We start from the raw sequence: 115,343 nt of genomic DNA, 5'->3' as shown, positions 1-115,343 counted from the left end.
AAAGCTGCTGTCGACACTGGCAGCGCCTGGCGACGTCTTTCTCCCATTGCCATTTTATATTTTACTGCTTCAAACGTAAAAAAACTCGTTAGTTTTGGTATCTACGCCGTACCTGCTGTAGCAGTAAGTATTAACGCCATTAACCTCCAAAGTAAGCCTTATGTATGGTCAGCAATCATTGCCGCAGCCCTTTTAGTGGCAATGAGTGGGGCAATAAGCTACTTCTTCTACCAATTTAGGGTACGCAGCGGCCACGTAGAGATACGCCTGGGTGTGCTCAATCGTCGTTACATAAACTTACCATTCTGGCGGATTCAGAACGTAAAAATAAATACGCCTTTTTATTACCGGCTGACACAGTTCGTTGTGGTGGTGTTAGACACTGCAGGGTCGGCGCAGGAAGAAGCAGAAATTGTGGCAGTGAGCGGCAAATATGCCAATAAGCTGCGTCAGCAAATCCTGGCTGAACGTCATCAATATGTCGAACAGCAAGCAGACAATACCGATGAAAAAATACCATCACCATCGGCCAAGACCGACTCTGATACAGATGAAGAAATTCTAAATCAGCGTTCCCTCTATGATTTGTTTATCCACGGCATTACCAATAATCGTGTGTGGATACTCCTTGGGGCAGCGGCACCGTTTTACGATAATCTGTATAGACAAGGCTTTAGCTGGCTGGAAAGCAATGGCTTAAGCTTACAACAGCTTCTTGGCGAACAGAATGCGGCTTGGTGGCAGCTCGGAATTTACAGTCTTACCATTTTGCTGATAGTCATGGGACTGCTGGCACTGATTTCCGTGGGCGGCTCTGTACTAACATTTTATGGATATACTTTAAGTCGGCAAGGTGACAGATACGTAAGACGCAGCGGTTTGTTGAACAAGCAGGAAGTCAGCATGCGGCGCTCTCGCGTGCAGGTTATTGCGGTAAAGCAGGATTGGTTGGATAAAGTGCTGGGGCGCGCCAATTTGTTTTTTGAACAAAACAAAGCCAGCCAACAACCGGAGCAAGACTTATCCGCCGCCAATACCCTTTTAGTCCCTTCCGTCACTCCTGCGGAAGCAGAAAAACTCAGCCAAGGGCTGATGCCCGATATCACAATGGGTTCGGCAAAGTACCGAGCCATCAGCAAACGCTTTTTATGGCATCACTGGTTTATAAGATTACTTCCCGCCTATGTGTTACTGATGATAGTGACATTGATGGATAGTCTCTGGCAGGTAGCGGTGATTGGGACTGTTGGTGCTATGCTACTTGGCACCATTATCGGACTGCGCTGGTGGCGATGGGGGGTGGCATGGGATGGGGAGTATATCTACGTGAGAAGCGGGATTATCGGTATTGATTATCAATGTTTCCAACCGTTTAAAGTTCAACAGGCAGCGATAAAGCAAAGTGTGCTGATGAAAAGGCGTAAAGTGGCAACCGTACAGTTTGTAATGGCAAGCGGCAGTATTACCGTTCCCTATATGGACGAGGAGGAAGCGTTAGCGCTCATTAATTCTTCACTGTATGCAGTGGAAAAAAGCCGGCGTTCCTGGATGTAGCGCTGACGCTGAATTTCCCTACAGGGTTAATTTAATGGCTAACATAAATACCATATCGTTATAAAGCGTTACTGGGGATCCGCACCCAACCTTCCATCAGCACTCGCGCGCTCCGGCTCATTACCGCTTTTCTCACCACCCAGTGACCATTGATTTTCTGCGCCTGAGCGCCTACTCGTAGCGTACCGGAAGGATGTCCAAAGGTAACGGAGTCTCTGTTTGCTCCTCCTGCTGCCAAATTCACCAGCGTTCCAGGAATTGCCGCGGCAGTGCCAATTGCCACGGCGGCGGTGCCCATCATGGCATGGTGGAGTTTTCCCATGGAAACTGCGCGCACCAGTAAATCTATCTCACTTTTCTCAATATGTTTCCCGCTGGATGCAGTGTAAGCAGAAGAAGGCGCTACCATTGCAATTTTCGGAGTATGTTGGCGGCTTGCCGCTTCACCAATATTGCTGATCAACCCCATTTTTACCGCTCCGTAGGCGCGAATGGCTTCAAAACGCGCTAACGCATTAGCATTATTATTAATGTCATCCTGTAGTTCAGCTCCCGTATAGCCAAGGGCATCGGCCTTGATAAAGATTGTCGGAATACCGGCGTTTATCATGGTTGCTTGAAGGGGGCCAATGCCGGGGACTTCCAGTTCATCAATAAGATTGCCAGTGGGAAAAATTGCGCCTTCACCCTCGGCAGGATCGGTAAATTCAATTTGTATTTCCGCTGCGGGAAAGGTCACGCCATCGAGTTCAAAATCACCGGTCTCCTGAACCTCACCGTTCGTGATGGGAACATGGACCGCAATCGCTTTTTGGATATTTGATTGCCAAATTCGTACAACCGCAACGCCGTTTTGTGGAACTCGGGCAGTGTCAATAAGGCCATTGCTGATGGCAAAGGCACCTACTGCAGCAGTTAAGTTTCCACAGTTTCCGCTCCAGTCAATGAAGGGTTTATCAATGGCTACCTGGCCGAACAAATAGTCCACATCGTAGCCTTCCCGTTCACTTCTCGAAAGGATCACCACTTTGCTGGTACTGGAGGTGGCGCCGCCCATTCCGTCGGTATGTTTTTGATAGGGATCAGGACTGCCGATAACTCGAAGTAATAGAGCATCGCGCGCATCACCGGGCCGTTGGGCGGCTTCAGGTAAATCCGATAACGAGAAAAATACACCTTTGCTGGTGCCGCCCCGCATATAGGTTGCGGGAATTTTTATCTGTGGACGATGAGCCATAAGCAATGCGTTCCTTTTTTTTCGACGGTCAGTGACAGATGCCATGCGACTGCCAGGTCTTTATTCTGTAATCTCTTCGGCTTGCAGGAAATCCTGCGCGAAGCGTTGCAACACGCCGCCAGCTTCATAAATTGCGACTTCTTCGCCGGTATCTAGGCGGCACTTTACGGGCACTTGCGAGGTATCGCCACTTCGTCGATGAATGATCAACGTGAGTACTGCGCCTGGAGAAGGTTGACCGGTGACATCAAAGGTTTCAGAACCATCCAGCTCCAACGTGTTACGGGTGGTGCCAGGCTCAAACTCTAGCGGCAACACACCCATGCCGATGAGATTGGTGCGATGTATACGCTCGAATCCTTCAGCAACAATGACTTCCACACCCGCAAGACGTACGCCCTTGGCCGCCCAGTCGCGCGACGAGCCCTGTCCATAATCTGCACCGGCCACAATTATTAATGATTGCTTGCGCTGCATATAATGCTCAATAGCTTCCCACATTCGAACCACCGTCCCTTCAGGTTCAATGCGCGCCAACGACCCTTGCACAACCTTGCCGTTCTCTTTCACCATTTCGTTGAAAACTTTCGGATTCGCCAGCGTGGCCCGTTGGGCGGTTAGATGATCACCGCGATGGGTCGCGTAGGAATTAAAATCCTCTTCCGGAACCCCCATTTTGGTCAGATATTCCCCCGCTGCACTATCTGCCATAATGGCGTTAGAAGGAGATAAATGATCAGTAGTAATGTTGTCGCCAAGAATTGCAAGGGGGCGCATACCGGTTAGCGTGGCGGGCGCAGCCAACGCGCCTTCCCAGTAGGGTGGGCGACGAATATAGGTACTGCTTTCACGCCAGTTGTATAACGGGTTCAGGCCTTTTCCATAGTCAACGGTTAAATCGAACATGGGTTCATAGACTTTTCGAAAATGTTCGGGTTTTACCGATTCCGCGACAATGGCATCTATTTCTTCGTCTGTCGGCCATAGATCTTTTAAAGTGACAGGGTTGCCTTGTTGATCCATTCCCAGCACATCTTTTTCGATATCAAAACGAATGGTGCCCGCAATAGCGTACGCCACCACCAATGCCGGTGAAGCTAAAAACGCTTGTTTAGCATACGGGTGAATTCGACCGTCGAAGTTGCGGTTTCCCGATAGCACTGCTGTAGCGTATAAATCCCGGTCGATAATTTCCTGTTGAATGACAGGATCCAGAGCCCCGCTCATGCCATTGCAGGTTGTGCAGGCGAAAGCCACCACACCGAAACCCAACGCTTCAAGCTCAGGCAGTAATTTGGCTTCTTCAAGATATAATTTCACAGCTTTGGAGCCGGGAGCCAGCGAGGTTTTCACCCACGGTTTGCGGGTAAGTCCTTTTGCATTAGCGTTTCGGGCAAGCAGGCCGGCAGCAATAACATTCCTGGGGTTACTGGTGTTAGTGCAACTGGTGATGGCAGCAATAATTACCGCGCCATCGGGCATTTTGCCATCTTCGTGTGTTGTGGCGCCAGTGATACCTCGGCTGCCAAGTTCAGACGTTGCCAGCCTGGCGTGAGGATTTGAAGGCCCGGCCATGTTGCGTGTGACACTGGATAAATCGAATTGGAGTACCCGCTCGTACTCGGCGGTAGCCAAATTGTCCGCCCACAGACCGGTATGTTTGGCGTAAGTTTCCACCAGCGCCACCTGTTTATCTTCACGGCCGGTGAGTTTTAAATAATCAATGGTTTGCTGGTCAATATAAAACATCGCCGCCGTAGCGCCATATTCAGGTGTCATATTGGAGATAGTAGCGCGATCCCCCAGGGTCAGGTGAGAAGCGCCTTCACCGTAAAATTCCAGATATGCCGACACTACCCGCTGTTTACGCAAAAATTCCGTAAGCGCCAGTACAATATCTGTTGCCGTAATATTAGGCTGAGGTTTGCCGAGAAGTTCAACGCCAACGATATCCGGTAGCCGAAGATACGAGGCACGTCCCAGCATCACGCTTTCAGCTTCCAGCCCACCCACACCTACAGCAATAACACCTAATGCATCAACGTGGGGCGTATGACTATCGGTACCCACCAGCGTATCGGGAAACGCAACACCGTCCCGGGAATGAATAACCGGCGACATACGCTCAAGGTTTATCTGATGCATAATGCCGTTCCCCGGCCCAATGACATCCACGTTTTTAAACGCCGTTTTGGTCCAGTTGATAAAATGAAAGCGGTCGTCGTTGCGGCGATCTTCAATAGCGCGATTTTTCTCAAACGCATCTTTTTCAAAACCTGCATGTTCAACGGCCAACGAATGATCCACAATCAACTGTGTGGGAACCACCGGGTTTACCTTGGAAGGATCGCCGCCTTTCTCAGCAATAGCATCACGCAGACCGGCTAAATCTACAAATGCAGTTTGACCAAGAATGTCGTGGCACACCACGCGTGAAGGATACCAGGGAAAATCCAGATCGCGTTTTCGATAAATAATTTGTTTAAGAGATGCTGTTAATGCAGCGGGGTCGCATTTTCTTACCAGATTCTCAGCCAGCACCCGCGAAGTATAGGGCAATTTGTCGTAGGCATCGGGCTCAATAGCATCGATCGCTTCCCGGGTATCGTAAAAATCGATTCGGGCGCCGGGCAGTGGTTTTCTGTAATCAGTGTTCATGTGTTCCTCCGTTCGCGAAAGCGGGTTCAGCCGGACAATTTTCAGCCCGGCCATTGCGCGTTAGCTTCGCTCGCTGATTGGTGTCACTGCGCGGGGTTGTTCGCCCACATATTCCGCAGAGGGGCGAATAATTCGGTTATCAGCCCGCTGCTCCATGACATGGGCCGCCCAGCCGGTTAGGCGAGACATTACAAAGATAGGCGTAAATAATTTGGTCGGAATTCCCATAAAGTTATAGGCAGAGGCATGAAAGAAATCGGCATTACAGAAGAGTTTTTTCTCGCGCCACATTACTTCTTCGCAACGTTCTGATACCGCGTAAAGCACCGTATCACCTACATCTTCTGATAACTTTTTCGACCAATGCTTGATAATAGCGTTACGAGGGTCAGACTCGGAATAAATAGCGTGTCCAAAACCCATGATCTTATCTTTACGTGCCAGCTTCGCCATCATTTCCTGTTCGGCTTGCTCTGCAGAGGTAAAATCTTCAATCATGTCCATTGCTGCTTCATTCGCACCACCGTGAAGCGGGCCTCGTAGTGAACCTATCGCGCCGGTTATACAGGAATGCATGTCAGATAACGTTGAAGCACAAACCCGGGCCGTGAAGGTAGAGGCGTTAAATTCGTGTTCGGCGTACAAAATAAGTGAAACGTGCATGACCTTTTCGTGAAGTTCGCGAGGTTTCTCGCCGTGTAGCAGATGCAAAAAGTGTGAGCCGATAGAATCATCATCGGTATCCACGTTAATGCGTTCGCCGTTGTGGCTAAAACGATACCAGTAGCAAATAATGCTGGGAAAACACGCTAACATACGATCGGCTGTCTCTTCCTGTTCATCAAAGCTGTTTTCAGTTTCCAGGTTGCCCAGCATTGAGCAGCCAGTGCGTAACACGTCCATGGGATGTGCCTGTTTAGGAATGCGTTCGAGTACGTCTTTTAGCGCCTGAGGCAACCCCCGTAAGCTGCGCAGTTTGTTCTTATAGGTGCTAAGCTCTTGTTGATTCGGCAGCTTTCCTTTCAAAATAAGGTGAGCTACTTCTTCAAACTCACAGTTTTCTGCTAAATCCTTAATATCATAGCCACGATAGGTCAGGCCGGAGCCCGATACACCGACAGTAGAAAGGGCGGTTTTTCCTGCCACCTGGCCGCGTAATCCGGCACCACCAAGTTGTTTCGCCATTTATTCGTCTCCTGATATTTTTTATTTGTAGCCTGTACAGTAGGGTACAGCGGGTATTGTTGTGCTGCGGGTCGCGCAACGTTGTCGTTAAGCTATCGTTTTTTGCTTTGGGCGAACAACTCGTCCAGTTTCTGTTCGTAGTCGTGATAGCCGAGATAATCGTACAGCTCCATGCGGGTTTGCATCGAATCAACAACTGCTTTCTGATCGCCGTTTTGCAAAATAGACTGGTATACCCGTTCTGCTGCTTTATTCATCGCTCTAAACGCACTTAGCGGGTAAAGCACCATGGCCGCGCCCCATTCCCCCAAATCTTTTGCATTCCATAGCTCGGTTTTACCGAATTCGGTGATATTCGCCAGAATGGGTACGTTAAGAGCCTCAGAGAAAGCGCGGTAGTGTGCTTCGGTCTGAATAGCTTCAGCAAAAATACCGTCTGCACCTGCGGCCACATAAGCCTGCGCACGTTCAATGGCTGCATCCAGCCCTTCTTGCGCAAAGGCATCAGTGCGGGCCATGATAAAAAAATCGGGGTCGATGCGCGCATCTATTGCTGCCTTAATGCGATCCACCATTTCTTCAGTGGGAACAATTTCCTTATTCGGCCGGTGCCCGCACCGTTTTTGCGCTACCTGATCTTCCAGATGTACCGCGGCGGCGCCGGACTTTTCCATTTCTTTAATCGTTTTTGCAATGTTAAACGCACCGCCCCAGCCGGTATCTATGTCTACCAGCAGGGGTAGATCGCAGGCTGCAGTGATCCGCTGCACATCGGCAATGACGTCATTTAAAGATGTAATACCCAGATCCGGCAGCCCGTAGGACGCATTTGCCACACCACCACCAGAGAGATATATCGCTTTATGGCCAATCTGCTTTGCCATCATCGCTGAATAAGCGTTGATAGTGCCTACAATTTGTAACGGTGAATTGTCAGCAAGCGCCTGACGAAATTTGTTACCTGCGCTTTTCATCAATTGAATCTCCAAAATCTGGGTAGGTTACGATAATTTTTGCTGGATATTATTTTTCGAATACAAAATGTGGCGTCGCATAAGCATTTCGGCCAGCTCACCATCGCGATTAGCAATGGCCTGAACAATATTTTTATGCTCGTCAAACGCAGTAGTGACGCGCGGACCCGCCATACCAAGCTGAACCCGGTACATGCGGATAAGGTGATAAAGGCCGTCAAACAATACAGCGATCAACTGGCTGTTTTTACTTCCTAAAATAATGCGGTAGTGGAAGTCTACGTCGCCGGCTTCCTGATAATAGGATTCGCCGGTTTTTACCTCATCAAAATGCACAGCTAGTAAATTCTGCAGGTCAGCTATTTCTTTATCAGTCATATTTTTTGCCGCCAACCTTGCGGCCATACCTTCAAGAGACTCCCGAACCTGATACAACTCCACTAAGCCTTCAGGTGTCAGAGAAACTACCCGCGCTCCGACGTTCGCGCGCCGCTCTACAATATGGCACGCCATCAAACGGCTTATCGCTTCGCGAATGACAGCTCGACTTACAGCATACTTTGTCGACAATTCGGTTTCACTTAACTTGGTTCCAGCAGGAATGAAGCCTTCTACGATGTCGTTGCGAAGCTTGAAAAAAGTTTTATCAGCGCTGGTTACCGCATTTTCAACTATGACACCCATTTTTCCTGCTTCACTAATATTTGAATTGTCGACAATATAGGGTAGGTGGAGGGGTTCGTCAAATGGAATTGGCTGAATTGTCGACAAAAGCAGGTTGATGTTCATCAGAAGCAACAGGTTTATGGAAAGGCGGATAATAAAAAACGCCCTTGCGGACGTTTTTAGACTGATAAACTACTTTAAATGTGTTTCCCGTTGACTTTGATGATGTAATTGGCATCGAGCGAGTAGGAAGTAAAGAAATCGTCATCCAGCGAGGCAGAAACTTTCACCCGATCTCCTTTAGCGAGCTTTAAATAACCTTCATCGTCGACTGGGCTATCTCTCATATCGTCCACATTGACGGTGACCGAAGTATCCCCAACTGAAATCTGTACAGCTTCGTCGCTCACCGCAGACACGTTTCCAATTAATAACATACTGTCCAGGCTTGAGGGAATAAACGCTGTGGTTGCATAAACGTCTCGTGAAGAACTATCGGCAGAATCGGAGATAAAGGTAGTGCGAAGACTGTCTATATAAACACTAGATGCTTGAAGGGTGGAATTAGAAAACAGACTGCCGTCGATTTTTCCGGACACCGTGACTGTATCGCCATCCAATGCTTTAAAAGCCTGAGCGTCAAAATCGGTATCGGCAATTTCTACTATAATATTACCTTCACCATAATCCAGAGTGAAAAACTGAGAATCGACTTCTCTTACTTCACCACTTACAGTTACCCAAGTAGAAGAGTCGAGAGATGCAGTATGATCTGAACCCTTGGCAATAACAGGATTGGCTGAGACAAGTGCAACCGATGAAGCTAGTGCCAGTAACGTTTTCTTATGAAACATAATAAACTCCTTAAAATGTTTACCACAATCGTACTGTCTGATTGCTTGTGTTTTACTCACTACGTTAACGTTAATGCAATCCCAGTGCCGTGGAGGTAAATCAAGGAGTTACAATGATTTAGCGGCAATTGCAGATGTTGAAACCGGTAAAGTTTGCGTAATTTGTATGCCTTACACAGGAACTACATGTCTGTGGCGTTGGCGCGGCGGCGCTTTTTCAATACGGTTTCGCCTGCATCTGCCGGTAAAGAGACACTGTCAATTATCGAGAGCAGAGCAATAAATGCCATAACCCACATAGTTACCTGAAATTCCGCAACGGACGGATTGGCTGTATTGCCATTCAATAACCAGGTGCCGAACGCTAATGCTAACGCGCCGACAGTAATTCCGAGTCCTCGGGTCATTTGCATTACCACGGCACCAAAAGTATTTGCATCTCGCATCTGTGCTTGCGGAATATCGGCAAAGCTAATGGTGTTGAGTACGGTTAGGTGCATAGATCTATTCATACCACTGATAAATAGAATTGTTGCAAGCGCCCAGGCTGGCGTCGTTGTAGAACAAAGGGCAAGGGCGGCAAAGCCTGCAGCAATGAGCGCGCCGTTTACAATAAGAATATGTTTAAAGCCAAACTGATTCATTAGCCAGGTAGTTGCAGGTTTCACAATTAAATTACCGCCGAACAACCATAGCAATAACGTACCTGCTTCAACTGCCGAATATCCTAATCCAAGCTGTAACATTAATGGGATTAGAAAGGGCGCACTGGAAAGTGCCACTCTTATCACTGAGCCGCCAAATATGGTGAAACGGAATGTCCGTATTTTAAGTGCGTTTAGTGAAAATAAAGGGTTTTCAGCAGTTTGAATGTGGCGGACGGTAATAATCAAAAAGAGTAGTCCCAACAGCGTAAAGACGATTGGCAAAGTGAGATTTTCTGGTCGACTGGAAAATATTTCAAGCCCGGTCATAAATAGGCCGAAGCCAAAGCCACTCAGCAAAAAGCCTTTGATATCGAATTTTTGTGGCTCACCTTTTTCACTGGTGAGTAATAGACGGGTGAATACGAGAGCAATAAGCCCCAGCGGGACATTGATTAGGAAAATCCACGGCCAACTCCAGTTTTCTGCAATCCAACCACCAAGGACCGGACCAATTAAAGGCGCGCCCAATGCGGGCCAGGTTAAAATGGCCATGGCTTTTACCAGCTTGTCTTTCGGCAGGTGGCGAATTACCACTAGCCGGCCTACTGGTACCATCATTGCCCCACCTATTCCCTGCAGCACCCGGGCAGCGGTGAACTGTGGGAGGCTAGTGCTAGAAGCGCAAAGTATGGAAGAGAGAATAAAGATAATTATCGCAAGACTGAAGATTCTACGTGCACCGTATCGGTCCGCAGCCCATCCACTAATTGGTATAAAGAGGGTTACGGCAACCAGATAAGCTGATACTCCAACCGACAAATGCGCCGCCGCCACATTAAAATCTTTTGCAATGGCAGGCAGGGCAGTGGTGATAATTGTGGCGTCGAGGATCTCCATAAACAGAGTGGCAGCCACAAGCAATGCGGTAGCGGTTTTATGATCGATGAGTCGCATTCAGTTTCGCTATTCTTCGCGTTTGAAAAGGTTAAAGGATTGGCTTTCCAGAAGTTGGCTTTAATTCTGACTTTGCGCCTCATGTAATACCAGCACGCAGCGATAATTGATCACTGCGCGAATGATTAGTTGCTCTAATACTAATCACACTTTGATGTTTGAACAGCTAAGAGAAGAGACTTCATCTAACCAAGGGCACTGGTGAAGGAGTGCCTAGAGATGCAATCTAATGTAACGCATGATAGATGGATTCCTCTTTCTCCCTTCGGAGGCGGCTTTTAAAAGTGGGAAGATTTCCGCGCTGAGTGAGCGCACATTAATGCGGATTAGTATCATACAGACTAACAATAGGTAAGAACCTTGAACGAAGACAACGTTTCCGCCTTTCCAGTGACGCCCCGTAAGACTTAATTTTCAACAACCATTGTGAAAGGGATAGGTATTCGAAAAATCTATCACTTAACAAAAAGCCATCTTCGTGGGCGGTTAAGGTAGAGAGAGAACGTGAACGCTTTTAAAAGAGTGAAGACTTCTTCGCTGAACTGCTGGAGCATGGATGCTCCAGCAGAGCCATCAGGGGTGAATTTACGGCGTTTCGAATGAGGAATTCGCTATTTCTCCCTCCAGATTGTTGGTGTTCAGGGTACTAAAAAGAGCAAGCTTACTGCTTCTCTAGCACCTGCAGTGCGAATTTTTGAATTTACATAATCTCAAACGCACGAACCACACGAGCAACGCCATCAACATTACGTGCGATATTTACCGCGTAAGTGGCTTCCTGATTATTCATTCGGCCCATTAAGAACACTTCAGCATTTTGCACTACTACGCGAACCTGAAGCGCCGGTACACGTTCATCGGCAACTAACCTGGCACGAACTTTTGACGCTAACCAGATATCATGGGCCTGAGTAGCGGCAGAAATGGGTTGAGCAATACGAACCTGATTATGAATTTTATGTACATATTCTACTTTTTTAGCCCCAGCCACGGCTTCATCAACCAGCATCTGACTGAGGGCTTGCCCGGTAATTAAAGCAACACCATTGTAGATATCTATTTGCAGATTTGTATCTTCTTTAAGCGGTTTGCTTTTTGACCACTGATATGCAACTTGACCTTCTGCTGTCTGATCATCTAGCTGGGTACCTACAGTCCGACGATCATTCGCTACCTTTGCGGCCATTGCGCCGGCAGCGCCGACTGCTACCACCGCACATCCTTGTAAACCGCTTAGCGCCAACATAATTCCTAACACTGGCACAAAGATCCGGCTTTTTCTCATATTAAATTTCGTCCCCGTGATCTGCTGGAAACAAACTATCATCAATACATTCACACAAGTTGTGGATCACCACCAGATGAACTTCCTGAATACGCGCCGTTCGATTAGAAGGTACGCGGATTTCCACATCATGCTCACTTAAAAAACCTGCCATTTCACCGCCGTCTTTGCCGGTTAATGCTACGATAGTCATATCCCGGGATAGCGCGGCTTCCATTGCAGCAATCACATTGCGAGAATTACCACTGGTGGAAATAGCCAATAGAATATCTCCTGACTGCCCAAGTGCACGAACCTGTTTAGCAAAAACTTCATCGTAGCTGTAGTCATTAGCGATGGATGTCAATGTGGATGTATCCGTGCTCAACGCAATTGCGGGCAGGCTCGGACGATCACGCTCGTAACGATTCAACATTTCCGAAGAAAAATGCTGAGCATCGCCAGCTGAGCCGCCATTGCCGCAACTAAGGATTTTATTTCCTCTAATCAGGGCTTCCACCATCATGTTAGCCGCTTTTTCTATAGTTTCTGGCAGCACTTCAGACGCAGCAATTTTAGTCTGAATACTCTCGGTAAAATTCGCTTTAATTTTTTCAATCATAAATTGTTCTTTAATTTACCTGTTCAGCGAACTCAATAGATATTTTTGAGCCACTGCAGTTGATGACCATCTAATGCTACCACATCAATCCTTAATGGTGTGTGCGTAGGATTCAGACCTTTATGTAACAGAAACTGTTCAAAGGCTTTTACCATTTTTTTCATCTTTGACGGCGTAACAAATTCTGCGGCGTAGCCATGATGATGAGAATGGCGGTATTTTACTTCCACGCACACCCAGGTGTCACCATCCCTCATGACAATATCGATTTCCCCCACACGGGTGTGGTAATTCTGACACACCAGCTTTAGCCCTTGTTGCTGCAAATGCTCAACGGCTTTCTTTTCTGCTTGTTGTCCGGAAATTTGAGTCTGCATTTACCCAATTACTCTGCCAGCGGTTTTATCTTTTCGTTATCAATTACCGCCTGGGGTAAAAGCCGGATGATTTCCCGACTTTTATTCATTGAAAGCTCACCCGTAAGCCCCGCTACAGTAACTTGAGGAAGTAATGCCAGATTCGGTAGATAAGGTAATAAATTGTAAGCATCAACACCAAACGCAAAGAACCGTGAAGTTTGGGTGCTTCGCTGAGGCCAAAGCTCTGCTGTCTGCTGAGAGAGTGACTGCCACTGATGCTCTGGCAGCATCCAGGGCATGTCTATAAAGCGAACATTTTGTAGGTCTCGCCACTGGTTCTTACCACTATCATATTCCATGGAGCGGGATGTGGCGTAAACAGGCACCGTTTTGCCATTAAACGGGCTCAAACTGGCTTCGATCATTGGATTAAGCAATTCGGTTTGTTCCGGAGAGGCAAACACTACGATAGCATCCACGTCACGTCGGTTGCGCGGCACATTGTAAAGCTCTTCATTTACCATATATTCAATCTGATTGATTCTGGACTTGCTCTGTGCCACATCGAGTGCTTCTGTAATTCCCTCTCTAAGCGAACTGCTATCAGTGAAAGTTACTGTGGTTAAATTCACGTGTTTACGCTTTACATCATTCTTGTTCAATTGCTGCCACCGCAATTCAAACGCTTCGTGCATACGCTGATTGATAGTATTTTTTGCAGAAATTAGAATCGGGGCGCGATACCCGTGATGAAAAATATGATCAGCAAGCTGATAAGCTTCATCTTCCGGTGCCAAGGCGAAATAGGCCGTTCTTGGTACATCAAATCCTTCTTGCGTCCCTTCCTGCTGCAATTCATCAAGGCGATTGAGTGCCAGCATGTTTATATTCACTGGGCGAACAGAATTTATTGCGTCGACGTTTTCTTTTAACAGTGGCCCGATTACCCATCGGCTGTCACCGATGGAGGCGACGAGTTCTTCTGCGTTTTTATTCACCGTATCTACAAATTTCAGAGTAGGCTGACGTTCCGGCCGATTTTGCTGCTCCAGTGTCTGATAATAAGCCGCCAGTATGCCTTCTTTTACCGCCAGACCGGTACTTTCCAAGCGCCCGCTAAGAGGGAGTAATACCACTATCTGGTCGATAGAAGGTGGGTTAAGCGACACAGCCTGATCCAGTTCCTGCGGCCAGTATTCCACTATCGGGGAACCGCGAAAGACCTGCTTAAACTGATTCAAAGCTTGTTGTAGCTGACGAGGCTGTAAGCCGCTTTCCTGAATTAACTGGCGCAAGGCGAGAAAAGGTTCTAACGCGGGAAACTGCGACTCCGCGGAGGGAAACGCTTCCCGTGATGCCATATTTACCCACTGCCAGGTTCTGGCAACGCTTTCCTCAGTTGGCGCGACCGATTGCACATAAGCGTTTGCCGCACCGAGCCAGTCCTGCTGACGCTGATATAGTTCCGTTTGAACAGCAAGCTGCTGGGCTTTCACCTCGTCGTCTGCGGCCAGCGGAGATACCAGAGCAAGAAGCTCTTCGCTGTCAGCATCTGGAGATTGAAGGTAGCTTTTAGCTATCAGCATATTGGCTCGCAACCGCAAAGGGGTTGAGAGCGGCCCGCTTTCTATTGAAACTAAAATTTGCTGGGCTTGCGCTAGCTTACCTTCCTGGAGATAAGAGGTAGCCGCATCCATTAAAAGCTGATTACGCTTGTCACCGTTGTGGTCTTGTTGCCAAGCTTCTTGTGCCTGGCTGATAAGCGATTCTGGTGTTTCTGTAATCACTTTCGGCTGGTTTGGCAGGTTAGGCTGTGAGACTATCGGGCGAGAAGACTGTGGTGCGCGACTGCTACTACAGGCAAACAGCGAGAGCATTAGAGCAATAACCATAAATTGTGCTAAGAAACGAGAAAATCTAACCAGTCGCACCGAGTATTCCTTCATCATGAGTTCGTTGTCAGTTTATCTTAACCTACGGGAAAATCTATGGCTGGGGCGATAAACTGTGCTTAGGGCGTGATACACTAGTGCTATAAATCGAGGAAAAACCAGCCATTATGATAGACACTGCAACGCTTTACATTGTTCCGACACCTATTGGCAATTTAGAAGATATCACCGCCAGAGCAATTAGAACTTTAGAATCGGTAGACTGGATTGCGGCAGAAGACACTCGCCATAGCCATAAGCTGCTTCAGCACTTAGGGATAAAAACCCGCACTTTATCTTTGCATGAACATAATGAAGACAAACGTACAGCAATGTTGTGTCACCGCCTGAAAAGTGGAGAGTCGGTTGCGCTAGTGAGTGATGCGGGAACGCCGCTTATCAGCGATCCGGGCTTTATATTAGTAAGAAAATGTCGTGAAGAAGGCATTCCGGTGGTAGCACTGCCGGGTCCTTGTGCAGCCATTACCGCGTTAAGTGGCGCAGGGCTGCCCACCGACCGTTTTATTTTTGAAGGCTTTTTACCTGCGAAAGCGCAAGCCAGAATGAATCTGCTGGAAAGTTTACAGGACCGTACCTGTACCAGCGTGTTTTATGAGGCGCCCCGGCGCATTCTGGATACGGTCAAAGATTTGCAAGAAGTGCTGGGCAATGACAGGCCCATCGTTATGGCGAAAGAACTGAGTAAAACGTTTGAAAAGTATATTAGCGGCTCACCAGCGGAGGTGATTGCCTGGCTGACGGCGGAGCCTGCGCATCAGAAAGGTGAATTTGTGCTTATGGTAGCCGGTGCGCCAGCCCAGTTAAACAGTACTCCTCCGGAAGCAATGGCACTTTTAAAAAGCCTGATGGAGCTGTTGCCGCTAAAAAAGGCAGCGGCGGTGGTGGCTGAACATTACAACTTAAAAAAGAACGCGCTATATCAGGCGGGGCTCGAGCTCTCTTCTGCCGGCAGTAATAGTTAACCCCAACTCGAGATAAGCCAATATTAGCGTAAGAATAATCGAAATCTATATAAGGTGTTGATTAAAAAGGATTTTTAAAGTCTATGCGACACTTCTTATCCCGAGTTGGGGTTAGTTAAGCAATCAGACTTGAATCAATGTCCAGCTTCTTAAGTGACACATAGCGGATTTTTTTCAAATTGAACATCGCAAAGTAATGCCTTCCAGCTTGTTCAGAATTAGCAGCCCTGGAAATGGTAAAGCAATAATTCTGGGGCACAATTAAACAAAAGCGCCCGACCTTTCGTAGTGACATCAATCACTCAATGTTGCGAGGAACTATGGTAGAACGAACGCTTAAGCTGGAAATTAATGATGGCACCTGGATGGTCAATATTACCACTGATTCCAATGATGACGGCAAATACGAACTACTTCATCCAGCCAAAGAAGCGGTGGTGAATATCAGTGATGAACACATGCAAGGATTCGACTACAGTATTGCTGCACATGAGGGTACGCCCTACAAGCTATTACTAGATGATATTGTGTTGGCAGAAGGCGCGGTTAATGGAGGTGGGGTAGCCAGAGGCAGTGGTGTAGTGTAAACATCAGAGATTTATGTTTATCATTTACAGTTAATCACATAAAAAATGTAAAATAAAAAAGCGCCCTAAGGCGCTTTTTTACGACAACCGCCCTTTAAAATCGGCGTAGTTAAATTGTCTTATCAGCTCAAAATCCCCGTTTTGCCGCAGGATCCCAATACCTGGATGCTCAACACCGTTAAAAAAGGTGGTTTTGACCATAGTGTAGTGCATCATGTCTTCAAACTGCAGGCGATCACCAATAGCTAACGGCGTGTCGAACGAATAAGTGTCAATGACATCACCAGCCAGACAGGAATTCCCACCGAGCTTGATATTGTAAGCTTTTTCACCCGGCATGCCCGCACCGCGAATAGCGGGACGATAAGGCATCTCCAGCACATCTGGCATATGCGCCGTTGCGGAAACATCTAAAATTGCAATTTTTCCGTCGTTTTCAACAATATCGACAACTTCAGCTATTAAAGGACCCGTCTGCCACGCCACTGCCGATCCCGGTTCCAGAATTATCTCAAGATGCGGATAGCGCTGTTTAAAGTTTTTCAGTGTAGCAATGAGATGATCAACATCATAACCGACGCGAGTCATCAAATGGCCGCCTCCAAGATTCAGCCACTTTAGCTCGCTAAGCCATGGGCCAAATCGCTCTACGATGGCATCAAGAGTGCGCTCAGTGGCAAAAGAATCACATTCACACAAATTGTGGCAATGGAAACCTTCGATACCTGCAAGATCAACGTCTTTGAGTTCAGAGGCGCGAACACCCAACCGCGAACCTGGCGCTGCCGGATCGTACAGCGGTGTATCTGCTTCCTGATGTTCCGGATTGATCCTGAGCCCCAAAGATACTCCGGGCAAATCACTACGATAGCGTTGCCACTGACTTAGGCTATTAAAAGACAAGTGATTAACCAGCGTTTTAAGCTCGTTTATATCCGAGGGTTTGTATGCTGGCGCATAAGCGTGAACTTCTCTACCCATTTCACTGGCCAGCTTGGCTTCCCAAACAGAACTTGCCGTTGCACCCTGCAAGTACTGTTTAACGATGTTAAACGTTGACCACATGGAAAAACCTTTCAGCGCCAGAATAATACGCACGCCAGATTCATCCTGCACACGCTTCATCAACGTTAGGTTACGTATCAGTTTTTCTTCTTCCAGCACATAACAGGGCGAGGGAATGTCTTTGTGTAACGTCAAATCGGTCAACCCAATCTCTCCGTTATTGCTTAAAAGGCGATGCGTCGCACTCAATTACATGCCAAGGCAGGCCGTGCTTGTTCAGCATATCCATAAATGGATCTGGATCAAACTGTTCCATGTTGAATACGCCAGGCTCTTTCCAAGTGCCATTCAACATTAGCGCTGCCCCAATCATTGCTGGCACGCCAGTAGTATAAGAAACAGCCTGAGCGCCGACTTCTTCATAACACTTGGCGTGGTCACAATTGTTGTAAATGAAGATAGTCTTTTCTTTACCGTCTTTGACGCCAGTAATGTAGGTGCCGATGCACGTCATGCCTGTATAACCTTCCGCCAAAGAGCCTGGATTAGGTAATACGGCTTTTAAGAATTCCAGAGGTACAATTTTCTGCCCTTGAAATTCAACAGGTTCGATACTTGTCATACCGATACCTTCAAGCACGCGCAGGTGATTCAGATATGCATCGCCGAAGGTCATCCAAAAGCGCGCTCGTTTCAAGGTAGGGAAGTGCTTAACCAGCGATTCCAGTTCTTCATGGAACATCAGATACGAAGCGCGAACACCAATATTTTGATAATCCAGATCTTCTCGCACGCTTAAAGGATCGGTTTCTTTCCACTCGCCATTTTCCCAAAACCGGCCTCGCTGAGTAATCTCGCGAATATTGATTTCCGGGTTGAAGTTAGTAGCAAAAGCCTGACCGTGGTCTCCGCCGTTACAATCGACGATATCCAGATAATGAATTTCGTCAAAATAATGCTTAGCAGCGTAAGCGGTGTAAACGTTAGTGACGCCGGGATCAAAGCCACTACCCAGCAACGCCATTAACCCTTGCTTTTGAAATTTATCTTGATAGGCCCACTGCCAGGAATATTCAAACTTAGCAACGTCTTTGGGCTCGTAATTGGCAGTATCAAGATAATCAACGTTGGCCGCCAAGCAGGCGTCCATAATGGGTAAATCCTGATAAGGTAACGCAAGGTTTATCACCAGGTCTGGCTTTACCTTATTTATAAGTGCTTCTACTTCACTGGCATTATCAGCATCGACTGCAAAAACTGCTTTAACGCGATCAGCACCAACTTCTTTTTGTAATGCTTCACATTTAGAAACGGTACGGCTGGCCAGATATATTTCGTCAAAATGTTCTGGTAGGCGGGCACATTTTTTAACGGTTACAGCGGCAACGCCGCCAGCACCAATAATTAAAACTCGAGACATAATCGAATTTCCAAAGAGTGAGTAAATTTTCGCTGAATGCTAGCAGACATCAGTTTTTTGGCAAGCAAAGTCGTGATGTCGCCGTGAAAAATTAACCGTGAATTGGCGGTGATACCACGATTTTACGCCCTACACGAAAGTAGGGGTATAGCAGCATTGTTTCTTCGCCATTTGGGCGGGTAGCATTAATGGCAATGGCGTCTAGTTGTTTGTGACGATCAGTTTTCACCGTGGCGGCGTAAACTAATACGCTGTAGCTATCAGTATCAGTAGTGGTGTCGATAATTCGCCACTGTAGCTGTTCTATTAAATAGCTTTCGTTTTCACCATGGGCGCGGTCGTCGGCAAATAAGCAGCCAACGCGTCCATCTTCATAGATAGCGGCGAAAGGGTAGAGCGCTTTACAATGCGGAAGCATAAGCTCGCACAGGGAAATTGCCCGGGAGACCAAAATTTGTAATGGCTTTGGTAATTCCAATGGACCGTTAATCACGTAATTTCTCCCCTAATAAAGTAAGGATGGACGTGGTGTTTAGCGGCATAGAAAGTAAAATGAAAACACATCTCACCACTGCCCCCAACTTCATTTTGCAGTGTTCGCCCGACCCACCCTTTAAAACGCGCAAGGGGACTTGATGGATCACTTCGTGCGCGCGCCTTGTAAGCCCCCAGTATGCAGCAACATTATGCGTGTACCCGGCGCAAAATATCCACTGCTAATCAGCTGCTGAGCAGCAAAAAATAGTTTTCCTGAGTACACCGGCTCAAGCGGAATTTTATAGGTGGACGTGGTGTCGGCACAAAACCGACGCAATTCGGCAGATGATTTTGCATAACCGCCGTGGTGGTAGTTGTGAAGGATCTTCCAATCCGCATGCGTGGAATCGGGCAACAGCCGTTCTACCAGCGATTCCAAATAATTTTCTCCTTTTAACGTAGCCACGCCTATAACCTGTTGAGAGGAACTGGCACTGTTGATTAAGCCAGCCAGTGTGGCTCCACTGCCTACCGGTGCCATAATGATATCGGATTGATGTTGCTGTTCCTCTACTATTTCACTTACACCTTGAATAGCTGCGAGCTGACTACCGCCTTCCGGAATGATTACAGCATCGGAAAATTCTTTTAAAAGCGCAGCAAGATAGGTGTTATCTTCCTTTTTCTGGTACTCAATTCGAGTAACAAAACGAAGCCTGGCCCCCCACTTTTTTATATCTTCGAGGGTTTGGGTGAGCTTTTTGGAATAATCCCCTCGAACTATTGCAGTGAAGGCAATATCAAGTTTAAAGCAAGCATAGGCGAGAGCATGTAAGTGGTTGGAGAAGCCGCCGCCAAAGCTGATAATCTGCCTGGTGCCCGGTGGCAGGCTCAACAGCGCGTACTTAAGTTTGCGCCATTTGTTGCCTGAGATAATAGGATGAAGTAAATCATCACGTTTAATGCATATTTCTACTTTTTCCGCGCCCGCCCAGAAAGGCTGAAACCGTTCCACGGGGGAGGGGGCTTCAATTTTTAAGCGAGCTTGTAGCACGGCTGGCGAAAGATTAGGAACGCTCATTGATGAACAACTTCTACACTGATAATAGGCAAATATTAACAGTTGTTAATGTCTGAGCATAACCGCGATGTGACAGCATCAGGCATTTCGAATAATTGTACCGGCGACTTAAGGCAGCGTGACAAGGATGATATTCATGGTTGAAAGGAACAGCATCTCATTTACCTGATAAGGGCCTGCGAGAATAATGCGCCGACTGTGAAACTGGAGCTTCTGGTAAAAGCGCCAATGGCAATTACGAAAAGCTATCCGCTATCCTGTAACCCGCACCGCGAACGGTTTCTATAAGAGGAATATTAAAGGTTTTATCTACTTTCTGTCTCAACCGACTGATATGGACATCAATAAGATTTGTCTGCGGATCGAAATGATAATTCCACACATTTTCCAGCAACATACTTCGGGTTACCACCTCGCCTCGATGACGTAAAAGATATTCCAGTAACTGAAACTCTTTCGCCTGTAAACCAATTTCGGTTTCACCCCGCATCACACGCCGATTCAGCAAATCCAGGGTTAAGTCGCCGACTGACAGGCTGGTGGACCGGGGACTAGTGGCACGTCCTGCCAGCCCTTCGACACGGGCAACTAACTCTTCGATAGCAAAGGGCTTGGTAAGGTAATCGTTTGCTCCAGAACGCAGTCCATTGACTTTATCTTCCACCTGAGCCTTTGCACTTAATAGTAATACCGGCGTAAGTATATTTTTCTGCCGGAGAACATTCAGCACGCTAATGCCATCAAGCTGAGGTAGCATAATGTCCAGCACAATAACGTCAAAGCGCTCATTTGTAGCCTTATCGAGACCCTCCTTACCATTTGCAATCACTTCGCAATAATGATCCGCAGCGCGCAGACCTTGTGCGACATGCGCTGCGACTACCGAATCATCTTCTATTATTAGTACTTTCATAGCGGGGGACGTACGATTCAACCTGATGCCCATTCAACAAAATGGAGTTACCTGTATGCTTCTTTACGCTTTTCAGCGTTCTTCCCGATCACTTTTCTACGTCAAAAAATTGCCTAATAATTACTAACATAGCGACTATTCTGTCCGTTAATATGACAAAAAAGATTTTTACGTAAAATATGAATTAACGTAAGTCTCAGCGCTTTGCATCGCCAAACACAAAATGCTATCAATGGAGTATATTTTCCTGCCGATAACCTTTTATGTCATATCTGTTTACGATCACCTTACTGTTTTTAATTTCATTCCAAGCCACTGCACAAGAATGGAAACCCTTATTTGATGCGAACATGTCGCAGTGGGAAAGCTATTTAAGCTATCGCCACGATGCCGCCTACGATGGCACCGCGCCGAAGGATAGTGCCGGGAACGTAATTCCGCCGATAGGCGTGGGTAACGGTATCGACGACTTTGGGGTGTTTACGATAGCAATGCAGGATAATCAGCCCGTACTGCGGGTAAGCGGGGAGATTTATGGTGCAGTGACTACGTTGGCTTCATTTCGAAACTACCGCTTTAAAGTGCAGTTTCGTTGGGGCGATAAAAAATGGCCGCCGCGCGAAGCACTGCTAAAAGACAGCGGGATCCTTTACCATGCCCAAGGCGCACACGGTCAGGAATACTACCGTTCGTGGATGTTGTCGCAGGAGTTTCAGATTATGCAGGGCCACATTGGCGATTACTGGAGTCAAGCGACCTCAGCCATTGATATTCGCGCCTACTTACCGGAATACGTAATGAATCCTGTGGCTGATGAGAGCCAGCCATTTATTAGCGTAGGGGAAAATCAACCGTATAAAGGCTTTGTGCTGCGTAAAGAAAACGCTGAGAAACCACAAGGTGAATGGAACACGCTGGAGCTAATCACCTATGAAGGAAAAAGCTTACATATAGTGAATGGAAAAGTAGTCATGGTGCTGAAAAATTCCCGCTACGTGGAAGATGGCAAGGCTGTGCCTTTGGATGAAGGCAAGATACAGCTGCAAAGTGAGGCCGCAGAGATATACTATCGCGCCGCCGCTATTCAACAGCTTGACACTATGCCAGAGCAGTATCAGCGTTACTTTCAATAGTTTCGCCGCTAAATTTAATAAAAGTGCTTAGGGCCGCGGAAACGCATGGCGGAATTATAAGGGGTGAAGCTTTGTTTTTTCCCTCTGGCTGTAATGGCTTGCACTTCCCGCCAGTATTCCGCCGTCATTAAATCCGGATGCAGGGCTTTTAGCATTTCCTTCCAACTCTTTTTCCCGACAATGAAGTGTTTAACCTGTTCGGGGAAAACATCGTCGGAGCGACCGATAGCCAATCCAGCGCGTAAGGGTCGTTAGATTTTGGCTGATAACATCAATTGTGGAGAACAAACATAGTCGCATCATTGGTTTAACGTGGTTTGATCAGTCAATGGCATTGCCCCAAGGCAGTGTAATTTTCAGACTAGCACAAAATTAAAGTAGACAAAGTAGATAGAACTGCGGATGAAAAAGGTTTTCAATTTAAAGACCGTAAGGTAACTTATTGACCATAAAAAGAACTAACGAGTTTCTGCCAGCAGATGCGAGGCACGGGTTTACAAACGTTTAAGGAAAGGAAGCGAAGTGAGCTTTAACGTATTGATTTGTGATGACTCGTCATTGGCCAGAAAAATGGCCCGGCGGAGCTTACCCCGGGGCTTAGCCAAGGAAGTATTCCAGGCATCTAACGGGCAGGAGGCACTAGCAGTTATTTCGCAGCACCCGGTCGAGTTACTCATACTGGATTTAACCATGCCGATTCTGGATGGGGTAGGCGTGCTTGAAGAAATTCGTGCTCAAATGCTGGAGGTATTTGTGGTTGTGGTTTCCGGTGATATTCAACCTCAAATGCGAGAAAAAGTGCTTAAGCTAGGAGCTCTGGACTTCATTCCCAAACCCGTAGATACCCGCCAGCTTTCTGATACCTTACATCGATTTGGACTTTACTAAAGGCTCTAACTTAGCGCGCAGTAGGAAACGACACTACAGGTTCACCGCCCACGGGTTGTTTTTAAGCCGAGGATTAACACATTTTAGGGAGCACGTTTGTGCAACTGAGTCGCCGTTCGAAATAATACCTCTACAACGGCATCATTAATCGTGAAAATTGCTGTAGGCAGTTTGGCTGACTCAGCATACGGGGGCAGGCTCTTCCTCCCCCTTCAGCTAACACTTTATTAAAGCCTTCGTACCGGCAAACGCTAGCAGCATGCTCAACCCAAAGGGCGCTGACTATGCTGCACTTAAAACATCAATGGAAAAGATATCACCCATGAGGAGCGCCTAAAAATTAACAGCTAACAAATTGTAACAGCATTAAGGAATCATGAACTTAAGTTGAACTAACTCAACGGGAAGTGCTCTGATTTATATGACATGTTTGTTTTTTGTTAATGGCGGTATGTGAGCCTTATTTGGTATAACTCGAAAAACAGCAAATTTTGATGTTGAGGTAAGCAAGATGGATATATCCAGAAGACGCGTAATGAACGGCGTAGTTGTCACCGCTTCTGTGCTAGCTCTGCCGGTATGTTGGCAGCCGTTGTCTGCCGACGAGTTTTTGTCGCGGGTAGAAAGTAATTCGAATACGGAATTGCTGAGCGAGCAGAATATCAATACCCAATGCTTGGCAGTGCCTTCCTTTAGCTGGCAAATTCCAGGCTATCCGCCTCGCTCTCAAGGCGCTTATCGATTGGTAGTGGCCAATAGTGAAAGCGCACTGCTGACGCGCCAGGGACTAACCTGGGATTCAGGAAAAGTGGAAAACCCGCAAGTGCATAATATTCGCTATTTAGGAGATTCTCTCGCGGTAGCATCGCAGTATTTCTGGCAAGTCGAAGTCTGGGCGCACAGCAGCAAGTTTCTTGGTGTAAGCAACGTTGGCCAATGGGGCAGCGATTCACCGCCCGCGCAACTTCTTACCAGCAACATTCAGATGAATATACACAACACCAAACCCGCTTAACAACGCTTTCTCCAGTGATGATGCTTAAATTACCGCTCTCGTCGCCCGATCATTAACAAACAATTAACGCATGCAGCTTTTCGCTGTATGCTATTTGTTGTTTATAAAAATCATCAAGGATACTTATTATGGTACGTTTTTTCAAGGCAATGCTGAAGCCTCTGGGCTTCCTGCTTATTACCAGCCTTGGTTTTTCTGCATTGGCAGCTGAAACAAAAACCGATAAACCACGAAATGTTATTTTTGTTTTGATGGACGACTTGAGATATGACGGCATGGGGTTTCTGCAGGAAGAGCTGGAAACACCCAACATTGATCAACTGGCACAAACCGGCGTTTATTTTCCTAACGCGGTAGTGACGTCTTCACTCTGTTCTCCTAGTCGGGCCACCATTCTTACTGGTATGACGGCCCGTAATCATCACATTGTCGATAACAACAATTCCAGTGAAGAAGGACTGATATTTTTTCCTAAATATATGCAGGACGTCGGGTACAAAACCGGCTTTTTTGGAAAATGGCACATGGGTGAAGATTCAGATGGGCCACGGGAAGGTTTTGATAAATGGGTGAGCTTCGCGGGGCAGGGCAGTTATTTTCCAAAAGACGGGATTCCACCGCATTTACTGGAACAGGGAATGGTCAATCAACTTAATGTTGATGGCAAGCACGTAGACCAGCAGGGTTATATTACTGACGAACTGACCGACTACGCAATGAACTGGCTTAAAAATGATGTGAAGAAGGACCAACCTTTCTTTCTTTATTTAAGTCATAAGGCTGTCCATTCCGATGCGAAACCCGCCAAACGACATCAGGGTCAGTACGCAGATACTGAATTTAAATTGCCTGACTCTGCTGTGGTGACCGAAGAGGATGCTAAGAATAAACCGATGTGGGTCCACAACCAGCGCAACAGTTGGCATGGCACGGACTTTTTCTATGCCAGTGACCGGACAATGGAAGAATATCTTAAGGACTATTACGCCACACTGTCTGCGGTAGATGAAAGTCTCGGTAAGTTAGTTCAGTACCTGAAAGACGAAGGCTTGTATGAAAATACAATGGTGGTTTTTTATAGTGATAACGGGTTTTTAATAGGCGATCACGGTTTAATAGATAAGCGCAATGCTTATGAAGGTTCCGTGCGCGTACCGCTGGTTATTAGTGCACCGGGTTTGCTTCCCCAAGGGCAAACCAACGAAGCGCTGGTTCGAAACCTGGATATGGCGCCGACTTTTCTGGAACTGGCTGGCGCGAAAAAACCCGCGCAGTTTGAAGGTAAGAGTTTTCTACCCGTAGCATCAGGCAAGGTTAAGCAAGCGAACTGGGATGAGCCGGATTTTGTCTACGAATATTATTGGGAATGGTCTTTCCCAATGACGCCTACCACTTTTGCTATTCGTCGCGATAACTTAAAATACATTCAATATCACGGCGTTTGGGACATTGAAGAGTTGTATGACTTGGAAAAGGATCCTGAAGAACGTCACAACCTTATCCGCGATCCTAAATATGCTGAGAAACTGCTGCCATTGCGCAAAGCTCTTTATGCGTCGCTTCGTCCAGCAGATGGAAGCAAGCCTGCGGTGCCTTTTAATGCCCGGTTAGCCGAAGGCATGAACCTGCGTAAGCGGGACGGTTTGAAAGCCGCGCCCTTCCCGGATTGGTGGTTAGTTGAACCCAACCGTAAAGACATATTCATGGGCTTGTTCCCAGACACGCCATTGAAAATCGAAAAACAGCGCAAAGGGGAGATGTATTTTCCATTTATGGAAAAGAGCAGCAAAGAAGAATCTACACGCTAACCCATTGTTCTGAAATAGGGGCTAAGGCGCTGCTACTGCTTTTACCGGTAGCTGCGCCTTTTCCTGCAATAGTTATTGCATCTCTAATAAGCGGGCATCAGGTAAACTTCTCTCACGCTATTGCGCGGGTTTGCGTTGATGGCATATAACACTGCTTCAGCGACATCGTCCGGTTGCAGCTTGTCTTCCTTATCTTCGTCAAAAAACGGCGTATTTACCATGCCAGGGCAAATAGTGGTGCACCGTCCTTTCCATTCTTTCATTTCCTCTGCTAAATTGCGGCCAAAACCATACGCAAACCATTTTGTGGCGCCATAGATTGAGCCTTTGATACTGGTTCTGCCTGCGGCTGAACTGGTTAACAGGAAGTGCCCTTGAGATTTTCGCAAGTGGGGAAGGGTAAGCTTGGCTGTCCACAGCAGCGCGTTAATATTGATATCGATCATCTGGGCCCACTCGTCGGGGTCACCCTCTTCCGTACCTGCCTTTGATACCCCCTTGCCGGCGTTGGCAAAGGCAGCATCGAGTTTGCCATAATGCTCAATGGTTTTATCCACCGCATTTTTTAATTCATCAAAATTGGTGGCATCGGCTGCCACAGCAAACGCATTCTCGTTTCCCAGCTCATTTACCAGGGCTTCAAGTTTATCTTTACTTCTGGCGGTTAACGCAACTTTATGCCCGCTTTTTACCAAAAGTCGAGCGGTCGCTTTACCTATTCCGCTAGAGGCACCGGTAATAAATACTGTTTTTTCTTGCATTGTCATTCCCTGGTCCTAATTCTAACTGGTTGAATAAATGAAGGGGTATGTATGCTTTCCTCACTTTGTGAAGAAAAGATCACTGGCGCTATTGCGTCGCCCATAATTGCTTTTGCATCACGCCGTCTAGCTTACCGACCAGTTCGATAGCATGTAGCCGCTGTTCGATGTCGTGGATCGGGAATGAAAGAATTAGCTCGTCAATTTCTGTGGCTTCAATAATTTTTCGCAATTTTTGTTCTGCCTCACCAGGATTGCCTACTACGGCATATCGTAAAGTGCTGTTAAGCGCATGTAATTCCATTTCCGATAGCACCGCGTGGATATCATCCACTGGCCTGGGAATAGGACGGTTGGCGCTGCGACGCAAGTTAGTAAATTGCTGCTGGACCGATGTAAACAAATGAGCAGCGGTTGCGGTATCGTCAGCCACCGATGCCATTACACCGGCTGAAACGTAAGGCTGGCGCAGTTGTGCAGAAGGCGTAAAGTTCATGCGATAAATTCGAATGGCGTCAAATAACATATCGGGTGCAAAGTGCGACGCAAACGAAAAGGGCAGTCCCATTTTACCGGCCAGCTGCGCTGAATAAAGGCTGGAACCCAGCAGCCACAACGGCACCTTCGAGCCTGCGCCTGGAATAGCAACAGGTTGCCTACTGCCGTCATCGTCTGAGAGATAATCCTGCAATAACGCCACATCAGAGGGATAATCATCTACATCGCCATGAAGATTGCGCCGAAGGGCCCGAGCGGTAGCCATATCTGTTCCGGGCGCGCGGCCTAGCCCTAAATCAACTCTGTCCGGGTACATTGCGGCCAATGTGCCAAACTGCTCTGCAATGACTAGCGGCGAGTGATTGGGCAGCATAATACCGCCAGCGCCAATTCTAATTTTATCGGTGACAGCACCGACACCTGCCAGCATCACCGACGTAGCGGCGCTTGCTACAGCTCGCATGCCATGATGTTCGGCCAACCAAACGCGATGGTAGCCGTTCTTTTCAGCGGTGATTGCCAGCGAATTAGTGTTTTGAATGGCATCTCTGACGGTTTGATTTTCGCCCAGCGGGGCAAGATCAAGAATCGAAAAAGGGATCGGGGAGGACATAACTGCTCCAGTTATTCGGATTGATAAATTAGTAATAGGGGCTTTTCGCTGAAGGGCAAGATATCAAAAGCTGGATCGATAAGTTATTGCGATGGCTGGCGATGTATTTACGTCAGGTTTTTTACAGTCTCTGCTTGCGTGAGAGGCTGCAATGGCAAAGATGCTGAACAGGAAAGGTCAACATGCCCCAATTAAAACCTCGTCTCTCTTCCTACTAAAATGCAGTTCGGCTTACAATTTTTACCGTCGATCATAATTAACCGGCTTTTCTGGATACTGATAAAATCCCTCACGCAGTAAGGTCTTAAAGCGTTCCATCTCGCCCTGCAATTTCAGTTGTTTCAGGCCCTTGTTGAATAGCTCCAGTATTAAGCGTTCATCAGCATTACCTTTGGGCACGAGTAAATGCGTCGTTACAGAGGATATGCGCGGTTCTATGGTCTGAATGCTGGCGCGATCAATCTCGTTGAAATCTTTCTGCAGGATGTACCAGCCCGTTAACTGATCAATCGGGAATAAATCGATATCGCCGTTAATTAACGCATCGAAGTTGGCGTTGTCGGTGGGGGCGGTAACGATTGTAGGCGCAGATTTAACATAAGCTTCTATTTCATCGGTATACAAATAATCTTTCGTGATCCCCATCTTATATTGCTTTAGATCGCTCAGCGCTTGCCAATTCTTCGGACCAGTTTTTTTATTGACGTAAAAAACAAGATTCTCTACCGATATCGGATCACTGTGCCAGAATTCACGCTCGCGGGAGCGGATGAAATTGCCGTAAGATACTGCGTCATATTCGCCCTTGCGCGTCGCTTCAAGCGCCTCTTCCCACGACATTGCGGTGAACTCGACGACCACCCCGGTTTCCAAGAATGCCTGCGTAATAATATGATTAATATAGCCGCTGTGTTCCATCGAAGTAGACGTATAAGGCGCGTATTCCGTGGTCGCTATCTTAAGTTTAAGCCAGGCGTGGGCAAAAGCCTGAGTGGGGATCAGGGTCAGCAAAATTAAAAAAGTTAGTAGTAATCGCATTGCATCGCTCTAAAAGTAAACGCCAACACTGATATTCAGCCGGTGCGTAGTTTCAGGAAAATCCTCAAAGTCCAATCCAATACCGGAACCGCCGGCAAACCACATGTTTTTTCCTTGGATACTGTCGACATAAACAAACAACTTGGACCAGCCAAAGCTGCAACCATTCACCCATTGCGTGCTTGATCGTCCTGCATCAATGTCTGGACTTATGCGGCTATATTCAGAATAGCATTTAATATCAGACACCGATTTGAACTTATATGGCAACGTGTAAACCAGATTGGAAAGATAAGTTTTACCCGCACTGGCTATCAGAAAAGGGGCTTCATAGGCAGACAGCGCCAGGCGATCAGCAGTTTGTCCTTCAGGTACGGCTAAATTATATTCATAATCAGTGTATTGTAGCTCTAATTTCACCGGGCCTTGTATGTGACGAACATGAACTGCGTACGCCGACATGTCGCCATCGTTTAGCGTGTCGAGATTAAGCACGTCGCCATGCTGATAAGAAGCGCCGACTTCTGTGAGGGATCGTGGAATAAACGTGCCCGTGTAATTCACGCGCACGTTATATTGACCGTCTTCCTGATTGCGAAATTCACCATCATCGGCAATATCAAACGAATAGCGACCAAACTTTCCCGCGTTGTTATATTCATCATTGAGAAAGTAGCCCGCCTGGAAAGACCATCCAGCGCGTTCATATTCAGCTACGAAGCCAGCGTCATAATCATCTTCAAAACCGATATAGTAGTTACCTGAGAACCAGAAGCTGTTAGAGGCGAAAGGTAACAAGCCAAAAGGCACTTTGGTTATTCCAGCTGTAACCTTGACATATTCATCATGGGTATAGGTAAGATCGGCGTAGCGAACGGTGTTAAAATCGGTATTTTCATACCATCGGTAATCTGCTTTATAACTAAATTTTTCGTACTCGCCAGATACCGTCAGACGCAACGACTCAAACTCCAAACCATCGCGTAAAGCGGGTTCCTGCCAGTCTCGGTAACTATAATTTAACCTGACATGTCCGCCGATTTCGAACGGCAATTCTTCTGCCATTGTTATGGGCGAAATTGTGGCAAACGCGCTAATTGCCAGGAACGTTTTGAATCGTGTTTTCATACCGCAATCCTTGCATATATCAGCGAATATATAAGATAAAAATGAATTTTTATCTGCCGTGTAAGTTAGTGTGCTTTTGTAGAAGGGTACTGTATCAGCGGAAGTTGGGATCACAGTGGCGCTACTACTTTACCTGAAAAGCTCTGCAACTGCGCCAAACATCCTTCGGGAAAGGCGGCGGTGAGTGCCTTTCGATCCAAGGTATATAGTGAGAGTGGATTTAGTGGAGAAGCCAATGATCAGGTTGGGGCGTGGCGCTAAAAAACAGCGGGAAAATTTGTGCAGTACAATTTATTTTCAGTTTCTCGGTTGACATATAGACGTCTATACGGCAAATTGACCTGCATGAAAACAATAATAATTAGCACCACCGGCATGATGATTATTACCACCTCTATGAGGGCGGTCGCTGGCTAGTGCGCAAATGCAACAGACACCGAAAGCCCGCCCTCCAAGAGAGCGGGTTTTTTTTTACCTGACAAGCTGTAACGATTGACGTAGCGAAAGAAACCGGAAGGAGCAACAAATGAAAGTGTTAAAGTTTGGTGGATCATCTTTGGCGGATGCACAGCGGTACCTGCGCGTGACCGAGATTAGTATGACCACCCACCAAACCGATGGCGCGGCTGTGGTTTTGTCTGCTCCAAAGGGAGTTACCAACGCGCTATCTTTACTGTGTGAACAAGCGGCGGCAAATGAAGACTACCTGCCGCTTTTTGCCAAACTTGATGAAACTGTCACCGGTATTGCACAAGAGCTAAAAGAAACGGTTGAGGATTTCGCTTATCAAGATGTTAACGATTTTATCCAGACACGGCTGCGCAAACTTAAGCAACAACTGGAAGGCATTAAATTACTTGGCTGCGCGCCGGATAACGTCATAGCAGGCATCCTGAGTCTGGGCGAGTACATCAGCGTAACCTTGTTTAGCGCCATTCTTTCGGCAAAAGGCGTAAACAACCTCATTATCGATCCCGCCACTTATATTCTTGCAGATGGAGATTATCTAGATAGCATCGCTGATGTCCCGCTTAGCAAAGCGCGGTTTTCTGATGTACAAACTGATGGCAGCGTGTTTTTAGTTATGCCGGGCTTTGTCGCCGCTAATGACGCGGGAGAGAAAGTGACGTTAGGGCGTAACGGCTCGGACTACTCAGCAGCCATTCTGGCCGCTTGTATAGAGGCTTCATGCTGTGAAATCTGGACCGACGTAGATGGCGTTTACAATGCTGATCCTAACCAGGTGGAAGGTGCAGTGTTACTGGATAAGCTCACCTATCAGGAAGCCATGGAGTTGTCTTACTTTGGGGCGAAAGTGCTCCACCCCAAAACCATTGGCCCAATTGCGCAACATCATATACCTTGTCTGATTCGCAACACGTTAAACCCTGCTGCGCCAGGGACTTTGATAAGCAACCAGGCCAGCGAACTCTGGACTTCGGTAAAAGGGATTTCGCAGCTTGATAATATCACTATGTTCAATGTGGCAGGCCCCGGATTAAAAGGCATGGTGGGAATGGCCAGCCGCGTGTTTGAAGTGATGTCAAATGCCCATATTTCAATCAGCTTGATTACCCAGTCCAGTTCCGAATACAGCATCAGTTTCTGCATTCAAAGCAAAGACGCCGCGCGAGCGTTAAATCTGCTGGAGGATGCCTTTGCACTTGAATTACAAAACCAGCTGCTAGATCCCATTGAAGTGCGACAGGATTTGGCAATTGTTACGCTGGTGGGTGACGGCATGCGTCATACTCAAGGTCTCGCGGCACGCTTTTTCAGTGCGCTGGGGCAGGCCAGGGTGAACAATGTCGCCATTGCGCAAGGCTCTTCCGAACGTTCTATTTCTACCGTTATTGAAGCCAGCGGCGCAAAAAAGGCCGTAAGAGTTATCCATCAGAACTTTTTCTCTAACCGTCATACTATCGATGTGTTTTTAGTTGGATGTGGCAACGTGGGCACCGAGCTACTGGCGCAAATCGCCAGACAACAACCTTCGCTGTTGAAACGCAATATCCAGCTTCGGGTTTACGGTATTGCCAATAGTCGTAAATTATTATTGGATGGGAATGGGATAGATGTTGCCAACGACTGGAAGGCATCGCTGGCGCAGGCCACAGAGAGCTTCTCCATCGACAGACTACGGAAATTTGTAAATGACAACAGCCTGGTAAACCCGGTCATTGTGGATTGCACCAGCCATGCGGGCATTGCATCGCAATATGTGGATATGATGGAAAATGGTTTCCATGTAGTGACGCCAAATAAAAAAGCCAACACCGACAGCCTGGCCTATTACCGTAAACTGCAAAAAACTGCCTTGCGGACCAATCGGCAGTACCTTTACGAAACTACCGTGGGTGCTGGTCTGCCAGTTATTGATAACCTGCAGAAGCTTTTCAGTGCAGGAGACGTGTTACATAGTTTCCAAGGCATCTTATCCGGAAGCTTATCCTACGTTTTCGGTAAGCTAGAAGAAGGAATGTCGTTGTCTGAGGCGACATTATCTGCAAAATCCAACGGTTACACAGAGCCAGATCCCCGTGATGATCTAAGCGGCATGGATGTAGCGCGTAAACTGCTAATTATGGCACGTGAAGCGGATTTAGAGCTTGAACTTACCGATATTGCCATTGAATCTGTGCTACCAGAAGGGTTTGCCGAAACCTGCAGCGTAGATGAGTTTATGACGCAACTGCCCAGGTTGGACGCGGATTTTGCCAAACGAGTGGAGCAGGCTCGAGCCGAAGATAAAGTATTACGGTACATCGGCAGCATTGAAGGCGACAAGTGCAAGGTTACGATCCAGGCAGTGCCGCTGACGCATCCTCTGGCGGCGGTAAAAGACGGCGAAAATGCGCTGGCCATCAGCAGTGACTATTACCAGCCAATCCCTTATGTCATTCGGGGTTATGGTGCCGGTGGTACAGTTACTGCTGCTGGTGTATTCGCGGATGTACTACGTACAATGCCGTGGAAGCAAATGGGCCACTAATTCAGGATGAGTGTTATGAAAAAAACCAGAGCTTATGCTCCAGCGTCGATCGGTAATGTGAGTCTTGGATTTGATGTTTTAGGTGCTGCGTTGCAACCGGCGGATGGAAGTTTGCTGGGCGATGAAGTAGTGGTAGAAGATGCCGCGCAGTTTCAGTTGGCTGTTGAAGGTGAGTTTTCTACAAAATTACCGCCAGACCCAGCTACCAACATTGTTACTCATTGTTATTATTATTTTGTTGAAGAATTGGCAAAGGCCGGGCATAAAACCCGTCCTGTAGCCATGACTTTGTACAAGAATTTGCCTATCGGCAGTGGGTTAGGATCCAGTGCAAGCTCTATTGTGGCAGCGTTCTACGGATTAAACGAACATTTTGACCGCCCCTTCGATGAGGACACGTTGTTATTGATGATGGGCGAATTGGAAGGACAAATCAGCGGCAGTATTCACTATGATAACGTTGCCCCTTGTTATCTGGGCGGCATGACTCTCATGACAGGACAGGATTCACCGGTCACCGTTTCATTACCACTGGTAGAGAACTGGTATTGGGTGGTATGTTACTCTGGTATCAGCGTATCCACATCGGCGGCAAGAAATATTTTACCTGCCTCAGTGGAAATGAAAACTGCCTTGACCTTTGGGCGTCAGTTGGGCGTGTTTGTTCATGCGCTGCATGCCGGAAACACTAAACTGGCTGCCACGGTAATGCAGGATGTGATAGCCGAACCCTATCGCAAATCATTGTTACCGCGATTTGATGACGCGCGAGATTTCAGTATGGCAAACGGTGCGCTGGCGTTTGGGATTTCCGGCTCAGGGCCAACGGTATTTGCCGTATGTGATGATCAAAGCCAGGCTCAGAATATCGCCGATTGGCTTAGCGAAAATTATATTCAAAATGAAGATGGCTTTAGCCACGTATGTCGCATCCCCACGCAGGGTGCCTGCCAACAGCAAGTAAATGATAAGGTATAAAAAGTGGAATTGGTAAATCTGAAAAACTCAGGCGACACCGCAAGCTTTGCAGAAGCGGTTAAAAGAGGGTTGGGGAAAAATCAGGGGCTTTATTTTCCTGCGACTATTCCAACATTGGGTGACGTAGATGAGCTGCTTGATAAACCTTTTGTTGAGCGCAGCATTGCTATTCTGAGATCCATTATCGGCGACGAACTGGGCGATGGGCTGTTAGAAGAGATTGTGCAACAAGCATTTACGTTTCCTGCGCCTGTAGAAACGGTTACCGACCGTATCTACACCCTCGAATTATTTCATGGACCAACCTTAGCATTCAAAGATTTCGGTGGCCGCTTTATGGCGCAGTGCTTATCGCGCATCAGCGCCGGTGAGCCTGTCACCATTTTAACCGCGACATCTGGCGACACTGGAGCTGCGGTAGCCCGCGCATTTCACGGTATAGAAAACATCAACGTAGTCATTTTGTTTCCCAAGGGCAAGATCAGCCCACTACAGGAAAAATTATTTAGTACATTGGGCGACAACGTTCATACCGTAGCCGTAGAGGGCGACTTTGATATCTGTCAGTCCTTAGTGAAAACGGCCTTCGATGATCCCGATGTGCGCGAAGGTCTGCATTTGAACTCTGCCAATTCTATTAATATCAGTCGGCTGTTGGCACAGGTATGTTATTACTTTGAAGCCGTTAGTCAGATTCCGGCAGAAAAACGGGAACAACTCGTGGTATCGGTGCCAAGCGGGAACTTTGGCAACCTGACGGCTGGCATGATAGCCAAAGCCATGGGTTTGCCTATTAAACGCTTTATCGCTGCCACCAATCTTAACGATACGGTTCCCCGTTATCTTAAAACCGGTGAGTGGGAGCCAAACGCTACAGTGGCAACAATGTCCAATGCCATGGATGTCAGTCAGCCAAACAACTGGCCTCGCATCGAAGCATTAATTGAGCAGGGCTATATTGATAAAAGCTGCCTGCGCGGTGAATCTGTCGATGAAGAATACACCCAGCTTGCCATGCGCCAGCTTGCACATCACGGCTATACCAGTGAACCCCATGCGGCTATTGCTTTTCGTGCAGTGAGTCACGACTTAAACGAAGGCGAATATGGCTTGTTTTTGGGGACAGCTCACCCGGCAAAATTCAGAGAAACAGTAGAGAATGTCCTCGGACAGCCACTGAGTCTTCCTAAACCGCTACAGGAAGTGGCCGGTAAGGAGAGTCTGGCTGTTACCTTACCAGCGGACTATCAGGCGCTAAAAGCGCACATGATGGAGTTATTAAAATAAATGCAGTGGCAAGACGTTCTTGGGCCAGAAAAGCAAAAACCTTATTTTGAAGCGCTAATGGCAAAAGTGTCTGCGGAAAGACATGCGGGCAAAGTAATTTATCCGCCAGCCAAAGACGTATTTAATGCTATTGCATTGACACCGGTTGAAGAGGTGAAGGTGGTCATTCTGGGGCAAGATCCTTATCACGGCCCCAATCAAGCTCACGGTCTATGTTTTTCTGTTCAAGATGGCATCGCTCCGCCACCTTCGCTAAAGAATATTTATAAAGAACTGGCCGCTGATATAGAGAGTTTTACGCCGCCCAACCACGGAAATTTAACGCCTTGGGCTGAACAGGGCGTATTACTGCTTAATACTGTCTTAACGGTAGAGCAGGGCAAAGCGCATAGCCATGCCAGATATGGGTGGGAGACCTTTACCGATAAAGTTATTGATGCGGTAGATAAGAACTGTGAGGGCGTTGTATTTCTGTTGTGGGGCAGCCATGCGCAAAAGAAAGGCCAGAACATCGATTCTCAACGTCATCATGTGTTAACGGCTCCGCATCCTTCCCCGCTTTCAGCCCACAGAGGTTTCTTCGGCTGCGGGCATTTCAGTAAGACAAATCAATTGCTAAACGAGCAGGGTAAGGCACCTATTATCTGGCAGGTTTAAAATAGGCAGGTGTGAAATTTCAGATTTGAAGATCGCTTTGTGCTTTCATCCGCGTGTTTCCAATTCGCTCAAAGCGAATGCTCCATCGGTTAACTTCTGCACTGTCGCTGTTTGCAAGAGAGCAACTACTACTACTTCTTACCGGCAGCTTTTTTGTTCATTGAGTGCTGAATAGTTCGAGTCAGTCATTAACTGCGCGTGATATGATTCTAATCCGCACTGAGTAAGCACCGATCAATGCGGATTAGATTAGCCATCTGTTGCGAACCCGGCGCGCTGATGGAACTCCGATTAAATCTTATCAGCTTAAGCACATATCAAGCAGCAGTGAACACCATAAGGTTTTCAAAGACCACAGAAACACTTCGATGCAAGTCCATAACAATGATTACGCACTCATTCCCGTTGGACGAATTAAAATCTCGCTGCGCGATCAATTAATATTAGTATCGCTTTTCAGGCTCAACTATATCCACAGCGCAGGTAAACGCTACAAAAACATCAAAGCCAAAAGCTTCTGCTAGCACAACAACGCTTCGGCTAACCAAATCGTCGTACTGCCTGAAGGGGTCGTCATAAACCTGCATTGCTCGTTGTAGCTCGTTGTCCGTTTAGCCAGTTATTTGCCGAGAAGAGGCTTCCTGGCTCGCGTCGCGTTCAAAACTGGTTTATTTAGAACAAATTTCAGCAGCAAGCATAAACCGGCCCGAAGAACCTGCTTTGGAAAGTAAAACGGCCGCCTGATTTCGCAGGCGGCCGTTTCTGTTATCTTTCCATTGATTCCAGTTCGTATTCGAAACCGTAATCAAGTTCGGCAAGTTCCTTTTCAAGTCTGAATCGATCCTGAAGGGCTTCTATTTCTCGCCACTTCCGTTTCTTGCTTTTTGTTCTAGCTGGAGTTGCTTCGATATCTAACATAGCAAATAGATCTGACTTATCCACAAGGATCTCCTTAAGGTTACCACTTACAACAGTGAGAGAACATACCGCTGATCTCTTTGTACGATTTTGTATCACAGTCATGACTAGATTAAAACAAGTATATTTACTTTTTATTAACAAGTCGTGACAACTTTATGACACAGGTGGTATTCGTCCAGTGTGGAACGGCCGCAAAGCACGTTGTCAGATGCACCAAAATGGCTTTACACCAATTACTGCTCCTTATTTTGGTGCATTGGCATGTCTGAAGCGAGCAATTAACTGTTGAGTAGAGGCATCAAATTGATCGCCATCAGCATCGCCGCTAATCCCTGCCAGAACCTGATTCCCAAGCGCTTTTCCTAGCTCCACACCCCATTGGTCAAAGGAATTAAGTTGCCAGATCACACCTTGAACAAATACCTTATGTTCATACATAGCAACCAGCGCGCCAAGAGTGTAGGGATCCAGTTTGTCAAATAACAAGGTATTGCTGGGCTTATTGCCGGGCATAGTTTTATGCTGTGCCTGCCGCTTTCTTTCGGCCTCGTCCAAGCCCTTATCTGCTAAGTCAGCGTAACATTCTTCAAACGTCTTTCCTTGCATCAACGCCTGGGTTTGCCCAAAACAGTTAGACGCCAACATTGCATGGTGAGTGTCGTCCTGATTCGGGACATTCAGCGGTAACAGAAAATCAGCAGGGATGACGTCGGTGCCCTGATGGATTAATTGATGAAAGCTGTGCTGGCCGTTGGTGCCTTCACTGCCCCAAATAATTGGCCCGGTTTCATAATCAACCACATCGCCACTCTGCGTAACACGTTTACCATTACTTTCCATATCAAGTTGCTGAACATAAGCGGGTAGACCGCGAAGATAATGATAGTACGGCAGTAATACATGGGACTGTGCATTGAAAAAATTGCGGTACCAGACACCTAACACTCCCAGAATTACCGGCAGGTTACGCTCAAACGGTGCTTCTTTAAAATGGTTATCCATGTGGTGAGCGCCTTCCAGCAACCCTTTGAAGTTCTCAAACCCCAGTGCCAGCGAAATAGGAAGGCCGATAGCTGACCATAATGAGTAGCGGCCACCCACCCAATCCCACATTGGAAAAATGTTTTCTTTCGCAATACCAAATTCCGTAGCCGCCTTCACGTTGGATGACACTGCAACGAAATGTTTGGCAATATCCTGTTGCGACCCGCCTTGCTTTAAAAACCACTCTTTGGTAGATAGCGTATTTTGCAGCGTTTCCTGGGTAGAAAACGACTTTGAAGACATCACCACCAGCGTTTCTTCGTGATCCACTTCAGTAAGTACATCATGAATATGACAGCCGTCCACGTTGGCAACAAAATGAACTTTAATACCGTCATATTTATAAGGCTTAAGCGCCTCTGTCATTATTTTAGGACCTAAGAACGACCCACCAATTCCGATAGCTACTACATGCTTTACAGGCTTTCCGGTGTAGCCCGTATGGGAGCCGGAATGAATTGCCTGAGTAAAATCACGTATTTTATCAAGAGTGGAAAGCACTTCCGGCATCACATCTTTCCCGTCAACCATAACCGGTTGACCAGAAAAATTACGCAATGCTGTATGCAACACCGCTCGTCCTTCTGTGCTGTTGATTTGTTCGCCGTTGAACATGGCGTCTCGCTGGCCTTCCACATTTTGTGCTTTGGCAAGATCAAACAGGGCTTGCATCACTTCTTTGGTTACGCGGTTTTTAGAGTAATCTAAAAATAACCCGCACGCCTCAACCTCCATACGGGGAGCACGTTGGGAATCTTCAGCAAACCAGTTGCGCATGTGAGCATCTTTAACAGACGCCGCAAGTGTAGTGAGACGTTGCCATTCTGGCTGGCTTGTCAGTGCAGTCATTCTTAAGTTCCTAGTGGTTTACAGTGAATTGGAAAATACTAATATTATATTATTATATGCCCAATTTTTCTCTCAACACAGTCTCAAGTTTTATTTGATCCGCAGCAAAGTTACGTACACCTTCAGCCAGCTTATGAGTAGCCATAGGATCTTCGTTCATTTCCCAGCGGAATGCGCTTTCTGTCAGCTTCTCTCCCGGTGTTTTGCTGGCACCGTTGTCTTTCAAAACTGCGGTAAGTTCAGATGGCTCATTTGCCAGTTGCTCCAGCAGATCCGGGCTAATGGTAAGTCTGTCGCAACCAGCAAGGGCTTTAATTTCACCGATGTTACGGAAGCTGGCACCCATTACTACTGTGCTGTAGCCGTAGTCTTTGTAATAGTTGTAAATTTCTGTGACGGACTGTACGCCTGGATCTTCCTCAGCCGTGTATTCTTTTTTGTCGGTATTTTGCTTATACCAGTCAAGAATACGACCCACAAACGGAGAGATAAGATAAACTCCAGCTTCTGCACATGCGCGAGCCTGCGCAAAGTTGAACAACAGTGTCAGGTTACAGTTGATACCCTGTTTTTCCAGCTCTTCTGCGGCCCGAATACCTTCCCAACTAGACGCCATTTTTATAAGAATGCGCGACTTATCAACGCCTACATCGTTATAAAGTTCTATCAATCGTTGCGCTTTTTTTATCGTGGCTTCGGTATCAAAAGACAAGCGTGCGTCTACTTCTGTTGATATACGGCCCGGTACCAGTGCAGAAATTTCTTTGCCAATGGAAACAGAAAGCTTGTCAGCGGCATCAGTGAGACGCTGCTTATCGTCCTGTGACTGCAACTTTGCCCAGGCAACGGCGTCATCAATTAATTCTGCATAATGAGGTAGACTGGCAGCTTTAAGCAGTAAAGACGGGTTGGTGGTGGCATCAACGGGTTGATATTTTTTAATAGCTTCAATGTCGCCAGTGTCAGCAACAACGGTGGTGATTTTTCGTAATGATTCTAACTGATTAGTCATATTACTCTCTGAATTAGTGACCTAATTAAAAGTAGCCCGCATAACGCTAAGTGCGAACCGACGGAAAAAGTAGCAATGCCGCGAGAGCGGTTGCCGTTTAACATGTAGGGTTTTTATGTCCGGAAGATGAAACCAGATCGTATTTTTAATGTTATATCAAACAAATCTTGGAATTTATACCACTCCATCAAGAGGGGTCTGCTTTATTACATGGGCACGATTGGGTTGAGTATCAAGCATAGTGTTTACCGATTAGGGTAATATAGTTTCTTGAATATGCTGTACATTCTTATTCGGGTACACTGGTAACTGATAAACAAGCAGTAAACAGGCCAAGCAGGAGCATAAATGTTAGTTGTTGTATCCCCCGCGAAAAACCTCAATTTTGAGTCACCGATCCCAATAACCCAGTACACTCAGCCCGAAATGCTGGAAGATACCAAACGTCTGGCAGCACGTTGTAAAGCGCTTTCTCCTGCCGAATTGTCGTCGTTAATGAGTATCAGCGATAATTTGGCGACACTCAACGCAAACCGTTTTGCAGAATTTCATACTCCCTTTACTAAAACCAATGCGCGCCAGGCTCTGTACGCATTTAACGGAGATGTCTATACGGGCTTAGACGCTTATACATTGACTGAACAAAACGTGCAGTATGCACAGTCTCACCTGCGTATTTTGTCTGGCCTGTATGGTGTGCTAAAACCCTTAGACCTTATTCAGGCTTATCGTCTGGAAATGGGAACAAAGCTTACAAATGAAGCGGGTAAAGACTTGTACAGCTTTTGGGGCAATCGTATTACCGACAACCTCAATAGTGCGCTGGCAGAGCAGGGCGATAAGGTGCTGGTAAATCTCGCTTCAACTGAATACTTTAAATCGGTAAATAAAAAGCTGCTGGACGGTATGATTATTACGCCAGTATTTAAAGACAAGAAAAATGGTCAATATAAAATTATCAGTTTTTATGCGAAGAAAGCGCGGGGACTGATGGCGCGGTTTATCATTGAAAACCAACTGACAGAGGTGGCGCAGCTGCAGGCGTTTAATACCAGTGGTTATTATTTCAGTGAAAAAGACAGTAGCGCAACAGAAATGGTGTTTTTACGGGAAGAACAAGCAAAATAGCAGCGTAATGTCTTGTGATGGTTGAACAGGAGTAATCTGAACTTGTGCCTTATCAGCTTTGCTGAACCAAGGCCAAACCCGCTTACTGAAAAAGGCAGAGCAGAACAAAGGACAGCCAAACGACTCGGGTTTTGAAAGAGCCAATTGTCTGGGCCACTTCAAAACCCGGTTTAGGCATCGAAAGATTAATCAGCGTATAATTGCTGTTGAAACTTTAACGTTCTGATTGTGTTGCCATCCTGGATGTCGATAGCGAAACGGTACGTTTCCCTGTCACTAAAATTCATAGCTGCCAAATAGTAAATGGCATCGCCTTCTTCCACTTTGCGAAATGCCAGCTCTTTGGTATTACCAAGTAAATTACGCGCGGTACCCGTCACCGCGACCGCCTGCGCGGCTTGGGTTTGGCTATCAAGTACCGAAATATTTATTAAGGCACTATATTTACTACGAGTAATGCCATAGGTTTTGGCAACTTCCGGGGCAAGAAAAGCCGTGTTGACTACAATATAGTGAACATCCCAGCTTCCCAGCGTCTGTTTTTGCTCGGCCTTGGCTGGCAGAGCAAAACCGAGGGTGATGCATAAAATAAACAACCAGCTTTTATTCATTTGCAGCGGCATCGCATCGCTTCTCCAACTTTTCACTGTTTAATAAAGCCCAAAGGTGTCTTGCAACAGCAACTGAATGAACTGCAACGCTATGATTGCCACCAGCACAGAAAGATCGAGACCGCCAAGAGGAGGAATAATTCTTCTAATAGGAGCAAGAAAGGGTTCAGTTAACTGGTGCAATACGTATTCGATGGGGCTTTGTCCTTGCGATACCCAACTTAAAATTGCCCGCAGGATCAGTACCCAAAAGACGAGTGACAAAAATTCTTTCACAACATCCGCCAGTGCTAGTATTACGATGGCTAGGGGATTAAAAGCGCCGCTGCCAAAAACCAGCGACAGCGTGATCAATTTAGCTGCAGCCACTAACAGCGCCAGCACAAAGGTGGCGGTGTCAAAACTTCCCATAGAAGGAATGATTCTGCGTAGCGGCGCTACGATAGGATGCGTCGCCTTAACCACAAATTGACTTAGCGGATTATAAAAGTCGGCACGGACCAACTGTAACCACAACCGCAAAAGCACCACCATAAGATAAAGGTTGAATAAGGTGCTGATAAGAAAAACTGATGCGCTCATCTGTTATTGTTCCTGAAATTAAGCTTAAAGCTGTTTAGCCATTTCTTCTGCGCGAGCTACGGCTGCGCGCATTGCTTTAGCGACAGTGTCTGATAAACCTTCGTCGATTAGTGTGTTACACGCTGCCGCCGTAGTGCCGCCTTTAGACGTAACTTGGGCGCGCAGCTCGCTTAATTCAAGATTTTGATTGTGACAAACCATTTCAGCTGCGCCTAACATGGCCTGCTGAACCATCTTTCTGGCGATGTCTTTTTCAAAACCCATATTCATCGCTTCTTCTTGCATGGCTTGCAAAAATAAAAAGAAGTAAGCGGGGCTGCTACCGGCGGCGGCAATAACACCATTAATACCCTCTTCCTGCTCCACCCAAACCGTTTCGCCCACGCTGCCCATAACATCATCCACATATTGCTTGTCTGCAGCGCTTACTTTGTCATCAGCATACATGCCTGACATTCCTTTACCTAACAAACTGGGCGTATTGGGCATAATTCTAACCACCGGATAATCGCCGCCTAACATCGCCTGCAACCGGGCAACGGGTAATCCTGCGGCAATAGATAAAAATAGCTTGTCGGAAAGATTGTTGTTCTGAAGCGCCTGACACATCTCTCCCATCATCTGCGGTTTAACTGCCAGCACAATAGCATCGGCAAACTGACAAGCTTCATCATTCGATTGCGAGGTATGAATGCCAAAATCTTTTTTCAATGCGTCAAGCTTGGGTGTAGACGGATTACTCGCGAGAATATTTTCCTGGCTATATCCCGATTGAATCAGGCCACTGATTATGCTGCGGCTCATGTTTCCAGCGCCAATGAAAGCAAGTTTCTTCTGTTGCATGTATACCCTTATTTTGTTCTGAAGTTAAATCGGGTTGAGCGCTCTACTTCTATTGTAAAGTCACGGGTTCTCAACTGGCGATGCTGGATTTACCGTGAACCGAAAATCGCACTGCCAATTCTTACCATTGTGGAACCGTGTTGTATTGCTTCTTCCATATCACCGCTCATTCCTACGGACAGGGTATCAAAATTGCTCAGCTTTGTACGGTATTGAGCAAACAATTTGGCCAGCTGAGCCAGAGTTTCAGCCTGTGCTGACGGCGCTGCATCAGCTTTAGGAATTGCCATCAAGCCCCGCAATTGCAGGCGCTCCATTGCGGTAATGGCATCAAGAAGCCCCGGTAATTCGACGGGCAAAATACCGGCTTTGCTGTCTTCTTCATCAATATTAAGTTGAATACACACTTGCAGCGGCGGTAATGACGAAGGCCGCTGATCGTTTAAGCGCCGCGCAATTTTCTCGCGGTCAACAGACTGAACCCAATGAAAATGTTCCGCTACCACCTTGGTTTTGTTGGATTGCAATGGCCCGATAAGATGCCATTCGATATCGCTGTACGCCTGAAGCTGCTGGATTTTATCTATGCCTTCCTGCACGTAGTTTTCGCCAAAAGAACGTTGTCCGGCTTCATACGCAAGCTTGATATCAGATACGGGTTTAGTCTTGCTCACCGCTAGTAATTGCACCGATTTTGGTGGACGATGGGCGCTGGCAGTAGCCTGATCTATACGCCCGTAGGCGGATATCAGTCGTTCTGCTATTGTTTGCATTATTCACCTGAATTATTGGAGAAGTTGCTGTGGATATTACCGAACTTTTAGCATTCAGTGTTAAAAATAACGCATCAGACCTGCACCTTTCGGCTGGTCTTCCCCCCATTATTCGGGTTGATGGCGAAATGCGTCGGCTAAATATTCCGGCACTTGATCACAAGCAGGTACATGCGCTGATTTACGAAATCATGAACGATATGCAGCGCAAAGAATATGAAGAAAATTTTGAGACCGATTTTTCTTTTGAAGTAAAAGATTTGTCTCGTTTTAGGGTTAACGCATTTATTCAAAACCGCGGTGCGGCGGCTGTACTTCGTACTATTCCCAGCAAAGTGCTGACGCTGGATGACTTGGGTGCGCCGCAGATTTTTAAGAGTATCATCAATCAGCCAACCGGTCTGGTGCTGGTAACAGGGGCGACTGGGTCGGGTAAAAGTACCACCTTAGCTGCCATGATTGATCATATTAACTCTACCAAACGTGAGCATATTCTTACCATTGAAGACCCCATAGAATTTGTGCATGACAACAAGCTGAGCCTACTGAATCAACGGGAAGTGCACCGAGATACAAAGAGCTTCTCCAATGCGCTACGTTCTGCACTGCGGGAAGATCCTGACGTCATTCTGGTGGGCGAGCTGCGGGATCTGGAAACCATCCGTTTAGCCATGTCGGCTGCAGAAACCGGTCATTTAGTTTTTGGCACGCTGCACACGAACTCTGCTCCTAAAACCATTGATCGTATTATTGATGTTTTTCCGGCAGAAGAAAAATCCATGGTGCGCTCTATGCTATCTGAATCGCTGCGCGCAGTTATTTCGCAGACACTGCTGAAAAAGATAGGTGGCGGACGGGTGGCGGCTCACGAAATTATGTTGGGTATTCCAGCCATTCGAAATCTGATCCGGGAAGATAAAGTGCCGCAGATGTATTCGGTTATTCAGACTGGTCAGGCTCACGGCATGCAGACGATGGATCAATGTTTACAGAAGCTGGTGGCAATGGGCGCCATTTCGCAGCAGGATGCGGCTGCGAAATCGATTGATAAACAAGCCACCAGTAAGTTTTAGGAGCTATCATGTTAGACGGGTTTCTTGAGAACATGGTGGCGCAGTCAGCCTCTGATTTATTTGTGACGGCAGGCTTTCCGGTCAGTGCAAAAATTAATGGTCAGCTTACGCCGCTAACTGCTCATGCGCTTTCTGAAGAAGATGCACTTGCCCTTGTTCATCAAGCCATGAATGAAAAGCAACAGCAAGAATTCCATCATACCAAAGAATGTAATTTTGCTATTGCTCGCGAAGGTGTAGGACGTTTTCGTTGCAGTGCTTTTTGGCAGCGGGATCAAGCCGGCATGGTTGTTCGTCGCATTGTTACTCAAATCCCCAAGGCCGATGAGCTGGGGCTGCCTGAGGTGCTGAAAAACGTAATTATGTCAAAACGCGGGCTGGTGCTTTTTGTGGGCGGAACCGGTACCGGAAAATCCACCTCGTTGGCCGCGCTTATTGGACATCGCAATGAACATTCCAAAGGCCATATTCTCACTATTGAAGACCCCATTGAATTTGTTCATGAACACCGAAACTGTGTAATAACACAGCGTGAAGTAGGTATTGATACGCAATCTTTTGATGATGCGTTGAAAAGCTCCTTGCGGCAGGCACCGGACGTTATTTTGATTGGTGAAATCCGTTCCATGGAAACCATGGAATACGCCATGTCATTTGCCGATACGGGCCACTTATGTGTGGCGACGCTGCACGCGAATAACGCTAACCAAGCCATCGAGCGGATTATGCATCTGGCGCCCAAAGATATGCACGATAAACTGCGCTTTGACCTCAGCCTGAACATTCGCGCAATAGTGGCACAGCAACTGGTTCCCACTGTCGACGGAAAGGGCAGGGTAGCTGCGATTGAAATTTTGTTGAACTCACCGTTGGTTGCAGACCTTATTCAACGTAATGAAATTGGTAGCCTGAAAGAAGCCATGAAAAAGGGGCGGGAAATGGGCATGCAGAGCTTTGATATGGCGCTTTATGATTTGTACAAAGCGGGCAGAATTGATCTCGATCAGGCGTTACATCACGCAGATTCGCCAAACGATTTACGCCTAATGATAAAACTGGATTCAGGAGACGGTTCTGGATTGGGATCGTTATCCAATGTATCGATTGATTTAGATTAAAGCTAACTCACGCGCTTTACCGTAGAAATATCATGCACAAGCTTTTTGGTCACGACGACCGTTTTCTGTTACAACGATTACGTAGCGAACTGGATGCGCTGGGGATACCGTATCTGGTAAAAAACGAATTTGCCGGTGGGGCGGTAGGTGAATTGCCTTGGCAGGATGTACAACAGGAAATATGGCTGCTTGATGAGGCGTGGTTTCATAAAGCCTCGCAAGTGGTGGTTGGACTTATTGATTGCCTGGCTGACCCACAAACCGGCGCCTGGGTATGTGAAAATTGCGGCGAAAATAACGACGGTGGATTCGATATTTGCTGGCACTGTCAGCATAGTCGTCCCACCTGAAGAAAGTCAGTATTGAAGGTCAGCCCAGCTGCTAAAAATCACACAGGCAGAAACACTGTCTATTTTCTCTTTTGTCAGTTTTTTATAGCCGCCAAGCTCAAATAACATTGCTTTTGCATCTGCGGTAGTCAAGCGTTCATCGCAAGTTTCCACTTTCACTTTAAAGCGGCCATGAAGACGATTAGCAAATTTCTTCACCCGTTGGGTAATATCCTGTTCCGTGCCATCCATATTCAGTGGCAACCCAACAACTACCACATCCGGTTGCCACTCTTCATATAGTTTTTCTATCAGTGACCAGTCTGGAATGCCATCACGGGCTTTCAGCGCAGCAAGAGGAAATGCCGTTCCGGTGACTTCTTGTCCAACTGCCACGCCAATGCTCTTTGTACCAAAATCAAACGCCAGCACAGTACGCTGGCCCTCGTCAGCCATCTTTGCGCTCAGGCATGACCAACCTGCGGGGCAAGTTGCCAAACGTCGATACCCAGTTTATTCACTGCCGCTTGCCAGCGCTGATGAATGGGAGTGTTAAAAAGAATCTGTTCGTCTGCTTCAATAATCAGCCACGCATTTTCCTGCATCTCCTGCTCTAACTGACCGGCAGACCATCCCGCGTAACCCAGCGCAATGAGCGAATTATCAGGTCCGGTTTTGCTGCCAATCGCGGTAATAATGTCTTTGGAAGTGGTAACAACGATATCCGGAGCCAGCTCAAGACTCGATCCCCACTCGCCCTGTTTATTATGCAGAACGAAACCGCGTTCCTGATTAACCGGGCCTCCCGCCAGAATAATCTGCTCGGCGCATTCTTCTGCCACAATGGCATCTTTGTCGGTTTGATCCAACAGTTGTCTTAGTGTCATAGTAGAGGGCTGATTCACCACTATACCCATGGCACCTTCCGCGTTGTGCTCACACACGTAAGTTAACGATCTTGAAAAATACGGATCGTCAAGCGAGGGCATGGCAATCAGAAAGTGGTTTTGCAGGCTTTTTAAATCAGTCATCAGTCACCTCTTTTTTGACTAACTTTCCTTCAATGGCGTCAAATAGCATTGCCATTATATTGATATCGTAATGCGCTTCTATTTCTCTTACGCATGTAGGGCTGGTAATGTTTATTTCGGTAATTTTATCGCCTATTACATCCAGGCCCACAAACAGCAAACCATGTTTTTTCAGTACCGGCGCAATAGCTTCTGCCAATGCCCGATCACTTTCGCTGATGGGTTGAGGCCGGCCCGTCCCTCCCACTGCAAGATTGCCACGGGTTTCACCTTTAGTCGGTAATCTGGCCAGACAATAGGGCACTACTTCACCGTCCACAATTAACACTCGTTTATCGCCATCTTTAATAGCAGGGAGATATTCCTGAACCATCATATATCTTCGGCCCAGTTGCGTTAGCGTTTCAATCACTACACCCAGATTGTTGCCATCGGGCTTTATGCGAAAAATTGAAGCACCGCCCATACCATCGAGAGGCTTACAAATAATATCCTGATGCTTTTCGTGAAACGCGCGGACTAACGCCGGCTTTTGCGTCACCATCGTAGCGGGAATGAGATCTTTAAACCATGAAGTGAAGAGCTTTTCGTTATAGTCCCTCAGCGCGTGAGGCCGGTTCACCACAAAAGCCCCTTCCTCTTCAGCCAACGAGAGCATTTGTGTGGCATACAAATATTCACTGTCGAAAGGGGGATCTTTACGCATCAATAGTACATCAATACTCGCTAAGGCAATTGTCTCTTCCATTGCCAGAGTGTAAAAATCGGTGGCTTGATCCGTTGCTGATACCTTCCTCGCAACACCCATTGGCTTACCGTTATCCAAATATAAATCGCCGGGTTCAAAATAGTAAACGGTAGCACCGCGACGTTGTGCTTCCAGAATCATGGCAAAGCTAGTGTCTTTGGAAGGTTTTATCTTAGCGATGGGATCCATCACTATGCCAACGGTATAGCTCATATTCAGAGTTCTCTTTATCGGGATTCGCAGTCCTAACTATGGCGGCATAGCAATTTATTTCAAGCGGCTTTAACCGGCAATTATCCTGAAATTATTTTAATAATCACCGTGTAGCGCTTGTAAGATACTTAATCCGGCAATTGCTGCTGTCTCTGTTCTTAATATTCGCGGTCCCATACTGGTAGCGGCATAGCCGCATTCCTGCGCCTGATGAATTTCTGTTTCGGAAAGACCGCCCTCCGGGCCAATCAGCAAGCGGTATCCGTGGGAGCTGTAGGGTGTGTTAGCTAAGGGATGTTCAGCATCAGGTGCCAACACTAAACGAGAAGCCTGCGTGGAGCTGGCGAGCCATTGACTTAATGACGTCACCGGATGCAGGGCGGGAATGGTATTGCGGCCACTTTGTTCACAGGCCCCCAAAATTATCTTCTGCCATTGATGGTGCTTTTTCTCCCAGCGTTTCTCATCCAGTTTGACAGCGCAGTGTTGCGTTAACAATGGCGTGATTTCAGTCACGCCCAGCTCAACGCTCTTTTGCAATACGGTGTCCATGCGGTCACCCTTTGAAATGCCTTGCCCCAAATGCAAAAAGAGAGGAGATTCTTTGGATAATGACAAACAAGCATCCGCTTCTACCGTAACCTGTCTGCGACTGACACTGATTATTTGTGCGCTGTACTCATTCCCGTCGCCGTTAAACAGTACCACTGGATGGTTTGCTTTCAATCGTAATACTGTTGCAACGTGATGTGCAGCGTCATCGGACAGATCAAATTCACTGTCTAAAACAATAGTAGCAGGATGAAAAAGGCGGGGGATTCGCATATTGCAGATACAACGATTTATGAATAGTGAACTAATGATACCGATAGAAGAACGACTGACGCAATGCTAAATAGCTTTTCTCAAGGAAAACCATTTTACTTCGACAGAGCGTCAGTGACCTTCGGGATCAGTGTAGATGGGCCGCGGCAGAGTTTGCCTTTTTCGTCATGTGAGACATCGGTTGACGTGAGGGCAATTGCGCAGTCTTTCTTGCATGAATGGTGTTTCTGCCTTTATCTGCTGACAGAGCATAGGCTAAAAGCAAAAGTACGATTAAAAAAAGTATAGTTAGAAATAACATTTTCTAGTCCTTTAAAAACATTTATAAACTAACGATCACAGTAGCTAAAAAACAAACCAGGACCGAGTTGTTGCCTTCTGTATAACAACGAGTTTTTGTCTAGCGGACTTCTGAACTTACGTCTACACCCTTACTACTGCTAGCTCTAACACTCTAGTAGAGAGTGACAAACTATAGTGGAAATTTTAGAATTTTCCAGCTTCCAAGGTCCTGCTGGAATGGTTTTTTTTAAGCGTTTTAAAATCAGCAGCTTGCAGATAAACGATTTTGTCTGCACGTACGTAAACGGGTATGATGACAACCGCAGGACCAGCACTGCGGATTAAAGCCGGTTTGCTTGCTATCTGATAAATGCGTTGCGCCTGTAGCTTAAAGGCTGGTATTTTTATTTTACTCTATCAACTGGAAAGGGCAGGTGAACTGCCAAGGGGCTTATGGAAAACTTTTCAATGTTTAATGCTGATGATCTAGAACGTTACATGCATGTATATGCGATTCCCTGGGCTATTAATATCGCCATGGCAATTGTTATTTACGTTGTGGGCCGATTAATTGTCGGGCTGCTTCTGTCGATCTTTAGACGTCTGATGGCACGGTCTAAATATGATGAAATGCTAATCAATTTCCTTGAGTCAATCATCAGCGCAATTTTGATGCTGTTTGTTATTGTTGCCTCATTAGACCAACTAGGCGTCGATACCACCTCATTAGTAGCGATAGTGGGTGCTGCCGGTTTGGCTATTGGCTTGTCGCTGCAAGATTCACTTAAGAATTTCGCCGCTGGCGTGATGTTACTGGTATTCAAGCCCTTTAAAGCAGGCAACTATGTGGACGTTGCGGGAACCAGTGGTATTGTGCAGAAAATTGGCATTTTCACTTCCACACTGACGTCGCTGGATAACAAAGAAATCATTATTCCCAATGGAAAAATCTATAACGACAATATTACCAATTATTCGGCGAAAGAGACGCGGCGCTGCGATATGATGTTTGGCATTGGTTATGACGATGATTTATTAAAAGCCAAGCGTGTGTTGCAGGAACTTGTCGACTCTGAAGAGCGTATTCTTAAAGAGCCAGCTTGTTTAATTGGGGTGGCAGAGTTGGGCGACAATTCGGTGAATTTTACCGTTCGTCCCTGGGTAAAAGCGGCGGATAACCTGGCTGTAAGATTGGCCTTTACTGAAGCCGTTAAACTGCGTTTTGATGAAGAAGGTATTTCTATCCCTTACCCACAAATGGATGTTCATTTCTTTAAAGAAGCGGATAACACCAAGCAAGAAGAAAACAAACAACTTGCAGGTTAATGGTTACTGCCAACGTTTGTTTCTGTAATGAAGTTGGCTTGTGTACAAAAAAACGCCACTGCTATTTCAGTGGCGTTTTTTTAATGGCTTATTGTATCAGGCTTTGCAGTTCGGGCGATTACTGGTTTTCTGGTAATCTACCAGCGCTGCGTCCATATTAGACTGCAGGTTTTCAATTCGTGACTGTGGAGCCGGGTGAGTAGAAAGAATTTCCATAGGTTGATCACCGCCGCTGGCGGCTTCCATGTTTTTCCATAATTCCACGGATTGACGAGGGTCAAAACCTGCCTGGGCCATCATCGCCAGGCCAATAAGATCGGCCTCGGATTCGTGAGTACGGCTAAAGGGAAGCTCAACTCCCACCTGTACTCCCATTCCTATTGCGGCCATAATCGGGTCAGATTGCGCTACCTCGTTTGCGGCTAAGACCTGACCTACCGCCTGCGTGCCCATATCAATTATGGTAGATTGTGACATCCGTTCATTACCGTGTTCGGCGATAACATGACCCACTTCATGCCCAATAACAGCGGCAAGCTGACTCTGGTTTTTCGCCACATTCAGTAAGCCGGTGTAAACACCAATCTTTCCGCCGGGTAACGCAAAAGCATTGACCTGCTCATCTTCAAAAACCACTACTTCCCACTGGCCGCTGAACACAGTTGCAGGAACCAAAGGAGTAATGGCTCTGGCAACGCATTGAACATAATCATTCTGCACGGCTTTGTTGGAAACTTTTAGCTCATCCTTCATGCTGGTAAAAGCCTGATCACCCATCTCAGCGAGTTGGTCATCGGAATAGAGTAATACCTGGTGCCTGCCAGTGGGCGATGTGGCACATGCACTAAGGAATATTGTCAGTGACATGACGATAGCGGTTTTTATTCTGACTAACATAGTGTTTCCTTCATAGTTTAATCCTCAGTATCTGTGATAAATGACAGATAACGTATTGAGTTTACTGTTATACCTATCCACTGGCTATACGTAAGGTTCAACTAAATAGCTTGCTGGACAATGAGCATTAGGGAAAGTTAGCCGCTACACATTGGGTATAGGCTTTCTGGTGCAGGTCGTATTGTTGATTGCACTGTTCACTTCATAAATATGTCACACTACCTCACTACATTGTTTTTTCTATCATTTTTGTAATTTCACATTTGCGGGGCTACTTGTGGGCAGTCACTAGTTAGTTGCAATGGACATAACATAATCTTCATAACAACGAAAAGAGAAAAACAATGACATATCACCATATCTTTAAAAAGAGCGTGCTCGCAGTAATGGTTTTGGCAACCCTGAGTGGTTGTAGCTTGAGTGGGGATGACGGCGAGCCTGGTCCTCAAGGCGAACAAGGCATACCAGGAGAAGACGGCCAGAGCGCGAGCAATGCTCTTTTATTTGATATAGTCGGCCGAGCCAAGATCGGTGGTGTAGGAGCAGCGGAAATCGTCCAATATCATTCTGCTACGCACACGGTTTATGCAACCAACAGTGCCGACGGAACGATTTCTGTCATTAGCCTGGCAGAACTGACAACAGAGGCACTGGAGTCTCCTACGTCGGATGCCAATCTTGCTGCTACAGCAATTACACTGCCTGAAGAGGTTGATGGCGTTGCTTTAGGGGGATTAACCAGTATTGCGGTGAAAGGCGACCTGATGGCTGTGGCAATTCCCGCAGCAGCCAAATCTGACGACGGGTTTGTGCTGTTTTATAACGGTTTGGACAGCGCTAGCCCGACGTTCTTGTCTTCCGTACAGGTGGGAAACCTACCTGATATGGTCACCTTCACACCGGATGGCAACAACGTTCTTAGCGCAAATGAAGGTGAGCCTTCCAGCGATTACACGCTAGACCCAGAGGGCTCAATTTCAGTAATTGCAATTGCTGAGGGTGTTCCTGCTGAGACAGCATCACAGGTGACGTTTACTGATTTTAATGACGCTAAAACTGAGCTGCTTGCACAGGGAATGCATTTTCCTAACCCCAGCGGACGCACGATAAAAGGCACGGCGATTGCCACTACGGTCGCACAAGATCTTGAACCGGAATATATCAGTGCCACCGATACTAAAGCGTATGTGACATTGCAGGAAAATAACGGCATTGCGGTGATTGATCTTGAAACTCTTTCCGTGTCAATCATGGGGCTGGGGGTAAAAGACTGGGGCGAATATTCAATAGACGCTCAGGAAGAAGGCAGCGTGAGCTTTGGGAAATACCCGGGCCTGTATGGCATCTATATGCCTGACACTATCGCTCACACGCAATGGAAAGGCGCGGCTTTTTTACTGACTGCCAACGAAGGTGACGCTAGAGAATATTGGTTTGAATCCGCAGATGAAGCTAGCTGTATTAGCGATGGAGGTTTAGAGTTCGATGATGGCGAATGTCTGGCATATATCGATGAAACGAAAGTTGAAGATTTAACTGCAGCGGCCAATTCACCGTTAAACGATCTTCAGGCCATTGGCGAAGCAGATGATCTACGCGTCTCCATAGCCATGGGTGATGAAAACAGCGATGGCGAATATGACGCAGCCTATTCCTATGGGGCGCGATCGTTTTCAGTGTGGGATCAGAATGGTCAGCTAATTTTCGATTCCGGCGACGATTTTGAACGAATCACGGCCTCCATACACGGCACCGCGTTCAATAATGGCGATGAAGAAAACGAAGGCGATTCTCGCTCTGAGAACAAAGGGCCGGAGCCCGAAGCGTTAACTGTGGGCACTTTTGGTGAAAATACCTACGCTTTTATTGGCACCGAGCGTATGGGCGGTATTTTTGTCTATGATGTAACTAATCCCTATTCGGTGTCCTTCGTTGATTATATTATCAACCGTGATCTGACCGAAGGGCTAAGTGAGGAAGGTGGCATCGGCGATCTTGCGCCAGAAAGCCTGCTTTTTGTGCCTGCAGAGGAAAGCCCTAACGGTAACGCACTGCTTGTTGTAGGAAACGAAATCAGTGGTTCTGTATCGGTATGGCAGGTTCAGCGCCAATAGCTGTTTCTGCTTAGATCGAGTAAATGCGATGGCGCCTAAAGGCGCTATTTTTGTTTCGATGACTTTTTCTTCACAAAACGCTAAGCTATGTCTTAACGGGTTCCTTTCGCTACTACGAACCATAGCTATGGGCACAGTAGGTGTGGAAAATCCCCCACAGAATATAACTACAAGAGAGATCGTCATGTCTCATCACATCGTGATTAGCGGGGTGGGTGTCTGGAACCCCGAGTATACAATTACCAATGAAGAACTGGTGGAAAGCTACAATGCTTATGCTGACGCTTTCAATGAAACCAATAAAGCAAAGATTGAAGCAGGAGAGCTTGCAGCGAAACCTCATTCCAGCGCTGAATTTATTGAAAAAGCCAGTGGTATTAAGCAGCGGTACATTTATCAGAAAGAAGGGGCATTGGACATAAACCGCATGCGGCCGCTTATCGCTGAGCGCGAAGAGGACGCATTATCCAATCAGGCTGAAATAGCAATTGCGGCAGCAAAAAAAGCCCTGAAAGCCGCAAACAAAACGGGCCAGGACATTGATGCCGTTATTGTTTCCTGCGCTTATACCCAGCGCTCATATCCTGCAATTGCCATTGAAGTGCAGCATGAATTAGGTATCACCGGTTTTGGCTTTGATATGTTAGTGGCATGTTCGGCGGCTACCTTCGGAATGCACCGGGCGTACGAGATGATTGCCGCCGGTAATGCTAAATGTGTACTGGTAATTAACCCGGAGCTCGTGTCGCCGCAAATCAATTACACAGACAGAGACAGCCACTTTATTTTTGGCGATGTGGCCACGGCGACGATTCTCGAGAACGCCAGTACCGCGAATGGGCCCCACATATTCAAGGTGCTGAGCACTAAAGCGCTAACGCAGTATTCCAACAATATCCGCTCGAATTTTGGCTATATCAGCCGGGCCAATGATGTCGACCCTTATGGTGCAGATAAGCTCTTCCACCAGGCTGGACGTAAGGTGTTTAAAGAAGTTTGCCCTATGGCGGCAGAACATATTGAACAGCACCTTGCTAAGCATCATCTCGCGCCGGGGGATGTGCGCCGCTGGTGGCTGCACCAGGCAAACATCAATATGAATCTACTGATTTGTAAGCGGCTGTTAGGTCGTGAAGCGACAGCAGACGAAGCACCAATTGTACTGGATGAATATGCCAATACGGCTTCGGCAGGATCGGTCATCGCGTTTGCCTTGCATCATAAAGATCTGCAATCCGGCGATTACGGCGTACTGTGTTCATTCGGCGCAGGCTATTCGATTGGCAGTTTGGTGTTGCAAAAACAATAATAAGCTGACGCACTAACCGCGGTTGTGTGATGTAATACTAATCCACATTGACTTGTGTGAGCACACATCAATGCGGATTAGTATAAAAGGAATAGTATGATTTCAGATATCGGCTACGGGCTAAATTCATTAGCCTATCTGATACTGGTGCTGCTGCTGTTTACCGTGCGTAAATCCGGCCTCGCCAAGTACCTGCTGTTATTGGCGACTATAGCCACAATGCTGTGGTCGCTGGGTTTTGTGACAATTCTGTTTGGGCCAATTAGTAAGCATTATCTGCTTACTGCCGATGCAGTGAAGCCACTGGTTTGGCTGCTGTTTATTGCCAGTTGCCTTCGCAACGATTTTGGTACGCTTTGGGAAGTGCTCCGGCGTCCCGCTACGTTGTTTATTTTACTTCCCCCCGTGGCTACGCTGCTGCTGCCTTATCTCATTGTAATGGAAGAATCCTGGCGCTTTCTTTTGCTCACCGTATTAGCGCTTGAAGTCCTTATTTTGCTGGAAGTGCTTTACCGCCAATCCGGAGATGATCAGTGGGCCTACAAACCTCTGGTACTCTACCTTGGCGCCACCCACCTGTTTGAATTTGTTATGTATGCCAATGCCACCATGGTTAATCAGGTAGAGCTGGCCTACATTGCCTCTCGTGGCTATATATATCTGCTATTAATGCCATTGTTAATCGTCGCCATTCGCCGCATCAAGCACTGGGGGGTAGATATCTTTATTTCCCGCGATGTGGTGCTGCACAGTTCTTTACTGATGGTAGCGGGGGTATATCTGTTCATTATGGCGCTGGTAGGATACGCCATTAATTATCTGGGCGGGAACTGGAGTACGCCGGTCCAAACCGTGCTAATTGTGCTGTCGCTCGCGCTGCTGGCCACGGTAATGTTATCCAACAGCGTTCGCACACGTATGAAGGTGTTTATTACCAAACACTTTTTCGCCAACCAGTTTGATTACCGGGTAGAGTGGGTAAAGCTCACTCAGGCGCTTTCTTCGCAAACAACGGCAATGCCGGAAGTGTATCAAAACGCATTACAAGGCACGCTTGGCGCAATTAATTACGAAATGGGGATGCTGGTAAAGGTGTCAGGAATGGATGTAGAAGTCTTGTCCAATAAAAACATGACGCTGCTTAACCCAAGTGAAGAAATAATCGTTAAGCAGCTGAAGACCTTTTGCCTGCGCACATCCTGGTTAATTGATATTCAGGAGTACAAGATAAAGCCGTTTAATTACGATGGACTGCAATTAGACAGGACGGCCCTGGCGCAGTGTGATTTTCAACTGGCTTTACCGTTTTTTAATCAGGACACTATCTGGGGTTTTGCTCTGCTTAAGCCCAAAGACAGCGAAATTATTGCACTTAACTGGGAAGTCAGAGATTATCTTACCGCCGTAACGGAACAGGTGGGAACCTATATTTTTCATCATGAAGCGGCGAAATCAGTGGCTGAAAACGCCCAATTTGCGGCCTTCAATCGTATGTCTGCCTTTGTACTGCATGACCTAAAAAATGTCATGGCTCAGATCGATCTAATTTTGTGCAATGCAGAACAGCACAAGCAAAATCCTGAGTTTATTGAAGATACCTTTGAAACATTGCATTATACCAAGGCGCGAATGGATAAAATGCTGCGCCAGCTTACAGAGAAAAAAGTCGATGAAGCAGGAATTTTCTCCGCTTACCGGCTTGCTCCGTTAATTGAAAGAGTGGTGGAAACGCGCTGCCAGTCACTTTTACCACGCCCTAGCCTGCGATGTGAAGAAGACGCAGACGTCGTGGTTGATCAGGAAAAGTTTGCCAATGTGATTTATCATCTTATCAGCAATGCCCAGCAAGCGACGCCGGATGATGGTAATGTTGACGTTACGTTGCAGCTGGATTTGGTGAATAATCGCCAACTCGTCGTTATTTCTGACACCGGTTGCGGCATGGATAAAACGTTCATCGAAGAACGCTTATTTAAGCCTTTTGATACCACTAAAGGCAATGCCGGGATGGGAATTGGCGCATACGATGCGAAGAATTATATGGAATCGATAGGTGGGAAGCTGGCTGTGGAAAGCGAAGTTGGCCAGGGCAGCACCTTTACCCTCGCTTTTCCGCTGGATTAAGCGACAATCTATCGATAGTAGTAATGAAAGACTTAAACGGGATCAAGCGGATGACGGACACCATTCTTGTTGTAGATGACGACTTAGGTATCCAGAAACAACTAAAATGGAGTTTTACAGATTATGACGTGGTGTTTGCTGATGATAGAACTTCAGCGATAGCGCAGTTGCGTCGCCATGAACCGAAAGTGGTAACGTTGGATTTGGGGTTACCTCCCGATCCCGCTAACGCCTCGGAAGGTCTGAAAACTCTGGAAGAAATTATCGCTCTGGCACCACGTACCAAAGTTATTGTGGTCACTGGAAATAACGATAAGGTCAATGCATTAAAGGCAATTGACTTAGGGGCATACGATTTTTATCAGAAACCCATTGATTCAGATACCATTAAGCTACTGGTTCATCGAGCGCTGAATCTGTTTAATTTGGAAAATGAAAACCGGATTCTGGCAAAAGCGCGCCCAAGCATGGGCCGTATTATCGGCAACAGCGAATCTATTCAAAAAGTGATGCGCAAAGCAGAAAAAATTGCCGGTACCGACATCAGCACGCTGTTGCAAGGAGAAAGTGGCACCGGGAAAGAGGTGTTTGCCAGAAGCATCCATGAACATAGCCCTCGCAAAGACAAGCCTTTTATTGCAATCAACTGTGCGTCAATTCCTGAAAACCTGCTGGAAAGCGAGTTGTTTGGTTATGAAAAAGGGGCATTTACCGGCGCAAATAAAACGACCTTAGGCAAAATTGAAACCGCCCAGGGCGGCACATTATTTCTTGATGAAATTGGCGATATGCCTATTGGTCTGCAGGCAAAGATGCTGCGCTTTTTGCAAGAGCGAGTAATAGAGCGGGTAGGCGGCAGAGCTGAGATTCCTGTAGATATACGCTTAGTATGCGCAACTCACAGAGATCTGCAAAATATGGTGGCAGAGGAAACATTTCGCGAAGATTTATATTATCGCATTGGTGAAATACCCATTTTCATTCCCCCGCTAAGAGAGCGGGAACAGGACATCATTCTGCTGGCAAGAACATTTTTAAATCAATATCGTGAAGAGTTTGGCGCAAAAGCAAAAAGTTTTTCTGAAGGGGCAATTCAAGCCATGCTGGCGCATAAGTGGCCGGGCAATATTCGCGAACTTCAGAATAAGCTCAAGTCAGCGGTAATTATGGCCGAAGGCACAGTGGTACAAGCCGAAGATTTAGGTTTAATGGCGCCGCGGGGCGAAAATGAACCTGAAACACTAAACCTTCGGGAGGTCAGGGAGCGGGCCGAAAGCCGAGCGATTCGCCGGGCTTATCAAGCGGCTGATAAAAATATGTCAAAAACTGCTGAGCTCTTGGGGGTAACGCGGCCCACGCTGTATTCGTTAATCGATAAGTATCATCTGGAAGATATTAAAACCGGGGTTTGACTGTAGTAGGAATCTTGAGGCGGTTGCAGCCCCTGGGTGTCGTTGGGTATTGACTTATACACGATCTGACAGTCTCTTGAGTACGTATAGCGGACATTTCGTATTCTTTCCCATGAAAACACAGTATATGGTTTTTCTGTGGAAACGAGTGTTACTATGAAGTCTCAGTAATAAGCTGTTATGTGCCAGCGCACTAATTAAGTAAAGGAGTACTTCATTGAAAATCTCTAAGCTAGATTTAATCAATTTCCGTGGTTATAGAAATGTAAGCGTTGAATTTGATGAAAACTTTAATGTCATCATTGGTAAGAATGATATTGGGAAGTCAACAATTCTTGAATCTTTAGAAATATTTTTCAACAACGAAACGGTAAAAATAGATATTGATGATTATAATGTTCATGCCGCCGATGAAAAACATATGGCTATTCAGGTTAGTTTTAGGCCTGAAGATAAAGAATATACAATTGATACTATCCCAACAGTCCTGAATAAAGAATATTTACTTGATTCTAATGGTCACCTGTCTATTAAAAAAGTCTGGGACTGCTCAAAAGATAAGCTTACAGCCGCATCTTTAAAAACCTACCTTGTGGCTAACTACCCAACAAAATTTGAAAGTCCTTTGATATCAATGAAGATTGCTGATCTTAAAAAGTTATTAGCGGATTATGCAGATAGACTTGATGTTGACGAAGTAAAGAAAAACAAAAGCTCATCTATAAGGCAAGCAATTTACGCTGTTGAGGATATAGATAATTTATATGAAATTGATCTACCAATTGACAAGGAAGACGGGAAAAAGATTTGGGAGTCTCTAAAACTGGACTTGCCTCTATTTTTTCTTTTTCAATCAGATAGAGCGAATAAGGATTCAGATAAAGAAGTGCAAGATCCTTTAAAGGCTATTACTAAAACCGCAATAAGCCAACTGCAAGCAGAACTTGACGACGTAAAAGAGCAAATAAGGACTAAAGCAGAGCTACTAGGGTTAAAAACTCTCGAAAAATTGAAAGAAATGAGTCCAGAAATTGCTGACGTCCTCTCTCCTGAAATGTCTCATAAGCCTTGGGAGTCTCTATTTTCATTTTCTTTTAATTGTGATGATGGCATTCCCATTAACAAAAGAGGGAGTGGAGTAAGAAGGCTGATATTGCTTAACTACTTCAGAGCAGAAGCAGAAAGAAAGAATTCTGACGACAGAAATGTAATTTACGCCATTGAAGAGCCTGAAACTTCGCAACATCCAACATGGCAAGTCGAATTGTTCAATGCATTAGTTGAGCTTTCTGAAAATGAGAGTACCCAAGTATTGATAACAACACATAGCCCGTCTCTCGCAGGATTAGTAAATACAGATAAAATTAGATTTATAAATAAAGTTGATGGTTTACCAGTAGTTCAAAAAGGAACTGAAGATAACTTAGCAACTATCGCGCAAACATTGGGTATGCTGCCAAACGTTGCACTTTCTATTGACAATTTGGGCGTTCAATCAATTTTATGTTTAGAAGGGCCTACAGACGTTGAGTTTTTCAATCATGTTGGCAAACTCTTTGGATTGGATTTGGAAAATGATGATCGAGTCCTAACAATATTTTTGGGTGGTGGTACGCTGATGCATTGGGTTAACAAAAACTATCTTGCGAAGTTAAATAAGCCTGAGATTCATATCTATGACAATGACGTTGCAAAATATCAACTTGCAGTTGATCAAGTTAATCAGAGAGAAGGGTCATGGGCGGCATTAACAAATATGCTAGAAGTTGAGAACTATATTCATCCAAGATTGATTAAGGAAGTTTACCCAATTGAAGAGGATTTTATGCACTCTAATGAGGGCTGGGTCGAAGAGTGGAAGATTAAAAACATACCTAAAGAACTATCAGCCTTCCTGAAAGGCCTTAAAGCAGCTGGAAATACAGAAATAGTTGGTGAAGGCGCTGGTACTATTAAAAGGATATTATCAGAGCAAGCTGCACCGCTATTGACGTTAGAGGATCTAATTGAATTAGAAGCACATGAAGAAGTTAGTGGTTGGTTTGAAAAAGTTAAGGAAAGTCTAGTATAACAGGCACATAACAAGTTGCTTAATCGGACGTAAACCAGTTGGTTTACGTTCGTTCCTCACTAATTTTAGCCAACAATTTTATGCCGCTTAGCAAAGCGTTAGGTTCTAGTGGCACCTCAAGCAATCAAGGAATTGAAAATGGGAAAAATAAAAAATCCAGCCACTATTTCGAGCGAATACGGTATTGATGTGGCTGTTCTGGATAAGCTTGGGGTTGTAAACGTACTGCTGAATACAGATACCTTGGTATTTATAGATCCACTGTTATTAGAAGACAGTGCTCACAAGGAGATTAGTGAAGGAGCCTATCAATCTTATCGAGAGCGGTTCGAAAAAATCATCAAGCTTTTGTCCGTATCTAAAGCGGTAGATGATGTTCCATGGCGTAATGCAAAAAGACTTTTTCGTTTCTCAGAAATTAGCTGGACTTGTTTGGGGTATGGCACAACCGTAAAGGGTTCAGGCTTTGGAAAGGATTTAATCTGTAGCACACTTGATACCGCTTCTCAGATTGTCGCACTTGGCGTGGATGATATAGACCTATTTATGGCTTTAGCTTTATTCGAGGAAGGTATCGGGCCTGATCGAATCAGCGATATGACAACCAACATTATTCTTTCTGACTTGATTTCATTCTCGAACAGAGTCAATGAAACACTAAAAATACCGACGAAACAATTCAAAGTCGGAACCAATAACTATAACTTGGTAGTCAATCCGTATTCAGATCAGCCTTTAATATTTGTGCCTAGTGATATAGTACGTGACTTGCCAATTGCTTCTGATTGGAGTGATATATCCAGAGTTGTCAGAGAAAATGATGAGCTTAGAGAGCGGGTCAATGAGCACGTTGGTGAAATCTGGGCAACAATGACCAAAAAGCAGAAGCAGAGACTCAAAAAAGCTGCTCTCAGAAATAAAGAAGCGTTCCAACAAGTAATGGACATGATTCGTGAAGTAGAGCCTAAGCCATATGACTTTAAAAATGATAGAAATGGTGAGTCATTTTGGACTGAATTACTAAATCAAATCCCTAGAGACTACCCTTACGACCTTTCTAACTATGCCGATAGAAAGCTGAGCGCTGATGAAGTTGTAGAAGTTGTTAATAAAATACTAAGCCAATTCCAAGATTTAATAGAGAACAAGGGGCTATGGAAAGAGCTTTGGGATGAGAATGGGAAGCCTAGAAAGGAGAAAGCATCTCAACGGCTTTTCTTTGCTGTTGCTTACAGCTATTGCAAGGCTAACAATATTGATTTAACTCCGGAAGCAGATTCAGGTAATGGGCCTGTAGACTTCAAGCTTTCTCAGGGGTTCGATTCGAAATTAGTGGTCGAAGTAAAATTATCCAACAACGGTAGTTTGGTTCATGGATATGAAAAACAATTAGAAATCTATAAAAAGGCTGACGACACTGATTTAGGTGTATTTCTAATTATCGATGTTGGTGGAATTGGTAAAAAATATGGTACGGTGCAGAAAATAAGAAATGAATTCATAAAAGAAAATGGTAAAGCATCCGACATATGGTATGTCGATGGAAATCAAAAAGCGTCTGCAAGCAAAAGAACCTAACAAATTGCTGTACACGAAAAATTTCTCGCTGCGCTCCTAATTTTCCGGTGAGCAGGGGTTGAACGTCCGCTCTTTGTCTCAAGGTGCCCCTGAAGCTGTGGGGCTGAAATGTACGCAGGCTGTGTGAAAACTATTGATCACCTTTGGGTCTAAGTGTGCGTTTTATATGATCAATCGGTCTTAGCTATTGATCCTCAATCTGAGTGTCAGTTGGTAAAATGAAACTATCAAAAAGCTGATAGGTTTCAGGTGCATGTCAAAATTTATCGAAGGCCAAAGCAGAACGCAAAGCACGATGTTTCCCGAAGTTCTGGATGACTATGTCCATGAAGATAATCCAATTCGTGCTATTGATATGTTCATCAATTCATTGGATTTATGTGAATTGGGTTTTACGCGGTATCAACCCGCTAAAACCGGCAGGCCAAGCTATTCGCCAGCAACTATGCTCAAAATTTACCTTTATGGTTATCTTAACCGCATTCAATCAAGTCGACGTTTAGAAAAAGAAACACAGAGGAATGTTGAGTTAATGTGGCTGGTTGAGCGCCTAACGCCAGATTTTAAAACGATTGCTGATTTTAGGCGTGACAACGGCAACGCTATACAGCAGGTCTGTAAGCACTTTGTGTTGATATGTCGTGAACTGAATATGTTCACGGATGCCATTGTGGCTATTGACGGCACTAAATTCAAAGCGGTTAACAATATCGCTAAAAACTACTCGCGCGGTTTAATCAAAACGTGTATCGAAACTACCGAAAAAGATATTGCCAATTATCTCATGGAACTCGACAGGGCAGACCGCCAGTCCCGAGCTGATGATGCAATAAAATTGAAAGGCAAACTCGCTAAACTGCAAGCGCGATTGAAAAGCGAAAAAGTAATCCAGCAAGAACTGGAATCCTTACCCGATAAACAAATATCCTATACCGACCCTGACAGCAGGCGAATGGCGCTCAAGCATAAAGGCGTGTTAGTTGGCTATAATGTTCAAGCGGCTGTCGACACCAAGCACCACCTGATACTTGCACATTATGTGACGAACAACCCCACTGACAGACATCAGCTTGTCCCCATGAGCCAACATGTGCAACGAGTATTAGGTAAACAAGACATTACCATTCTTGCAGACCGAGGTTATGACGACAGTACAAGTTTTAAGGCTGTTCATGAGTCAGGTGTTACAGCAATTGTTCCGAAAATTCGTACTTCGGGCAATCGAAGCAAGGGACTATTTACCAAAGAAGACTTTGTTTATAACAAAGAGAAAGATGTTTATGAATGCCCTGCTGGGAAAGACATCCCGTTTAGCTTTGTTTCGACTGATAAAGGTAAACCGCTACGCGCTTACATGTCGGTCATGACCTGCAAAGGTTGTGCTATTAAATCACGGTGCACAACATCACCAGCAGGGAGAAGGATCCGCAGGCTCGATGATGAGGAACATGTTGAGCGGGTTGCTCAAGCTTATAAAAACATGCCTAACGCAATGACATTAAGGCATCAGACTGTTGAGCATCCCTTCGGTACGATAAAGCAATGGGCAGGGGCTCACCAATTGCTTACGAAGACACTAAAACACGTTAAAACAGAGGTGAGTCTGCAAGTCTTGGCTTACAACTTCAAAAGAATGATGAATATCATGGGCGTTGATGGACTTATATCCGCATTGAAGACCTAAGAGTTGCGGCAACACTCATTCAAAATTTTTATAGACCCCAGATTTACGGTGTAGAGCTATCACAATGGCATCGGCAAAAAATAGGTTTTCACACAGCCTGTACGTAAAGCGGACATTGGAAGTTACTAATGCGCTTGTCCGTTGTAGACAAGGGGCGAACGTTCTACGCCCAAAGCAGCGACAGCGTTAGCTGTCCGACTGACTTTGTTTGTTAGCCTCGAATTGCTTCAATGCCTCCGCTGCAGGCCTGAAGTAGGCGTTTATATAAGATTGCAATTGGTAACCACTAATCTTCCCCTCAAATAACTGCCTTTTTTCTTTTAAACGGAGTCAAGCTTTCAGAGAGTTAATTGTTTTAATATTCTCACTTCGTTTCGATGTATAGGGTGGTATAGAGTATGTACCCACAACATGTGCTACTAAATCACTCACCCCCTCAGAGTACAGAGAGACCTCCCCAACCACGAGAGTACGGCCGACTTTTATCAGAGAACATTCCGCAATGATTCGCTCATTTGCCGATGGCTTACGTAAGAAGTTGATGTTAAGGCTAGTTGTTACTGCCAATGGCACGATGCCAATTTTACCAAGTATCGCCACATAAAGTGCCACATCAGCCACACTCATTAAAACAGGCCCCGAAACCGTTCCGCCAGGACGTAATTCATCCTGACCTACATGATGAGATACAGTCGCTCTACCGTTGCTCACTGCTTCCACAACGCATTTGCTTTGTGGAAACTCCGATTTCATGAAAGCGATAACTTCTTCTTTTGTAGCTGTCATCGAGACTCCTTAAATATTTATTCACGTTTATAGGCACCTGGTGAAGCGTTGCTCCAAGACTTCTATACCCCATTTTGAGTCTAGTTTCTCTTCCACCAATGCAAAGCCCTGGCTTTCGTAAAGATATCGAGCTGCATTAAGCCCTGAGAAAGTCCATAAGTTGATTTGGACGAAACCCTGAGCATCGGCAAAAGCTAATGCAGAATTCAGAAGCTGTTTACCTAGTCCGAAACCTCTCAAAGAGTCGTCCACAATGAACCATCATAAATGTGCTCGATTATGCCCAAGATCTTCACCATCAATGGCAACAGATGGATTTTATCGTCCCGTTTGATCGTCCAAATCTCATTGCTTGGGTTATCTAGCCTTCCAATAAATTCCGCCATGCTACTCGCCACTGAACATGCAAATTCCCGACCAAAATCAGCCACTGTCGTGTAATAATGGGCATGCATCTCCGTAACACGTGCAATCAACCGGCTTTGTTGCGGAATTCAACTTGAGAGCGAATACTAGCAAAATCGTTTGCATTTTAAACGATATACTGAGTTTCGGGCATACCTATCCCTGTTAGCTTGTTGAGTGCTTTGATCATGGCGTATGTCTCCCCAACTTGTGCATTGTAATTTCGAAGCGTGAGTGAAGCGCCTAGTAGTTGTTTTGCGCGATACTTAGCGGTCTCCGACAATGAACGCCTGTGGTAACCATATTTTCGTTTCCACTTTTTGTTCGAACCATAGAGCTTTTGGCAACCAACCGCCAGATTACGTGGATGACCTTTTTCCCAGAAGGCGGCTCCTTCACGTGGAGGGATTAGAGGTATCGCTTTCTTAACCCTAATCGCCCTGTGGCACTCCCTTGTATCGTATGCGCCATCTCTCGAAATTTCCTTGATGGATCGGCGTGTTTGTTTGAGTAAATTTGGGAGTACTTCCGCATCTGTCACGCCTGAAATATTGTACTTGCGCCAGTTAGTGGTTTTGTAGCGAGGCTTCGGCATGTAATCAAAGTCAGTGAATGAATGTCCCTGATCTGATCGTAAGATTCTGATTTAGTTCATTCGATTTCCGCAAAAAAGCCCACGCTAATTATTATCAGGCACTGACTGAGTTGAGAGACTAGCGGAAGCCACGAACTGTTAATCAAGTTCGACCACTATTTTACCAATCTGCTGATTTGACTCCAGATAGTGGTGCGCTGCCACTATCTCTTCAAATTTAAAGCTTCGATCAATGACAGGCTTGAGTGTTCCTTCGGATAAACCCGAGTGGATAAATTGCTTTGCTCTGCGAAAACGCTCGATGTCTTTTACAACTTCAGTAAACACATACCCCCTAACTGTCAGACTTTTACGAAGTGCTATTTTTAAGGGAAAAGGAGTTGTTTCGGGACTTAATGCTCCGTGTACTATTATTGTTCCTTCAGGGCTCATTGCTTCAGCAATTTCAGCTATCTGCGGCCCACCGACAGCATCAAATGCGATTTTTAAATTGTTTTCTCCCAAGATGCTTCTCAAGCTATCCAGCAGCGGCTCTTCTTGAGTTGCAATCACATGGGCCGCGCCTGCCATGAGCACAGCAGCCTTTTTAGCTCGTGTTTGAGTTGTAGCGATAGGGATACCCCCTAGAGAATTCACAATTTGAATCGCAGCCAATCCAACACTGCTCGAAGCGGCTGTTATCAGTACTGCATCGCCTTTTTGCACGTTAGCAATTTCGACCAAAGCGCCATAAGCTGTCAGGTACTGCATCCAAGCTGCTGCGCCTTCAGCAAAGGTTAGCCCTGCTGGTTTGAGTGCCACATATTCACTTGGTACGACAATCTCTTCTGCGTAGCAGCCATTCTGAGAAAGCCCCATCTGAGGGACAATACAAACCTCTTCTCCAAGGCGTAAATGATTTACCTCTTCCCCGACTTCAATGACTATCCCGGATGCTTCATAGCCGATTCGCGAAGGGAAGTCAGCCTTTTCTATATAGCGGCCTCGCCTAAACATGGCATCAGCACGATTGAGCCCAACAACTTTGACCGCAATACGTACATCAGTGGCCTGCAAACTTGGACTCGCCAGCGAGTCAATAGTTAATACCTCGGGGCCACCTAATTCATGGAAACGAACAGTTCGAATTAGTTTTCTTGGGCTCATATGCATCCTCAACAATGACTTTTTAAGCAATTACATCAATAACGACTTTACCCATGGACCCCAACTCTACGGCATTATGTGCATCCATTGCCGTGTCTAGGGAAAAGCGTAACGGATCGAGTAGTGGCTTAATTTGTCCAGCTTCAACAAGAGCCGTAATTTGCCGCAGAATGTCACCATGATGTTTGCGTCCCTCTCCGCTGAGCTGTGGGTGTAACACAAAAATCCCTGACAATGTTGCAGAACGTATTGACGACGGTGCGAGGTTATGTGAGCTGAATGCAGCACAGCTTAAAATATGGCCGTAATGTGCAATGATACCTAATGAGGCATCGAGTGCAGAGCCACCGACAGTGTCGTAAATGATATCGAATCCTTTGCCTTGGGTGTATGCGTCCATGTAGTCAGCAGGGCTTGCAGTGTGATAATCAATTGGCGTGGCACCAAGCGCCTTGAGCAGTTGTTGTTTTCCAGTCGATGCAGTGGCATAAACGTCGGCACCTAAAGCCTTAGCAATTTGCACGGCTAAATGCCCAACTCCGCCAGCTCCACCTTGGATAAGGATTTTCTGGCCCGCTTTAACATTCGCCTTGTCAACCAAACCTTCCCAAGCAGTAAGTGCAACCAGAGGTAAAGCCGCAGCTTCACGCATGGACAAATTTTTCGGTTTGGGAGCAAGTAACTCAGCATCTACGTTGGCATATTCAGCCAATGAGCCTTGCAATCCTCGCACTCCGCCAGTCAGACCATAAACGGCATCGCCTATTGCAAAGTCGGTGACGCCGTCGCCGACAGCAACAATTTCTCCAGCTAAATCGGTGCCAAGTACTGCGGGTAATTCCGGCATGGCGTAAGGAGCGATACCTTGGCGGATCTTGTAATCAATAGGATTGACTCCACTTGCAAATATTTTTACTTGCACCTGACCTGCTGATGGAGAAGGTAAGTTAATCAGGGCATCCCGGAATACTGTACCCTCTTCATAGCTATCTAATATCAAAGCACGCATTTGTCTGTTTAACGCAGTCATCAATAACCTCACAAAATGAATATTCAGCGGGTGGTTAAATCACCCGCTGGTTAATAGGTCTTTTATTAAACGAATTAAAATTCTTGAACAGTTGGGCGCAGAACAATCTCGTTGATATCCACATCCGCAGGCTGCTCAATTGCGTATGCGATAGCACGAGCAACAGAGTCAGATGGAATTTCATTTTGCTGATAAAAATCTTTTACAAAGGCTGCACCCTGAGTATCTGAACTTCCATGTTTTAAATCAGATTCGATTGCACCCGGTGAAATGATTGTTGAACGAATTTTACCCCCAACTTCATGGCGTAAGCCTTCGGCAATAGCGCGAACAGCGAATTTGGTTCCGCTATAAACCGTGCCGCCGGGACTGAATACTTTGATACCCGCTACGGAAGAAATATTGATAAAGTGGCCTGTTCCCTGAGCCTGAAAGATCGGAAGCGCTGCGGCTACTCCATACAGCAGACCTTTAACGTTGATGTCAATCATGCGATCCCATTCGTCAACTCGAGTCTCAGCTAACGGTGCAATCGCCATTAACCCTGCATTATTGATAACCACATCAACTTTACCGAAGCGCTCTTGTGCAAGATTTACAAGGGCCTTCACTTCGTCCGGGCTAGTCACATCTGTCGCTTGAACCGCAACTTCTCCGCCCGCTGCGCGTATGTCAGTAGCAATAGCTTCAAGCTTGTCGATGCGTCGGGCACCTAAAACAACAGATGCGCCAAGGCTGGCTAAATGTCTTGCCGTGGTCTCGCCTAAACCGCTGCTACCACCAGTGATAACAACGACCTTACCGCTGATGTTATTTGCTAAAACACTGCTCATAGTTAATATCCTCAAATAAGTTGAATGACGTTGTCTAAATAACAAGCAAAGTATCTCTTACCTTCAAAAACCAATAAATGGAAACGTTTTAATTTCACAATTCCATATTTTGGAATAATATTTATGTATTCATTTCAAACCTGAATGTGACTGTGATGCTTAACAGATTGGAAATGCTCCGGATATTTTGTACTGCTGCTGAGTCTCGCAGCTTTAAAGAAGCGGCTAACCGTCTGGGAATTTCTCCTCAGGCAGTGACGCGAGCAGTGAAGGAGTTAGAGCGATTGCAAGGGGAGCTTTTATTTCATCGAAATACTCGACACATACAAGTGACCCTAGTTGGAGAAAAATTTGCTTTGATAGCAAAAGAACGCCTGCGCGCTGTAGATGAATTGTTTCAAACAAGCGCCCCTAACTCGGGTAATGAATTACAAGGGCGGGTTCGTATCGCAGCGCCTGTTGGTTTTGGTCATAAGTGCTTAATGCCAGTATTACTGGAACTTTCAACAATACATCCTCAACTGGATATAGACCTGACACTCAGTGACGAGCGCGTGGATGTAGTTGACGAAAAAATAGATATTGGGATTCGTATCGGCTTCATGAGAGATAGTCGATTTATTGCCCGCCAGCTCACCAAAATTAATATGTATGTCGTGGCTTCGCCTGACTTAATAAATAGAGTGGGAAGGCCTGCGTCTATTGAAGAACTAAACCACTTGCCGGTTACAGGGTTAGTAGATCGCAATACGGGAAAGCTTTGGCCATGGGTTTTTTCCATGGACAGACAGTGGACGCCATCCATAACACGTTTTCGAAGTGCCGACACCGAAGCTGAATTAATGGCTATACAAAATGGACTAGGTTTTGCTCAAATTCCTGACTTTTTGGTCCAAGACTTATCACGCCAAGAGAAACTTGTGAGAGTGTTAGAAGAGGTCGAGCCGGTGCCTTGGGATTTATATATTTATCGCCCTCAACGTGGTCCAGTACCACAACGTATTCGATTGGTTTTTGATCACTTGGTGTCAAGATTGAGTGTCCGCTAATGGCACAATTCCGAAGTTTTTGCTCATTTTATTATTATGCTATTTAAACTGACTGCCATACTTTTGGTTCCTACTAAGCAGGAGACAACTTATGGCAATTCGAATTCATACACCTTGGAATAAAGATCGCATAATTGGGCAGAAGAAACCTCTTCAGATATCGCATATATGGGGCATCCGAATTCGATTAGAACTTGAAGGTCGGACGCGTGATCTTGCACTGTTCAATCTTGGTCTATATAGCAAGCTACGGGGTTGTGACCTCGTTAAACTAAAAGTTTCAGACGTCGTTTGCGGACGTTCTGCGCTGAGGCGTACAAATGTTGTTCAGCAAAAAACAGGTAGCCCTGTCCAATTTGAGATAACACCAAACACTGGCGAATCGATTTTGGCTTGGGTGAAGAAAGCAGAACTAAAAGCGTCCGACTACCTTTTTAAATCTCGTATACACGGTGCTGAGCACATATCAACTAGACAATATAATCGCATTTTCCACGGATGGATTGACAAACTTGGACTGGATACCTCGCTGTACAGTACCCATTCACTGCGCAGGACCAAACCCTATTTAATTTACAAGAAGACTAAAAACCTTCGAGTAGTTCAACTCTTGCTTGGACACAAGAAATTAGAGAGCACAGTTTGTTACTTAGGCATCGAAGTTGATGACGCTTTGGAAATATCGGAGTCTATTGAAATCTAGGCTGTACGGGGCTGCTTGTGCAGCCCCTGTGAGCGTGAAGCGGACATTTGATTTTCTGTCAGTTGAAAACACAGCATGTGGTTTTTTAATCGAAACGGGTGTTACTATGAATTATTCAGTAATAAGCTGTTAGCTACCTCGAAGGAAATTTTGCAATGGATACTGCATCGAATAAACATGGTATTGAAAGACGAAAAATAAAACCTAAAGATCAGGAGAAGTATCTCGAACGGAAATCCGCATTTAGGATCGACTTTAGGCAAAGATTTGATTTATTCGCTAAGACTGTATTGGTTACGACAGGTGGTGCGTTAACAATATCAATGACACTTTTTCTTAAGGACGATGCTCCCAAATTAATGCCGGAGCAATTGCTTCAATTGAAATGGATCTGGATCTTTCTACTCTATACCCTTTGCTCGTTTTCATTAGGGATGTTTCTCACAGTATTGCAAGGTGCGTATGTAAATTGGCGCTGGGAAAACAAGATTCCTCTTGGTGATGATCAAATCTCGGGCAATAAGAAAATGATAGCTTTCGGCATCATAATACTATTATTAGGCTCAACAGGATTCTTAGCGTTTTTAATGGGACTTTGTGCGCTTGGCCTAGTGGCAACAGATGTAATAGAGACGACGGTAGCTAACAAAACGCTATAGTCGCTCGCGGGCTCGCTGGGACACAAACAAAACGAAGGAGTGTGAGATGAAAATGAAATTATTGCCAATGTCAATGGCCGCAACATTACTAACAGCGCCAATGTCTTTCGCGGCATCAATAGAAAAGGCGGGGATGCTAAATCAACACGGTTTAACACAAGAAGCGAAGTCTGAACTGATTGATGTGGTTTTCAGCAAGTCAGTTGATTCTGACAAAGCGCAAGCTTACTATTTGCTGGGAAGCATTGCATTTGATGAAAATAATATATCAGTAGCGCTTGATTCCTGGCGCGATCTTGTCAAGAAGTATCCGAATTCTACTCAGGCAAAAACCGTAAAAGACAGGATTAGTGAACTCGCAGAAATTGTTGGTGAGTCAGCAAAGGAATCTGTAGAAAACGCTATTGCTTTATCATATCTTCGGCATGGGGACTTTTGGTCAAGAGGAAAAGATAGTAAGTTCACTATCGATTCTAGTTGGATTCCAAATGTTGAGACCGCATTAAAATGGTATGACAAAGTTATATCGGAGTTTCCAAAGACTACTGCGTCGCGTATAGCCTACCAAGATAAACTTCGAACTCTTTTAGGTTGGGAAGATCCAGGGAGATATGGTGGTAAGCATGGCGTTAAGTCTGCGTTCGGCACCTATATGCCCCAACTTCTAGAGACTTTTGCGTCTTTTGAAAATGACCACCCAACAGCATCGACTCTTCAGGCATTTAGATACCAAATAGCACAGGCATATTGGAGCAATAAAGATTGGGCGAAGACTCGCGAATGGTTGAACTTAATTATCAAAAAATCCGGTGAGGGCGATAGTTTTTACAAGGATCTAGCCGAGCGTCGCCTTCAGAAGGTTGAGTATTAAGGTCTCTAACAATGGGCTCCAAGGGATGTCTCAAAGCTGCGTTCTTTCCTCGCTCCGCTTTTTGCCGCCCCTGAGCCCAAGCGTTGACTGTCCACTTCTTGTCTATAGCAGTCTGTCAGGTTTGATCGAGCCAAGCCAATGTCAGGTGCCAGTTCGAATGTCGACTAATCCACGTTACGTATATCGCGCTTAACTTAACCTTGCTTTCTCTGCCCCAATTCTACTGACACGGTATCTTAAGCTTATTAATTGTTGACGGGCCATTCAATACTCGCCAGATTGTTTAGCGAGGTTTTCATTTCCGTTCTCGGCAGATTGAACTTCTGCTCCAACGGGTTTAGTTGGTGACCTTCGTCTACCGGCTCATCATAGGCTTCAACAGCGCCTATCCAGCAATTCTTTCCTGATAACTTCGCTGCGTATAAACAGTAATCCATTATCGCAAAGGTTTTCTGCCAATCCAGTCGATAGGGCGCATCTCTAAACAGGGGGAGCGCACAAAACCCGATACTGCAACTTGCCCTGATTATTTTGCCGTCCAGCAACTGGAAACGTTTTTCTGCCACAGCAACGCGAAATCTTTCGGCCAATAAAATAAGTTCGCTTCGGTTGGCGTGGCGACAAATCACCAGGAATTCTTCACCGCCCCACCGGATAAGCAAGTCCGTTTGACGAAAAACGTCATGAATAACTGCTGTAAACTGCACCAGAAAACGATCGCCAGCTAAATGACCATACTCATCATTAATATGTTTGAAGTCATCAATGTCCAGCAGAAAGCAGAGTAAATCGCCATTCTCCGTCGTCCGACGATCCGGGTTTTTAGAACAATTGTGCTGGCAACGCTGAATTTCGCCAGGCAGCTGTGCTTCAAGATAATGCCGGTTATACAGGCTGGTCAGAGGATCACGTAAACTAACTTGCTCTAACGCCCGATACGCCTCTTCCAATTCACGATTCTTTTGCTCCAGTTCCTGCGTTCGCTCTTTTACGTCTCGTTTGAGCGTGAGGTTGCGTTGACGCTGGTGGTAACGGCTCCATAGAAGAAAGAGAAACAGCAAGAATGCGACCAAACTGCCCATTACTATTATATTGCTTAAGTTTCTTTGTTCGGCTTGAGCAAGTTCTATGGCCTTGTTTTTACGTAGTAGCTCAATAGATTGTGCCTGGCGCTCAACTTCAATTTCCGTTTTAAGCTGCGCTAACGACATCGCCCTATTTTTATCAACCACTAGCGAGTCCAGGCGGTCCTTTTCTTTTAGCGTCAAAAAAGCGTTTTCAAAATCCTTTTGAGCCTGAAAAATTTTCGCTTGTACGACAAGAAAATCAATTTGTGTGCCCAGCTCATCCCTTGTACGGGCCTGGCTCAGCCCTTTTTCCGCATGAAAAGAGGCTGTGGTAAAGTCATTAATGCGGAGGTAGGCTTGTGCCATTGCAAGGTGAACATGAGTGATAAGACCTGTAAAATCATTTTCTATCGCGCGAAGCAGTGCATCGCCTAAATATTTTAGCCCGTCGTTGGTATTACCTTTTTCCAGCTCAACCTGGCCCAGCGTGGCTAACGCCCAATCGCTTTCAAGGGGAACATCAATGGTGGAAAATAAAGAGATGGCTTTATTGAGATGGCTTCTGGCTCGCTCGTACCTGCGCATCTTGAGGTATAGCTCGCCCAGATCACGGTGGCTTTTAGCAATATCAAATTTGAGATCCAGCTGTTCATTGATCGCCAATGCATCGTTCAGGTAGCTGGACGCTTCCTGATACTGTTGCATTGCCATATATACCCCACCAATGTGGGAGAGAGACTGACTGACGGCGGCAAGATCATTATTGCGTCGCATATAAACCAGCGCATGTTGGAGCGCCACCAGAGCGGGCTCATACTGCCCAAGGGCGCGAAGGACACTACCAATGTTAAGTTGCTGCTCTGCAATACCGCTTTTTATCTCCAGAGACTGGTATAAGGACAATGCGCGATAATAATAATCTAATGCCTGATTGTAGTTTGTTTGAATGCGTTGAGTGGTGCCTAAATCCGAGAGGATGACAGCAGTTTGAGGAAGTTTTTCTTCGGTTGTATAAATGTCCAACGCCCGTTTATATACCCGCTGTGCTAAATCATATTTTCCCTGCATGGTAGCAATATGACCGCGTTCGTGTTGCGCTGCGGCAATATCCAACGGCAGTTTCTGGGCGCGTGCCTGGTCCAGAAGAATTAATGTTTCTGATTCCGCCAAAGCAAGCAGACCGGCTTTATGATGTGCGGCAATTTCGGCTAGCTTACTTTGTGCGCTAGGCGAAGAAATTTCCCTTATCGCATCCGACCACGCAAAACTGCATGAACTAACTGCGTAAAGAAGACACCCGAGCAGGCGTGCTTTCATAAGTGTTCCAATAACCTTTATCGTGAGTCATGGGAAACAATAAGCGTTTCCCGCCTTTCGCGTTTTACGGATTCCATCCCAAGGTAATTATATTGTCTAATGTTTATACTTATAAAGAAATCAAAAGTTCTGTCAACCTTCTGTCCGCTAATTACATTAAAACTGCATAGTAAGATAGATTAAATTTTGCGCATATTTCGATGTCAGCAGCCTTTTCGTTGGCGCAACAGCGCCTGTCATGGAATTTTGCTGTTAATCAGGGAAGTGAAAGAACCTTCCTGCCGCTGTTGTTCCGCCCATATTCGAATTAAACGGGAACGGGAAATTCCGGTCAGCTCGGCGATTTCGCTCAACGCAAAAATGGTCGATTCGGTGAGAGTAAAAGTTGCACGCCGCTTGGGTTTATCTTCACTTTCATCGGGAAATGAGAAGGTATTTCTTGCCTGTATATCGTCCTGCCAAACCCCTTGCTGCAGAGCATGTTGCCCAGAAGCATACACAAGAGCATCATCAATGAACTCTTCTATTGAAACAGCTTTGGGATTAACTGACGGCGTGGATTTTTTGAGACTGCATAGCCCCATAAGATTCCCCTTTACCTCTGGCAAGCAGCTCATCAATAATACTGCGAATTTCAATGGCGGCTTTTCCTGTTGGCTCGCTTTCTATCACGGACATACCGGATTCTTCGGAGTCATCGTACATATTGCGGCTAAATGTCACCGAATTTAATACAGGTACTTCAAAAGAACGACACACCTCTTTTGCTTCAAGTATGCGGCTGGCTAAAGAAGGCAATGACGGGCATTGAGTGATCACAAAGGCAGCGTTCATGTTGGGGTTGACCATTTTACAAGTCGATAACACATCTTCCATATGGGGAACGGTTTTCAGATCCCGGCGTTTTGGGCGCAAAGGGATCAGAATATGATCAGCCACCGCCATAGAAGAGCGTAACGCAAGGTTATCCTGACCTCCGCAATCAATCACAACAAAATCGTAATGATCGCGTAAGCTCAACAACTCGTTACGGATCTTACCGTATAGCTGCACGCAGTTTATTGCCGGGAGCTCATGATTAGCCTTGCGCTCCTGAATCCAGTCAGATGTGGTGCGTTGGGGATCGCAATCAACCATCAGCACACTGGCTTTTTTTTCCGTTCGTAAATAAACCGCGATATTTTGCGCCAGACAGCTTTTGCCGCTGCCGCCTTTTTCACCACCAACTAAAATAATCATGGAACAGTCCTCAATCTATGGTTATACCAATCACTGTGGATGGTATTAAACGTAAAGAAAGCGGTGTCTTCCTTTACGCCATTACATGTTGTTGACTGAAAAAGTGAACCTCTTATTGTGTTTGCCAATTTGACAAACGTAAGTTCGGTAGCCCCGCTATCAAGACAGATACATCACCAGAGGATGCCATCGCTATCGTAGACCGGAGGCTTTGCGTCACGGGCTTTCGCGCCGCTTTGCCTTTTTCAACTTAGGGCCCGATAACGCCACGTTTATTAGCGGGTCACCAACGCCGGGCAGCTTATTAACAATCCTTTTAAATTAAGAAAACAAGCTTACATCCGAGAAAAAGCGTAACGACAAAATTCTCTGTGGTCGGCATATTTGCCGATATTTACGGATAAAAATTCATACCTACCTGTTGTTGGTTAAGAGTGATCAAAGAACGCTATCAGCCCGGCTGTGTAGCCATTTCTCTATTTACTACATTAGGTTTGATAAATGTAAGGGTACCACGGTAAAGGGTATAATTTTGTATCTCTAACAAGCTGGAAGATGTCTCGCTTTACCCCGTTTCCTTTGCTCGACGCCATGATAGTATAGGTCTCATTGTAGATGCGCCCGATAGATTTTATGACGGGCTTTGCCGCAAAAGGAGTGATACGTGCGGTTATATCCATTATTTTTGGCAATCTTGATGATTGTTTGTCAAGCGGCGCTTGCTCAACAGCCTATTCCTAAACTGCCAGTGCTAAAACCAGAAGCGCCGCAAAATATTGATAAGGCACTTGCTGAGTTCACTGCTTTATATGAACAGGAGCTAGGTAGTGTTGCGACTTGTCCGCAACCTAAACTGCATGAATTCCGCCTGTGTTCTGATAAGCTGCGAAACGCAGGTAATGCGCCATTTATTCTTCATCATGGTAAGCCTACTGACAATGTTGTGGTGTTACTTCACGGGTTGAGCGATTCTCCCTATTTTATGCAAGGCATCGCAAGAACCCTTTATGATAAGGGCTACAACGTAGTGGTGCCCCTGCTGGCAGGCAACGGATTGAAAGATGCAGATGCCGATATGGAGGACGATCAACTGGCAGAGCGGTGGCAGACGCAGGTTGATGACATTATGGCTTTAGCGCCGCAACTGGGAAGTACAATATTTATTGGCGGCTTCTCAACCGGCGGCGCACTAGCAGTTGAGCATTACCTGGATTCTCCGGATGGAATTGCCGGCATTCTTCTTTTTTCGGGAGCGCTGGCGTTGTCTGATAATGCCGAAAATATGGCAAAAATTTGGGGCGTAAAATGGGTTGCGAAACTGGTTGACGGAAGTTACGAAACTGACGGTCCTAACCCATTCAAGTACCCAAGCGTTGCAGGGTTTGCCGGTTTAGAACTGATGGACATCATTGACGAAATCAGAGCTGACTTTGAAGCCGGCAAGCGGATTTCAGTGCCGATATTTGCTGCGCATTCCCAGGCCGATGCAACCACACCCATTGAAGGTATACGGAATTTACTGGAACACGCTGACGGTGCAAATACTTTTTTTGTTATCGATGAGAGCTACCAATTGTGCCACGCAGACGTTCCTGTAAATACGAAAATGAAGGTGGACATGCATTTTGATACTTCGCAGGTTAACGAGTTTGAGCAATGCGCAGTACCAAAAGCAAACCCGTTGTATCGTCAGATGACGATGATGCTGCAAACGTTTATGGATATGCATGCTACACCGCCCACGAAGCAGGCGTTTAATTAAGAACAGTGGGATAATCTCGGATCATCGAACTTATCAAGCGGCAGGTTGGCTACCGCTTGATAGCCGCATTCGCCCTTAACTGTGTGATGCGGCGTAGTCTTCTACTTGCGCCCACACACGTAAGAAATTTCCACTTAGCACCTTTTCAATATCTGCACGAGAATAGCCGCGATCCAGTAATCCCTGTACTAAATTAGGATACTGAGATACGTCTTTTAGTCCAGTGGGTAATGAGTCGCCGACGCCGTCAAAGTCAGAGCCGATACCAACATGATCAATGCCGATTAGCTTGACTACATGATCGATATGGTCCAATACGTCGGCCAAAGTCGAATACGGGTAAGGATGCTCGGCGCGGTAGGTATCATCAAAGTTCTGTACTTTTTGACTGTTTTCGCCTTCAGCTTTGATGAGAGCATTGCGCGCTTTGGTGAGCCCGTCCCGCCATTGCAGTGCTTCTTTGGTCACAAACCCCGAGCCAAAGTTAATCATAATAACGCCGCCGTTCTTCCCAAGCGCTTTCACCATTTTGTCGTCCATATTGCGCTCAAAACCCGGCGTGAAAGAGCGTAAAGAGGAATGCGACGCAATAAGAGGCGTTTTAGAAAGCGCAATTGCCTGGTAAAACGCTTCGTCTGAGACATGAGAAACATCAATCAACATTCCGATATTATTCATAGCAGGAATCAAGGATTTCCCAAAATCGCTCAGCCCATGCCACTGACGGCGCAGATCGTAAGATGAGTCACTAATGTGATTGGACTGGGAATGCGCCAGCGTGATGTAACGGATCCCGCGGTCGTAAAATAATTCGAGATTGTCCAGACTTCCCTGTATTGGCGATCCATTCTCCATGCCCATAGGCAATGAAATTAGGCCTTTCTTAAATTGCTGTTTGACATCATCAACGCTTCTTGCCAATGCAAACTTGTCGGGATCGCGCTGTACCATCGCTTCTACCGAATCAATAAGAATATGAGCAAGTTGGGTAGACTGGGCGGAACTATCTAAACTGGCGGGCACATAAATAGACATGAAGGGCGCAGTAAGACCGCCTGCCTTTGCTCGTGGGTAATCAAACTGCCCATCTTCTGCAGATTTGGCGACATCTACCCATTTCTCGTGAACCCGGTAAGGAACGTCAATATGGCTGTCGATAATAATCGTTTGTTGAGCAATATCACTGGCCTGCTTTGACACACTCGCTGTTGCTGCAAATACATTTACTGAAGCGACACTCAGTGTTGCCATCAACAGAGTTAGAGGCTTCTTCTTTAGGGATGTTAGCATTGAGATTTCCTTTTTCGTTGTTATTAGCGTGCGAATAGTGTGCGAAGGTATTGGCTGCGTATTCAACAAATACAGTTCCAAACCAGGCCAACACGCCCTAGATTACGCAATAACGTGAAGAAGCTCAATCGGGTAAATAGATAGAAAAGTTACCCACGCCGCGCATCGGCGCTGGAGGAAGCTGATCGCCAACACCTTCTGTCTGAAGTGTTACGGAATTGTCATAAAAACTTAAATCTAGATAAGGATTTCGGGCGTGACTTACAGGTTTAAATACGGGATACTGCCTGTCACCCTGAATAAGGTCTTAACCTGTTACGGGGCGTTAATATAAATCTTCGTGGTAATCCTTTCCAAACGTATTTGGTGATGCATTCGTGAAGCGACATACACGATAAACGCGCTCCCGAAGACGGCGAAGAAGGGCAATTTTCCTTCGGGCGATATACCCAATAATTGATGATTACCACCAACAACTGTTATGAGAATGAATTATGGCGATTAACTACATACCGCTCGATAAAGAAAAACATAAAAATATGAAAGTAGCGGTGAACAACACGTTTGCCTTTGCGAAGAATACCCACCTTGCAGCAGCGTCTATTAAAGAGTTTGCACAACTGGCTTCTACTATGCCAATTGTTTTCATTCAGGATCCCAAGTCAGAGCGTCACCACGTTGTGGCAATGCTGGGAATGGAGCAAAACCAGAACCTGTTTTTAAATGGCGAACGCTGGAACGGTCCTCATGTTCCGATGAATATTCTTCGCTACCCGTTTGATGTGCGTCCTGATGGCGAAAAACTGGGCGTATATATCGACGAAAACAGCGACATGATTGCAGACGAAGGACAAACGCTTTTCACTAGCGAAGGAGAAGCGTCTGATTTTCTGAAGAATCGTCAACAGTTTTTAGCTGACCTGGCAAATAGTGAAATGATCACGCAGCGTTTTGTTAAGACCGTGATTGATCTTGATTTGCTGGAGCAAATTCAGATTCGTTTGACCTACAAAAATGGTCAGCAGCGCAACGTTACCGGTATGTTGAGCATTAACGAAAAGAAAATGCTGGAACTGCCTGATGAGAAAGTCCTTGAGCTGCATAAATCTGGTTTCCTTGGCGCCATGTACGCCGTTATGATGTCGCTGGGTCAGCTTAACCGTTTGGTTGAGTTGTCTAATAATACCGAGAATCCAATTTCCAATATGCAGCTAAGTGTAGTGAAAGCAGAAGCGCAAAACGACGCGGTTGCGACACCTGCACAATAAGACTTGCTGTTGAACAAACGGGCTTTTTAGCCCGTTTTTTTATTTCGTACTCCTTCAGGAGACGCTATGATTTCGCTGCAACACTGCCGCTTTATCCTCAATAAACACTACACCCTGCAAATTGATACGCTGAACATCAGCAAAGGCAGTCACACGGCTGTTGTTGGTGCCAATGGCAGTGGCAAATCTGCCTTGGCGGCTGTGCTCGCAGGTGAAGGTTACCTTGAAGAAGGGCAGTTTGAGGTTTCAGGAAACATCGGGTGGGTAAGCGTTGAACAACAAAAACGCCTAATTGAGCAGGAACGCCAAAAAGATGATGCGGATATTCTTGATGTCATACCCACTCCCACCTTAACTAAAGAAGTCATTCTGGCGGAAACGGATTTGTCTAAAGGCCAGTCACTTTTTGCACGCCTCTGCGACATTTTCAGATTGACACCATTGCTATCCCGACCATTTCTGGCGCTGTCCACCGGAGAAACCCGCAAGGTGCTAATTGCCAAAACCTTACTCGCCTTTCCTGACATAGTCGTCCTGGACGAGCCGTGGGACGGACTGGACACTGAGGCCACGCAAGGCCTGCAAACACTACTTGAACAGTACAGCCGCGACATTACTATTATTCTGGTACTTAATCGTTTGTCTGAGCTCCCTGCTTATGTTCAGAAAATCCTGTATCTGGAAAATGGTTCGATCAGCTGGCAGTCGTCTGGCAGCAACATTGGCGAAGGCGAAAAAGCACATCTTGATCAACTGCTGCGGATGTCACACGTTAACCTGTTTTTACCCGCCAAAGATGAAGACAAGCATTCGCCTGAGTTAAAAAGCCGTGATCTGCCCTTAGTCATTTTAAACGACGGTCAGGTGAAATATGGTGACAACGTAATTTTTCGTGGCCTTGACTGGCAGGTGAATCCGGGGCAGCACTGGCAGATTATAGGACCTAACGGGTCAGGAAAAACCTGCCTGCTCACCATGTTAACCGGCGACAACCCTCATTGCTATACTAACGATTTGCAGATATTCGGGTATCAGCGTGGTAGCGGTGAAAGCATCTGGGACATTAAACAACATATTGGTTATGTGTCTAATGCACTGCATATGCAGTACCGGGTGAATTGCTCACTACACCACGTAATTTTATCCGGCTTCTATGACAGTATCGGCCTTTATGAGCAACCAACGGCCAGACAAAAGCAGTTGGCCAGAGAATGGCTGACTTTAATAGCACTGGAGCGTTACCGGGATACCCCGTTTCAACAGTTATCGTTTGGCGATCAACGACTGGCGCTAATTGCCAGAGCAATGGTGAAACATCCAGCGTTGCTTATTTTGGATGAACCCTGTAACGGTTTGGACGAACTAAACCGGCTTAAAGTTCTGGCGTTAATAAGCTTACTCGCACGCGAAGGCAACACTACACTTCTCTATGTAAACCATCATCAGGAGGATGTCATTGAAGGGATAGAACAAGTGCTTGATATGCAGAAGTTTCATCTTTGAACTTTTTCTGTAAGCCAACCTTCTTTTTCGAACTTGAGTCTTAATTAGTTGTGTGAGTATAGTATCTTCTCATTAACAGGAATTGAGAACCTCATTTACAATCACAATTGCTTTATTCACTCACGCTCAAAATCGGCCCGATAGGAAAATGCAACATGGAAAAGAGGATGAAATGGCTTCTCGCGCTTTGCTTTGCCATCTTGATACAAAGTTGCGCTCAACGCGCTGAACACAATAGTGGCAGTCTTGAAGCTCGGCACGTGCCTGAACGGGCTGACGACTTTGCCGTTGAAAACGATAAAGTGGCATTCCGTTTTTACGGCCCGGCTTTGAAAGAATCTGCTGAAAATAACGGCGTCGACTGCTGGCTCAAACGGGTCGATTATCCTGTAATCAACAAATGGTATCGTGAAGAAGCGGAGGGTAAGTCCTATCATGTTGATCATGGTGAAGGCTACGATCCTTATCACGTAGGAAGTTCTCTTGGATGCGGAGGCGTGGCGCTTTGGCAACCAGAAGAACAGGACAAACTGCTGCAGCCGAATGTTTATAACAGCTTTACAGTCATCGAAAAAACGCAGCAACAGGTTGTTTTTGAGCTGGAATATTTATACGAGCAAAGAGGAATTCGTGAAGTTAAGCGGGTGACGCTGGAAAAAAGCAGTCAGCTTTATAAAGCCGAAAGCCGGTTCACCAAAGACGGGCAGCCAGTACAGTTGCAAGTGGCGGTGGGCGTTACCACTCATAATGGCAAGGCTCTTGCCGACGTCAATGATCAGCAAAATATTGTGTCGACCTGGGAACGAATTGACGGTAGCGGTGTAGGAACCGCTGTCGTATTACCTTCGCAATATAACGGGCAGTATTTCGATCAGCGCTCAGCTACTCCCGATAGATCTCATGCCTTGCTTGTTACTTCTACCGACAAACAAGGGCGGCTGATTTATTATTCAGGTTCTGCCTGGGAAAAAGCCGGAGACATCACTGCTTATTACCAGTGGAAGTCTTATTTGCAGCAATATCTCGGTGAAGAACAATCGCCGGTAACTGCACAGTCTGTAAAGGCATTAACCAAGAAGGTGGCTGACTGGCAAATCGCCCATCACGAGGAGCAAGGAAAATATCGCGCACTTCCCCGTAATCCTCCTGATTGGGCGAACCGCGACCGCTATCATGATTTGGAGTGGCATCAGGGCGCCTTATATACAGGAATGAACGAATGGCGAAAGATCGCCGATGACCCCAGCAGGTATACCCAATGGCTACGGGACATTGGCGAACGCAACAATTGGAAGCTGCACCAGCGTCCGTATCATGCAGACGACCACACAGTCGGTCAGTTTTATCTGGCGATGTATGAAGATTTTCAGCGCGAAGACATGCTAACGCCAGTGCGCGAGCAATTCGATTGGATCCTGCAAAATCCGCAGACCGGCACACTTGATTGGTTAGCTGAAGATACTGATGCTCACGACCGCTGGGGATGGTGTGATGCGCTCTTTATGGCGCCGCCGGTTTGGACGCGACTGGCAAAGTTTACAGGAGAAGATAAGTATCTGGAGTTCATGGATCAGGAATATCACGCCACTTATGACCTTTTATGGAGTGAACAAGAGCAGTTGTTCTGGCGCGATTCCAGTTACTTTTATCAACATGAGAACAACGGCGAAGATATTTTTTGGGCCCGCGGCAATGGTTGGGTATTTGGCGGTCTGGCACTCATGATCCCGGATCTTCCGCAAGACTGGGAAGGGCGGGGGTTTTACGTCGATTTATTTAAAAAAATGGCGCGCCGCTTAAAATCTATTCAGCGGGAAGATGGTACCTGGTCCATGGGTTTGCTTGGAGGAACGGAAGGCTACCCGGAGATAGAAACCAGCGGCACATCGTTTTTCACCTTCGGCCTTGCCTGGGGGATCAATCAGGGAATTCTGGATAGCAGTGAATATCGCCCGGTGATAATGAAAGCCTGGAACGCGTTAAAGCTGGCGGTAAATCATGAAGGGATGCTGGGGTATGTTCAGCCGGTCGGCGCTGCGCCGGGTGACTCATTTCCTGATTATACTGAAGTTTATGGCGTGGGCGCTTTCCTGGCGGCAGGCAGTGAACTTTATAAACTTTTACGTGATGAAGAACGCGCTAAGTTTGCAGAGGCTCAGGTGCAAACGTTTATGGAAAACAGCGGCTGGTGCTGGTTTCAGGATCCGCGTGCCGTTATCCAGAATAATAAACTGGTGATCGGTAGTGTTGAAGGGAATAGCGCCGGCAACGCGGTTGTTGGCGTTTACGATTTATCCCAGGATAAACTTATGGGCTAAGTTATTATGCATCCCAACTTTGATCGGGACGATCATAATTCTCCTGCTTTTTACGTTCGGGAAGACGGAAGTTTGCTCACCGTTTACGCCCGGCACAGCACCGAAAACAAACATTACTACCGCATCTCAAATACAGACAATTACCTGCAATGGGGTCCAGAACAAACCATAGAACATGATGATTCTGTCACTTATATGAATTTGGTTAGGGCGTGTTGACCTTTTCTGTTCATTTTTGCAGCGATTGCAGGTTCTTTATACAAGGCAGAGACTGTGAAATGTAGTGGGCCTACATGAACAGTTGATAACGCAGTAGAAAGTACCTGCAACCGCTGCCCGCAGGGTTCTTCATAAACCTGTCTTGTTCTTTGTTGCTCACTATTTACTTAGGTGGCTAAGCTTCATAGCTCGCGCCGCAATAAAAACAGGTTTAGTTTGAACAAAATTCGGACAGCAAAGATCAATACGCCCTAATATGGAGAAAGAAGGAAGGCTCTATAACCTGTATCGCGGTATTCAGTGGAATCCTTCATTTGTGACGTCTACTGACGGCGGAGAAACCTGGGGAAAAACCCAGCACCTGATTCAGGATGAGCTTAATGGTACCCAACGTCCTTACGCTCGCTACGTGGGCAATGGAACCGATACCATCGGTATTTCTTTTACTGATGCTCATCCCAGAGACTTCGGAAACAGCCTTTACTATGCAGAATTTCGAAATGGTAACTTCTATACCGCAAATGGCAGCTATATCAAAAATTTGAGTAAAGACGGGCCGCTTAAACCTTCTGAAGCAGAAAAGATATATACCGGCGGAGAAGGGGAATTCCGCGGCGTGGACTTAAGCGCTGAAAATAGTGCCTGGACCAGCTCTGTGGCTTTTGATGACAAAGGATACCCTCATATCGCTTATTCTTTGTATCTGAATAATCAGGACCAACGCTATCGCATTGCTTCTTGGAACGGAAAGCAATGGTACGACAGAGAAGTGGCTTATGCGGGTAGCCGTCTTTATGAACGAGAAGCAAGTTACACCCGTCTGATTACTCTTGAAGCAAGTAATCCTTCTCATGTTTTAATTTCATCAGATGTAAATCCATCTACTGGAAAAGCCCTTGAAGGCACGCATCAGGTTTTTCGCGCCCTGATTGGTGCCAACGATGATATTAACAGCATCCAATGGCAACGTCTGAGTAAAGATAACGCTCACCACAATATCCGTCCTATGGTTGTTAACGGCGAAGATAAGAACGCTATTTTGTGGTTAAACGGCGAATATAAGACCTACACAGATTACAACCTGGATGCAGTGGGAATAGTTTACTAAATTAACCGTAATATTTTTCGCCTGACTAATGATATGAGCCAGGCATTCAAGTTCCCCAAGACACTTCCTCGCCTCCGCCAGATTTTATTTTTTTCCGTTAGCTTTTTATTTATTGGCGGCTCTGCCTCTGTAGGCTTGTTTTTCCTACCGCGTATCAGCCACTTCCTCACCACACCTGTATAAATGAACAGCGATAAACCTAGCAACCACGCGGGCTCTGTGGCAGATTTTTGCTTGACAGTGGGAATGAATGGTCCCTAAACTGTCGTCTAGTGGGTAAAAGTGGCAAATTGTGGATCGTTTCAGAACGCTTTGCAGATCAATACTCAAAAAAACAAGAAAAATAGAGCAAAATAAAAAAGGCTAGGGGAATGTTCCGCGGCGCTAATGCAATCAATCTAGATACAAAAGGCAGACTGGCTATACCAACAAAATACCGCCAGTCGCTGCTGGATGATTGTAATGGACAGCTGGTCTGCACAGTCGATACACAGCAAAGTTGTTTGCTGCTTTACCCACTACCCGAATGGGAAGAGATAGAGCTGAAATTAAGTAAATTTTCCAGCACTATTCCTGCTGAACGCCGCATGCAGCGTTTGCTGCTCGGTTATGCCAACGAGGGTGAAATGGATAAAAGCGGCCGCTTTTTGCTTCCCTCTCCTTTACGTATTCATGCCAAGTTAGATAGAGAAGTCATGTTAGTTGGGCAGCTGAATAAGTTTGAGATATGGGATGCTGACATCTGGGCTGCACAAATTGAAGCTGACATGGAAACCGAGCGCGAAGGCAGCTTTGAATTAACCGAACGATTGCAGGAATTCTCGCTATGACTGTTGCTGCTTTCACCCACACTTCTGTACTTCTGCAAGAATGTATTGATGCGCTGGCTATTCAACCTGAAGGTATTTATGTCGATGCTACCTTTGGCCGTGGCGGGCATTCTGCTGCTATTTTGGCGCAGCTTGGTGAAAATGGCAGACTCATTGCGTTTGATCGAGACCCCCAGGCAATAGAAGCAGCAAAACGTTTTGCTGATGATCCCCGTTTTACCATCATTCACGAACCCTTCGGTGAAATGGCAAGGGTTCTCGCTGATATGCAATTGAGTGGAAACATTAACGGCGTGTTGATGGACTTAGGCGTTTCGTCACCACAACTCGATGATGCCGAACGGGGTTTTAGCTTTTTACGTGACGGCCCGTTGGACATGCGCATGGATACCACGCGCGGCATAAGTGCGGCACAGTGGCTCAACGAAGCAGACGAACAGGACATTACGCAGGTTATAAAAGAATTTGGCGAGGAGAAATTCGGCAAGCGTATTGCTCATGCCATTGTTAATCGTCGTCAGGAAAAGCCCCTTTCGCGCACTGCCGAACTCGCTGCATTAATTGATGAAGCCGTGCCTGTTAAAGACAAATACAAGCACCCTGCAACTCGCGCCTTTCAAGGTATCCGCATTTACATCAACGCCGAACTTGATCAACTGCGCGTGGGGTTAAAAGCCGCAGTAGAAGTATTAAAGCCTGAAGGGCGGCTGGCGGTCATTTCTTTTCATTCCCTTGAGGACAGGCTGGTTAAGCGATTTATTAAAGATCAAAGTCGGGGCAAAGTAGTGCCTCACGGATTACCCATCACCCAGGCTGAAATTGACGCCGATAAAGTATTGCGGTCTCTGAGCAAAGCCATCAAACCCAGCAAGGAGGAAATTACGCACAATGTGCGCTCCCGCAGTTCGGTCCTAAGAGTGGCGGAAAAACTGTGACGCCATCGAAGAACACGACGGCTTCGTCGACAAACTTCAACCTATTACTGATTCTGGTCTCAGATTTGACCCGCCACAAGTTGCGGGTTTTGTTGTATTTGATGGTAATTACCAGCGCCATGGGCGTTATTTTGAGTAGTCATTACAATCGCTTGCAAGTGATGAAGATAGAAACGTTGATGCAACAACGTGATGAACTGGATGTGGAATGGCGTAATCTGGTTTTGGAGCAACGTGCTTTAACCGAGCATAACCGCATTGAAGCTATGGTTGAGAAACAACTTAATATGCATCGGCCGCAGGCGGATAAAGAAGTTGTGGTAAGACTAAAATGAGCATCAGCACTTTGAAGACTCACAGTGCGCGCTCGGGCGCGAAAAAAAACGTCACTCCCGGCCTCGTGCAGTGGCGCTTTCTTGTTGTGTTGGCTGTAGTCATTCTGGTATTTGGCGTTCTTGTTGTCAGAGCTGCATATATTCAGGTTATTGAGCCGGACAACCTGATTGAGCAAGGCGACAGCCGTACGCTCAGAACCCGGAATATGCCAAGTTATCGCGGTATCATTGCCGATCGTAATGGGGTGGAACTGGCGATCAGCGTGCCCGTGCGTGCTATCTATGCTGATCCTAAGATTATTCATGAGCAAGGCGGACTGACTCAGATGCGTCGCTGGCGCGCGCTTGCTGATGTTTTAGGGCAGAATGTTGAAGATTTACGCAGCAAAGTCAGTAATCCGCAACGCCGGTTTGTGTACCTGCAACGCCAGGTTTCTCCCGCCATGGCCGATTATGTCGAGAAGCTGGACATTCCAGGAATCTATCTGCGAAAAGAAAGCCGCCGTTATTATCCCAATGGCGAAGTAACAGCACAACTTATTGGTATTACCGATGTTGATGACAGCGGTATTGAGGGCTTAGAGCGTCTTTATAATGACTGGTTGACCGGTACGCCGGGTTCACGGGTGATCCGCCGGGACGCCAAAGGCCGGCAGGTAGAAATTTTACAAACGAAAGACGGTGAAGCTGCAGGTAATCTGACGTTAACAATCGATCAGCGGGTGCAGGCTCTGGCTTATCGCGAAATTAAAGAAGCCATGTTGTACTATCAAGCCACTTCGGCATCAGCAATTGTTGTCGATGTTCATAGTGGCGATATCCTGGCGATGGTAAATGCGCCTTCTTTTAATCCTAATGATCGCGACGATATTTCTCCGCATCGCATGCGCAACCGTGTGATCACAGATGCCTTTGAGCCAGGTTCCTCAATGAAACCTTTGGCGGTACTTAGTGCGTTGGAATTTGGCAATGTAAAAGCCGACGATATTGTTGATACTTCCCCAGGCTGGATGCGATTGGGCGGAAGCCTGGTGAAAGATCATAGAAACCTGGGTAAGTTGTCGCTTGAAGAAATAATCCAGCACTCCAGTAACATGGGCACGTCCAAACTGGCGTTAGGCGTACCTAAGCAGTTTTTGCTGGATAACTATTACAATATGGGTTTAATGACTGACACAGGTACCAACATGCCCGGCGAAAGCAGCGGAATTTTCCATGAGCGCAGCCGCTGGTCGAAATTTGAAATTGCCACTCTTTCCTTTGGTTACGGTATCTCTATTACCACAGCTCAGTTGGCGCGCATGTATGCCACTATCGCGAACGGCGGTATAAAAAATCCACTCAATATTGTCAAATCTCCTGCCTCTAGCAGTTGGAAGCCAGCAGATGAAAGAGTGGTAAGCGAGAAAAATGCAAAAGCGGTAATGGACATGATGGAAAGCGTTACCCAGCGTGGCGGCACGGCATTAAAAGCGAGAGTTCCCGGGTATCGCGTAGGCGGAAAAACCGGCACCAGTCGTAAAGCGGTGGCCGGGGGTTATGGCGAAGAATATGTCAATATTTTTGCCGGTATAGCGCCGCTGTCAGATCCACAGATCGTGACTGTTGTGCTAATTAATGAACCGGGAGGAGACTTATATTATGCCGGCGACACGGCGGCACCGGTATTTTCCTCTATTATGGGAGGCGCGCTGCAACTATTGAATATTCCGCCCGATGACAAACAAGTCACTTCCACTCGTTGGATAAAAGGGGCTGCCAATGGTGGTTAGCGCGTTTGTTCAAAGTATCCGGGCGTTGCTGGCAAAATTCGGCGTGGAAGCGCCGGATATACGTGTTGCCGGTCTCACCCTGGATAGCCGCGCCGTATCCACGAAATTAGCCTTTGTGGCGGTGAAAGGTCATCAGGCTGATGGCCGTGATTTTATTCCCCAGGCCATAAGCTTAGGGTCACGCGTCATTTTGGCGCAAACAGAAGACAGTAATAGCCACGGCGCCATTCAGATGCGTGGCAACACCGTAATCATTTCATTGTTCGAACTGCCGCAAATGTTGTCTTCACTAGCGGCGGCGTTTTATGACTATCCAGCCAACAAAATGGCAACGGTGGCGGTGACCGGAACCAACGGAAAAACCTCTGTAGTTCAAATGGTTACTCAACTAAAAGATAAACTTGGAACCCGTAGCGCTTCTATTGGAACCTTAGGCAGCAGTGTCTACGAAGGTGAGCAAACACGGTGGTTACCTTCCAATGCGGGAAATACCACGCCTGATGCTATCACTATGCATTACCTGTTGGCAGAGTTTGTGCAACAGGAGGCGCGGCATGTGGCGTTTGAAGCGTCTTCCCACGCCATTGTTCAGGGAAGGCTTGCTCAGGTAACCACAGATATCGCGGTGTTTACGAATTTGTCCCGGGATCATCTGGATTATCACCAGAGTATGGAAAATTACGCCGCAGCCAAACGCCAGTTATTAAAGCAACCGGGATTACATACCGTGGTGCTTAACTGGGATGAAAAGGAAAGCCGTAATTGGATAAAGGAACTTCCTGCTGATATACGCGTTATCTGGACGTCAGCGGACGTAAACGCTGATTTTTCATCTCCAGATAGCCATTGTTTGGCCACAAATATTCACTATCATCCCAAAGGTTGTCAGTTCGAACTGGTCACAAGTTGGGGAGTTGCAGGCGTAAAGCTTCCGCTGTTGGGTAAGTTTAATGTCAGCAATACGTTAAGTGCAGTAGCAACATTATTGGCGCAAGGCGAACATTTCGAAGATGTTGTGCAGGTGCTGCCATCGCTTAAAGCTGTCCCCGGTCGCATGGAGATATTTACGTTTAAGAGCGCGGCAACAGTGGTGGTGGATTACGCCCACACGCCAGATGCACTTGAAAAAGCGTTGGCGAGCGCGCGGGTTCATACTGCGGGCCATGTGTGGTGTGTATTTGGGTGTGGCGGTGATCGCGATAAGGGCAAGCGGCCATTGATGGGCAAGGCGGCTGAGGCCGGTGCCGACCACATTGTGATCACTACTGATAATAGCCGTTCTGAACCCGCTCAAGCAATTGTGGATGACATATTAGCAGGCATTGCTTCTCCTTCTTGTGCCGTAAGCGAACCGGATCGGGAAAAGGCTATCCGTTACTGTTTAGACAACGCTCAGGCTGATGATTTAATTGTTGTCGCCGGAAAAGGGCACGAAGATTACCAAATCATCGGGAAGAAAAAATCAGATTATAACGAACGTGCTGTTATCGCACGTTTGCAAAGGGAGTACAGCAAATGATTAGCACTACGCTGTCTTGGATTGCCGCTCAGGTAGGGGGAAAGCTGACAGGCGACGATCTTACAGTCAATGGCATCAGCACAGACACCCGCTCCTTAAAAGCAGGGGATGTGTATCTGGCGCTCAGCGGTGATAATTTCAATGGTCATCAATTTGTGGCCGATGCGCATAAAGCTGGCGCTTGCGCTGTTATTGTCAGCGAGAAGGTGGATACCTCTCTCCCGGCTATATATGTCAAAGACACCAAGCTTGCATTAGGCGAGCTAGCTGGCGCAGTGAAAAGAGAAGTGGCCCCAAAAACTATCGCTATTACCGGTAGCAGTGGCAAAACCACAGTGAAAGAAATGACCGCTGCGATTTTATCTCGCCGTGGCTCTGTATTAGCAACAGCGGGCAATTTCAATAATGAAATTGGTGTGCCACTTACCTTGCTTCGCTTGGAAAATCACCACGATTTTGCGGTGCTGGAACTGGGCGCAAATCACTTAGGTGAAATTGCCTATACCACTGAACTGGTAAAACCCGATGTGGCAACCATCGTAAATGCTGCCGCTTCTCATCTTGAAGGCTTTGGCAGTTTACTTGGCGTGGCCAGAGCAAAAAGTGAAATTTTTAAAGGGCTGGGGAAAAACGGTGTGGCTGTTATTAATGCCGACAGCCAGTTTGGTGATTTTTGGAAGGGTAAACTGAAGCAAACCAAAATACTCACATTTTCGCCAAAGCAGGAACACCCGGCAGATTTTTACGCAGAAGAGGTTATTCTTGGGCTGGATGGCTGTGCCGATTTCCAGCTTCACTGCCCCCAAGGACAAATTGGTGTGCAGCTACGCGTGCCTGGCTTGCATAATGTTGGCAACGCTTTATTGGCGGCATCGCTGGCGCTACAGGTAGGCGCCACCTTGGAAGATGTACGTGACGGTTTGCTGGAAATGCAGCAGGTGCGTGGCCGGTTGAACATAAAGCAGTTGTCACCTCAGGTGCGCCTGCTAGATGACACGTATAATGCCAACGTGGCCTCAGTTAACGCTGCAATAGACACACTGGCAAGTTTTTCCGGCGTGCGTGTGCTGGTACTGGGGGACATGGCAGAGCTGGGGGAAAAAGCCCGCTACTACCACGAACAGGTGGGCAAGTACGCGCTTGAAAAGGGCATCGACCACTTATTTACGTTAGGCGTACTAAGCCAAAGTGCCAGCGCCATATATGGAAACACAGGCGAACATTTCAGCGATGTTGATAGTCTTGTGGCGGCGCTGGAACACCGCCTGCTCAATGAGCATCGTGATATTTCTATTCTGGTAAAAGGTTCTCGCAGTTCGCGTATGGAAAGAGTAGTAATTGCGGTTGAGGCATCCCCTGTGGGAAAGCTTGATCGTCGTCGGGAGCGCATTGCATGCTAATTTGGCTATTCGACTGGCTGACGCAGTTTGAGACAGGATTCAACGTATTTTCGTATCTTACGATGCGGGCGATATTAAGTACGTTAACAGCTTTGCTCATTGCCATTCTGATTGGTCCTAAAATGATCCGTAGTCTGCAGAAAATGCAGATCGGACAAACTGTTCGCGACGACGGTCCGCAAAGTCATCTTTCCAAAGCTGGCACGCCAACAATGGGTGGGCTGTTAATTCTAGCTGCTATTGTTACCAGCGTATTGCTATGGGCAGACTTAACCAATCATTACGTGCTGGTAACGTTATTTGTGGTCATTGGCTACGGCATCATTGGTTTTATTGATGACTACCGCAAAGTGATTCGAAAAGATTCAAAAGGCTTAATTGCCCGCTGGAAATACTTCTGGCAGTCGGTCATTGCTATTCTGGTGGCTTTCTATCTGTTTAATTCCGCTACGTTGGGAGCGGAAACATCGCTGCTGGTGCCCTTCTTTAAAGAGGTATTTCCGCAACTGGGCATCTTCTTTATGTTGGTGGTGTATTTTGCCATTGTCGGTACCAGTAATGCGGTGAATCTTACTGACGGACTGGACGGACTGGCGATTGTGCCCACTATTTTGGTGGCTGGAGCACTGGCAATTTTTGCTTATGTTACTGGCAATATTAATTTCGCTAATTATCTGAACATCCCACATATTCCTTTCACCAGCGAACTGGTAATTGTTTGCACGGCTATTGTAGGCGCTGGGCTCGGGTTTCTATGGTTTAACACGTATCCCGCGCAGGTATTTATGGGCGATGTAGGTTCTCTTGCACTTGGCGGCACACTGGGTGTGTTGGCGGTGCTGGTACGCCAGGAAATCGTGTTGATTATCATGGGTGGTGTGTTTGTTGCCGAGACTCTTTCTGTGATTTTGCAGGTAGGTTCTTACAAGCTGCGTGGTCAGCGCATTTTTCGTATGGCACCCATTCACCATCACTACGAACTGAAAGGTTGGCCTGAGCCGCGGGTTATTGTGCGCTTCTGGATTATTTCGTTGATTCTGGTGCTGGTTGGCTTGGCAACGTTAAAACTAAGGTAATGATGAAAAACAAATTTGCCACACAGAACATTGTTGTTGCTGGACTGGGAGTAACCGGTCAGGCCTGTGTGCGCTTTTTGCAAAATCAGGGCGCGAAGGTAACCGTATGGGATACGCGCGCTCAACTGGCAGTGCCTGAGTCGATTACAGTGCCAGTGGTGTTAGGTGAGCCTCCGGTAAACTTTTGGCAGCAGGTGAATTTGCTGATCCTGAGCCCGGGAATTTCTCCTGCAATTGAAGCTGTCAGCAATGCCCGGGCCGCGGGTGTTGAAGTAATAGGCGATATTGAATTTTTTGCCAGATTAACCAATATTCCTGCCTTTGGAATTACCGGCTCAAACGGTAAAACCACTGTCACCTTGTTACTTACTCATATTTTAAAAAATGCGGGTATGAAAGTTTGCGCCGCAGGTAATGTGGGAATGCCGGTGTTAGAAATACTGGCGATGAACCTTGATGCGGTGGTGCTGGAACTTTCCAGTTTTCAGCTTGAAAGCACATCTACTTTGCAACTGAAGGCGGCGACCATTTTAAATGTGTCAGACGATCATCTTGACCGCCACGGATCGCTGCAGTCGTACACTGAAACCAAACAGCGAATTTATGCTCATTGCGAGCATGCAGTAAGCTGGCGTGCCCAGCCTGAAACTGCGCCGGTGGCGACGATGGCTCATACTACTTTCGGACTTGATGAAAGCGATAGTAATTTCGGACTGCGCAACAACTGGATCACGTGGCAAGGCAAGCCCGTCGTCGATATGGCCAAAGCGCAGCTGGTGGGCCGACATAATGCACTGAATATTCAGGCAGCACTGGCATTAGCCATGCAAGCTGGCGTTCAACCCGACACTGCGGCGCCCGCTGTTTATAGCTTTGTATCTGCGCCACATCGCTGCGTGCAAATCGCTAGCCATCGCCGTATTCGCTGGATAGACGACTCCAAAGCGACCAACATTGGTGCCACTCTGGCTGCCATTGAAGGGTTGGGCGCAACGCGAACAGGAAAACTTATTCTTATTGCCGGCGGCGATGCAAAAGGCGCTGATCTTACGGCATTACAACCAGCCTTGAACCAGTATGTTGATTGGATTATTACGTTGGGCCGAGACGGCAAAAAAATTGCCGCGCTGACTGAACAATCAGAGTATGTTAACGACATGCGCGATGCAGTGACCAGCGCAAATCGGCGTGCTCAGGCCGGTGACATTGTGCTGCTATCACCCGCTTGCGCCAGCTTAGATATGTTCGATAATTATGCGCACCGGGCGAAGGTATTTGTCGATGCTGTAAACGAGGTGGCGGCGCAATGATTGCTGCAACTGCAAAACTCACCAGTTTATTTAATGCCCGCCACGGTGAAGCGCCATCTGCGGGGCCTTATGATGCAGGTTTGGTATTGGTTGCTCTGGCTCTGGCGTCCATTGGGCTGATTATAGTGACTTCTGCTTCTATGCCAATTGCAGAACGCTTATACGGCAACCCGTTTTATTTCTCCATTCGCCATGGCATCTATCTCGTCGCGTCATTAATTGCTGCCGCTGTCGTGCTCCAGATCCCCATGCAATTTTGGCGGGTCACCAATCCATACCTGTTGCTCATTGCTATTGCACTATTGCTGGCAGTATTGCTGGTGGGTAGAAACATCAATGGCAGTACACGGTGGATAGTTATTGGCCCGTTAACTTTACAGCCTGCGGAACCTGCAAAACTGTTTTTCTTCACCTATCTGGCAGGCTATCTGGTTCGGCGGTACGAGGAAGTTACTGAAAACCTCAAAGGGTTTATAAAACCGCTTTTGGTGTTTTTCTTACTGGCGACGATGCTGCTGATGCAGCCTGACTTTGGTACCGTGGTTGTCATGCTGACCACGACAATGGGGCTGCTGTTTTTAGCAGGCGCCCGCTTATGGCAGTTTTTTGCAATCGTCTTCGCGGGCCTTTCTGCGATTGTGGCGTTAATCGTATTTGAAGAATACCGCATGCGTCGGGTAACGTCTTTTCTTGATCCCTGGGCCGATCCTTTCGGTAGCGGGTACCAACTTACCCAGTCGCTGATGGCTTATGGTCGCGGTAGCTGGTTTGGGCAAGGCTTAGGAAACAGTCTGCAAAAGTTAGAGTTTCTGACGCAAGCACATTCCGATTTCATCATGGCAATTCTTGCCGAAGAACTGGGGCTGGCCGGCGTCGCCTGTACATTAGGGTTACTTTTGTACTTAGTGATAAAGGCGCTGCGGATTGGCAATAAGGCATTAGTTAAGCAGCGTCCATTTGAAGGTTATCTGGCTTACAGTATTGGCATTTGGCTTAGCTTTCAGACAGCAGTGAATATTGGTGCCAGTGCTGGCGTATTACCCACCAAAGGGCTCACTCTGCCGTTAGTCAGTTATGGTGGCACCAGTTTAATTATTGTAGCCGTAGCCATTGCATTGTTATTACGAATTGACTTTGAAATGCGCGTGGATGGTGTGCAGGCGCTTGAGCGCAAAGATAAACTTCGGTTAACGAAAAAAGAGGCACGAAGTGCAAAAGGTAAAGAAGCGGTAAATGCCATGTTGAGCGATGTCGCCAAGGAGGCCGCGCATGAATAAACGTTGTTTAATTATGGCAGGTGGGACTGGCGGGCACGTATTTCCAGGATTGGCTGTCGCTAAAGCGTTGGCAGCGCGCGGCTGGGATATTCAATGGCTAGGCACCGCACAACGGATGGAAGCCGAGGTAGTTCCTGCTAATGGTATTCCTATTCATTTTATTCCGGCAAAAGGTTTGCGTGGCAAAGGAACAGTTGCAAAATTGGTCGGGGTAATGGCTTTAGCGCAAGGCTTGTTCTGCGCGCGCGGCGTGATATCAAAGTTAAGACCTGATGTGGTAATAGGGTTTGGCGGCTATGCCAGCGGCCCCGGAGGGTTAGCGGCATGGACAAAAGGTATTCCGCTAATTATTCATGAGCAGAATGCCGCTGCGGGTATGACAAATCGGCTGCTTAGCCGTATCGCGAAGAAGGTACTGGTAGGGTTTGCTGATGCAAAGTCGCAGTTCAGTCATGCTCCGGAACGTTGCGTTGCAGTGGGCAACCCGGTGCGAAAAGACATTGTGAATGTGCCGGCAAAAGTAAAGACTCACCAGCCGCTGAGAATGCTTATTGTTGGAGGCAGCCTTGGTTCGCGCCCGCTTAACGAGATTGTCCCGGCGGCTTGTTATAACTTGAATGATTTGAGCGTCTGGCATCAAACCGGAAAAGGAAATCGACCCACGGTAAAAGAAGCGTGGCAAGGCAGTGCCTGTAACGTAAAAATTACTGAATTTATTGATGATATGGCAGAAGCCTATACCTGGGCAGACGTGGTGATCTGCCGGGCGGGCGCTTTAACGGTAGCAGAAGTTGCTGCAGCCGGTGTGGCAGCAATGTTCGTTCCTTTGCCCCACGCGGTTGATGATCATCAGACTAAAAACGCCATGTCGTTAGTCAAACAGGATGCCGCTGTGCTGGTTGAGCAATCTGAACTACCGGCGCGCCTGGAAAAAATTGTTGCAAGCTGGATAGCTCAACCTGAGGTATGTCTGGCAATGAGCCAACGTGCGAAAGCCTGTGCAGTAACAGATGCCACCCATAATGTAGTTAGCCAGTGCGAAGCGCTGGTGGGAGCTGTCGAATGATTCTTAAAACATCCTTTCAAAGCCCGCAGATGCGAAAGGTAAAGCGTATCTTCTTTATCGGCATCGGCGGTGCCGGAATGGGGGGAATAGCCGAAGTATTACTTAATGAAGGTTATGACATTGCCGGTTCAGATATTCAACCTAACGCAATGACTCGCCGTTTAGAAGAATTTGGCGCTTGTATCACCGTGGGTCATGCCGCTACGAACGTGCAAGGTGCCGATGTGGTGGTGGTGTCCAGTGCTATCGACGAAGCCAACCCGGAAATCCAGCACGCCCGCGAATGCCGTATTCCCATTATCCGCCGCGCAGAGATGCTGGCGGAACTCATGCGCTTTCGTCACGGCATTGCCATAGCCGGAACCCACGGCAAAACGACTACCACCAGTTTAATCGCCACCATTTTTGCTGAAGCCAGGTTAGACCCCACTTTTATTATTGGCGGGTTGTTAAATAGCGCTGGCACCAACGCAAGATTGGGTAAAAGCCGTTACTTGATTGCCGAAGCGGATGAAAGTGACGCTTCATTTTTACATCTGCAGCCAATGGTATCGGTAATAACCAATATAGAAGCCGACCATATGGGTACCTACGAAGGTGACTTTTCCAAAATGAAAGACGCCTACGTCGATTTTCTGCACAACTTGCCCTTCTACGGGCAAGCCATCGTGTGTGGCGATGATGAAAATATTCAGTCGCTGCGTTCAAGAGTCGGGCGCAATATGTTGACCTATGGCTTTGGCGAAAATAACGATGTACGGGCTGAAAATGTAAATTTGTCGTTTGGCCGCGCCAGGTTTGATGTCATTCGTCCTGGCTTGGCGCCATTAGATGTGACGCTGAACCTAACTGGTATGCATAATGTCTTAAATGCACTTGCTGCTATTGCTGTGGCAACTGACGAAGGCTTACCCGATACGGCGATCATCAACGCCCTTGCTGGTTTCGGTGGCATTGGCCGGCGTTTTGAAATACTGGGAAGCTTTGACACCAGTAAAGGAAATATCTGCTTGGTGGATGATTATGGTCATCATCCTACTGAAGTCAAAGCAACCATTGCAGCCGCCCGTGCTAACTGGCCTGATCGCAGACTGGTCATGGTTTATCAACCACACCGTTTTAGCCGCACCCGCGATTTGTACGAAGATTTTGTTGAGGTTCTTTCCCAAGTGGATGTGTTATTGATGCTGGATGTTTACGCGGCCAGTGAAGCGCCTATTGAAGGCGCTGACAGCAAGGCGCTTTGTCGTAGTATGCGGTTACGAGGGCAGCTTGAGCCAATTTACGTAGGAGACAAAGAATCATTGCCTGACATTCTGGTCAATATTTTGGCTGATGGCGATATTGTAATGACTCAGGGCGCGGGAAACATCGGACAAATTGCAACATCACTGGCAACTGCCAAAATGCAGCCCGAATTAATGTCAGCCGAGGTACAGGCATGATGAAAATTTTTAAGCCAGAAGCGTTTGGTCGAGTCGCGGTAATGCTGGGTGGAGAATCAGCAGAACGAGAAGTGTCTTTGCGTTCAGGTAATGCGGTATTAAATAGCCTGATAAAGCAGGGAGTCAATGCCTTCGCTTTCGATCCCGCTGAGAGACAACTTACTGATCTTATAGGTGAAAATGTTGATCGCGTTCTTATTATGCTGCATGGCCGCGGCGGTGAAGACGGCGCGATGCAAGGGGCGTTGCAGCAGCTAAAAATACCTTACACCGGCAGCGGTGTTCTGGGATCGGCTCTGGCGATGGATAAAATCCATAGTAAACAAATCTGGCAATGCCTTGATTTACCTACTGCAAAATATCAAATTGCTGATAAAAGCTGCTTTGAAGCTGGATCATGCAACGCTATAATGAATGAACTGGGGAACGAGGTAATGGTTAAACCGGCTCGGGAAGGTTCGAGTATCGGCATGGCCAGAGTGACAAGCGCTACACAACTTGCAAATGCCATACAGGATGCGTTTATTTACGATAACGAAGTTCTGTTGGAACAGTACATTGACGGGGCCGAATTTACTGTAGCCGTGTTACACGGGCAGGCGTTACCGTCAATCCGAATGTCTACCCCTCATACTTTTTACGATTACGCGGCGAAGTATCAGGATAATACAACCGAATACTTTTGTCCGAGTGGTTTGCCAACAGATAAAGAAAATGAACTGGCCGCACTCTCCATTCGAGCATTTAAGGCGCTATCTGGCAGTGGTTGGGGCCGAATAGATGTCATGCAGGATGCAACAGGCCAGTTTTATTTACTGGAAGCGAACACAGTGCCGGGTATGACAGAAAAAAGTCTGGTGCCAAAAGCGGCAAAGGCTGCAGGTATTAGCTTCGACGATTTAACCCTCGCGATTCTTGCTACCAGCATGCCAGCAGATTTGCAGGCGGCCCCATGAGCAATCATCCCAGCCGTACAGCATTTTGGGCGGGAGTCGTGTTCCTGCTGGTGGTGTTGACTGCTCTGGTGATGGGAGGCATAAAGGTGCAAGCCTGGCTGCAGGACGAACAGCGCGCGCCTGTGCAGGTAGTGGATTTTTCTGGTGAATTTGAGCACGTGAATGTGGTGCAGCTTGAGCGCCTGATCAGAAAGTCTCAGCCAGGCAGTTTTTTTGCGCTGGATGTGAATGAGGTGTTCCAGTTAGTCGAATCGCAGCCCTGGATTTATCGGGCGTCGGTGCGCAAGCAGTGGCCTAATACGTTAAAAATTTATTTGGTAGAGCAAACTCCCGTGGCCCAGTGGAACGAGGATATGTTGCTGAATCCTTACGGGGAGACGTTCAGCGCCAGCGCGGAAGGCCTGGCTCTACCGCGACTTTTTGGTCCCAGTGGCAGCGAAAAAACGGCACTGGAAGGGTATAACGCGATGCAATCGCTGCTGGCTACCACAGCCATGCCCATCGTTGAATTATCGTTAAGCGAGCGATTTGCCTGGCAAATTCAGCTGGGAAATGGCATTGACCTGAATTTAGGCAGAACAGAATTTATTGATCGGCTACAACGTTTTATTGATGTATACCCGTTACTGGCACAGCAGCCAAAACCGGTAAAATATGTTGACCTTCGTTACGATACGGGGTTGGCGGTTGGCTGGGAAACCAGTACTGATGAACAGAGTTAGTAAGAGAGTAAAGGAAACCATGTCAAAACCTGCTGAACGCAACTTGATTGTCGGCCTCGATATTGGCACCAGCCAGATAAAAGCGGTCGTGGGTGAGTTGCTGAATGATGATCAGATCAGCATCGTTGGCGTCGGTACCCACGCTGCCAAAGGAATGGACAAAGGTGGCGTCAATGACCTGAATCTGGTGGTAAAAACCGTTCAGCGCGCAGTCAGCGAAATGGAGTTGATGGCAGACTGCCGGGTGTCGTCGGTGTTTATGTCTATTTCCGGGCGTCATGTGAAATGTCAGAACGAGAACGGCATGGTTCCTATTAATAATCAGGAAGTGACCCAGGAAGACGTTGACAACGTTATTCATGCTGCACGTTCAGTGCCGATTGCCGCAGAGCGACGTTTGCTGCATGTGTTGCCGCAGGAATTTACCATTGATGTGCAGGAAGGCATCAAAAATCCTATCGGTATGTCTGGCGTGAGAATGGAAGCGGACGCGCACATTATTACCTGCGCAGATGACATGGCGAAGAATTTGGTTAAATGCGTAGAGCGTTGTGACCTGAATGCGGATCAACTGATTTTTTCGGCGTTAGCCAGCAGTTACGCGGTTTTAACAGATGATGAGCGCGAGCTTGGCGTCTGTGTCGTCGATATTGGCGGCGGTACCATGGATATCGTGATTTACACTGATGGTGCAATTCGACATACCGCAGTGATCCCAGTGGCCGGTAATCAGATAACCAATGACATCGCTAAAATTTTTCGTACTCCCATCAGCAATGCAGAAGAGATAAAAGTGAATTACGCATGCGCGTTGAAAGACATGGTGAGCATGGAAGAAAGTATCGAAGTGCCAAGTGTGGGAGGACGTCCTGCACGCGTGATGTCACGTCATACGTTGGCCGAGGTCATCGAGCCGCGATATCAGGAATTGTTTGAACTAGTGCACGATGAAATTCGTGCCAGTGGGTTGGAAGAACAAATTGCTGCCGGATTAGTGCTAACCGGCGGCACAGCCAAAATGGAAGGAGCAGTCGAATTTGCAGAAGAACTGTTTCAAATGCCCGTGCGCGTGGGCAAACCGATTAATGTGAAAGGCTTGTCGGAATATACCGACGACGCAGGCTTTGCCACTGTAGTCGGTCTTTTACATTACGGGAAAATGCAATCAGATAACAAAAAAGCCAGTAAGCAGAAACCTGGTGAAAGCTTGTTTCACCGAGTGCAAAGCTGGTTTAAAGGTGAATTTTAATTTTTTTAATTTTGGGGGCGCTAAGGCTACGGCATGTGGATCAGCAAGGAAGCATCTGATCAGCGGGATATGACCTGGCTTAGTGTTGAAAGACGTACCAAACCGGAGAGTAAGTATGTTTGAATTAATGGATAGTCACGGCGAAGAAGCCGTAATCAAAGTTATCGGCGTCGGTGGTGGCGGTGGTAACGCTGTTGAGCACATGGTGTCTCAGAATATCGAAGGCGTTGAGTTTATCGCTATTAACACTGATGCACAGGTACTACGTAGTTCCAGTGCTGATGTTACCTTGCAGATTGGCTCAAAAGTTACCAAGGGCTTAGGTGCGGGTGCCGATCCTAATATCGGGCGGGATGCCGCACAAGAAGATCGCGAAACCATTCGTCAGGCGCTCGACGGCGCAGATATGGTGTTTATTACCGCTGGTATGGGTGGTGGCACAGGTACCGGTGCAGCCCCGGAAGTCGCAAGAATTGCGCGCGAAATGGGCATTCTTACTGTTGCTGTAGTTACCAAGCCGTTTCCGTTTGAAGGGAAAAAGCGCACTGCCTTCGCTGAACAGGGTATTGCAGAGTTATCCAAGCATGTGGATTCGTTGATTACGATTCCTAACGAGAAGCTGCTTAAGGTAATGGGGCCGGGAACACCGTTGTTGAAGGCTTTCAGTTCTGCTAACGATGTTCTCAGCGGTGCCGTTCAGGGTATTGCTGAACTGATTACACGACCTGGTTTGATCAACGTGGATTTCGCTGACGTAAAAACTGTTATGTCAGAAATGGGTACCGCCATGATGGGGAACGGCGCAGCATCCGGTCCTGATCGTGCTGAAGAAGCGTCTGAAGCTGCAATTGCGTGCCCACTGCTGGAAGATATCGATTTGTCTGGTGCTCGCGGTATTCTGGTGAATATCACTGCCGGTCCTGATTTTGCTATCGACGAGTTCGAAATTGTCGGTAACGCAGTGAAAGCATTTGCATCGGAAAATGCCACAGTGGTGGTGGGTACTGTCATTGATATGGAAATGACTGACGAACTGCGAGTGACGGTAGTTGCTACGGGTATTGGCGCAGAACGTAAACCAGATATTTCATTGGTGAGTTCAGAAGGAACAAGATTGACGGCTTCCGCTCGTGAATTCGGTACCAGTTCCGTAAGCGAAAGTCGCAGTAGTATCGGTGGCACAGATGGTAATCAGGCGTTAAAGGCTGATGAAAGCGTTCAGCCGAATAATGATCTGGAGTACCTGGATATTCCCGCTTTCTTGCGTAAGCAGGCGGACTAATATCGATATGTTTGGGAATTCTAGCGCGGCTTTATTGTCATAAATAAGTAATGATGCGCTTTGCTGCGCAGTTGATATGACACATTTTTGACATAATAGTGTTGGGTCACTATAATATGCGGCCGCTTTTTGAACAGGTAAAAGCAACGAATCATGATTAGACAACGTACTATCAAGCACCCGGTGCAAGAAACCGGTATAGGTTTGCACAAAGGGGAAAAGGTCACGATGACTCTCCGGCCTGCGCCTGCGAACACTGGTATAGTGTTTCGGCGTGTTGACCTTGACCCGTTTGTGGATATTCCTGCGCGTGCAAATGCCGTGGGTAACACCATGCTATGTACCTGTATAAATAATGAAGACGGTGTAAGTATTAATACCGTAGAGCATTTGGCGTCTGCATTAGCCGGGCTGGGTATCGACAACATTATTGTAGAAGTTGACAGCAATGAGCTGCCTATTATGGATGGTAGCGCCAGCCCATTTATTTTCTTGCTGCAGTCGGCCGGTATTGAAGAGCTGAATGCTCCTAAGCGTTTTATCCGTATCAAGAAGCCGGTGCGTGTTGAAGATGGTGATAAGTGGGCTGAGCTGGTTCCTCATGACGGCTTCCGCGTCGATTTTCGTATCGATTTTGATCATCCTGTTATTAGCCAGACCCGTCAGCACATGGTGATGGATTTTGACAGCTGTTCATATGTCAATGAAGTCAGCCGCGCGCGGACCTTTGGCTTTATGCGCGACCTTGAATATATGAACGCAAACAATCTTGCGCTTGGCGGCAGTATGGAAAACGCTGTTGCGCTGGATGAGTTCCGGATACTTAATCCTGAAGGTTTACGCTATGAGGATGAGTTTTTAAAGCACAAGATTCTTGATGCAGTGGGCGACCTGTATTTGGGCGGCCACAGCATTATTGGTGAGTTGCGAGCTTATAAAACGGGTCACGGGCTAAACAACAAATTGTTAAATGCAGTATTGGCACAACAGGAATGTTGGGAATTCATTACTTATGAATCTAAAGATGATGCACCGATTCGCTACGCAGAGCCTATTCTAGCATAACGCTGTTTATGCCAGTACTTTTATAAAAGCCGCCATTTCAGGCGGCTTTTTATTGGCTAAAGAGGCGGAACGCCGATAAAATCATCTCGTTCTTGTTACGGTGGATGAAAAATCCGCTGTAAAAACGGGATTGACGTTTGTTCATTCAGGCGAACAACGTTAAACTAACCCACGTTTTTCTATGAGTTGAGCAATGAAACTAACGATTACTTTAGTCGGTAAACATCGACGCTACCGCCGCAGTATCAGCGTGAGAACGCTGGTCAGCCTGACGGTGCTGTCTTCTTTGTTTATGTTAGTTTCCAGTCGCTCTACTGAATCAGTCTCTGAAAACCTGGCTCGCGTTAAACTTGCGCAACAAGCTACGAGTAAAGAGCAGGCTGAGCTGGATGCGTTAAAGCTTCAAACGCAAGCGCAGTTACAAGTATTAGCAGTACATTTGGCTACTTTGCAGGCGCAAGTAAGTCAACTTGACGAACAAGGCAATTTTATTGCTGAAGAATTAGGGATGAAAGCCGCTGACCTGGAGGTTTTCAAACCAGACATATCGCCTAAAGATCCCATTGATGATCCCCTGATGCAGCAAATTGCTGTCATGCAACAGTCGCTGGATAGCAAAACCCAGCAGCTAAACATGCTTGAAAGTTTAGTCAGAGGTCACCATATCCAACTTCAGAGCCAATTATCTGGCAGACCCGTTGGATCAGGATGGTTGTCTTCTTATTACGGTATGAGAGCAGATCCGTTTACAGACAAGCCAGCAATGCATCAAGGTGTAGACTTTGCTGGGGCGTCAGGTGATGATGTTGTGGCTACCGCCGCAGGTATCGTTACCTGGGCAGGTACACGACACGGTTACGGCGAACTGGTTGAGATTGAACATGGAAATGGCTTGATTACCCGTTACGGGCATAATCGGACGTTGAATGTCTCCATCGGTGATATCGTAACTAAAGGTCAGGTAATTGCTGAAATGGGCAATACCGGCCGCTCCACGGGTGCTCATGTTCATTACGAAGTAATAAGAGGCGGGCAGCAAATCGATCCTCTGCCTTTTGTCTACCCAAAGTAGACTGAGGCAGCAGCCAGGTAAGTTAACCTACCCTTGGGTGGTTAGCGCAGCAAGTTAGGGTGACATTCCTATGCAGAATGCGTAGTGTGTCATTTTTTAAAAATCGACGAGGCAGCTTAAGCTCCTGGCGTCTCGACAAGTAGTGGAATAATCAACCAAATGTTTTCAAGCATCGTGAGAAAAGTTTTCGGTAGCCGAAATGACCGACTATTAAAAAAATTACAAAAATCCGTAGATGCCATCAATGCGCTGGAAAAGGATTACGAAGCGCTCAGCGACGAACAACTTAAAGGTAAAACTGCAGAGTTGAAAGCTAAGTTGGCAGAAGGCGCAACTCTTGATGATATTTTAGTTGAAGCGTTCGCTACTGTGCGTGAAGCCAGTAAACGTGTATACGGCATGCGTCACTTCGATGTGCAGTTGCTCGGTGGGCAAGTTCTGCATCAGGGTAAAATTGCCGAAATGCGTACCGGTGAAGGTAAAACTCTTACCTCTACTTTGCCGTCCTATCTGAACGCGTTATCAGGGAAGGGTGTGCATGTCATTACCGTCAATGATTATTTGGCGAAGCGGGACGCGGAATGGAGCCGGGAGCTTTTTGAATATCTTGGAATGACAGTAGGCTGTAATGTGCCGGGTATATCACCGGAGCAAAAACGTAAGGCTTATAATTCAGATATTACCTACGGCACCAATAACGAATTCGGTTTTGATTATCTGCGCGATAATATGGCGTTTAGTCCTCAGGATCGAGTGCAACGGGAACTCAATTTTGCGGTAGTCGATGAAGTCGATTCCATTCTGATTGACGAAGCACGGACACCACTTATTATTTCTGGTGCGGCGGAAGACAGTTCAGAATTGTACCGTCGGATCAATTCGGTTATTCCTGAGTTAGTTCAGCAGGAAAAAGAAGATGAAGAAGGCGCGCATGGCGACGGAGACTATACCGTTGATGAAAAATCCCGCCAGATTCATTTGACCGAACATGGTCAGATTCACGTTGAAGAAGTGTTGCACAAAGAAGGCATATTGCCCGAAGGCGAATCCTTGTTCGCAGCCGGCAATATCTCATTGTTACATCACATCAATGCAGCCCTGCGAGCGCACAAACTGTTTTCTAAAGATGTCGACTACATCGTAAAAGACGATCAAATTGTCATCGTTGACGAACACACGGGCCGCACGATGGAAGGTCGTCGCTGGTCAGAAGGTCTGCACCAAGCAGTTGAAGCCAAAGAAGGTGTAAAAATACAAAATGAAAACCAAACCTTAGCATCAATTACCTTCCAGAATTATTTCCGCTTATACACCACTTTATCGGGTATGACGGGTACTGCTGATACAGAAGCGTTCGAATTTAATCATATTTACGGTTTAGAAACGGTCGTCATTCCTACCAATCGTCCTATGCAACGTAAGGACATGGCAGATTTAATTTATATGACCGCTGCGGAAAAATACGAAGCTATTGTTGAAGATATTAAAGCTTGCGTTAAGCGTGGTCAGCCAGTGCTTGTGGGGACGGTTTCTATCGAAAACTCCGAACTGCTTTCAAACGTCCTGAAGAAATCCAAAGTTCCTCATAAAGTGTTGAATGCTAAGTTTCATGCTCAGGAAGCAGATATCATTGCCCAAGCTGGTAAAAGCGGGTCTGTGACTATTGCCACTAATATGGCGGGTCGGGGAACCGATATTGTATTAGGTGGTAATTGGCAGGCTGGTGTGGCAGATGTGGAAAGTCTCACGCCTGATCAGGTCGCGAAACTGAAAGCGCAGTGGAAAGAAAACCACGATAAAGTGATTGAAGCTGGCGGTTTGCATATTATCGGTACAGAACGCCACGAATCCCGTCGCATTGACAACCAGCTACGAGGCCGTGCCGGACGCCAGGGCGATCCAGGTTCCAGCCGGTTCTATTTGTCTCTTGATGATGCCCTTATGCGCATTTTTGCATCCGAAAAAATGGCGAGCATGATGAAGCGTCTCGGAATGGAGCATGGTGAAGCCATCGAGCATCCTTGGGTAACGCGTGCTATCGAAAACGCACAACGCAAGGTTGAAGGCCGTAACTTCGATATGCGTAAGCAGTTGCTTGAATATGACGACGTGGCGAATGATCAGCGTAAGGTAATTTATGAGCAGCGCAACGAATTACTGGATGAAGGCGATATTAGCGAAACTATTGAGGTGATCCGTGCTGACGTGGTTTCCAGTGTGGTTGATGAATACATACCGCCTCAGTCGCTGGAAGAAATGTGGGATATTCCAGGCCTTGAACAACGTCTGAAAGGCGACTTCGCAGTAGATTTGCCAGTGCAATCCTGGCTGGACGAAGATGACAAGCTGTACGAAGAAAAGTTGCGTGAGCGCATTGCTGAAGAAGTAGAAAAAGCCTACAAGAAGAAGGAAGAAATCGTGGGCGCGGAGGTACTCCGTCAGTTCGAAAAAGCTGTCATGTTGCAGAATCTGGACAGTCACTGGAAAGAACATTTAGCGGCTATGGATCATCTTCGCCAAGGGATACATCTACGAGGTTATGCACAAAAGAATCCGAAACAGGAATATAAGCGCGAGTCTTTCGAGCTGTTCTCGCAAATGCTGGAAGCGCTGAAAGTGGAAGTGATTACCGTTTTAAGTCGTGTGCAGGTTCGCGCTGAGTCAGATGTTGAAAAAGTAGAAGAGCAACGTCGGCAGGCAGATGAATTGCCTAAGCAGTTCGAGCACGAGCAGTCTCCGGCGACGCAGTCGGCGAAGCCCGAAGCCTCCAGCTCAAGCGCCCAAACCGCTATGCGTGAAGGGCCTAAAGTGGGCCGCAACGATCCTTGTCCATGCGGCTCGGGTAAGAAATATAAACAGTGCCACGGTAAATTATCGTAGTGAAAGTGGTGAATGTTGCGGTGGGGATTATATTAAAAGCGTCCCCGACCAGCGGCGACAATGTGTTTGTTTGCCGCCGGCCAACCAATGTGCATCAAGGGGGGAAATGGGAATTTCCAGGGGGAAAGATTGAAGGTGGAGAAACCACTGAACAAGCCCTCGCCAGAGAACTCTATGAAGAAATAGGAATAGAGGTTAACAGCAGCATGCCGCTAATGGTTATTGAACATGACTATGGTGATAAAAAGGTCAGGTTGGATATTCACACCGTTACCGACTTTAGCGGTGAACCTTATGGAAAAGAAGGACAGCAGGGAAAGTGGGATAGCATCGCCACGCTGAACCCTCAGGATTATCCCGCCGCAAACATAGCCATCATTGAACGGCTACAGCACAGCTGCTAACAATACATTTCGAAGGGAGCAGAATACGCTGCTCCCTTTGAAATTTTCTCGGTCCCTATAATATTTTATTTCAACCTATTCTTATCATTTCAGGTGCTCTGACTGCGGGTTGCCCAAGCCGTAGTTGATAAGCTACATCCCTTTGAGAATGCAGAGAAGACACATTGATCACTCCGATTTAAAGCGTAACTAACGACGCAGTAGCAAAGGCTACATGCAACTTGTGATAAGCCGCTTCATTAATAAAATGCGGATAGGTAACATCTTCTCCCTGCCAGGTAATATCCGTTCCATCAAAACAGCGGAAAATTGGCTGGCCAGGCAGCAAAGGCACAAAGTCAGCATCCTGAAGCTGATGGTGGATCATTGCTTTACGCTCACCGTCTTCGTTCATGGGAAAATCAATATTTACCCCTAAACGAAACGCTTCACACTCCGGCAGATTTTGTGTTTTGCCGTCATTATAAGCCTGACAAAAAGCAAGCAGGGTTTCTGTTAGTGTCTGAGTAAGTTGGTACACATCTTCACGCAGCACGCCCTGAGGCTGGGCACCCACTTCTACCATCACGCCGCGGCGGCCAATGGTACATAAGTAGGGATGCTCGGGCACAGGTTTTTCGTCTTCCACTAAAATGTTCGCTTCCGGCATATGTTGCTTTACGTACCGCGCCATTTGAATATGAAAGTCGTCGGTAGCCAGAATAATTAGCGTTGCGCCCATATGGCTGGTGGTATTGTGAATATCAATCACCAAGTCGGTATTGGATTCTCCCTTTGGACCAAGCTCCTGATTTATTTTCTTAGCGAGAATTGCTTCTTTTGCGTCACTATCGCTGTTCAAGCGCTCTGGCAAAAACTGGCGGTTTAAATCTTCATCTAAAAATCGAACATTGGCTTGCATCGCCGCATGGTTAGCAAAAAAACAGCGAATATTAAGTGAAGAAAATGCTGACGGGATGCCGTTTTGCATCCAATTTCTTACCAACTGAATGCCGCTGGTTTCGTTTCCGTGGGTGCCACCCACTATCGCAACTGAGTTAATCATACAAATATATCCCGAAAAAATTTAGATCCGCACAACATTCATGGCGCGTTGATTTTTGCACCAGCATCCTTACGTGGCTAACTATCTGCTACTAAAAGTAGATGTCGATGTTCTTAATGCTTGAAGAACTCATCCGGTTGCTGGCTCAGCATAGCTTCAATTTCTTCGATATCAGGAACATCAGCCTGACTCTCCGGCGTCGGGCTTTTGCTGGGAATGCTTCTTTCTTCGCTCGCCCATTCACCTAAATCGATTAACTGACACTGCTTAGAGCAGAAAGGGCGAAAAGGACTATCTGCAGACCAGACGACGTCCTTACTACAGATTGGACATTTGACTTTCATGACTTACCTTGGGGTTAATAAACAGGCAAAGCCTTTGCAGGCCAAACCGTTGAACAGGGAGTAATAGGTTTATATAGTTTAGCAAGCTGCCAGCGAAAATGTTACATCAGTATCAACAGATCCATTCTGCGGCTGTTGGGTATCAAACCACATAAAGCGGATTGCATAACGGTATTTATTACCACTGAGATTCGGGTACTGTCCCGTGTCTATCTGGCACCGGACACGGATAAGTTCGTTTTTATCTTCGGCAACGCCTTGGTAGAACCCGTTTTGCGCCGTCTGCTTCTGAAAGGTGCCGCGCTCTCGCAAAAATGCCAGGCTTATCGAAATGGCCTCTTCAAGCACCGCCAGCGAGGCTAACCAGTTATCAATTGCTTTCTGTCGTTCAGCAAGCGGTTGATGTAACCAGAAATGTAAATTAGGTAAATCGAAGCTACAAGCGCCACCAGGGATCGCAAAGCGCTGGCGGATGCTACCTAAAAACTTATCGTCTTTGAGGTCGCTGCCAAATTTTTTGCCATTTTTCAATTTTGTTCGCAAGCGCAGAATATTTTGCAACGCCTGCTCTAACGCAGCACTGTTAATATTAGGGTGTTGCGACCAATACACCAGACTGCGTTCATGGGTATCCAGATCTTTTAAAATATCGGTGCGCAGATCCAAGCGGTCAAGCAGATCTAATAAAGTAAACAACTGGTCAAAGAAATACATGTGCAGCGGAGCAGTTTGAACACAGGCACCGGTTTTCAGTTGAACAAGCAGTTGTTCAATACGCAGGTAGTTTCTCACCTTTTCTTTTAATGGAAACTCGAAAACGGCCTCAGACATGGATTTCCTTATAGTTGTAATTGTACGCACTACAACGCAAAACCATAAAAATTTCAAGTAGAAGCTGACTTATACCAATTCGCAGTGATAATTGATCACTCGAAGAGAGGGAGCTCTTTCCAGTTCAAGCTACGCAGAGAAAAGAACTTTCAGACTAAAGAACTGTTCCGAAGTATGAGTCATAACGAGGACACTATTCTGAACACGCTGTAAAACCTTCCTGGGCGCTCAGCCGCAGCATCCATGCTGTTTGCACAGCGCCTGCTGCACAGCGCCTGCTGCACAGTGCCTGCGGACGGTTCTGAATGATATCCTTGTTTTGCCTTTTCATGTGTAGCACATTTACGAACAGCTATTTAGCCCAAAGGGAAGGCCCCAGCGACTAATGCTCTGCGTTGCTGCCAATTGAAAGGGATTAGTATGGCTTCTTAGCAACACCCCGTAAGCCGTAGGATAAAAATAGGTGAATTATTTCCGCTATGAAGTGGGATTAGCACCGTGACAGAGCTCCAGATATTGTTGATGAAGCGCTGCAATTTGGGCCGGTAAGGCAGAAAAATCGCCGCTATTGTCAATTATGTCATCAGCCGCTGCAAGTCGGGCATTCCTGCTTATTTGTGACGCCATGATATTTTTTATTGTGGTTTCATCACTGCCGTCTCTTGCTAACGCTCGCTGTAACTGAAGATCTGCAGGGCAATCTACCACCAGCACCCGATTGGTAATGGTGTTGAGTTTATTTTCCAGCAGTAAGGGAACCGCGAGAATGCAGTAGGCGCTGGTAGTAGTCGCAATGTCAGCAAGCATCTTTTCCCTGATAACCGGATGAAGCAATGCGTTAAGCCATTTTTTATGTTTCTCATTGCTAAATACTGTTTGTCGCAAAGCCGCACGGTTAAGTGCGCCATCAGAAAGTAAAATTTCGCTGCCAAAATTTGCCGCAATACTTTTAAGAGCAGAAGAGCCAGGCTCAACAACTTGACGGGCGACAATATCAGCATCAATAACATCAACGCCAAGCGCTAAAAAGCCGTCGCTGACCGCTGTCTTGCCGCTGCCAATACCACCGGTTAAGCCAACAACAAATTTATGAGAAGGTGAAATAGTCGACATTAACCAAACGCCCAGTTTAAATATGCCGCAATGATATCGTGTTTATAAAGTAAAGTAAGGAAACCGGCAACGGCCAGATAAGGGCCAAAGGGTATCGCTAACGAACGCCCTTTTTGCTGCACTAGCATGATCGCAAGTCCAGCGATGGCACCGACAAATGAAGACAACAGAATAATTACCGGTAAACCCTGCCAGCCGGTAAATGCGCCAAGGGCGGCGAGCAGCTTAAAATCGCCGTAACCCATGCCTTCCTTACCGGTTGCCAATTTAAACAGCCAGTACACCGACCATAAACTCAGATAGCCCGCCGCTGCACCAATAATTGCATCCACCGGCCCAACAAATACGTGTTGAGTAGAAAGTAATAACCCCAGCCACAGCAATGGTAGCGTGAGCTGGTCAGGTAACAGCATTTTATCTAAGTCGATAAACAGCAAAGCCACTAGAATATAAACAAAAAGTACAGCCCACAGCGCCTGGCTTGAGGGGCCGAAATGCCAGGCGGTAAAGGTACATACTAGCCCGGTAAATAGCTCGACCAGCGGATAACGTAAGGAAATGCCGGTGCCGCAGTTTGCGCACTTGCCGCGCAAAAACAGGTAACTTAGCAGGGGAATATTTTCCCACGGCCGAATTTTGTGTCCACAGTGGGGGCAGGTGCTGTCTGGCTTGACCAGGTTAAACGCAGCGGTATCGGTATTAGACGAATCTGCCGCTGGAACCGCAAAGTCACGGGCATTATGATTGCCTGGCTCGGAATTTCTCGGTTGAAAATATGCGTTGTATTCTCGTTGCCAGCTTTTCTCCATCATAATAGGCAGCCGATATATCACGACATTTAAAAAGCTGCCTACCATCAAACTAACAATGAATACGGTCCCGAGGAAAAACAGGGGGCTGTGTGAACTAAGTTGGAAGAATGTTTCCATTTTCTCTTTGCTATCCTCTATGACAGCGGCAAGACTGCCAGAATATTCTTATTATCACAATTGGCATGTAGGGTTTTGCGGGTAAACGAGTTACACCACATTTCCCATCTGGAAGATGGGTAAGTACATAGCTATAATCAACCCGCCGATGACTACCCCCAGCACCGCCATTATCATGGGTTCCAGTAAGCTGGTGAGGCCGTCAACCATATCATCCACTTCGGCTTCGTAAATGGTGGCTATTTTACTTAGCATTTCATCTACCGCGCCTGATTCCTCGCCAATTGCTACCATCTGCGTCACCATGTCAGGGAACACATTGGTAGCCCGCATTGCAGTATTCATCTGTAGCCCGCCGGCGACTTCCTTTTTTACATAGAGAATGGCATCACGATAAACCGCGTTTCCCGATGCGCCAGCGGCTGAATCCAGCGCGCCAATAAGGGGTACGCCCGCAGCAAAAGTGGTAGCAAGGGTACGGGTAAAGCGCGCAATACTGGCTTTTTTTAGTATATTGCCAATTACCGGAATTTTTAGCGAAAGCTTATCCATCTTGTCTCTGAATTTAAGCGATTTCTTGTGGGTGCGGAAAAACAGAAAAATAGCGCCAGCGATGCCCATACCAATAAAAATTCCGTAGTCTTGCACAAACCGGGAAATTCCTAATACAAACTGTGTGAAGGCGGGCAGTTCAGCACCAAAGCTACTGAATATTTCTTCAAACTGAGGTACCACAAATACTAAGAGTATGGTGGTAACAATAAATGCCACCACCACCACCGCAATAGGGTAGAACATCGCCTTTTTGATTTTTGATTTCAGCGCTTCGGCTTTTTCTTTATAGGTAGCGATACGGTCGTAGATAGTTTCGAGCGCACCAGATTGTTCGCCAGTGTGCACCAAGTCGCAATACAGATCGTCGAAATAGTCCGGATGTTTGCGCAGCGCTGTAGACAACGGCGTGCCGGCCCTGACTTCGTTGGTAATCTCACCCAATAATTTGCGCATCGACGGTTTGCCGTGACCCTGAGCTATCATATCCAACGATTGAATCAGGGTGACCCCCGCGCTTAGCATAGTGGCAATTTGACGGGAGACTACGGAGATGTCGGCGGCAGTAATTTTTTTACCGCCGCGCCCGAATAAAGGCGTAGCTAGCTTTCTTACCTTTTGTGCGGAAATGCCCTGCCGACGCAACAGGTTTTTCGCCTCAGACAACGAAGTCGCAGAAATTTCACCTTTACGGTTGCTGCCTTGCTTATCTTTACCTTGCCAGGTAAATGTCGTTGCTGCTTTCGCCATAGCCTTTTCCGGAATTGTTTGTGATGGTGTTGCTTATAAAGTGTAGAGACAACAAAGCCCAGCGGAAACTGGGCTTTGGATTAGGAATTACCTAAAACTTTTAACATAAAGCTGCGTCTGAACAAGTTTCAGCCCAAGTCAGCTGGCCATTATCTTCTACAGTTGCTGTTAATGTATAAGCTTCCCCGCTTAGGCCATTACTAGTTGCTGCAGTGGAGACAAGCGTAGGGTTGGTTCCTGTTTCTGTCCAAATAACAGAGTCAACTAAACCTTTACCGTTACCAGCAGTGATATTATTAGGAACGCCATTTTCGCCTGCAGTACATTCTGTAATATCGCTTTCAGTTTGATAACAAACTTCAATAGCAGTCTTAAAGTTTTGCGTCGCCATCATCACCTCTGAAAATCGCGCTTTCTTAGTATAGTTCTGATAAGCTGGCAGTGCGATAGCAGCAAGAATACCGATGATAGCAACAACGATCATCAGTTCAATTAGTGTAAAGCCCTTTTGGTTAGAAGCTTGTACTTGTTTCATGGTTTTCTCCGGGACGTGTATAACACGTTATTTTAAAATTAAGTAAATTCAAAGTGACGTTTATACCTGAGTCGTCCTTAACAACGGCCCCGGTACTTGATTCTCAGTATAGATAGAGAACGTCAACTGACAAGTATCGGGAATTATACTTATGTGTAGGATTTGCAGAGTCTGAAGAAGGTGAGTGAAGCCTGTTTATCAGTTAAAAAGTTAGCGTTCACTACCCGGTTTTAAGTTGATATACGTCGCTCTATTCTGCTTTCATCGCAACACGAAGCGATAAATCAACAGCTTGTACATGTTTAGTTAATGCACCGGAAGATATAAAATCTACCCCCAATCTCGCCAGCGATTGCAGCCTTTCATCCGTAATGTTTCCCGACACTTCCAGTTTACTTTTCTGATTATTCATGTCGACTGCGCGTTGGATCTGTTCGTTAGTAAAATTGTCTAACATAATAATATCGGCATCGGCGTCCAGGGCTTGACGCAACTCTTCAAGGTTTTCTACTTCCACCTCTACAGGCTTTCCGGGCATTTGTTGCTTTGCTGTACTTACCGCGGCGGCTATGGAACCACATGCGTAAATGTGGTTTTCCTTAATAAGAAAGGCATCAAATAAACCAATGCGATGGTTCTGACCGCCGCCACAGGTCACTGCATATTTCTGCGCCATGCGTAAACCCGGCAAGGTTTTGCGGGTATCAAGAATTTTGGTTGAGCTACCGGCTAATAGTGCGGCATAAGCGGCCGTGACAGTAGCAGTGCCTGATAACGTCTGTAAAAAATTCAGTGCAGTGCGTTCTGCGGTAAGGATGCCACGAGCCGCGCCGGAGATAGTGACTAACGTAGCATTGGCTTTTACAGCGTCACCATCTTTTACCTGCCAGTTAAGACTGATTGCGGGATCAACAATAGCGAACGCTTGTGTTACCCAGTCCACGCCGCAGACAATGCAATCTTCACGAGTAATGATGGTGGCGCTGGCAAGACTGTCAGCCGGAATGAGGTTGGCGGTGATATCTTTTTCAGGGTTGCAGGTTCCACCAAGGTCTTCGGCAAGAGCTTGTAAAACCTGTTCTTTAATATTATCAATATGAGGGCGAGACATAGGTTGTCAAATCCGGTGGCTTCAAAGAGTACGCAATATTAACCATTCGCCACGCTGAGTAAACTCTAACTGGCGTAAAACGCTCATTCCCAGCAAAATATGGTTATCTCCCATACCGGGATTTAAATTAGCGCGCACGTTATGCAAAGTGATATCGCCAATGGTTAGCGTATCAATTTGCGTTCGGGCAATTCGTACGGTGCCGTTTGCTGTTTGCGCCAGCCCTGAAACGCCGGCGACAAGCCCCAGATGTTCCTGCATGTTAGCGGGAATGGCAACATCAGTAGCGCCAGTGTCGACCAGAAA

Annotated in this window: 102 protein-coding genes, 2 pseudogenes and 1 riboswitch (2 of these 105 running past the window's edge); of the genes and pseudogenes, 52 read left to right on the top strand and 52 right to left on the bottom strand. The window is 46.6% G+C overall.

Annotated features, from left to right (window positions below; genetic code table 11):
- Positions 1 to 1,554 carry the 3' portion of a PH domain-containing protein gene (locus CA267_RS04535; protein WP_075608585.1) on the top strand. Its footprint begins 33 nt before the window's first position, so only the last 1,554 of its 1,587 coding nucleotides appear in the window; the start codon falls outside the window, past its left edge; the stop codon is at positions 1,552 to 1,554.
- A gap of 58 nt (positions 1,555 to 1,612) precedes the next feature.
- Here the strand turns inward: CA267_RS04535 and prpF are convergent, their stop codons facing one another.
- From prpF to CA267_RS04480, 11 genes are all read right to left on the bottom strand, one after another.
- Positions 1,613 to 2,791 carry a 2-methylaconitate cis-trans isomerase PrpF gene (gene prpF / locus CA267_RS04530; RefSeq protein ID WP_075608586.1) on the bottom strand — a complete coding sequence of 393 codons (1,179 nt, stop codon included), beginning with the start codon at positions 2,789 to 2,791 and terminating at the stop codon, positions 1,613 to 1,615.
- A 60-nt stretch (positions 2,792 to 2,851) separates the two neighbouring features.
- Positions 2,852 to 5,449 (bottom strand): Fe/S-dependent 2-methylisocitrate dehydratase AcnD, encoded by a 2,598-nt coding sequence (gene acnD / locus CA267_RS04525; protein WP_075608587.1) that lies wholly within the window; start codon positions 5,447 to 5,449, stop codon positions 2,852 to 2,854.
- Between the two features lie 60 nt (positions 5,450 to 5,509).
- Positions 5,510 to 6,634 carry a bifunctional 2-methylcitrate synthase/citrate synthase gene (prpC, locus tag CA267_RS04520; RefSeq protein WP_075608588.1) on the bottom strand — a complete coding sequence of 375 codons (1,125 nt, stop codon included), beginning with the start codon at positions 6,632 to 6,634 and terminating at the stop codon, positions 5,510 to 5,512.
- 92 nt (positions 6,635 to 6,726) lie between these two features.
- On the bottom strand, positions 6,727 to 7,608 hold the full coding sequence (prpB, locus tag CA267_RS04515; protein ID WP_075608589.1) for a methylisocitrate lyase: 882 nt from the start codon (positions 7,606 to 7,608) through the stop codon (positions 6,727 to 6,729).
- A 27-nt stretch (positions 7,609 to 7,635) separates the two neighbouring features.
- The gene (locus CA267_RS04510) at positions 7,636 to 8,292 is read right to left on the bottom strand and encodes a GntR family transcriptional regulator (protein ID WP_075608590.1); all 657 of its coding nucleotides are present in this window, start codon (positions 8,290 to 8,292) and stop codon (positions 7,636 to 7,638) included.
- A gap of 179 nt (positions 8,293 to 8,471) precedes the next feature.
- Positions 8,472 to 9,128, bottom strand: a complete 657-nt coding sequence (locus tag CA267_RS04505; protein ID WP_075608591.1) for an OB-fold nucleic acid binding domain-containing protein — start codon at positions 9,126 to 9,128, stop codon at positions 8,472 to 8,474.
- A 182-nt stretch (positions 9,129 to 9,310) separates the two neighbouring features.
- Positions 9,311 to 10,672, bottom strand: a complete 1,362-nt coding sequence (locus CA267_RS04500; RefSeq protein WP_097349183.1) for an MFS transporter — start codon at positions 10,670 to 10,672, stop codon at positions 9,311 to 9,313.
- 757 nt (positions 10,673 to 11,429) lie between these two features.
- Positions 11,430 to 12,014: a BON domain-containing protein gene (locus CA267_RS04495; protein WP_075608593.1), complete on the bottom strand. Its 585-nt coding sequence runs from the start codon at positions 12,012 to 12,014 to the stop codon at positions 11,430 to 11,432.
- A 1-nt stretch (position 12,015) separates the two neighbouring features.
- Positions 12,016 to 12,615 carry a phosphoheptose isomerase gene (locus CA267_RS04490; protein WP_075608594.1) on the bottom strand — a complete coding sequence of 200 codons (600 nt, stop codon included), beginning with the start codon at positions 12,613 to 12,615 and terminating at the stop codon, positions 12,016 to 12,018.
- 32 nt (positions 12,616 to 12,647) lie between these two features.
- Positions 12,648 to 12,992, bottom strand: coding sequence for a YraN family protein (locus CA267_RS04485; protein ID WP_075608595.1), 345 nt, complete (start codon positions 12,990 to 12,992; stop codon positions 12,648 to 12,650).
- 8 nt (positions 12,993 to 13,000) lie between these two features.
- Complete coding sequence (locus tag CA267_RS04480) at positions 13,001 to 14,905, bottom strand: penicillin-binding protein activator (protein WP_170669016.1); 1,905 nt, start codon at positions 14,903 to 14,905, stop codon at positions 13,001 to 13,003.
- A gap of 128 nt (positions 14,906 to 15,033) precedes the next feature.
- On the opposite strand from CA267_RS04480, the gene rsmI reads away from it, so the two are divergent.
- Positions 15,034 to 15,888 (top strand): 16S rRNA (cytidine(1402)-2'-O)-methyltransferase, encoded by an 855-nt coding sequence (gene rsmI, locus CA267_RS04475; RefSeq protein WP_075608597.1) that lies wholly within the window; start codon positions 15,034 to 15,036, stop codon positions 15,886 to 15,888.
- 320 nt (positions 15,889 to 16,208) lie between these two features.
- Positions 16,209 to 16,475: a hypothetical protein gene (locus CA267_RS04470; protein ID WP_075608598.1), complete on the top strand. Its 267-nt coding sequence runs from the start codon at positions 16,209 to 16,211 to the stop codon at positions 16,473 to 16,475.
- Between the two features lie 78 nt (positions 16,476 to 16,553).
- On the opposite strand, the gene nspC is transcribed toward CA267_RS04470, so the two are convergent.
- The 5 genes from nspC to CA267_RS04445 form a co-directional block, all read right to left on the bottom strand.
- The gene (gene nspC / locus CA267_RS04465) at positions 16,554 to 17,684 is read right to left on the bottom strand and encodes a carboxynorspermidine decarboxylase (protein ID WP_075608599.1); all 1,131 of its coding nucleotides are present in this window, start codon (positions 17,682 to 17,684) and stop codon (positions 16,554 to 16,556) included.
- A gap of 13 nt (positions 17,685 to 17,697) precedes the next feature.
- Positions 17,698 to 18,900 (bottom strand): saccharopine dehydrogenase family protein, encoded by a 1,203-nt coding sequence (locus CA267_RS04460; RefSeq protein WP_075608600.1) that lies wholly within the window; start codon positions 18,898 to 18,900, stop codon positions 17,698 to 17,700.
- Positions 18,901 to 18,991: 91 nt separating this feature from the next.
- Positions 18,992 to 19,393: a hypothetical protein gene (locus tag CA267_RS04455; RefSeq protein ID WP_075608601.1), complete on the bottom strand. Its 402-nt coding sequence runs from the start codon at positions 19,391 to 19,393 to the stop codon at positions 18,992 to 18,994.
- 147 nt (positions 19,394 to 19,540) lie between these two features.
- Positions 19,541 to 20,458, bottom strand: a complete 918-nt coding sequence (locus tag CA267_RS04450) for a 1-aminocyclopropane-1-carboxylate deaminase/D-cysteine desulfhydrase (RefSeq protein ID WP_075608602.1) — start codon at positions 20,456 to 20,458, stop codon at positions 19,541 to 19,543.
- A 235-nt stretch (positions 20,459 to 20,693) separates the two neighbouring features.
- On the bottom strand, positions 20,694 to 21,371 hold the full coding sequence (locus CA267_RS04445) for a response regulator transcription factor (RefSeq protein ID WP_075608603.1): 678 nt from the start codon (positions 21,369 to 21,371) through the stop codon (positions 20,694 to 20,696).
- A gap of 263 nt (positions 21,372 to 21,634) precedes the next feature.
- Between CA267_RS04445 and CA267_RS04440 the strand changes: the two genes are divergently transcribed.
- Positions 21,635 to 22,504 carry a 3-keto-disaccharide hydrolase gene (locus tag CA267_RS04440; RefSeq protein ID WP_075608604.1) on the top strand — a complete coding sequence of 290 codons (870 nt, stop codon included), beginning with the start codon at positions 21,635 to 21,637 and terminating at the stop codon, positions 22,502 to 22,504.
- A 14-nt stretch (positions 22,505 to 22,518) separates the two neighbouring features.
- Here the strand turns inward: CA267_RS04440 and CA267_RS04435 are convergent.
- Positions 22,519 to 22,766 (bottom strand): annotated as a pseudogene (locus CA267_RS04435) (isocitrate dehydrogenase kinase/phosphatase-domain containing protein); the annotation flags it as partial.
- Positions 22,767 to 23,026: 260 nt separating this feature from the next.
- Between CA267_RS04435 and CA267_RS04430 the strand changes: the two are divergent.
- From CA267_RS04430 to CA267_RS04420, 3 genes are all read left to right on the top strand, one after another.
- A complete protein-coding gene (locus CA267_RS04430) occupies positions 23,027 to 23,392 on the top strand; it encodes a response regulator (protein WP_075608605.1) in 366 nt (121 codons plus the stop codon).
- Between the two features lie 511 nt (positions 23,393 to 23,903).
- Positions 23,904 to 24,407, top strand: coding sequence for a glycoside hydrolase family 78 protein (locus tag CA267_RS04425; protein WP_075608606.1), 504 nt, complete (start codon positions 23,904 to 23,906; stop codon positions 24,405 to 24,407).
- A 128-nt stretch (positions 24,408 to 24,535) separates the two neighbouring features.
- A complete protein-coding gene (locus CA267_RS04420; RefSeq protein WP_217358052.1) occupies positions 24,536 to 26,215 on the top strand; it encodes a sulfatase family protein in 1,680 nt (559 codons plus the stop codon).
- Between the two features lie 83 nt (positions 26,216 to 26,298).
- On the opposite strand, the gene CA267_RS04415 is transcribed toward CA267_RS04420, so the two are convergent.
- The 4 genes from CA267_RS04415 to CA267_RS04400 all read right to left on the bottom strand — a co-directional run bounded on the left by CA267_RS04415 (position 26,299) and on the right by CA267_RS04400 (position 30,253).
- Complete coding sequence (locus CA267_RS04415) at positions 26,299 to 26,976, bottom strand: SDR family oxidoreductase (RefSeq protein WP_075610002.1); 678 nt, start codon at positions 26,974 to 26,976, stop codon at positions 26,299 to 26,301.
- Between the two features lie 88 nt (positions 26,977 to 27,064).
- A complete protein-coding gene (locus CA267_RS04410; RefSeq protein ID WP_075608607.1) occupies positions 27,065 to 28,087 on the bottom strand; it encodes an LLM class flavin-dependent oxidoreductase in 1,023 nt (340 codons plus the stop codon).
- 240 nt (positions 28,088 to 28,327) lie between these two features.
- On the bottom strand, positions 28,328 to 29,125 hold the full coding sequence (locus CA267_RS04405) for a substrate-binding periplasmic protein (RefSeq protein WP_075608608.1): 798 nt from the start codon (positions 29,123 to 29,125) through the stop codon (positions 28,328 to 28,330).
- Positions 29,126 to 29,134: 9 nt separating this feature from the next.
- Positions 29,135 to 30,253: a porin gene (locus CA267_RS04400; RefSeq protein ID WP_075608609.1), complete on the bottom strand. Its 1,119-nt coding sequence runs from the start codon at positions 30,251 to 30,253 to the stop codon at positions 29,135 to 29,137.
- Positions 30,254 to 30,779: 526 nt separating this feature from the next.
- On the opposite strand from CA267_RS04400, the gene thrA reads away from it, so the two are divergent.
- Genes thrA through ung form a run of 4 tightly spaced genes read left to right on the top strand, consistent with a single transcriptional unit; the run spans position 30,780 to position 36,167 of the window.
- A complete protein-coding gene (gene thrA, locus CA267_RS04395) occupies positions 30,780 to 33,245 on the top strand; it encodes a bifunctional aspartate kinase/homoserine dehydrogenase I (RefSeq protein ID WP_075608610.1) in 2,466 nt (821 codons plus the stop codon).
- A 15-nt stretch (positions 33,246 to 33,260) separates the two neighbouring features.
- A complete protein-coding gene (gene thrB / locus CA267_RS04390) occupies positions 33,261 to 34,223 on the top strand; it encodes a homoserine kinase (RefSeq protein WP_083638338.1) in 963 nt (320 codons plus the stop codon).
- 3 nt (positions 34,224 to 34,226) lie between these two features.
- Entirely contained in the window at positions 34,227 to 35,510 is a 1,284-nt protein-coding gene (gene thrC, locus CA267_RS04385) for a threonine synthase (RefSeq protein WP_075608612.1), read from the top strand.
- Complete coding sequence (ung, locus tag CA267_RS04380) at positions 35,511 to 36,167, top strand: uracil-DNA glycosylase (protein ID WP_075608613.1); 657 nt, start codon at positions 35,511 to 35,513, stop codon at positions 36,165 to 36,167.
- 765 nt (positions 36,168 to 36,932) lie between these two features.
- On the opposite strand, the gene CA267_RS04375 is transcribed toward ung, so the two are convergent.
- From CA267_RS04375 to tal, 3 genes are all read right to left on the bottom strand, one after another.
- Positions 36,933 to 37,109 carry a DUF3545 family protein gene (locus CA267_RS04375; protein ID WP_075608614.1) on the bottom strand — a complete coding sequence of 59 codons (177 nt, stop codon included), beginning with the start codon at positions 37,107 to 37,109 and terminating at the stop codon, positions 36,933 to 36,935.
- Between the two features lie 222 nt (positions 37,110 to 37,331).
- The gene (gene pgi, locus CA267_RS04370; RefSeq protein WP_075608615.1) at positions 37,332 to 38,981 is read right to left on the bottom strand and encodes a glucose-6-phosphate isomerase; all 1,650 of its coding nucleotides are present in this window, start codon (positions 38,979 to 38,981) and stop codon (positions 37,332 to 37,334) included.
- A gap of 52 nt (positions 38,982 to 39,033) precedes the next feature.
- Positions 39,034 to 39,993, bottom strand: coding sequence for a transaldolase (gene tal / locus CA267_RS04365; protein ID WP_075608616.1), 960 nt, complete (start codon positions 39,991 to 39,993; stop codon positions 39,034 to 39,036).
- 348 nt (positions 39,994 to 40,341) lie between these two features.
- On the opposite strand from tal, the gene yaaA reads away from it, so the two are divergent.
- Positions 40,342 to 41,121, top strand: a complete 780-nt coding sequence (yaaA, locus tag CA267_RS04360) for a peroxide stress protein YaaA (protein ID WP_075608617.1) — start codon at positions 40,342 to 40,344, stop codon at positions 41,119 to 41,121.
- Positions 41,122 to 41,306: 185 nt separating this feature from the next.
- On the opposite strand, the gene CA267_RS04355 is transcribed toward yaaA, so the two are convergent.
- From CA267_RS04355 to CA267_RS04340, 4 genes are all read right to left on the bottom strand, one after another.
- Positions 41,307 to 41,732 (bottom strand): DUF4426 domain-containing protein, encoded by a 426-nt coding sequence (locus CA267_RS04355; protein WP_097349182.1) that lies wholly within the window; start codon positions 41,730 to 41,732, stop codon positions 41,307 to 41,309.
- 39 nt (positions 41,733 to 41,771) lie between these two features.
- Positions 41,772 to 42,314 carry a YggT family protein gene (locus tag CA267_RS04350; RefSeq protein WP_075608619.1) on the bottom strand — a complete coding sequence of 181 codons (543 nt, stop codon included), beginning with the start codon at positions 42,312 to 42,314 and terminating at the stop codon, positions 41,772 to 41,774.
- Between the two features lie 24 nt (positions 42,315 to 42,338).
- Positions 42,339 to 43,157 (bottom strand): pyrroline-5-carboxylate reductase, encoded by an 819-nt coding sequence (gene proC / locus CA267_RS04345; RefSeq protein WP_075608620.1) that lies wholly within the window; start codon positions 43,155 to 43,157, stop codon positions 42,339 to 42,341.
- 89 nt (positions 43,158 to 43,246) lie between these two features.
- Positions 43,247 to 43,930 carry a YggS family pyridoxal phosphate-dependent enzyme gene (locus CA267_RS04340; RefSeq protein WP_075608621.1) on the bottom strand — a complete coding sequence of 228 codons (684 nt, stop codon included), beginning with the start codon at positions 43,928 to 43,930 and terminating at the stop codon, positions 43,247 to 43,249.
- A gap of 29 nt (positions 43,931 to 43,959) precedes the next feature.
- On the opposite strand from CA267_RS04340, the gene CA267_RS04335 reads away from it, so the two are divergent.
- The 3 genes from CA267_RS04335 to CA267_RS04325 are packed head-to-tail and all read left to right on the top strand — an operon-like array spanning position 43,960 to position 46,471.
- Positions 43,960 to 45,003, top strand: a complete 1,044-nt coding sequence (locus CA267_RS04335) for a type IV pilus twitching motility protein PilT (RefSeq protein ID WP_075608622.1) — start codon at positions 43,960 to 43,962, stop codon at positions 45,001 to 45,003.
- A gap of 8 nt (positions 45,004 to 45,011) precedes the next feature.
- Positions 45,012 to 46,121, top strand: coding sequence for a PilT/PilU family type 4a pilus ATPase (locus CA267_RS04330; protein WP_083638341.1), 1,110 nt, complete (start codon positions 45,012 to 45,014; stop codon positions 46,119 to 46,121).
- Positions 46,122 to 46,153: 32 nt separating this feature from the next.
- Positions 46,154 to 46,471, top strand: coding sequence for a putative signal transducing protein (locus CA267_RS04325; protein WP_075608624.1), 318 nt, complete (start codon positions 46,154 to 46,156; stop codon positions 46,469 to 46,471).
- Between the two features lie 6 nt (positions 46,472 to 46,477).
- Here the strand turns inward: CA267_RS04325 and ruvX are convergent, their stop codons facing one another.
- The 4 genes from ruvX to CA267_RS04305 all read right to left on the bottom strand — a co-directional run bounded on the left by ruvX (position 46,478) and on the right by CA267_RS04305 (position 49,267).
- On the bottom strand, positions 46,478 to 46,906 hold the full coding sequence (ruvX, locus tag CA267_RS04320) for a Holliday junction resolvase RuvX (RefSeq protein WP_075608625.1): 429 nt from the start codon (positions 46,904 to 46,906) through the stop codon (positions 46,478 to 46,480).
- An 8-nt stretch (positions 46,907 to 46,914) separates the two neighbouring features.
- The gene (locus CA267_RS04315) at positions 46,915 to 47,481 is read right to left on the bottom strand and encodes a YqgE/AlgH family protein (RefSeq protein ID WP_075608626.1); all 567 of its coding nucleotides are present in this window, start codon (positions 47,479 to 47,481) and stop codon (positions 46,915 to 46,917) included.
- Positions 47,474 to 48,442, bottom strand: coding sequence for a glutathione synthase (gene gshB / locus CA267_RS04310; protein WP_075608627.1), 969 nt, complete (start codon positions 48,440 to 48,442; stop codon positions 47,474 to 47,476). The genes CA267_RS04315 and gshB overlap by 8 nt, the downstream gene beginning before the upstream one ends.
- A gap of 96 nt (positions 48,443 to 48,538) precedes the next feature.
- Positions 48,539 to 49,267 (bottom strand): 16S rRNA (uracil(1498)-N(3))-methyltransferase, encoded by a 729-nt coding sequence (locus tag CA267_RS04305; RefSeq protein WP_075608628.1) that lies wholly within the window; start codon positions 49,265 to 49,267, stop codon positions 48,539 to 48,541.
- A 735-nt stretch (positions 49,268 to 50,002) separates the two neighbouring features.
- On the opposite strand from CA267_RS04305, the gene CA267_RS04300 reads away from it, so the two are divergent.
- A complete protein-coding gene (locus CA267_RS04300; RefSeq protein ID WP_097349178.1) occupies positions 50,003 to 50,875 on the top strand; it encodes a mechanosensitive ion channel family protein in 873 nt (290 codons plus the stop codon).
- 96 nt (positions 50,876 to 50,971) lie between these two features.
- Here CA267_RS04300 and CA267_RS04295 read toward each other — a convergent pair whose 3' ends face one another.
- Positions 50,972 to 51,772, bottom strand: coding sequence for a M48 family metallopeptidase (locus tag CA267_RS04295; protein ID WP_075608629.1), 801 nt, complete (start codon positions 51,770 to 51,772; stop codon positions 50,972 to 50,974).
- 344 nt (positions 51,773 to 52,116) lie between these two features.
- Between CA267_RS04295 and CA267_RS04290 the strand changes: the two genes are divergently transcribed.
- The 7 genes from CA267_RS04290 (at position 52,117) to CA267_RS04260 (ending at position 64,064) form a co-directional block, all read left to right on the top strand.
- Positions 52,117 to 53,886, top strand: coding sequence for a choice-of-anchor I family protein (locus CA267_RS04290; RefSeq protein ID WP_075608630.1), 1,770 nt, complete (start codon positions 52,117 to 52,119; stop codon positions 53,884 to 53,886).
- A gap of 184 nt (positions 53,887 to 54,070) precedes the next feature.
- Positions 54,071 to 55,195, top strand: a complete 1,125-nt coding sequence (locus CA267_RS04285) for a beta-ketoacyl-ACP synthase III (RefSeq protein ID WP_075608631.1) — start codon at positions 54,071 to 54,073, stop codon at positions 55,193 to 55,195.
- Between the two features lie 96 nt (positions 55,196 to 55,291).
- Positions 55,292 to 57,319, top strand: a complete 2,028-nt coding sequence (prsK, locus tag CA267_RS04280; RefSeq protein WP_075608632.1) for an XrtA/PEP-CTERM system histidine kinase PrsK — start codon at positions 55,292 to 55,294, stop codon at positions 57,317 to 57,319.
- A 50-nt stretch (positions 57,320 to 57,369) separates the two neighbouring features.
- A complete protein-coding gene (gene prsR, locus CA267_RS04275) occupies positions 57,370 to 58,731 on the top strand; it encodes a PEP-CTERM-box response regulator transcription factor (RefSeq protein ID WP_075608633.1) in 1,362 nt (453 codons plus the stop codon).
- 217 nt (positions 58,732 to 58,948) lie between these two features.
- Positions 58,949 to 60,802 carry an ATP-binding protein gene (locus CA267_RS04270; protein WP_075607151.1) on the top strand — a complete coding sequence of 618 codons (1,854 nt, stop codon included), beginning with the start codon at positions 58,949 to 58,951 and terminating at the stop codon, positions 60,800 to 60,802.
- A 138-nt stretch (positions 60,803 to 60,940) separates the two neighbouring features.
- Positions 60,941 to 62,380, top strand: coding sequence for a hypothetical protein (locus CA267_RS04265; RefSeq protein ID WP_075608634.1), 1,440 nt, complete (start codon positions 60,941 to 60,943; stop codon positions 62,378 to 62,380).
- Positions 62,381 to 62,633: 253 nt separating this feature from the next.
- Positions 62,634 to 64,064 (top strand): IS1182 family transposase, encoded by a 1,431-nt coding sequence (locus CA267_RS04260; protein WP_075608635.1) that lies wholly within the window; start codon positions 62,634 to 62,636, stop codon positions 64,062 to 64,064.
- Positions 64,065 to 64,394: 330 nt separating this feature from the next.
- On the opposite strand, the gene CA267_RS04255 is transcribed toward CA267_RS04260, so the two are convergent.
- The 6 genes and pseudogenes from CA267_RS04255 to CA267_RS04230 all read right to left on the bottom strand — a co-directional run bounded on the left by CA267_RS04255 (position 64,395) and on the right by CA267_RS04230 (position 68,859).
- On the bottom strand, positions 64,395 to 64,850 hold the full coding sequence (locus CA267_RS04255) for a PaaI family thioesterase (RefSeq protein ID WP_008464865.1): 456 nt from the start codon (positions 64,848 to 64,850) through the stop codon (positions 64,395 to 64,397).
- 27 nt (positions 64,851 to 64,877) lie between these two features.
- Positions 64,878 to 65,102, bottom strand: a complete 225-nt coding sequence (locus CA267_RS19210) for a GNAT family N-acetyltransferase (protein ID WP_075608636.1) — start codon at positions 65,100 to 65,102, stop codon at positions 64,878 to 64,880.
- 280 nt (positions 65,103 to 65,382) lie between these two features.
- Positions 65,383 to 65,808, bottom strand: a pseudogene (locus tag CA267_RS04245) (IS5 family transposase); the annotation flags it as partial.
- A 180-nt stretch (positions 65,809 to 65,988) separates the two neighbouring features.
- Positions 65,989 to 66,996: a zinc-dependent alcohol dehydrogenase family protein gene (locus tag CA267_RS04240; protein WP_075608638.1), complete on the bottom strand. Its 1,008-nt coding sequence runs from the start codon at positions 66,994 to 66,996 to the stop codon at positions 65,989 to 65,991.
- A 22-nt stretch (positions 66,997 to 67,018) separates the two neighbouring features.
- The gene (locus tag CA267_RS04235) at positions 67,019 to 68,026 is read right to left on the bottom strand and encodes a zinc-dependent alcohol dehydrogenase family protein (protein ID WP_075608639.1); all 1,008 of its coding nucleotides are present in this window, start codon (positions 68,024 to 68,026) and stop codon (positions 67,019 to 67,021) included.
- 74 nt (positions 68,027 to 68,100) lie between these two features.
- Positions 68,101 to 68,859, bottom strand: a complete 759-nt coding sequence (locus tag CA267_RS04230; RefSeq protein WP_075608640.1) for an SDR family oxidoreductase — start codon at positions 68,857 to 68,859, stop codon at positions 68,101 to 68,103.
- Between the two features lie 155 nt (positions 68,860 to 69,014).
- Between CA267_RS04230 and CA267_RS04225 the strand changes: the two genes are divergently transcribed.
- From CA267_RS04225 to CA267_RS04210, 4 genes are all read left to right on the top strand, one after another.
- The gene (locus CA267_RS04225) at positions 69,015 to 69,908 is read left to right on the top strand and encodes a LysR family transcriptional regulator (protein ID WP_075608641.1); all 894 of its coding nucleotides are present in this window, start codon (positions 69,015 to 69,017) and stop codon (positions 69,906 to 69,908) included.
- 91 nt (positions 69,909 to 69,999) lie between these two features.
- Positions 70,000 to 70,611, top strand: coding sequence for a tyrosine-type recombinase/integrase (locus CA267_RS04220; RefSeq protein ID WP_075608642.1), 612 nt, complete (start codon positions 70,000 to 70,002; stop codon positions 70,609 to 70,611).
- A 155-nt stretch (positions 70,612 to 70,766) separates the two neighbouring features.
- Complete coding sequence (locus CA267_RS04215) at positions 70,767 to 71,270, top strand: hypothetical protein (RefSeq protein WP_075608643.1); 504 nt, start codon at positions 70,767 to 70,769, stop codon at positions 71,268 to 71,270.
- Positions 71,271 to 71,316: 46 nt separating this feature from the next.
- On the top strand, positions 71,317 to 72,141 hold the full coding sequence (locus CA267_RS04210; RefSeq protein WP_075608644.1) for a tetratricopeptide repeat protein: 825 nt from the start codon (positions 71,317 to 71,319) through the stop codon (positions 72,139 to 72,141).
- A 245-nt stretch (positions 72,142 to 72,386) separates the two neighbouring features.
- On the opposite strand, the gene CA267_RS04205 is transcribed toward CA267_RS04210, so the two are convergent.
- The 3 genes from CA267_RS04205 to CA267_RS04195 form a co-directional block, all read right to left on the bottom strand.
- On the bottom strand, positions 72,387 to 74,525 hold the full coding sequence (locus tag CA267_RS04205) for a tetratricopeptide repeat-containing diguanylate cyclase (RefSeq protein WP_075608645.1): 2,139 nt from the start codon (positions 74,523 to 74,525) through the stop codon (positions 72,387 to 72,389).
- Positions 74,526 to 74,761: 236 nt separating this feature from the next.
- Positions 74,762 to 75,109 carry a hypothetical protein gene (locus CA267_RS04200; RefSeq protein ID WP_075608646.1) on the bottom strand — a complete coding sequence of 116 codons (348 nt, stop codon included), beginning with the start codon at positions 75,107 to 75,109 and terminating at the stop codon, positions 74,762 to 74,764.
- Positions 75,069 to 75,764 (bottom strand): AAA family ATPase, encoded by a 696-nt coding sequence (locus tag CA267_RS04195; RefSeq protein ID WP_075608647.1) that lies wholly within the window; start codon positions 75,762 to 75,764, stop codon positions 75,069 to 75,071. Before CA267_RS04195 ends, CA267_RS04200 begins: the two co-directional genes overlap by 41 nt.
- Positions 75,765 to 75,907: 143 nt before the next feature.
- Positions 75,908 to 76,015: riboswitch (cyclic di-GMP riboswitch) on the bottom strand.
- Between the two features lie 413 nt (positions 76,016 to 76,428).
- Between CA267_RS04195 and CA267_RS04190 the strand changes: the two genes are divergently transcribed.
- Positions 76,429 to 77,526 carry an alpha/beta hydrolase gene (locus CA267_RS04190; RefSeq protein ID WP_232367596.1) on the top strand — a complete coding sequence of 366 codons (1,098 nt, stop codon included), beginning with the start codon at positions 76,429 to 76,431 and terminating at the stop codon, positions 77,524 to 77,526.
- 75 nt (positions 77,527 to 77,601) lie between these two features.
- Here CA267_RS04190 and CA267_RS04185 read toward each other — a convergent pair whose 3' ends face one another.
- Entirely contained in the window at positions 77,602 to 78,816 is a 1,215-nt protein-coding gene (locus tag CA267_RS04185) for a dipeptidase (RefSeq protein ID WP_408609405.1), read from the bottom strand.
- A 494-nt stretch (positions 78,817 to 79,310) separates the two neighbouring features.
- Between CA267_RS04185 and CA267_RS04180 the strand changes: the two genes are divergently transcribed.
- The 24 genes from CA267_RS04180 to mutT all read left to right on the top strand — a co-directional run bounded on the left by CA267_RS04180 (position 79,311) and on the right by mutT (position 107,827).
- The gene (locus CA267_RS04180) at positions 79,311 to 80,084 is read left to right on the top strand and encodes a SapC family protein (protein ID WP_075608648.1); all 774 of its coding nucleotides are present in this window, start codon (positions 79,311 to 79,313) and stop codon (positions 80,082 to 80,084) included.
- Between the two features lie 66 nt (positions 80,085 to 80,150).
- Positions 80,151 to 81,587, top strand: coding sequence for a molybdate ABC transporter ATP-binding protein ModF (modF, locus tag CA267_RS04175; protein WP_075608649.1), 1,437 nt, complete (start codon positions 80,151 to 80,153; stop codon positions 81,585 to 81,587).
- A gap of 167 nt (positions 81,588 to 81,754) precedes the next feature.
- The gene (locus tag CA267_RS04170) at positions 81,755 to 83,905 is read left to right on the top strand and encodes a glycoside hydrolase family 88 protein (protein WP_075608650.1); all 2,151 of its coding nucleotides are present in this window, start codon (positions 81,755 to 81,757) and stop codon (positions 83,903 to 83,905) included.
- A 6-nt stretch (positions 83,906 to 83,911) separates the two neighbouring features.
- The gene (locus CA267_RS18990; RefSeq protein WP_075608651.1) at positions 83,912 to 84,124 is read left to right on the top strand and encodes a BNR-4 repeat-containing protein; all 213 of its coding nucleotides are present in this window, start codon (positions 83,912 to 83,914) and stop codon (positions 84,122 to 84,124) included.
- A 256-nt stretch (positions 84,125 to 84,380) separates the two neighbouring features.
- Positions 84,381 to 85,232, top strand: a complete 852-nt coding sequence (locus CA267_RS04165; RefSeq protein WP_075608652.1) for a BNR-4 repeat-containing protein — start codon at positions 84,381 to 84,383, stop codon at positions 85,230 to 85,232.
- Between the two features lie 371 nt (positions 85,233 to 85,603).
- Complete coding sequence (gene mraZ / locus CA267_RS04160) at positions 85,604 to 86,062, top strand: division/cell wall cluster transcriptional repressor MraZ (protein WP_075608653.1); 459 nt, start codon at positions 85,604 to 85,606, stop codon at positions 86,060 to 86,062.
- Positions 86,059 to 86,997 carry a 16S rRNA (cytosine(1402)-N(4))-methyltransferase RsmH gene (rsmH, locus tag CA267_RS04155; protein ID WP_075608654.1) on the top strand — a complete coding sequence of 313 codons (939 nt, stop codon included), beginning with the start codon at positions 86,059 to 86,061 and terminating at the stop codon, positions 86,995 to 86,997. Before mraZ ends, rsmH begins: the two co-directional genes overlap by 4 nt.
- Positions 86,994 to 87,332, top strand: coding sequence for a cell division protein FtsL (gene ftsL / locus CA267_RS04150; RefSeq protein ID WP_075608655.1), 339 nt, complete (start codon positions 86,994 to 86,996; stop codon positions 87,330 to 87,332). Before rsmH ends, ftsL begins: the two co-directional genes overlap by 4 nt.
- On the top strand, positions 87,329 to 89,104 hold the full coding sequence (locus tag CA267_RS04145; protein WP_075608656.1) for a peptidoglycan D,D-transpeptidase FtsI family protein: 1,776 nt from the start codon (positions 87,329 to 87,331) through the stop codon (positions 89,102 to 89,104). The genes ftsL and CA267_RS04145 overlap by 4 nt, the downstream gene beginning before the upstream one ends.
- A complete protein-coding gene (locus CA267_RS04140) occupies positions 89,094 to 90,623 on the top strand; it encodes a UDP-N-acetylmuramoyl-L-alanyl-D-glutamate--2,6-diaminopimelate ligase (RefSeq protein ID WP_075608657.1) in 1,530 nt (509 codons plus the stop codon). Before CA267_RS04145 ends, CA267_RS04140 begins: the two co-directional genes overlap by 11 nt.
- Entirely contained in the window at positions 90,620 to 92,023 is a 1,404-nt protein-coding gene (locus CA267_RS04135; protein WP_075608658.1) for a UDP-N-acetylmuramoyl-tripeptide--D-alanyl-D-alanine ligase, read from the top strand. The genes CA267_RS04140 and CA267_RS04135 overlap by 4 nt, the downstream gene beginning before the upstream one ends.
- The gene (mraY, locus tag CA267_RS04130; protein WP_075608659.1) at positions 92,017 to 93,099 is read left to right on the top strand and encodes a phospho-N-acetylmuramoyl-pentapeptide-transferase; all 1,083 of its coding nucleotides are present in this window, start codon (positions 92,017 to 92,019) and stop codon (positions 93,097 to 93,099) included. The genes CA267_RS04135 and mraY overlap by 7 nt, the downstream gene beginning before the upstream one ends.
- Complete coding sequence (murD, locus tag CA267_RS04125; RefSeq protein WP_075608660.1) at positions 93,099 to 94,409, top strand: UDP-N-acetylmuramoyl-L-alanine--D-glutamate ligase; 1,311 nt, start codon at positions 93,099 to 93,101, stop codon at positions 94,407 to 94,409. The genes mraY and murD overlap by 1 nt, the downstream gene beginning before the upstream one ends.
- On the top strand, positions 94,406 to 95,686 hold the full coding sequence (gene ftsW, locus CA267_RS04120; protein ID WP_075608661.1) for a cell division protein FtsW: 1,281 nt from the start codon (positions 94,406 to 94,408) through the stop codon (positions 95,684 to 95,686). The genes murD and ftsW overlap by 4 nt, the downstream gene beginning before the upstream one ends.
- Positions 95,679 to 96,752 (top strand): undecaprenyldiphospho-muramoylpentapeptide beta-N-acetylglucosaminyltransferase, encoded by a 1,074-nt coding sequence (murG, locus tag CA267_RS04115; RefSeq protein ID WP_075608662.1) that lies wholly within the window; start codon positions 95,679 to 95,681, stop codon positions 96,750 to 96,752. Before ftsW ends, murG begins: the two co-directional genes overlap by 8 nt.
- Entirely contained in the window at positions 96,749 to 98,197 is a 1,449-nt protein-coding gene (gene murC, locus CA267_RS04110; RefSeq protein WP_075608663.1) for a UDP-N-acetylmuramate--L-alanine ligase, read from the top strand. The genes murG and murC overlap by 4 nt, the downstream gene beginning before the upstream one ends.
- On the top strand, positions 98,194 to 99,153 hold the full coding sequence (locus tag CA267_RS04105) for a D-alanine--D-alanine ligase (protein WP_075608664.1): 960 nt from the start codon (positions 98,194 to 98,196) through the stop codon (positions 99,151 to 99,153). The genes murC and CA267_RS04105 overlap by 4 nt, the downstream gene beginning before the upstream one ends.
- On the top strand, positions 99,150 to 99,875 hold the full coding sequence (locus CA267_RS04100; RefSeq protein WP_075608665.1) for a cell division protein FtsQ/DivIB: 726 nt from the start codon (positions 99,150 to 99,152) through the stop codon (positions 99,873 to 99,875). Before CA267_RS04105 ends, CA267_RS04100 begins: the two co-directional genes overlap by 4 nt.
- 19 nt (positions 99,876 to 99,894) lie before the next feature.
- Entirely contained in the window at positions 99,895 to 101,124 is a 1,230-nt protein-coding gene (ftsA, locus tag CA267_RS04095) for a cell division protein FtsA (protein ID WP_075608666.1), read from the top strand.
- A 115-nt stretch (positions 101,125 to 101,239) separates the two neighbouring features.
- Positions 101,240 to 102,406, top strand: coding sequence for a cell division protein FtsZ (gene ftsZ / locus CA267_RS04090; protein ID WP_075608667.1), 1,167 nt, complete (start codon positions 101,240 to 101,242; stop codon positions 102,404 to 102,406).
- 153 nt (positions 102,407 to 102,559) lie between these two features.
- On the top strand, positions 102,560 to 103,471 hold the full coding sequence (gene lpxC, locus CA267_RS04085; RefSeq protein WP_075608668.1) for a UDP-3-O-acyl-N-acetylglucosamine deacetylase: 912 nt from the start codon (positions 102,560 to 102,562) through the stop codon (positions 103,469 to 103,471).
- A 193-nt stretch (positions 103,472 to 103,664) separates the two neighbouring features.
- A complete protein-coding gene (locus CA267_RS04080) occupies positions 103,665 to 104,543 on the top strand; it encodes a M23 family metallopeptidase (protein ID WP_075608669.1) in 879 nt (292 codons plus the stop codon).
- A 159-nt stretch (positions 104,544 to 104,702) separates the two neighbouring features.
- Positions 104,703 to 107,423: a preprotein translocase subunit SecA gene (gene secA, locus CA267_RS04075; RefSeq protein ID WP_075608670.1), complete on the top strand. Its 2,721-nt coding sequence runs from the start codon at positions 104,703 to 104,705 to the stop codon at positions 107,421 to 107,423.
- Entirely contained in the window at positions 107,423 to 107,827 is a 405-nt protein-coding gene (gene mutT, locus CA267_RS04070) for an 8-oxo-dGTP diphosphatase MutT (RefSeq protein ID WP_075608671.1), read from the top strand. Before secA ends, mutT begins: the two co-directional genes overlap by 1 nt.
- Positions 107,828 to 108,005: 178 nt before the next feature.
- Here mutT and CA267_RS04065 read toward each other — a convergent pair whose 3' ends face one another.
- The 9 genes from CA267_RS04065 to CA267_RS04025 form a co-directional block, all read right to left on the bottom strand.
- The gene (locus tag CA267_RS04065; protein ID WP_075608672.1) at positions 108,006 to 108,872 is read right to left on the bottom strand and encodes an aspartoacylase; all 867 of its coding nucleotides are present in this window, start codon (positions 108,870 to 108,872) and stop codon (positions 108,006 to 108,008) included.
- Positions 108,873 to 108,985: 113 nt separating this feature from the next.
- The gene (gene yacG / locus CA267_RS04060; RefSeq protein WP_075608673.1) at positions 108,986 to 109,216 is read right to left on the bottom strand and encodes a DNA gyrase inhibitor YacG; all 231 of its coding nucleotides are present in this window, start codon (positions 109,214 to 109,216) and stop codon (positions 108,986 to 108,988) included.
- Positions 109,217 to 109,294: 78 nt separating this feature from the next.
- The gene (gene zapD / locus CA267_RS04055; RefSeq protein WP_075608674.1) at positions 109,295 to 110,047 is read right to left on the bottom strand and encodes a cell division protein ZapD; all 753 of its coding nucleotides are present in this window, start codon (positions 110,045 to 110,047) and stop codon (positions 109,295 to 109,297) included.
- Between the two features lie 477 nt (positions 110,048 to 110,524).
- Positions 110,525 to 111,160: a dephospho-CoA kinase gene (gene coaE / locus CA267_RS04050; protein WP_075608675.1), complete on the bottom strand. Its 636-nt coding sequence runs from the start codon at positions 111,158 to 111,160 to the stop codon at positions 110,525 to 110,527.
- Entirely contained in the window at positions 111,160 to 112,089 is a 930-nt protein-coding gene (locus CA267_RS04045) for a prepilin peptidase (RefSeq protein ID WP_075608676.1), read from the bottom strand. The genes coaE and CA267_RS04045 overlap by 1 nt, the downstream gene beginning before the upstream one ends.
- Before the next feature lie 90 nt (positions 112,090 to 112,179).
- A complete protein-coding gene (locus tag CA267_RS04040) occupies positions 112,180 to 113,391 on the bottom strand; it encodes a type II secretion system F family protein (protein ID WP_075608677.1) in 1,212 nt (403 codons plus the stop codon).
- A 100-nt stretch (positions 113,392 to 113,491) separates the two neighbouring features.
- Positions 113,492 to 113,926 carry a pilin gene (locus CA267_RS04035; RefSeq protein ID WP_075608678.1) on the bottom strand — a complete coding sequence of 145 codons (435 nt, stop codon included), beginning with the start codon at positions 113,924 to 113,926 and terminating at the stop codon, positions 113,492 to 113,494.
- 250 nt (positions 113,927 to 114,176) lie between these two features.
- On the bottom strand, positions 114,177 to 115,037 hold the full coding sequence (gene nadC / locus CA267_RS04030; RefSeq protein WP_075608679.1) for a carboxylating nicotinate-nucleotide diphosphorylase: 861 nt from the start codon (positions 115,035 to 115,037) through the stop codon (positions 114,177 to 114,179).
- Positions 115,038 to 115,058: 21 nt separating this feature from the next.
- Positions 115,059 to 115,343 carry the 3' portion of a retropepsin-like aspartic protease family protein gene (locus CA267_RS04025; RefSeq protein ID WP_075608680.1) on the bottom strand. The gene runs 219 nt beyond the window's last position, so only the last 285 of its 504 coding nucleotides appear in the window; its start codon lies off the right edge, out of view — the gene reads right to left on this strand; its stop codon occupies positions 115,059 to 115,061.

The sequence above is a fragment of the Alteromonas pelagimontana genome (genome assembly GCF_002499975.2).
Lineage (GTDB): Bacteria > Pseudomonadota > Gammaproteobacteria > Enterobacterales > Alteromonadaceae > Alteromonas > Alteromonas pelagimontana.
This window is presented reverse-complemented; position numbering and strand designations above follow the sequence as displayed.

What these genes read in the sequence shown, in the direction of transcription:
- CA267_RS04185 (WP_408609405.1), bottom strand. Translation starts at nt 78,816, where the DNA reads ATGCTAACATCCCTAAAGAAGAAGCCTCTAACTCTGTTGATGGCAACA.
- CA267_RS04195 (WP_075608647.1), bottom strand. Translation starts at nt 75,764, where the DNA reads ATGATTATTTTAGTTGGTGGTGAAAAAGGCGGCAGCGGCAAAAGCTGT.
- thrB (WP_083638338.1), top strand. Translation starts at nt 33,261, where the DNA reads ATGAAAAAAACCAGAGCTTATGCTCCAGCGTCGATCGGTAATGTGAGT.
- ruvX (WP_075608625.1), bottom strand. Translation starts at nt 46,906, where the DNA reads ATGGCTGACGAGGGCCAGCGTACTGTGCTGGCGTTTGATTTTGGTACA.
- CA267_RS04440 (WP_075608604.1), top strand. Translation starts at nt 21,635, where the DNA reads ATGTCATATCTGTTTACGATCACCTTACTGTTTTTAATTTCATTCCAA.
- CA267_RS04490 (WP_075608594.1), bottom strand. Translation starts at nt 12,615, where the DNA reads ATGATTGAAAAAATTAAAGCGAATTTTACCGAGAGTATTCAGACTAAA.
- CA267_RS18990 (WP_075608651.1), top strand. Translation starts at nt 83,912, where the DNA reads ATGCATCCCAACTTTGATCGGGACGATCATAATTCTCCTGCTTTTTAC.
- CA267_RS04135 (WP_075608658.1), top strand. Translation starts at nt 90,620, where the DNA reads ATGATTAGCACTACGCTGTCTTGGATTGCCGCTCAGGTAGGGGGAAAG.
- CA267_RS04425 (WP_075608606.1), top strand. Translation starts at nt 23,904, where the DNA reads ATGGATATATCCAGAAGACGCGTAATGAACGGCGTAGTTGTCACCGCT.
- CA267_RS04420 (WP_217358052.1), top strand. Translation starts at nt 24,536, where the DNA reads ATGGTACGTTTTTTCAAGGCAATGCTGAAGCCTCTGGGCTTCCTGCTT.
- lpxC (WP_075608668.1), top strand. Translation starts at nt 102,560, where the DNA reads ATGATTAGACAACGTACTATCAAGCACCCGGTGCAAGAAACCGGTATA.
- CA267_RS04285 (WP_075608631.1), top strand. Translation starts at nt 54,071, where the DNA reads ATGTCTCATCACATCGTGATTAGCGGGGTGGGTGTCTGGAACCCCGAG.
- CA267_RS04205 (WP_075608645.1), bottom strand. Translation starts at nt 74,525, where the DNA reads ATGAAAGCACGCCTGCTCGGGTGTCTTCTTTACGCAGTTAGTTCATGC.
- prsK (WP_075608632.1), top strand. Translation starts at nt 55,292, where the DNA reads ATGATTTCAGATATCGGCTACGGGCTAAATTCATTAGCCTATCTGATA.
- mraY (WP_075608659.1), top strand. Translation starts at nt 92,017, where the DNA reads ATGCTAATTTGGCTATTCGACTGGCTGACGCAGTTTGAGACAGGATTC.
- CA267_RS04255 (WP_008464865.1), bottom strand. Translation starts at nt 64,850, where the DNA reads ATGACAGCTACAAAAGAAGAAGTTATCGCTTTCATGAAATCGGAGTTT.
- coaE (WP_075608675.1), bottom strand. Translation starts at nt 111,160, where the DNA reads ATGTCGACTATTTCACCTTCTCATAAATTTGTTGTTGGCTTAACCGGT.
- murG (WP_075608662.1), top strand. Translation starts at nt 95,679, where the DNA reads ATGAATAAACGTTGTTTAATTATGGCAGGTGGGACTGGCGGGCACGTA.
- secA (WP_075608670.1), top strand. Translation starts at nt 104,703, where the DNA reads ATGTTTTCAAGCATCGTGAGAAAAGTTTTCGGTAGCCGAAATGACCGA.
- prpF (WP_075608586.1), bottom strand. Translation starts at nt 2,791, where the DNA reads ATGGCTCATCGTCCACAGATAAAAATTCCCGCAACCTATATGCGGGGC.
- CA267_RS04325 (WP_075608624.1), top strand. Translation starts at nt 46,154, where the DNA reads ATGCACAAGCTTTTTGGTCACGACGACCGTTTTCTGTTACAACGATTA.
- CA267_RS04180 (WP_075608648.1), top strand. Translation starts at nt 79,311, where the DNA reads ATGGCGATTAACTACATACCGCTCGATAAAGAAAAACATAAAAATATG.
- tal (WP_075608616.1), bottom strand. Translation starts at nt 39,993, where the DNA reads ATGACTAATCAGTTAGAATCATTACGAAAAATCACCACCGTTGTTGCT.
- CA267_RS04200 (WP_075608646.1), bottom strand. Translation starts at nt 75,109, where the DNA reads ATGGGGCTATGCAGTCTCAAAAAATCCACGCCGTCAGTTAATCCCAAA.
- nadC (WP_075608679.1), bottom strand. Translation starts at nt 115,037, where the DNA reads ATGTCTCGCCCTCATATTGATAATATTAAAGAACAGGTTTTACAAGCT.
- thrA (WP_075608610.1), top strand. Translation starts at nt 30,780, where the DNA reads ATGAAAGTGTTAAAGTTTGGTGGATCATCTTTGGCGGATGCACAGCGG.
- CA267_RS04225 (WP_075608641.1), top strand. Translation starts at nt 69,015, where the DNA reads ATGCTTAACAGATTGGAAATGCTCCGGATATTTTGTACTGCTGCTGAG.
- CA267_RS04350 (WP_075608619.1), bottom strand. Translation starts at nt 42,314, where the DNA reads ATGAGCGCATCAGTTTTTCTTATCAGCACCTTATTCAACCTTTATCTT.
- CA267_RS04505 (WP_075608591.1), bottom strand. Translation starts at nt 9,128, where the DNA reads ATGTTTCATAAGAAAACGTTACTGGCACTAGCTTCATCGGTTGCACTT.
- murC (WP_075608663.1), top strand. Translation starts at nt 96,749, where the DNA reads ATGATTCTTAAAACATCCTTTCAAAGCCCGCAGATGCGAAAGGTAAAG.
- CA267_RS04405 (WP_075608608.1), bottom strand. Translation starts at nt 29,125, where the DNA reads ATGCGATTACTACTAACTTTTTTAATTTTGCTGACCCTGATCCCCACT.
- prpC (WP_075608588.1), bottom strand. Translation starts at nt 6,634, where the DNA reads ATGGCGAAACAACTTGGTGGTGCCGGATTACGCGGCCAGGTGGCAGGA.
- CA267_RS04170 (WP_075608650.1), top strand. Translation starts at nt 81,755, where the DNA reads ATGAAATGGCTTCTCGCGCTTTGCTTTGCCATCTTGATACAAAGTTGC.
- CA267_RS04145 (WP_075608656.1), top strand. Translation starts at nt 87,329, where the DNA reads ATGAGCATCAGCACTTTGAAGACTCACAGTGCGCGCTCGGGCGCGAAA.
- CA267_RS04265 (WP_075608634.1), top strand. Translation starts at nt 60,941, where the DNA reads ATGGGAAAAATAAAAAATCCAGCCACTATTTCGAGCGAATACGGTATT.
- CA267_RS04460 (WP_075608600.1), bottom strand. Translation starts at nt 18,900, where the DNA reads ATGTCTCGAGTTTTAATTATTGGTGCTGGCGGCGTTGCCGCTGTAACC.
- CA267_RS04140 (WP_075608657.1), top strand. Translation starts at nt 89,094, where the DNA reads ATGGTGGTTAGCGCGTTTGTTCAAAGTATCCGGGCGTTGCTGGCAAAA.
- CA267_RS04485 (WP_075608595.1), bottom strand. Translation starts at nt 12,992, where the DNA reads ATGCAGACTCAAATTTCCGGACAACAAGCAGAAAAGAAAGCCGTTGAG.
- CA267_RS04230 (WP_075608640.1), bottom strand. Translation starts at nt 68,859, where the DNA reads ATGAGCAGTGTTTTAGCAAATAACATCAGCGGTAAGGTCGTTGTTATC.
- CA267_RS04240 (WP_075608638.1), bottom strand. Translation starts at nt 66,996, where the DNA reads ATGAGCCCAAGAAAACTAATTCGAACTGTTCGTTTCCATGAATTAGGT.
- CA267_RS04450 (WP_075608602.1), bottom strand. Translation starts at nt 20,458, where the DNA reads ATGAGCGTTCCTAATCTTTCGCCAGCCGTGCTACAAGCTCGCTTAAAA.
- CA267_RS04470 (WP_075608598.1), top strand. Translation starts at nt 16,209, where the DNA reads ATGGTAGAACGAACGCTTAAGCTGGAAATTAATGATGGCACCTGGATG.
- CA267_RS04330 (WP_083638341.1), top strand. Translation starts at nt 45,012, where the DNA reads ATGTTAGACGGGTTTCTTGAGAACATGGTGGCGCAGTCAGCCTCTGAT.
- CA267_RS04210 (WP_075608644.1), top strand. Translation starts at nt 71,317, where the DNA reads ATGAAAATGAAATTATTGCCAATGTCAATGGCCGCAACATTACTAACA.
- CA267_RS04510 (WP_075608590.1), bottom strand. Translation starts at nt 8,292, where the DNA reads ATGGGTGTCATAGTTGAAAATGCGGTAACCAGCGCTGATAAAACTTTT.
- prpB (WP_075608589.1), bottom strand. Translation starts at nt 7,608, where the DNA reads ATGAAAAGCGCAGGTAACAAATTTCGTCAGGCGCTTGCTGACAATTCA.
- CA267_RS04065 (WP_075608672.1), bottom strand. Translation starts at nt 108,872, where the DNA reads ATGATTAACTCAGTTGCGATAGTGGGTGGCACCCACGGAAACGAAACC.
- CA267_RS04340 (WP_075608621.1), bottom strand. Translation starts at nt 43,930, where the DNA reads ATGCAAACAATAGCAGAACGACTGATATCCGCCTACGGGCGTATAGAT.
- CA267_RS04315 (WP_075608626.1), bottom strand. Translation starts at nt 47,481, where the DNA reads ATGACTGATTTAAAAAGCCTGCAAAACCACTTTCTGATTGCCATGCCC.
- CA267_RS04165 (WP_075608652.1), top strand. Translation starts at nt 84,381, where the DNA reads ATGGAGAAAGAAGGAAGGCTCTATAACCTGTATCGCGGTATTCAGTGG.
- rsmI (WP_075608597.1), top strand. Translation starts at nt 15,034, where the DNA reads ATGATAGACACTGCAACGCTTTACATTGTTCCGACACCTATTGGCAAT.
- CA267_RS04105 (WP_075608664.1), top strand. Translation starts at nt 98,194, where the DNA reads ATGATGAAAATTTTTAAGCCAGAAGCGTTTGGTCGAGTCGCGGTAATG.
- CA267_RS04400 (WP_075608609.1), bottom strand. Translation starts at nt 30,253, where the DNA reads ATGAAAACACGATTCAAAACGTTCCTGGCAATTAGCGCGTTTGCCACA.
- acnD (WP_075608587.1), bottom strand. Translation starts at nt 5,449, where the DNA reads ATGAACACTGATTACAGAAAACCACTGCCCGGCGCCCGAATCGATTTT.
- murD (WP_075608660.1), top strand. Translation starts at nt 93,099, where the DNA reads ATGATGAAAAACAAATTTGCCACACAGAACATTGTTGTTGCTGGACTG.
- ftsZ (WP_075608667.1), top strand. Translation starts at nt 101,240, where the DNA reads ATGTTTGAATTAATGGATAGTCACGGCGAAGAAGCCGTAATCAAAGTT.
- modF (WP_075608649.1), top strand. Translation starts at nt 80,151, where the DNA reads ATGATTTCGCTGCAACACTGCCGCTTTATCCTCAATAAACACTACACC.
- proC (WP_075608620.1), bottom strand. Translation starts at nt 43,157, where the DNA reads ATGCAACAGAAGAAACTTGCTTTCATTGGCGCTGGAAACATGAGCCGC.
- ung (WP_075608613.1), top strand. Translation starts at nt 35,511, where the DNA reads ATGCAGTGGCAAGACGTTCTTGGGCCAGAAAAGCAAAAACCTTATTTT.
- CA267_RS04445 (WP_075608603.1), bottom strand. Translation starts at nt 21,371, where the DNA reads ATGAAAGTACTAATAATAGAAGATGATTCGGTAGTCGCAGCGCATGTC.
- CA267_RS04100 (WP_075608665.1), top strand. Translation starts at nt 99,150, where the DNA reads ATGAGCAATCATCCCAGCCGTACAGCATTTTGGGCGGGAGTCGTGTTC.
- CA267_RS04500 (WP_097349183.1), bottom strand. Translation starts at nt 10,672, where the DNA reads ATGGAGATCCTCGACGCCACAATTATCACCACTGCCCTGCCTGCCATT.
- zapD (WP_075608674.1), bottom strand. Translation starts at nt 110,047, where the DNA reads ATGTCTGAGGCCGTTTTCGAGTTTCCATTAAAAGAAAAGGTGAGAAAC.
- CA267_RS04235 (WP_075608639.1), bottom strand. Translation starts at nt 68,026, where the DNA reads ATGACTGCGTTAAACAGACAAATGCGTGCTTTGATATTAGATAGCTAT.
- ftsW (WP_075608661.1), top strand. Translation starts at nt 94,406, where the DNA reads ATGATTGCTGCAACTGCAAAACTCACCAGTTTATTTAATGCCCGCCAC.
- CA267_RS04035 (WP_075608678.1), bottom strand. Translation starts at nt 113,926, where the DNA reads ATGAAACAAGTACAAGCTTCTAACCAAAAGGGCTTTACACTAATTGAA.
- CA267_RS04355 (WP_097349182.1), bottom strand. Translation starts at nt 41,732, where the DNA reads ATGAATAAAAGCTGGTTGTTTATTTTATGCATCACCCTCGGTTTTGCT.
- CA267_RS04305 (WP_075608628.1), bottom strand. Translation starts at nt 49,267, where the DNA reads ATGCGAATCCCCCGCCTTTTTCATCCTGCTACTATTGTTTTAGACAGT.
- CA267_RS04295 (WP_075608629.1), bottom strand. Translation starts at nt 51,772, where the DNA reads ATGTTAGTCAGAATAAAAACCGCTATCGTCATGTCACTGACAATATTC.
- CA267_RS04080 (WP_075608669.1), top strand. Translation starts at nt 103,665, where the DNA reads ATGAAACTAACGATTACTTTAGTCGGTAAACATCGACGCTACCGCCGC.
- CA267_RS04290 (WP_075608630.1), top strand. Translation starts at nt 52,117, where the DNA reads ATGACATATCACCATATCTTTAAAAAGAGCGTGCTCGCAGTAATGGTT.
- CA267_RS04415 (WP_075610002.1), bottom strand. Translation starts at nt 26,976, where the DNA reads ATGCAAGAAAAAACAGTATTTATTACCGGTGCCTCTAGCGGAATAGGT.
- mraZ (WP_075608653.1), top strand. Translation starts at nt 85,604, where the DNA reads ATGTTCCGCGGCGCTAATGCAATCAATCTAGATACAAAAGGCAGACTG.
- CA267_RS04495 (WP_075608593.1), bottom strand. Translation starts at nt 12,014, where the DNA reads ATGAGAAAAAGCCGGATCTTTGTGCCAGTGTTAGGAATTATGTTGGCG.
- yaaA (WP_075608617.1), top strand. Translation starts at nt 40,342, where the DNA reads ATGTTAGTTGTTGTATCCCCCGCGAAAAACCTCAATTTTGAGTCACCG.
- pgi (WP_075608615.1), bottom strand. Translation starts at nt 38,981, where the DNA reads ATGACTGCACTGACAAGCCAGCCAGAATGGCAACGTCTCACTACACTT.
- CA267_RS04410 (WP_075608607.1), bottom strand. Translation starts at nt 28,087, where the DNA reads ATGTCCTCCCCGATCCCTTTTTCGATTCTTGATCTTGCCCCGCTGGGC.
- CA267_RS04300 (WP_097349178.1), top strand. Translation starts at nt 50,003, where the DNA reads ATGGAAAACTTTTCAATGTTTAATGCTGATGATCTAGAACGTTACATG.
- CA267_RS04045 (WP_075608676.1), bottom strand. Translation starts at nt 112,089, where the DNA reads ATGGAAACATTCTTCCAACTTAGTTCACACAGCCCCCTGTTTTTCCTC.
- CA267_RS04260 (WP_075608635.1), top strand. Translation starts at nt 62,634, where the DNA reads ATGTCAAAATTTATCGAAGGCCAAAGCAGAACGCAAAGCACGATGTTT.
- yacG (WP_075608673.1), bottom strand. Translation starts at nt 109,216, where the DNA reads ATGAAAGTCAAATGTCCAATCTGTAGTAAGGACGTCGTCTGGTCTGCA.
- rsmH (WP_075608654.1), top strand. Translation starts at nt 86,059, where the DNA reads ATGACTGTTGCTGCTTTCACCCACACTTCTGTACTTCTGCAAGAATGT.
- CA267_RS04040 (WP_075608677.1), bottom strand. Translation starts at nt 113,391, where the DNA reads ATGGCGAAAGCAGCAACGACATTTACCTGGCAAGGTAAAGATAAGCAA.
- ftsA (WP_075608666.1), top strand. Translation starts at nt 99,895, where the DNA reads ATGTCAAAACCTGCTGAACGCAACTTGATTGTCGGCCTCGATATTGGC.
- gshB (WP_075608627.1), bottom strand. Translation starts at nt 48,442, where the DNA reads ATGAGCTATACCGTTGGCATAGTGATGGATCCCATCGCTAAGATAAAA.
- CA267_RS04220 (WP_075608642.1), top strand. Translation starts at nt 70,000, where the DNA reads ATGGCAATTCGAATTCATACACCTTGGAATAAAGATCGCATAATTGGG.
- CA267_RS04215 (WP_075608643.1), top strand. Translation starts at nt 70,767, where the DNA reads ATGGATACTGCATCGAATAAACATGGTATTGAAAGACGAAAAATAAAA.
- prsR (WP_075608633.1), top strand. Translation starts at nt 57,370, where the DNA reads ATGACGGACACCATTCTTGTTGTAGATGACGACTTAGGTATCCAGAAA.